Origin of the sequence: Mycobacterium innocens (assembly GCF_900566055.1) — a bacterium.
Lineage (GTDB): Bacteria > Actinomycetota > Actinomycetes > Mycobacteriales > Mycobacteriaceae > Mycobacterium > Mycobacterium innocens.
In genome coordinates this window covers 57,333-172,675 of record NZ_UPHQ01000006.1, presented here as the reverse complement: position 1 = coordinate 172,675, position 115,343 = coordinate 57,333, and the positions used below count along the sequence as shown (strand labels likewise).

The following is a 115,343-nucleotide window of genomic DNA, read 5'->3' as shown; positions in this document are numbered from 1 at the left end:
ATCACCGCGACCTTGATGGTGTGCATGTGCACATTCGGTGTTTCGCTGTAGAGCAGTACCGCGTCCCAGCCGCTGAGCCGTTTCACCGCAGCCCCCTGGTCATAGCGCGACTTTACAACCGGCGCAATCGGCCGGTGCCTAGATGACCTCTTTTGCGAACTGATTCCGGGTGCGGTGAACGTGGTTGAGGAACAGCGAGATCGCGTGGGTGGTCGGGCCGGTGCGAGCGCCGTCGAGCAGGTCGAAGCCGTGGCCGGCCCCGGGCAACTCCACGTAGGCCACCAGCGACCGCGACGCCGCACGTAGCCGCTCGACGAAGCTGCGGGCCTGCGCCACCGGAATCACCCCGTCGCGGCTGCCGTGAATGACCAGGAACGGCGGCGCATTGGTGTGCACCCGGGCTATCGGCGATGCAGCCAGGTATACGTGCGGGTGGCGGGCGATTCTGCGCTTGACCACGACCCGCTCCAAGAAGTCGACGAACCGCACCCGCTCCGGGGTGGAACGGTCCTGCCAGTCGTAGCGGCCGTAGATCCCGACCGCGGCGTCGACCGAGGTGTCGGAGCCGTCCGGCAACTCGCCCTGGTAGTCGGGGTCGTTGGCGGTGAGCCCGGCCAATGCGGACAGGTGGCCGCCGGCCGAGCAGCCCGCTATCGCGATGAAGTCACGGTCGCCGCCGAATTTGTCCACGTTGGCCCGCGCCCAGGCGATGGCGGCCTTGACGTCTTGGATGTGGCGCGGCCAGCGGTGGTGCGGCGCGACGCGGTAGTCGATCGATAGGCACACCCAGCCCTGCTCCGCCATGCGCGACAGCAGCGCATACCCCTGCATGGTGCGGCTGCCGTGTATCCAGGCGCCGCCCGGGACGAACAGCAGCACCGGCGCGGGATGGCTGGGCAGCTCCTTGCGGCGCCACACGTCGAGCAACTGCGCCGGGCTGTCGCCGTAATGGACGCCACGGCGGTGCAGGTAGCGGCGGTGCCGCAGGACTTCGCAGACCGGTGGGGTGCGCTGCGGCGCCGGCCATTCGAGGTCCAGGTCGGCGGCCGCCACGATGCCGCGCAGCGCCGCGGCCGAAACCTCGTTCGTGCTGGCGCGGTCGCGACGGCGGAGGCCGCTGGTTCCCGGGGTGAGCCAGTCCCTGGCCCTGGTGGACACGAATTCCGGTGCATGCCGGGCACCCCAGACGCTCATCGCGGTGACACTGCCCAGCGGCTCGAGGTGCTTGCCGACCACCGGGAGTGAAGCCCCGGCGACGCTCAATGCCAGCAGATAGTCGCCCGGACGGGCCCGCAGCAACCATTTGACCTGGGACATCATTGTCGGGCCGCTCGCCGTCATGGAGGGAGCGTACCCCGCCGGGTTCGCGCTAACCACGATCACATTGCGGTGGTTCGCTGCCGCGCTGTGGGCTGCCGGCGCCCCGTCGACGCCCAACGGCGCGCCGGGCAGCGTAAACGACGGCGCTGACGGCGAACATCGCCGCGGTCAGCGACAGCCATCTGCCCAGAAACGGCTGCTGAGTCTGTCCGGTCGCCGCCAGGTAGGTCGGTGCACCCTGTTCGATGATGCCCGGCAGGAAGATCAGCAGGGTCAGCCCGGCTCCCAGCGCCGGGACGCGAATGTGGTTGCGCGCGCTGATCTCTGGGATTTCTGGCTGAGAGCGGCCCCGCCGACGCCCAGGCGCCGCCAGGACGCGGTCGGCCAGCGCGTAGAGCGGGAAGAGCAGCAGGTCGTGTCCGATCACGGCGGCGGCGAACCAGACCGCGATCGACTGCCACCAGGTGCCGGGGTTCCACAGCGTGGCGGGCGTGAAGGTGGCCAGGAGGTAGCCGAGCAGCGCGAAGCCGGACAGCATCGTCAGCAGGTGCAGTGGACGAGCGCCGTAGTAGTGGACGAACCGCTTTGTCGCTCTTAGCATTTCAGCTCGGCTCGAATTCGATGGCGGCGACCCATTTGGTGTTGTGCACACCCGGCAGCGCGGGAACGATGATGCGGGCCGGGTAGCCGTGGTCAAGGGGTAGGTCGTTGCCGTTGACCCGCAGTGCAAGTAGCGCATCGGGATCGTTGATCTGATTGGCCTGCAGGCGCGCCGTGCCGAATGCGCCGCCGCGCTGCAGCGATACCACTCGCGCCGAGCGTGGTGCCGGTACCCCGGCCATTCGGGCCAGGTCGGCCAGCCGGACCCCGGTCCAGGTCTGCACGGTCGACCAGCCTTCCACGCAGGCTATCGGCAGCCTGGCGACGCGCTGCGGCAGTCCGGCCAGGGCGGCCCGATCCAGTACCACCTCCGCCGGACCGCCGCGCAGCGCCAGCCGCCACTTCTCGCCGACGCTGTCGGGTGTGATCGCGGCGGCTGCGGCGGTCTTGTTGACCGGGAAATCTCGACCTCGTCCGCGTGGCAAGAGCAGTGCCACGCGGCGCGCCGGCCCGCCGAGGGTCTGGCCGACGGTCAGCACCGCGATCAGCAGTACACCGGAGCCCACCAGTGCCAGAGCGCCGCGCCTGCTCACCGTCGGCTCCGCCGGGTCGGCGGCCACCAGCCCATCGGGATCCGGCGCTTCGGGCCGGGTGTCGGTCACGTTGGTGCGCAACACTTCTCGCATCGACAGCGACCGCAGCCCGGTGATCATGCGCGGAATCTTGAGCGCGATATGCATCAGGAAGCCGGCGATGAAGACCCACGCCCCGAAATAGTGCCCGGTGTAGAAGCTGAACCCGAAGATGTAGTCGTACTGGATGTTGAGCACCCCGGTGACGATCTCGAACAACACCCCACCGACCAGCATCAACAACGACGCCCGCTCCAGCAGCTGGGCGATCGACCGCGCGGGCGGCCAGACGAACAGTTTCGGGATCACTGACCACAGCTTGGCCAACACCACCGGGATGATCAGCAGACCCAGCCCCACATGGACACCCTGGGTCAGCCGGTACAGCCACGACGAACGGGTGGGCCAGGCGAATGCGGGCAGCCGCAGCCAGCCGACGTCGCCGGGGATCGCCTGACCCAACTGCGGTGCATAGGCGCTATAGGACAGCAGCCCGGTGATGACCACGATGGGCAACGTCACCAACAGCACCAGTCCGAACACCGATGTCAGCCACGGGCCGCGCAGCGGGCTCCGAAAGCGGTTCAGCCGGTGCGCACCCGGCGGTGGATGACGCTCCAGAGTGCGCCACAGGCCGGCGGGAAAGCCGTGGGCTGAGTCTTGTCGTCGCTCCGGGACACCTACTGGGCCGCCAGGCTGGCGATCACCCGCCTGCTGATCCGCGGCAGGTCCGGCTGCGCCGCCAGTGTCGCGGCGCTGTTTACGCCAACCCATGCCCGTCGAATCCACGGCCCGACCTCCCGCGCTGACTCTAGGCGAACCCGGCGTGCGCGGACACCAATGGCGCGCGCATCCAACTCGGCCACAGGACACCCGCCGCGGCACAGTAACTCGGCAGCCCGGGCCAGACTCCGCGGTGGGTCCCTTATGCCCAATGCCCGGCGGCGGTGACACAAACTCCGCCGCCACATCGTGCGCCCGCGTCCGGACACATACTGGGTGGGTGCGCGCCAACGTTGACGTCGTCCATCCGGATCTGCGCCGAACCGCCCGCTTCGCACCACGAAGGCTGGTCGGTCCCCGGACACTGCCGGCAATCCGGGCGCTGATCGCCCTGACCAGCCGCGGGACGCCCAGCGATGTCGAGGTGATCACGCTGGGCTCGGGTGCCGGCGTACGGCTCTACCGGGGCACCGGCGTTGCCGAGCCGACACCGGCCCTGCTGTGGATTCACGGTGGCGGATATGTGCTGGGCAAGGCCGCTCAGGATGACTGGCTGTGCCGCCAGTTCGCCCGGACACTGGGCATCACCGTCGCCTCGGTGGAATACCAGCTGGCACCCGAGCACCCCTACCCCGCGCCGCTGGAAGACTGCTACTCGGCGCTGCGCTGGCTGGCCGCGCTGCCCGCGGTGGACCCGGGCCGGATCGCTGTCGGCGGCGCCAGCGCGGGCGGCGGTCTTGCCGCGGCGCTGGCCCTGCTGGCGCGCGACCGCGGCGAAATCGCGCCGGCATTTCAGCTGCTGACCTACCCGATGCTCGATGACCGCAGTTCTGCGACCGCCGCCAACCCGCGCTATCGGATATGGGATACCCGCGCTAACCGGTTCGGCTGGGCGGCGTATCTCGGCGATGCGGATCCCCGGGTGGCGGTCCCGGGCAGACGTGCGGACCTGCGCGGCCTGGCGCCGGCGTGGATCGGCGTCGGCACCCATGACCTGTTTCACGACGAGGATCTCGACTATGCCCGACGGTTGGAAGCCGCCGGGGTGCCCTGTCAGGTCGAGCTGGTGCCGGGCGCGTTCCACGGCTTCGACCTGGTAGCACCGAAGGCCCAAGTGTCACAACGATTCTTCGCGACGCAGTGCGATGTGCTGCGGGCGGCGGTGACGCCGGCGGGTTGATTTCCGCCGAACGTAACGCCACGGCAAAATTCGGGCCCCGGACTTTCGCCCTGGCGTTACGCTCGCGGGCAATCCGGGCCGCTGGTATAGGCGATCTCGCCGCCGATGATGGTTGCGGTCACCAGGCCGGCGTCCAGCTGAGCCAACGCCGTCGCGGGCGGCTGCGACAGCACGCACAGGTCCCCCGGTTGCCCCGCCGCAACCGTGCGCGCCCGCCCCGGCTCATCCGGGTGGCCCAGAAACATTGTCAAAGCTGTTCGCGCCGCGACGCATTCATCGGGATTGAGCATCGCCCCGCCGGATGTGGCGCGATGCACCGCGGCGCACATGGCCGCCCACGGGTCGCCGTGACCGAACGGCATATCGGTCGACAATGCCACCGGCACTTGTGCGTCCACCAACGACGCGACTCGCCAGAGCAGATGATGCTCGACGGCCGGGACCTCGGCAAGGTACTGATCACCGCGCTCGGCAACGAAATTGGGCTGAGTCACCACGGTCACCCCGAGATCGCACAGGTCGGCCAGGTTATCGTCGGGCACCACGGCGGCGTGCTCGATCCGATCGAGCGGATGGCTGCCGGCGGCGCGCAGCGCCGCGATGGTCACCACCAGCTGAGCCGCGGTCACGCAGTGCACCGCCACCGGGCGGCCGGCGTGGTGGCAGCCGGCGATCCAGGTCGTCAGGGCGTCCAGATCCAGCCGGTCGTCGTGCAGGATCTTCTTGCCCGGCGCCAGAAACCGTACTCGCGGCCGGAATTCGCCGCGGCGATGCGCCGTCAGCAACGAGTCCATGTCGTCGGCACCGAGATCCGGGGTGGCGTCGGTGACTCCGGTGACGCCCATCGAGGTGAGCCGGTCGCTTAGTCGCACAAGGTCGGTTTCGCGCCGTGGCAACCCATCCGGCCAACCGGAATCGGCGCTGGGCAGCCGACCATCGGGGTGCCCGGCCAGGCCGATGCGGGCCAGTGCCGCGGAGTTGAGGATCCACAGGGCGCCACTGCGATGCTGGATGCGCAGTGGAATATCGGGCACCAGTGCATCGAGCACGTCGCGGTCCAACCGCCCGGCGACGGACTCGTGGTAGCCGATCGCGCGGATCCACCCGTCGGAGCTCGGCCCGGCCATCGAAAGCGCCTGTACCAGAAGCTCTTTGGTGAGAATGGCGGGTGGTCCGACGAGCAGCGAATCCAGGGCCGCGGCCGCCGAGCGCAGGTGCATATGGTGGTCGTGCAGGCCGGGCAGCACCGCACCGCCGGCTGCGTCGAGAACCCGTTCACCCGGCGCCGCCACCAGGCCGTCACCGACCTCGTCGATCAAGGCGCCCACCCGGATGTCGGCTCTCGTCCCGTCGAGCAAGGTGGCCCGCCGAATCAGCATGGCAGCGCGCGTCGTTGCCCGACGAGGCGGCGCACGGCGTCGTTGTCGGCACCGAGGTCGGCGGCAGCCCCGCACGGCGGCGGCGGCGACGGTGGCAGCGCCGGGTATGTCGATACCGATGCCGTCAGTGGTTGTGCGGCGTAGCTGGCGGCAACGGCTGCCAGGGATACGTCGATGAGTTCGCCGCCGCCGCGCCCCAGCGATTCGGTGATCGCCTGGCTTGCCTCGATGCCGGCCAGCGGGTCGGCGATGGCGTCGCCGCAGAACACCGGCCCGTCGGCAGCGGATCCGACGAGTCCACCGGCCACCGCGGCATCGTCACCGAACGCCGGCCGTCCGGACTGTTCGCCATAGCCGTTGATGCGCAACCAGATTCGCCCGGGCCGCGGCGCAACGCGGTCGGGCCCGAGCCGTCGTCGCGCCAACGCAGCGGGCCGCGAACCCTCGATCACGATGTCCGCGACGGTCAACAGCTGCCGCAGCTCTTCGGCCTGTTCGTCGAAATCGAGGCAGTACGAGAGCTTTTCACCGTTGATCCAGTCGAAGAAGGAGCGGTCGCCGGCTCGGGTGCCGTCGGGGCGGCGCGGGCTTTCGATTTTCACGACGGTCGCGCCCGCTCGGGCCAGCAGGTGCCCGCAGAGCGGACCGGCCCACATCGACGACAGGTCGGCGACGAGCAGACCGGCCGGTCCGCGCACCGCTCCGCGCGGCCCCACGCGACGAATCCGCGGCGGTGCGGCCGTTGCCTCACCCAGTGTCGCGGCGGGGATGTCGACGAGCTGGGTCCGCTCGACGACCGTGGACACGCACGACGTCGCGGCCCACCGCTGGATGGCGGGCCAGGGGTCGTCGGGCAGCCGATCGACCTGCAGCAGCGCGGGAACGGCGGCGACGTCGTCGGGGCGCGACAAAGTGATCGCGAGCCAGCCGTCGGCGGCCGCGAGCAACCGGGTGGCTCCGCCGGCCGACACCCGGCCCCGGCGGGTCAGTCCCAGCAATCCGGCCCGTCCGGTCAGCAGCGTGGCCGCATCGGCGGCGATCGTCTCGGCGCGGCTCAACACGTTGGCGCGGGAGAAGTCGGGCGGCCCGCCGGGCAGACCGGTCAGGTAGGCCAGCCCGGTACTCCCCCATCTGGCCAGGGTGCAGCTCACCCGGCCGAGCGTAATGCTCCCGTAGCGGTTCAGAACTGCCGCGCGGTGAACCGCCAGTCCAGCACCTGCCGGTCCGGCTCGGCCGCGGTGCCGACGGCGTAGACCAGCGACCGCAGTCCCAGCACGCCGCCGTTCCCGGTGGGCTGGGCGGACTCGACGTGCAGCTCGCTGTAGAGGGTGTCGCCCTCGCGCACCGGCCCGGTGTGGTCGCAGTGTTCCCAGCCCAGCACCGTCACCAGGTTCGGCAACAATCGGCAGGCCTGCGCGAACGCCAGCCCGATGGTGTGCCCGCCGTAGACCAGACGCTGCCCGCCGACGCGCGAATCATGGTGTGTCGCCGCAATATTCAGGGTGAGCCGGGCCAGCTCGGGGGCGCTGCTGACCAGGTCAGCGGTGCTGTGCAGGACCGAGCCGGCAATGCCGGCGTCGAAGTGCGGACCGGGCACCTCAGCGCGGAACACCTCGGCGTCCCAGCCGCTCGCGGGGTCGACGGCCGGTCCGGTCACGCCGGCGCCGATGGCGGATAAGTCATCTCCGGGGGCCTCGGGCCGGTCGGGCCGCCAATCCGGGCTCGCGGGCAGCATGGCGCACCGGTAGAAGTCGAGCACCAACCGGTCGGCCTGGTCGACGGTCGTCATCCGCAGCGCCGCCAGTCCGGTTGGGGCACGGCCCGGTTTGGCCGCATTGGCGCGCAACCCGACCACTTCGGTGCGGGTGTAGACGGTGTCGCCGATCACCGGAAATCGGTGGAACGTCAGGCCTCGGTAGAACAGGTTGGCTTTGACCCGCTGAGTCACCAGGGTCGACTGCCCGATCGCCACGTCGCAGACCAGGCCCGGGTGCGCCAGCGGTGCGGGTGCGCCGATCACCGCCGCGCACAGCTCTGCGTCCAGGGCCAGCCGCAGCCGGTCGCCCACGATCGCCTGATGGGCCGCGGCCAGCCCCGACGATAGCGTCATCGCCGGTGCCCAGTCGAATGTCTGGCCTACCGAGAGGTCGTCGAAGAAGGGGCCGCCCTGGCGGGTGTCCGCGTATGTCACAACGCCACATGCTGGCAGCCGGTCGAAGCGAGGGTCAATATGGCACGGGTGAGCAATGAGCTGAATCACGAAGAAACGATGCTGGTCGACACCGTACGGGCCTTCATCGACCGCGACGTGAAACCGAGCGTCCGCGAGGTGGAGCACGCCAACGCCTACCCCGAGGCGTGGATCGAGCAGATGAAGCGGATCGGCATCTTCGGGCTGGCCGTCCCCGAAGAGTACGGCGGGTCGCCGGTGTCGATGCCGTGCTATGTGCAGGTCACCCAGGAGCTGGCCCGCGGCTGGATGAGCCTGGCCGGGGCGATGGGCGGGCACACCGTGGTGGCCAAGCTGCTGACGCTGTTCGGCACCGAAGAGCAGAAGACGGCGTATCTGCCGCCGATGGCCAGCGGCGAGCTGCGGGCCACCATGGCGCTCACCGAGCCCGGCGGCGGCTCCGACCTGCAGAACATGTCGACCACCGCGCTGCCGGATCCCGCCCGGGGCTCCGGCGGCTTGCGGATCAACGGCGCCAAGACCTGGATCACCAACGCGCGCCGCTCCGGGCTGATCGCGTTGCTGTGCAAGACCGATCCCAATGCCCTACCGCGCCATAAGGGAATCTCGATCGTGCTGGTCGAGCCCGGACCGGGCCTGACGGTGTCGCGGGACCTGCCCAAGCTGGGCTACAAGGGCGTCGAGTCTTGCGAGTTGTCCTTCGACGACTACCGGGTGCCGGTGTCGGCAGTCTTGGGAAACCTTATGGGGGACGGCTTTTCGCAGATGATGAAGGGCCTAGAAACAGGCCGCATCCAAGTAGCGGCCCGTGCCCTGGGGGTGGCAACCGCGGCACTGGAAGACGCGCTCGCCTATGCCCAGCAGCGGGAGAGCTTCGGTCAGCCGATTTGGAAGCATCAGGCCGTCGGCAACTATCTGGCCGACATGGCAACCAAACTCACCGCCGCACGCCAACTGACCCGCTACGCCGCCGAGCGCTACGACAGCGGCCAGCGCTGCGACATGGAGGCAGGGATGGCCAAGCTGTTCGCCTCCGAGGTGGCGATGGAGATCGCGTTGAACGCGGTGCGCATTCACGGCGGCTACGGCTACTCAACCGAATACGACGTCGAACGCTATTTCCGCGATGCGCCCCTGATGATCGTCGGTGAAGGCACCAACGAGATCCAGCGCAATGTGATCGCCGGACAACTGGTGGCCCGGGGCGGTATCTAGCCGAAATGTCGGCGGCCGGTGCTGTATATTTGCCTGACTTCGCCCAGGGAAGCCAAGGGTAGGCACCAAAGGAGGGCAGCCATGAGTTATCCGCCCGGGCCGTACGGAGGTTCCCCGGAGTGGCCGGGCCAGCAGCCGGGCTGGCAGGGTCAACAGCCGCAACCCGGTTGGCCGGCCCCGCAACCCGGCTACGCACCAGAGCCGGACAACTACCTCGTCTGGGCGATTCTGGCGACGATCCTGTGCTGCCTCCCGTTCGGGATCGTGTCGATCGTGTACTCCACCAAGGTCTCCGGGCTGTGGGCCCAAGGCCGCTACGCCGAGGCGCAGGCCGCAGCCGCCAACGCCAAGAAGTGGGCCATCATCAGTGCGATCGCCGGGGCGGTCATTGGTGTGATCGTCGGGGTGATTTACGTGATCCTGATTGCGCTGGCCGTGTCGGTCGATCACAACATGCCCTCCACTATCACCACGTATTCCGGCTACTGATCGGGGCGTTCCAACGTTGCGCGCCAGCAGGTCTGCGCCTAGCCGGCGGCCGCCCAGATGGCGTCCACCAGGCCCCAGGCCAGCGCGGTCTCGGCGTCGATAGTTCGGCCGGAGAGCACCAGATATGCCGTGCGCCAGCGTCCGATCCGTCGGGTGATGCTGACGGTGCCACCGGCGCCGGGGATCAGCCCGAGGCTCAGTTCGGGCAGCCCGAACACCGAATCGGGCTGGGCCACAACCCATCCGCACAACGCCGCCATCTCCAGCCCGCTGCCGAGCACCCGCCCGTGGACCTCGGCCCGGCACGACCGGCCAAGCCTGGCTCTGAGTTCGTCGAGCACCAGCGCCGGACTATGCCGGGTGCGGGCAAAGTGCGCGCTTACCGGATCGGCAAAAGTGCCGAACTCGGCAAGGTCTCCACCACTGCAAAACGATGGGCCGTTGCCGCTCAACACGATTCCGGTGACCGACGGGTCCAGCTGGGCGACGGTCAACGCCTCCAGCAGCGCGGCGCGCACATCGGTGGAAAACGCATTGTGTCGTTGCGGCCGGTTGAACCGGATCCGCAGGGTGTCCTCGTCGCGTCCCACGAGCACCGCGTCGGCCGTGCCCGGAACGGCGGCCGGGCCGCGATCGTCGAGCCAGCGCGCGAACTCCGGTCCGGCCTGCAGGGTCGAATAGGCCAGTGATTCGGTGACCACCCCGGCCAGCGTCGCACCGGCGGGATCCACAGCACGCAGCACGTCGTCGCACATGGCGCTGGCCTGCGGCCAACGTCGGCAGCGCCGCGTCACGTCGGCCAACGCCTCGGGCACCGACGCCACGGTGACCACCCGGCGATCGCCACATGGCTCGTCAGTCAGCGTGAAAGTCGCTGTCTCCAGCCAGAATTCATCCGTAGGCGGGCCGTGAGCGACGATCACGCCCGGTGGCGAGGCAACACCGGCGTCCCGCTCATCCGCGGGTTTCGACAGGTCGACTACACGCAGCATCGGTCAGGCCGAATACTTCTCGATCAGCCCGTCCTTGTAGAGCTTGCCAGTGTCGGTGCGCGGCAACTGCGCCTCGAAAGCGATGGCCTTGGGACATTTGAAGTGCGACAGGCGATCCCGCAACCACGCCAGCAGTTCAGCAGCGAATTCCTCGGTGGCGTCCGCCGGGTCGACGGTCTGCACCGCCGCCATCACCCGCTGTCCCATCTCGCCGTCGGGAACACCGAAAACCGCGGCGTCGAGCACTTTCGGGTGCGTCACCAATACGTTTTCGGTTTCCTGCGGGTAGATGTTGACACCGCCGGAGATGATCATGTGATGGCGCCGGTCGGTCAGATACAGGTAGCCCTCGTCGTCGAGATAGCCGATGTCGCCCACCGTCACCCAACCGTGCTTGTCGCGCGACGCAGCGGTTTTCGACGGATCGTTGAGGTATTCGAAGGAGAACCCACCCTCGAAATAGATCTCACCCGGCTGGCCCGCCGGGAGCTCGTTGCCGTCGGGGTCCAGGATATGAACCGCGCCTTGCATCGGCTTGCCGACCGAACCGGGGTGCGCCAGCCAATCCTCGGCGGTGATCAGCGTGGATCCGATGGCTTCGGAGGACGCGTAGTACTCGTCGACGATCGGTCCCCACCAGTCCATCATCTGCTTCTTGATCTCGACCGGACACGGCGCCGCGGCGTGCATCACCCGCTTCAGGCTGGATATGTCGTACGAATTACGCACCGAATCAGGCAGTTTCAGCATCCTGGTGAACATCGCCGGTACGAACTGGCCGTGCGTCACCCGGTAGCGCTGGATGGCGTCGAGCGCCGACTCGGGATCGAACTTTTCCATCACCACGGTGGTGATACCGCCGGCCTGGGCGCTCATCGACCACACCGACGGTGCGGTGTGGTAGAGCGGTGCCGGGCTCAGGTACACCGAATCGCGGTCCATCCAGTAATCGATCAGCACCGACATCATCCCGGGCGCCTGATCCGGAGGGACATGCGGTAATTCGCGTTTGATTCCCTTGGGCCGGCCGGTGGTTCCCGAAGAGTACTGCAGCAGGTCGCCTTCCAGTTCGTCGTCGATCGGTGTGCCGGGTTGGCCGGCAACGCATTCCGGGTATCGCTCCCAGCCCGCCAGGTTGCCGTCGGCGATCATCAGCAGCTCCGGCAGGCCTCCGGGAAGGTGGCCGGACAGACCAGCGCAGGTCTCGCGCAGCGCCGCGGACCCGACGATCGCGCTGGCGCTGCTGTTGTCGACGATGTAGGCCGCCTCGGCCGGGGCCAGGTGGGTGTTGATCGGCACGTAGTACAAGCCGCTGCGGCGGGCCGCCCACATGACCGCGTGGATGTGCTCGTTGTTCTCCATCAGAATGGCGACGACGTCGCCTTCCCGCAGCCCCGCCTGACGGAATCGGTGCGCCAGTCGATTGGCTCGGGCTTCCAGCTCCGCGAAGGTGACGACGGTCCCGGACGGATGCAGGATGACTGCCGGTTTGTTGGCGCTTTGCGCATCGCCGAGGTGCTGGCGGATCTGCATGAGCCGACTGTACGTCGCATCCCGGTTACTGGAGCAATGGGGCGCGGTCCCCCGGTGCCGGCCGCCTGAGCGCTGTCCAGCGATCATCGATGTCGACTAACCGACTCTACCGATCCGGCCCGAAGCCCTGAGTCAACTGAATGGCCGTGCGGTGCTGGGTATCTCAGCGTCGCGCTCGACGCAACGGGCGAACGTCGTCGCTGAGCAATGCCGCAGGAAAGGCCAGCGTCTTCGGCGGCCAACTGGGCCGCGATCTGAACGTGATGCTGAACGCCCGAAGCGGCCTCGCGAACTGCCGGAACCAACTCGCGCGCAGCGACATCGGCGGCCGCTGTTGCGGCCCGATGCGGCAGCGCTCAACGGGCGACTAGCGAGCGCAGCTGCTTACCCAATACCACTGCCGCTGAGGGGTTTCCGGGACAACGGTGACCTCGATACCCGATCGTCGCCGCAGCTCGCGTTGCAGCCTGTCGCGAAGCGTGGAATTCGCGGCGAGGCATCCGCGGCAGGCTCCTGACATCCGCACCGTCACGTTGAGGCCGACAACGGAAACCAGTTCAATCGACCCGCCGTGCGAACTGGCAAGCGCCCCGATCGGACCGGCGAGCAGTTCCTGCGCGAGCGTCGTCAACTGAGCCTCGGAGTTCATTGACTGCTCGACCCGCCAACCGGCCGGGTCCACCAGCGCGTCGGTGAGCGCCGTACGAATATCGTCTCCCAACTCGCGCCAGCTACGGGTTGTGCCGACGGTGATCAAGATATCGGTGGCGCGCACGACGATCTCGGTGATCAGTCCACTCTTCAGTAGCGCGCCCAGCCTGCCCGGTGCGTGCTGGACAATGCCGAGGGGTGGCAGCCGGTCCGGCGCGGCCACCCATCGCAGTTGCCGCGGATTGCCGGTGGCAGTGGCGTGCAGGGGGATCCATCCGCAGTGCGCGGGCACATCGGGGAACCACGCCGAATGCCGAGCGCCAGATCCACCGGGCCTGCGGGGACGTCCGTGCCGCACTTCTCCAGGCACTTGAATTACTGTCCGTGGCGACGGCCCCCGTCCTGGCCGCGATGACGTGTTCCGGGCATACAGCGACTTAGGGCGCGTCGAGCGTCACGTCTTACTGGCCCTGCACGCCACCGACCTGCTCGACCAAATGGTGGGCACTCAGCCCGAACACCGACAGCCCTGGTCGTACTATCGCGGCCGGATCGGCATGAAGTTGCGATCGGTGGGTCACCGAGAATCGAGTGCAACGCTGGACATTTGCGACACAGCGCGATCACCCGGGCAGAAGGGTTAGTCGGCCCCTACTCGGCCAGCCGTTCCTTGAGCGCGTCGAACTCGTCCTTGACGCCGGTGGGCAACTTCTCACCGACGAACTCCAGCCACTCCTCGATAAGCGGCAGCTCCGCGCGCCACTCCTGGGGGTCGACCTTCAACGCCTCGCCCACATCGGCCACATCGACGTTCAACCCGTCCAGGTCCAAGTCCTCGACGGCGGGGACGGTGCCGATCGGGGTGGTCCGGCCGCCGGCCCGGTGCTCGATGCGCTCCACAATCCACTTCAATACCCGGCTGTTCTCGCCGAAGCCGGGCCACAGGAAGTGCCCGTCGTGGCCGCGGCGGAACCAGTTGACGAAGAACACCTTCGGCAGCTTGGACTCGTCGGCGTTCTTGCCCAGGTTGATCCAGTGCTGGAAGTAGCCCCCGACGTTGTAGCCGAGGAACGGCAGCATGGCCATCGGGTCGCGACGCACGTTGCCGACCTTGCCCTCGGCGGCGGCGGTCTGCTCGCTTCCCAGAGTCGCACCGATGAACACTCCGTGTTGCCAGTCGCGCGCCTCGGTGACCAGTGGAACGGTGGTCTTGCGGCGACCGCCGAACAGGATTCCGGAAATCGGCACGCCCTGCGGGTCGTCCCATTCGGGCGCCAGGATGGGGCACTGCGACATCGGGGTGCAGTATCGGGAGTTCGGGTGTGCCGCTTTGGTTTCCGTTTCGCGGATATACCAGTCGTTGCCCTTCCAGTCGATCAGGTGGTCGGGCTCGCCCTCCAGGCCTTCCCACCACACCTCGCCGTCATCGGTCAGCGCGACGTTGGTGAACACCGTGTTGCCCGCGGCGATGGTGCGCATGGCGTTGGGATTGGACTTCCAGTTGGTGCCGGGCGCCACCCCGAAGAACCCGAACTCGGGATTGACCGCGTACAGCCGGCCGTCCTTGCCGAACCGCATCCACGCGATGTCGTCGCCGAGCGTCTCGGCGCGCCAACCCGGGATGGTCGGCTGCAGCATCGCCAGGTTGGTCTTGCCGCAAGCCGACGGGAAGGCCGCCGCGAAGTAGTAGGCCTTGTTCTCCGGGGAGATCAGCTTGAGGATCAGCATGTGCTCGGCCAGCCAGCCCTCGTCACGGGCCATGGCCGAGGCGATCCGCAGTGAGTAGCATTTCTTGCCCAGCAGTGCGTTGCCGCCGTAGCCCGAACCGTAGCTCCAGATCTCACGGGTCTCCGGGAAGTGGGTGATGTACTTGGTGTCGTTGCAGGGCCACGACACGTCCTTCTGCCCTGCTTCTAATGGGGCACCCACCGAGTGCAGCGCCTTGACGAAGAACCCGTCGTCGCCGATCTTCTCCAGGGCGGCCTTGCCCATGCGGGTCATGGTGCGCATCGAGACGACGACGTATTCGGAGTCGGTGATCTCCACGCCGAGCTTGGGGTCCTCGGCACCGAGCGGGCCCATGCAGAACGGCACCACGTACATGGTGCGCCCCCGCATGCAGCCGCGGTACAGGTCTTTCATGATGGACCGCATTTCGTCCGGGTCCATCCAGTTGTTGGTGGGGCCGGCGTCGACCTCACGTTCGGAGCAGATGAAGGTGCGGGATTCCACCCGCGCCACATCCGACGGGTCGGACAGCGCCAGGAACGAGTTCGGGTACTTCTCCGGGTTGAGCCGGGTGAACGTGCCGGCCTCGACCAACTGATCGGCGAGCCGCTGGAACTCTTCCGCTGAGCCGTCGGCGAAGACAACCCGGTCAGGCTGAGTGAGCTCGGCGACCTCCTCCACCCAAGACAGCAACCCCTGATGATTAGTCGGCGCGGTGTCTAGACCGGGAATGGTCGCTGAGGTCATCGAACTCTCCTGAGATTCTGCTGCGTATCTGCGGCTAGTTGTCGGCTGGTATCGGTTTCGGGATCCATCTAGGGGGTCGGTTTATGCGTTTGCTAGCACGACTGTTGACCCGGGTGCTTATTAATACAGGTTATCGTGCATCACTTGTCGCGGAAGGCCAGGGCGGGTATAAGCCTCCTCACAAGACCGATTCAGAAGGATCAATATCCTTACCATTTGCTGTTGTTGCCGCCTTTGGGGCTGCTGGTGGCCTGGCAGCAGTGCCGACGCCCGCCGATCGGGTGCCGACCGGGGGTATACCCGGTTTGCCCAGTTCTTTACGCACCGCGTCGAGCGCGGCTTGAATGGCGGGCAGCTCCCGGTCCCGCAGTGCGGCGGCTCGCGCCGCGGCGATGGTGTGTTCGCGTAGTTCGGCGTCGATCACGCTGACCTGGTGGGCCACCCGGGCGTGCTCGGCCTCGTCGCGTGCGCTCAGCGCGGTGCTCAACAGCGACTCGGCTGCCAGCACCCGGCCGCCGACCAGTTCGTCCAGCGCGGAGCGCAGCGCCGACATCACGTCACCCGTCCAGCGATCCAGCACGGCGCGGTCGCTCAGCAAGGCGCGGGTGTGGACCACCCACAGCGTCAACACCAACCCGAGCGCCACACATCCGATGATCCCGGCCCCCGTCAGCCAGGGGTTGAGCCGGGGTGCCAGTCCGGCCAGCAACCGGCTCAGCGTCAGTGCCACACCCAGGCCGAAGCCGGCACCCAACACCACCATGAGCCGGGTCTCCAACCGCCGGGACTTCAACGGCGGGTCCGCAATGGCGACCGTCGGGAGGGTTTCGCCGGGCGGAAGCCCGACGGGCACACTGAGCGCCGGTGCCATGTCGGCGAGCCTCCGGTGGACGGCCTCGCTCACCTCGGCGAGCGCTCCGGCGACCCGGCTGCGGGTGTGCTCTTCGAATTCGGGAACCTTGCGCCGGGGCAGGACCGCGATGTCCTCCTGCAGCTCGACACGTATCGATGAACAACGGTTGCGGGCAAAGTAGGACAATTGGACCCGGGCCTGCTGGACCTGACCGCGCAGCGCGATGGCGTGCTCTGTTCTCGACTGACGCCGCTGCCGCAGGGCCGCACTGCGTTCCTCACGCAAGGCATCCACCCGCGCCGTGCGGCCGGCGCCTTCGGCGTCGCGCCGGAACCGCTGCGCGACCGTCTGCAGCCGCGATTCCCAGGCACGCAGCCTGTTGCGGCGGGCGATGTCCGGATCGGCGAGCCGACTGAGCAGCACGGCGACCAGGTCGTCCATCCGCGGCGGCCCCAGCTGCGGCGCGGCGGCCGCACCCACCCACGGCACGTCGGCGTAACGAGGCGCACGCGCCGCCAGCGTGGCCCGGTCCGCGGCCAGCACCTCGCGCCAGGTGCGGTGCACGTCGACCTTGGACGCCACCCCGATCACCACGTCGGTGTGCTCGGCGGCGGCATCCAGCAGCGCGCAGTCGGATTCGGTCAGCGGGGCCGCGGCGGAGACCACGAACACCACCGCGGTCGGCGCGTCGCCGGGCGCCAGCTCCGGCGGTTCGACGAACTCATGTTGCGGCGCCCGTTGCCGCAGAGCGGCTACTACGCTGCTGACGCCGGCCAGCCAAGGGCCGGTCACCAGGACCACGTCGCGGCGCTGGATCACCGGCGGACCCGCCTTGGGCCCGATCGCCGCCACCAGTGCGTCGACCCGGGCGGCCGGGTCTTCCCGGGCCACGCCGATCACCCGTATTCCCCTGACTGGACTGACCCTCCCGCCCGCGACCAGAGCCGAAGCGATCCTCTGACGATGTCGGCTCCGCAGGCGGCGTCCACGCGGCCGGCGCGACAATCGCGGGAACTGCGGTGACGCTGCCATCGCACCGCCCGCCGCAACAGCGCGGCCATATCCTCGGACGCGATGTCCTCCGATTCGAGGTGCAGCGCGGACACCGCGTCCAGGGAGGCGCTCATCCGGGCGAGCACCATGTCGTCGCCGGCTAAACACCGCGCTATCCGCTCGTCCGTCACAGCCATCGCCTCGAGTGCCGTGACGGCTTCGAGTATGCGGCGGTAGCGCGGAGGGCCGCCGGCGGCCATCACCTGGGCGACAACGGCGTCGACACCGCTGGCCCGGCGCAGCAGGGCCCGCACTCCCGCCGGCGCCGCGCCGCGGCGCACCGCTGCCACGCCAAGTGCGACACCGAACAGGTCGAGGGCCTCCAGCAGCCGCAGCCGCATCGGGATCGGCACCGTGAGCGCCGCCGCCAGGAAGCCGTCGAAGGATCCGTCGAGGCAGGTCCCGACGTCGGGGTGGGCGGCCAGCACGCGCAGCGCGAGCCAGCAGGCCTCATCGAGATCGTCGAACGCCGCGGCGGCGAGCAGCCCGATCATCGGTACCACGGGCAGGCCGACCAGCGCGGAAAAATGCGCGCAGCGGGTCTGCGCCGCGGCCATCGGCCCGGCCCCGCCGAAGCCACTCAGATCTGCCTTGTTCAGCACCACCACCAGCGGCCGCCGGGCATCACGGACGGCGGCTATGGCGTCGCGGTCCTCGGGTTTGAGCGCCTCGGCCAGGACGTACACCTGCACGTCGGCGACGCCGGCCGGGAAGGCCGAAGACGCCACCGCCAGTCCCGCACCAGTCAGGGCACGCGCCACCGTGCGGCGACCCGCCCCCGGGCGCCCGCGGACCGCCACCCGCAGCGGTTGCGCGACGCGCGCGGCGATCGGTTGCACCCGCTGGTCACCGGTGCGGCCAGCGAGGCGCGTCAGTTCGTCGCGAAAAAGCCGATACCCCTGCCCCGTCATAGCCCCCCGCCCGGTCGCATCACACCGACACCGAATGGTGGCAGTTGCGCCCCAGCACCGCCAGCCACCCGCGAGCCGGGAGTGCATCTACTGGGTTACCAAAGACCATCAGCTGTCGGGACCGGCAGAATTCCATGATGCTCAGGTGGCCGCGGGCGGCGGCTCGGCGGGCTCGACGCTGACCAGTTCGGTCAGACCGCTGATTCGCAGGACCGGCATCATGCGCGAGTTCGCGACCAGGTGCAGGTGATCGGCGTGCACGTAAAGGGCGTTGATGGCCTTGCTGTCCAGGTACTCCACCGCGCTGAGGTCGACGGTGAGCGTGTCGCCGGTGCCCACGGCCTCGCGCAGCGCGCTGGCAAAGGCGTCGACGTTGCTCATGTCGATTTCTCCGACCGCTATCAGCACCGGCCTGCCGTCGGCGCGGCGTTCGGTCGACAGGGTCAGCGGTGTGGTCATCAGGAGATCCTCGCGTGAAGGTGAACGGTGGTACCGAGCCTGCCGGCATGGATGGTGACGTCGTCCATGAGAGTCCGCATCAGGGCGATGCCCCGGCCGCGGTGGGAATCCTGCGGCGGCCGCGGGGGTTTCCACGAGCCGGTGTCGGTGATGGTCAGCTGTAGTCGGTCTGCCAAGGCGATGGCGCGCAGGACGATGGTGCCCTGCGGGTCCCGCCGGTGTCCGTGCTCGATGGCGTTGGCGAGGGCCTCACCGACAGCGATCAGCACGTCCTGTGCCTGGCCGGGACCGATCATGGTGCGCGCCAGCCAACCCCGTAACGCGCTGCGGGTGGCGGCCAGCTGGCTGGCCCGGGCCGGAAGGCCGATCTCCAGCGGGCCGGGCTGGCGATAGAGCAACAGAGCCACGTCGTCCGGGTAGCCGCCGCCGGGGTTGAGCCCGGCCATGATGTGGCTGGCCAGATCTTCCAGGGCGACGGCGCCGCCACCCCGGACCAGCTCGATGGCCTCGGCGATGCCCTGGTCCAGCGGGCGGTGGCGACGCTCCACCAGACCGTCGGTGTAGAGCAGCAAGGTCGCACGGGGCGGGATGGTCAGGCGCACTTCGGGGCGGGCCCAGTCCGAGCGCACCCCCAGCGCGATGGTGCCGGCTTCGTCGAGAATCCGGGCGTTGCCGTCGGCGTGAACCAGGATGGGTGGTGGGTGGCCGGCGCTGGAATACACCAGCTCACCGGTGTCGGGGCTGAGCACCGCGCAGAACGCGGTGGTGCACTGGGCGCCGGGCAGGCGCGCGGCGAACCGGTCCAGACCGGTGAGTGCGACGCCGGGGCTGAGGTGCTGCAGCAGCAGGGCGCGGCAGGCACTGCGCAACTGCCCCATCACGGTCGCGGCGGCCAGCCCATGGCCGACGCAGTCCCCGACGACCAGCGCGAGCCGCCCGTCGTTCATGTCGACCACGTCATACCAGTCGCCGCCGACTTGCAGCGGCCGGGTGGCTGGCTGGTAACGGACCGCGAACCCCCCGGGCAGGTGTGCCGGACCCAGGATCGCGTGTTGCAGCGCCAGGGCCGTTTCGCGTTGCTGGTCGAGCTGGTAGACGCGCTGCAGGCCCTGGCCCAGGCGCCCGGCCAGCGCCGTCAGCAGGGTTCGGTCTTCGGAGCTGAACGGCCGGTTTTCGGCCAGCTCGAGCCAGATCACCAGCACCCCTAGCGGGTGTTGGAGGGCGATGCCCGCGGTCCCGGGTGTCGTCGCCTCGGTGGTGAGCAGATCAGCCTTGCTCAGCGAGCCGATCGTCGCCCGAGTGCCAGAGGGAAGCTCGGCCCACTGCACCGGCTCACCCGCTGACGCCACTTCCGGTTCGCCAAGCGGTGATTGTGGTTCGACACCATGGCCGGGAACGGTGATGGCCAGCACCCGGCGTGCCCGCCACAGCTCGCGCAACACCTCGACCGCGGCACGTATTGCCGCATCGAGGCTGTCGGCCTGGACCAGTTGCTGGTTGAGGGCGGCCAACGCGGTCTGGCTCTGCACGGTGTAGTGCTCGGCGGTGACGTCACGGAAAGTGCCGACCATGACGCGCCGGCCGGTGTCCGGGTCGTCGACCTGGTTGAAGGTGGCGTTGATCCAGATCCGGTGGCCGTCGCGGTGACGCGCGGGAACGGTGTAGGCGCCGTGGGTGTGGGTAAGAAAATCGGCGAACGCGTCGGCGAACTGCCGGTGGGCTTCGGGGTCGGCGTCGGCGTCGGGCCACCACGGGTGGGTCTGCACGTACGGAAGGCCTTCGGGGCCGTAGCCGAGGATCTCGGTGAACGCACTGTTGATCTCGACGACGGTGCCGCGCTCGTCGCACACGAAGAAGGCTTCTTGCAGCGAGTCCACCAGGGCGGTGCGCCACCGGGCATGGTGATTGCGCAGTCGCGTCATTTCGACATTGGCACGCGCTCGCGCCAGCAGCTCCGCGGCGGCAAACGGCTTGACCAGGTAGTCGTCGGCACCGGCGTCCAACCCTTCCACGGAAGCCTCTTGCCCGGCGCGCGCCGACAGCAGCAGCACCGGCACCGCAGCGGTGCGCGGATCCGCCCGCAGCTGCGCGACCAGCGCAAGACCATCCAGCCGGGGCATCATCACGTCGCTGATCACCAGGTCGGGCACCTCGGTGCGGATGGCGGCCAGCGCCTGCCGGCCGTCGCTGACGGCGTCGACACGGTAGTCCGCGCTCCGCAGCAGCCGGGTCAGGTATTCGCGCATGTCGGCGTTGTCGTCGGCAACCAGCACTCGCGCCCGCGTGGCTGAACCCGCCGAAACCGACTCAGCGGCGACGGGGTCCTCGGTCGCCAGGGCTGCCGCGGTGTCCGCCGTGGCGTTGGTGTCAGCTGGCAGCCACCGCAGCGCTTCCTGCAGGTAGGCATCGGCCGCCGAAACTGCCTGCGCGGGCTCTCGGGAGGCGAGCGCGCCGGCGGGCAGGTGTGTCGTGCCGTATGGCAGCCGGATGGTGAAAGCGGTACCCACACCCTGGCTGCTGTCGACGGTGATGCTGCCGCCAAGCAGCCCGACCAGCTCCTTGACCAGGGCCAAACCGATTCCGCTGCCCTCGTTGGATCGGGCCTGCACGGTTTCGACGCGGTGGAAACGCTCGAACAACCGGGGCATTTCCGCTGCCGGCACCCCGACGCCGGTGTCGTAAACCGTGACCACGGCGTCGCCGTCTCCCCGGCCGACCCGCACGGCGATCGACCCCTCAAAGGTGAACTTCAACGCGTTGGACAGCAGGTTGAGCACCACCTTCTCCCACATGTCGCGATCGACGTACACCGGTTCGTCCAGCGGCACGCAATCCACGATGAATTCGAGTCCGGCCCGCTCCACGGCCGACCGGAACACGCTTGCCAGGTCGGCAGTGACGGCGGCAAGGTCGACCGGCTCGTAGTGGGCGCGCATCCGGCCGGCCTCGATGCGGGAGAAGTCCAGGAGGGTGTTGACCAGCTTGGCCAGCCGCAACCCATTGCGGTGCACAACCTCGAGCTCCTGTCGCGCCTGCTCGTCGAGCCCTGGTGTGCGGCGGCGCAACTCCGCGACCGGCCCGATGATCAGCGTGAGCGGAGTGCGGAACTCGTGACTGATGTTGGAGAAGAACGTGGTCTTGGCCCGGTCCAGCTCGGCGAGCTCCTCGGCCCGCTGCTGCTGCGCCTGATAGCTGCGCGCACTGGCGATTCCGGCCGCCAGGTGGCCGGCAACCAACTCGACAAACCCGCGATAGCCCTGGTCGAGCCGACGGTAGCGGTTCAGCGCGGCCACCAGGAATCCGTAGGGCGGACCGCCTTGCCGCAGCAGCGGCACCACCAGCGCCTGCGCCGGCGGGTCGGGCCAGTCCCCGGTCGGCAGCTGGTGGAACGGGCCGCCGTCGAGCTCGACGAGGACCGACTGCCCGCGCGCTGCGTGCTCGAGCGGCCACACCGCGGTGCCGTCGGCCGCCAGCGTCGTGGGCGCAGCCGGATGCCCGAGGGCGATCCCGCTGAGCGCAGCCAACCGCGCCGACGCGCCACCGTCGAACGATCCCCCGTCCAAGGATCCCTCGTCGAACAAGTAGGTCAGGGTGAACGGCAAGTCGCCCGGGTCATGGCCGAGTTGGGCGGCGGCGAACGTCAGCATCTCCTGTTCGGTGCGCACCACGGTGGGATCGGACCCGAGATCGCGCAGGGTGGCCATCCGACGCTCGTTGATCACCCGGTCGGTGTCCTCGCTGACCACGCACAACATGCCGACGACGTGCCCGAGGTCGTCGCGCAGCGGGCTGTAGGAGAACGTGTGGTACGTCTCTTCCCGGTATCCCGACCGTTCGAGGAATAGCAATAGGGCGGCATCCCAGGTCGCTTGTCCGGTGGACAGCACCCGCTGGATCCGCGGATCAATGTCGTCCCAGATCTCGGCCCACACCTCGCGAGCGGGCCGGCCCAGCGCCCACGGATACTTCTGGCCCAGGGTGTCCCGGCGGTTAGGCGGAGTTGCAGAAGAACGTCAGCTCCGGTCCCCACGCCATCCACATGGAAAACCGTGACGACAGCAAGATGCTGACGGCTGTCTGCAGGCTTTTCGGCCACCCGGCGGGCGGTCCGAGTGGAGTCGCCGCCCAGTCCACCCGCGCCAGGTCGCGGCCCACCTCGCCGTCCGCGGCAAAGATCGCGTCCGGTGCCGGCATCACCGGCCCGTGCTCGGCATCTGCAGCGCCCACCATCGATCCCTCTCGCGAAGGTCCGCCACCCGGCCGTCATCGCACGCGTGGCCCTAGAAAAGGTTTGCCGCCGCGGTTGGGCGCGAATCAGAACATTGGCAGATTCACACCGTACCTCTCGGCCGCGCAGAATCATCACCACTGTGTTGGGCCGCTGTCGGGCGTCTGTCGGGCGTCTGTCGGGCCCCGCCGGATCACCGGCATACCGGCCGTCCGCCAACGTTCCGGCAGCACTATCCGCTACCAGCCAAAGGCAACTGTTGGGTATCAATCTGGCCCAGAAGCGGCTACACCTGCGTTTCATGAGCCACCATGGACGAATGCACGCGCAACCCGAGGTTGGGTTACGTCCCGACTCGCCGGCTCTGCCCAGCTCGGAGTCCGGCGAGCAAGACCGGGGCAGCGCGTGGGGCTATCTGCCGGCCACCAGCATTCGCTCCCGCCATTCGGCGCTGTCGAGCAGCCAGCGCCAGACCTGGGACCGGCGGTGGCCGGAGCTGGGCATCGACGCGCTCGCCGGGTCACCTCGCCGGGGACCGTTGGACACCCGGTCGTGGTTCGGCCGCGACGCGCCCCTGGTGCTGGAGATCGGCTGCGGCAGCGGCATCTCGACGCTGACAATGGCGCAGGCCGAGCCCCAACTCGACGTGATCGCGGTGGAAATCTACCGCCGGGGCCTGGCGCAGCTGCTGTGCGCGATCGACAGTGAGAACGCGACCAATATCCGGTTGATCCGCGGCAACGGGATCGACGTGTTGAAAGACCTGATCACCTCGAATTCGCTGTCCGGGGTCCGGGTGTTCTTCCCCGATCCCTGGCCCAAGGCGCGACACCACAAGCGGCGGCTGCTGCAGGCTGCCACGATCGCCCTGATCGCCGACCGGCTAATTCCCGGAGGTGTGCTGCACGCCGCGACCGACCACCCCGGCTACGCCGAGCACATCGCCGCCGCCGGCGACGCCGAGCCGCGGTTGGCCCGTGCTGATCCGGGTACCGAAGCCCTGCCGATCTCGGTCGTTCGCCCCACGACCAAATACGAATCCAAAGCCCACGATGCCGGCAGCGCCGTCAGCGAGCTGGTCTGGAGAAAACCGAAATCAAATGAGCCTGACTGAAGACGTGACCACACAAGCGTCAGAACCCGTCGCCGGGACCCCGGTTCCACCGCTGCCGTCGGTGCTGCCCGGCGATGTGTCTAAGGACGGTCTGACCGGCTTGGCCCCGCCGACGGGTCGGGTCCTGTTGGTTTGGGACGCTCCCAACCTCGACATGGGGCTGGGCTCCATCCTGGGGCGCCGCCCGACCGCGCTGGAACGGCCCCGCTTCGACGCGCTGGGCCGCTGGCTGCTGGCCCGCACCGCAGCCGTCGCCGCCAGGGCGTCCGGCGGGCCGGCCATCCGAGTCGAACCCGAGGCCACCGTCTTCACCAATATCGCACCCGGCAGCGCCGACGTGGTCCGCCCGTGGGTGGACGCACTGCGCAACGTCGGGTTCGCCGTCTTCGCCAAACCCAAGATCGACGAGGACAGCGACGTCGACCGCGACATGCTCGAGCACATCGACAAGCGCTACCGGGAAGGGCTGGCAGCCCTGGTCGTGGCCTCGGCGGACGGTCAGGCATTCCGGCAGCCGCTGGAGGAGATCGCCCGCGGCGGAATCCCAGTTCAAGTGCTTGGATTTCGTGAACACGCCAGTTGGGCGCTAGCGTCGGATACCTTGGAGTTCGTCGACCTGGAGGACATTGCCGGTGTTTTCCGGGAGCCGCTCCCCCGAATCGGCCTCGATTCGCTACCTGAGCAGGGGGCTTGGCTGCAGCCGTTCCGGCCGCTGTCCTCGCTGTTGACCTCGCGTATGTGAACAGGCCCCGCGTCTGAAAGCCGAGCGCCGGACAACCGAAAAGCAGTGCAAAGCAATGCGCGGGTCGCTAACGATCCAGTAAGGAGATTACGTGTTCGCCTGGTGGGGTCGAATTGTGTACCGCTACCGGTTCATCGTAATCGGCGTCACGGTGGCGTTATGCCTCGGCGGCGGGGTGTTCGGGCTGAGCCTGGGTAAGCACGTCACGCAGAGCGGTTTCTACGACGACAGCAGCCAGTCGGTCAAGGCGTCGATCCTGGGCGACCAGGTCTACGGCCGGGACCGGACCGGTCACATCGTCGCGATCTTCAAAGCGCCCGACGGCAAGACGGTCAACGACCCGGCGTGGTCGAAGAAGATCACCGACGAGCTCAACCGATTCGTGCAGGACCACCCCGACCAGGTGATGGGCTGGGCCGGCTACCTCCGGGCACCGGACACCACCAGCGCGGTCGTCAAGGGTATGGCCACCGAGGACAAGAAGTACACGTTCGTGTCCATCCCGCTCAAGGGCGACGACGACGACACCATCCTGACCAATTACAAGGACATCGCGCCCTCGCTGCAGAAGCTCGACGGCGGCACGGTTCAACTCGCCGGCCTCGAGCCGGTGGCCGAGGCGCTGACCGGCACCATCGCCACCGACCAGCGACGGATGGAAGTGCTGGCCCTGCCGTTGGTGGCCGTGGTGCTGTTCCTGGTGTTCGGTGGCGCGGTCGCCGCGTGTCTGCCGGTGATGGTCGGCGGCCTGAGCATCGCCGGCGCGCTGGGCATCCTGCGGTTGGTGGCGGTGTTCGGGCCGGTGCACTTCTTTGCCCAGCCCGTCGTCTCGCTGATCGGTCTGGGTATCGCGGTGGACTACGGGCTCTTTGTGGTGAGCCGTTTCCGGGAGGAGATCGCCGAGGGGTATGACACCGAGACCGCGGTCAGACGCACCGTCATGACCGCCGGCCGGACCGTCGCCTTCTCGGCGGTGCTGATCATCGCCTCCGGGATCAGCCTGCTGATGCTGCCGCAAGGCTTCGTCAAATCGCTGACCTACGCGCTGATCGCCGCGGTCGGGTTGGCCGCCCTGCTGTCGATCACGCTGCTGCCGGCCGTTCTGGGTGTGCTTGGCCGACACGTCGACGCGCTCGGTGTACGCACCGCATTCCGGGTGCCCTTCCTGCGCAACTGGAAGGTGTCGCGGGCCTATCTGAACTGGCTCGCCGACCGGCTGCAGAAGACCAAGACCCGCGAAGAGGTCGAGGCCGGCTTCTGGGGCAAGCTTGTCAACTGGGTGATGCGGCGGCCGTTGGTCTTCGCCATCCCGATCGTCGTCGGCATGTTCGCCCTGGTCCTTCCGCTGTTCAACCTGTCACTGGGCGGCATGAGCGAGAAATACCTGCCGCCGAACAATGCGGTGCGGCAGTCACAGGAGCACTTCGACCAACTCTTCCCCGGCTACCGCACCAATCCGCTGACCCTGGTAATCCAGTCGACCAACCACCAGCCGGTCACCGACCAGCAGGTCGCCGACATCCGCAGTAAAGCGATGTCGATCAGCGGATTCATCGAACCGGACAACGACCCGGCGAACATGTGGCAGGAGCGCAGCGTCGCACCCGGCGCGTCGAAGGATCCCTCGGTACGGGTGCTGCAGAACGGGCTGATCAACCCGGGCGACGCGGCGAAGAAGCTGCAAGAGCTCCGCGCGATCACGCCACCCAAGGGGCTCGAGGTATACGTCGGCGGCACTCCGGCGCTGGAGCAGGATTCCATCCACAGCCTGTTCGACAACATGCCGGCGATGCTCGTCATCCTGCTCACCGCCACCACGCTGCTGATGTTCCTGGCCTTCGGGTCGGTGGTACTGCCGATCAAGGCCGCGGTGATGAGCGCGCTGACGCTCGGGTCCACCATGGGCATCCTGACGTGGATATTCGTCGACGGACACGGCTCGGGGTTGCTGAACTTCACCGCAACGCCGTTGACCGCGCCGGTGATCGCACTCGTGGTGGCGGTGGGATACGGCTTGGCGACCGACTACGAGGTGTTCCTGGTCTCCCGCATGGTCGAGGCCCGGGAAAGCGGCATGTCCACCCAGGAGGCCATCCGCATCGGCACGGCCACCACCGGCCGCCTGATCACCGCGGCCGCGCTGGTGCTTGCGGTGGTCGCCGGGTCGTTCGTGTTCTCCGACCTGGTGATGATGAAGTACCTGGCCTTCGGCCTGATGGCGGCGCTGCTGCTGGACGCGACCGTGGTGCGGATGTTCCTGGTGCCGTCGGTGATGAAGCTGCTCGGCGACGACTGCTGGTGGGCTCCGCGGTGGATGCGACGAGTGCAGACCCGCATCGGCCTCGGCGAGATCCAGCTGCCCGACGAACGCAAGCGGCCGGTTACCGACGGCCGTGTCGCCCGGCCTCCGGTCACCGCCGGCCTGGTCGCCGCCGGCGTGCGCCCCCCGCACGATCCCACCCACCCGTCGACGCCGGAGTCGTCGCAACGCGGGTCCGCCCGGCCGGAGATGGGGCCTGCTCAGAGCGGGCCGTCCAGCGCGGGCACCAAGCAGATCCCGATCAAGGCAAGCCAGCCAACCGAACCGCCGACAGCTCGACTGTCCGCACCCGGCAAACCGGGCGCGCCGGGCCGCGGATCGAGCAACCCAGCGCCGGCGGCACCGTCGTCGGCCCGGCCACCGGCGCCGACCCAGCCGCCGGCCCCATCGGCCGGTCAGACCCGCGCCATGCCGATTCCGGGGGGCCGTTCCGGCGAAACCGCCTCGGCCGATGCCACGGCCAAGCTGCCGGTCCAACGGCCGGAGGACAGCGACTCCGACGCGGCCACTGAGCAGCTCAACGCGCGGGGCGCGAAGGGCGACAACGGCGCCGACGGCACCCGGCGCCGGCGCGGAGCCGGCGGTCTGTCCGCCCAGGACCTGCTGCGCCGCGAGGGTCGGCTTTAGGTTTCCCGCGGCTCGGCTTCGTCGGACGCGTCGGGATTGTCCGGTTCGGCCTGCACGATTGTCGACGGCTCTTCGGGCTGCTCGGCGGCGGCCGCCGGGTCCTTGGCCAGCAGCACCTGCATCGCGTTGTTGAGGAACGCTACCGTCGGGACGGCCAGCAGGGCTCCTACGATTCCGGCAAGTACCCCGCCGGTCGAAATGGCCAGGACCACCGCCAGCGGGTGAATCGAGACCGCACGACCCATCACCAGCGGCTGCAGCAAATGGGCCTCGAGCTGGTTGACCGCGATGAGCAAACCCAGAGTGATCAGCGCGTAAACCAGTCCCTTGGCCAGTAGGGCCACCACCACGGCCAGCAAACCGGAGATCAACGCACCCAGCAGCGGGATGAAGGCACCCAGGAACACCAGCGAGGACAGCGGCAACGCGAGCGGCACCCCCATGATTGCCAACCCGGTGCCGACACCGATCGCGTCGGTCAGGGCGACCAGGAACGTGGCCCGCACATAGCCGATCAGCGAGGAGTATCCGGCGCGCCCGGCCTCCAGGACCCGGTCACCGGCCGAAGCGGGCACGATCTTGACCACGTACTGCCAGATGTTGCGGCCGCCGTACAGGAAGAAGATCAGGGTGAACAGCACCAACACCGCACCGGTGAGCAGCTCGGTAATGGTGGCCGCGGTGGAAATGGCGCCGCTGGTCAACTTGGCCTGATTGTTGCGCAGCGCCTCGATCGCGGCGTTGCCCGCATTGTCGATCTGTTCGCGACGCAGATGCGCCGGTCCTTCGATCAGCCACCGGCGGCTCGAGTCGATGCTGCGTTCCACCTGCTTGACCAGATCGGGCAGGCCCACGATGAACTGGCTGATGACGAAGGCCAGGATGCCGCCAAGGATCGCAAAACCACCCAGCAACACCAGCGACACCGCGGCACCGCGCGGCACACGCCGCAGGTCCAGCCAGTCCACGACCGGCACCAGCAACGCGCTCAAGATCAACGCCAGCAACACCGGAACGACAATGATCTCCAGTTTGCTGATGACCCAGATCACCGCGAGTGCGGCAGCGAAGATGACCAACAAGCGCCAGGACCATGCCGCGGTCTTGCGGACCAGAGGGGTTACCGAAGCATCGTCGAGGCTTGTCGACATCCGGCAAGCCTAACCGCGCTGCGGCGCAAGGTTCCCCCGCAACGCCTCGAACGCCTCCGTGCGCGATCCTGCATGGTGGCCGGTCGCTTCCCGCCGCCACCGCCGCCACGATCCGGTCACGACCCCAGAACGACCCTGACACAGTCGATGACGTGCGGAGATCGCGGTGCCACCGGCACGGTTACCCTTATCCGGTGTCGCACGACGCCCCCGCCCGCAAGCTCGTCGACCGGCGCGAAGAGGCGCCGCGCGGCAAGTACTGGTGGCTGCGCTGGGTGGTCCTCGGCATCGTCGCAATCGTGCTTGCCGTCGAGGTGGCGCTGGTATGGGACCAGTTGGCCAAAGCGTGGATGAGTATCTACCAGGCCAATTGGTGGTGGCTGGTGGCAGCCATGGGGGCAGCGGCCGCGTCGATGCACAGCTTCGCGCAGATCCAGCGCACGCTGCTGAGATCGGCCGGTGTGCACGTCAAGCAATTGCGGTCCGAAGCCGCGTTCTATGCGGCGAACTCGCTGAGTACCACCCTCCCCGGCGGCCCGGTGCTGTCGGCGACCTTTCTGCTTCGTCAGCAACGCATTTGGGGCGCCTCGACCGTGGTGGCGTCGTGGCAGCTGGTGATGTCGGGCGTGCTGCAGGCGGTCGGGCTGGCCCTGCTGGGGCTCGGCGGCGCCTTCTTCCTGGGCGCCAAGAACAACCCGTTCTCGCTGCTGTTCACCCTCGGCGGTTTCGTCGCGTTGCTGCTGCTGGCCCAGGCGGTGGCGTCGCGGCCGGAACTGATCGAAGGGATCGGCAACCGGGTGCTGTCGTGGGTCAACTCGATTCGCGGTAAGCCGGCCGACACCGGCGTGGCGAAGTGGCGCGAAACGCTCATGCAGCTCGAGTCGGTCAGCCTGAGCCGGCGCGACCTGGGAGTGGCGTTCAGTTGGTCGCTGTTCAACTGGATCGCCGACGTGGCCTGCCTGGGCTTCGCCGCGTACGCCGCCGGCGACCACGCCTCGGTCGCCGGGCTGACGGTCGCCTACGCGGCCGCCCGGGCGGTCGGCACCATCCCGCTGATGCCGGGAGGTCTGCTGGTGGTGGAGGCGGTGCTGGTGCCGGGCCTGGTGTCCAGCGGCATGGCCCTGCCCAATGCCATCTCGGCGATGCTGATCTACCGGCTGATCAGCTGGCTGTTCATCGCCGCGATCGGCTGGGTGGTGTTCTTCTTCATGTTCCGCACCGAGAACGTCGCCGATTCGGATACCGACGACCCGCCGACCGACCCCGAGCTGGGCCGCATCCTCGGAGTCCAGCGCAGCGTTGCCGACGACCCGGCCGAAACCGCCCTGCAGGGCCCGCTGCCGCCGCCTGATCGTGACTGAGCAGACGGCCCGGTAAGCCAGCCGGGGCGTTAGTTCTGTGTCGCCGTTTCAACGGCCCCGGACCGGCCCGCCGGCTGCGGGCGGCTGGTTGCCTGCCGGCTGCTGGGTGCCTGCGGGCGACCCGACGGCGGGCGGTGCCCCGGCTGGCGGCGGCAAACCCGGCAACCCACCTGCGCTCTGCGCGACCTGCGCCAGGTTCAGCGCCTGCGGAAAGGTGACCGGCAGCTTGCACTAACCCGAGTTGCGGACTCCGAATACGCCGCACGGCCACGGACATCCTGCCACCTCCGGCGCCGCCGCCGTCAAGGCCGACGACCCGGGTCGGGGTTCGCCGCAGCGTCGCGGTGCCGACATCGTTGCAGCTCAGCAACCAATAAGCCGACATAATTGCTACGTGCTCTGCGGTAGGCTCGCGAGCACGCATTGCGAGAGAAATACCGGGAGAACAACATCCAGCAGTTCATGATGCGCCTGAGCCGCAACCTGCGCAGATTCCGGTGGTTGGTGTTCACAGGCTGGTTTCTCGCTTTGGTGCCGGCCGTTTATCTGGCCATGACGCAGTCGGGGAATCTCACCGGCGGCGGCTTCGAGGTAGCCGGATCGCAGTCGTTGCTGGTCCACGACGTCCTCGACGCCCAGTATCCCGACCAGGAAGCGCCGTCGCTGGCGCTGGTGGCCACGCCGCGCCCGGACGCCAGCTTCTCAGACATCAACGACGCGGTCACCCGGTTGCGGAGCATCGCCGGCGAATTCCCCGGCGTGACCGAGGTACCCAACCCCACGCAGCGGCCCCCGCAGCCCGACCGGCCATATGTGGTGTCGTTGCGGCTCGACGCCCGCAACGCCGGCACCAGCGATATCGCCAAGAAGCTGCGACAAAAAATCGGCGTGAAAGGCGACAAGCCCGGGCAAACCGCGGACGGCCGGGTGCGGCTCTATGTCATCGGGCAAGGTGCACTCAGCGCCGCCGCGGCGGCCAACACCAAACACGACATCGCCGACGCCGAACGCTGGAACCTGCCGATCATCCTGATCGTCCTGCTCGCCGTCTTCGGCTCGCTTGCCGCCGCCGCGATCCCGCTGGCCCTCGGTATCTGCACGGTCGTCGTCACCATGGGCCTGGTCTATCTGCTGTCGATGCACACCACCATGTCGGTGTTCGTGACCTCGACCGTGTCGATGTTCGGTATCGCGCTGGCCGTCGACTACTCCCTGTTCATCCTGATGCGTTTCCGCGAGGAACTGCGTACCGGCCGTCGGCCGCAAGAAGCCGTCGACGCCGCCATGGCCACCTCCGGGCTCGCGGTGGTGCTGTCCGGCATGACCGTGATCGCCTCACTCACCGGCATCTACTTGATCAACACCCCCGCGCTGCGGTCGATGGCCACCGGGGCGATCCTCGCCGTCGCGGTCGCGATGCTGACGTCGGCCACGCTGACGCCGGCCCTGCTGACCTCCTTCGCCCGGGCGGCCGCCAAGCGATCGGCGCTGCTGCACTGGTCCCGACGGCCGGAAAGCACGCAGTCCCGGTTCTGGGCCCGCTGGGTCGGGTGGGTGATGCGCAGGCCCTGGATGACGGCGTTGTCGGCGTCGATGGTGTTGCTGCTCATGGCGGCGCCGGCGACACAGATGGTGCTGGGCAACAGCCTGCTGCGGCAATTCGACTCATCGCACGAGATCCGGGCCGGCGTGTCGGCGGCCGCCCAGGCGCTCGGTCCGGGCGCGCTGGGCCCGGCTCAGGTGCTGGTCACATTTCCCGACGGCGGCGCGTCCACCCCGGCGCACAACCAAACCATCGCGGCGATCCGTCAGCAGATGACGCAGGCTCCGGACGTCGCGTCCGTTGCGCCGCCGAAGTTCGCCGCCGACAACCGCAGTGCGCTGCTCAGCGCGGTGTTGTCGGTCGACCCCGAGGACATGGGCGCCCGGCGCACCGTCGACTGGATGCGGACCCACCTGCCCAGAGCGGCCGACGGGGCCCGCATCGACGTCGGCGGACCGACCGCACTGATCAAGGATTTCGACGACCGGGTGTCGGCGACCCAACCACTGGTGCTGGCCTTCGTGGCCCTGATCGCGTTCGTGATGCTGCTGGTGTCGGTGCACTCGGTGTTCCTGGCGCTCAAGGGCGTGCTGATGACATTGCTGTCGGTGGCCGCCGCGTACGGCAGCCTGGTCATGGTCTTCCAGTGGGGCTGGGCGGAGAAACTGGGCTTTCCACACTTGAGCTCCATCGACAGCACCGTGCCCCCGCTGGTGCTGGCGATGACGTTCGGGTTGTCGATGGACTACGAGATCTTCCTGCTGACCCGGATCCGGGAACGCTTCCTGCACACCGGCCAGACCCGGGACGCGGTCGCGTACGGGGTGAGCACCAGCGCGCGCACCATCACCAGCGCCGCGCTGATCATGATCGCGGTGTTCTGCGGATTCGCCTTCGCCGGCATGCCGCTGGTGGCCGAGATCGGCGTCGCCTGCGCGGTCGCCATCGCGGTAGACGCCACCATCGTGCGGCTGATTCTGGTACCGGCGCTGATGGCGATGTTCTCGCAATGGAACTGGTGGCTGCCGCGGTGGCTGGCCCGCATGCTGCCGTCGGTCGACTTCGACCGGCCACTACCCGAGGTCGACCTTGCCGACGTCGTGGTGATTCCCGACGACATCGCCGCCGCAATTGCCCCCAGCGGCGACCTGCGGATGGTGCTCAAGTCCGCGGCCAGGTTCAAACACCTAGCCCCCGAAGCGATTTGCGTGGCCGACCCGCTTGCCTTCACCGGCTGCGGACGCAGCTCCAAGGGACCCGAACACGTTCCGGAACTGGTCCGGGACGGCGCCGACGTCGCCGTGCCCGCTACCGCCTCCGCCGCCTCGGCCCCCGCGTCCGCCGCCTCCTCGGCCTCCGCCAAGACCGGCGGCCAGTCGGCGGCCAGCAAGGTCGGCCAGGCCTACCGCAACAGCCTCGCCCGGGCGATGTCGTGGGCCGAGCGTCCGGTTCATCCGGTCACCGTGTGGCGCGGGCGACTCGCGATCGCCCTCGACGCCCTGGAAACCGACGCCGCCGAGCGCGCGGCCGCGAAAAGCGGCACGGACCGGCCCCGGTTCGAGCGGCGCAGCCCGGTCGAGACCACCAACGTCCAGTTGCCCACCGGCGACCGGCTGCTGATCCCGACCGGGGCGGAAACGTTGCGACTCAAGGGCTACCTGATCATGAGCCGTAACAGCAGCCGCGATTATGCCGAATTTGCTGACATGGTCGAAGCAATGGAGCCCGAAACCGCGGCCGTAGTGCTGGCGGGAATGGACAGGTATTACTGTTGTCAGCCACTGGGTTCGTATTCGAGGCGGCAATGGATGGCCACCCAGCTGGTCCGCCGGCTCGCTGATCCGCACCCGTCTGATGTCGACGACGAGTGGCCCGACCCTGATGCCGAGGCAAACTGGGAGGAAGTCAGGCAGCGCTGCCTGGCAGTGGCCGTAGCGATGTTGGAGGAGGCGAGGTGACGTTGGCCGCCGACCAGCGGAAACCGGTGCCCGCTCCGCCACCGCAACGGCCCGGGCGGGAAACCAGCGAACCCGGCACCGACCAGCCGGTGGAATTTTGGTCTACCGCCGCGATCCGCGCGGCGCTGGAGGGCGGCGACATCGCCACCTGGAAGCGCATCGCCGCCGCGCTCAAGCGCGACCCGTTCGGGCGCACCGCCCGCCAGGTCGAAGAGGTCCTCGGAGGAGTTCGGCCGTACGGCATTTCCAAGGCGCTGTCGGAGGTGCTGGACCGTGCCCGCATCCAACTGGAGGCCAACGAGCGTGCTGAGGTGGCTCGTCACGTGAAGCTGCTGATGGATCGATCGGGTCTGGAGCAGCAGGAGTTCGCGTCGCGGATCGGTGTACAGGTCGAGGACTTGACCTCCTATCTCGACGGCAGCGTCAGCCCGTCCGCCTCGCTGATGATTCGGATGCGACGGTTGTCGGACCGGTTCGTCCGGGTGCGGAACACGCGGGCGGCCGACACCAACTGACGCCCGGCCTATCGGGAATTGATCGGCGTCACGTCGAGCACCAGCCAGTCATCGCCACGCTTGGTCAGCGTTACCCGAACCGCCGGCGCCGCCTGACTGGGGGGCTGACCGGGCGAGTTCTGGGTGACCCGCAGAATCACCGCCACGCTGGCGTCCGCGGGCCCGAGCGCCTCCACTCCGGCCGACAGCGTGGCGGCCTGTGCGGTGACCTTGCGTTGCGCCAGGTCGGCACTGGACCTGGCGTATTGCTCTTTGAACGCTTGCGCCCGGTCCGGGACCATCATGGCCGCGGCCCGGTCCACGGAGGCGTTCGGGGCCGTCGGCGAAAACGACGCCACCGCCTCGGCCATCCCGGTGGCGACCTGTACCACCGTTCGGGAGTCGCGATTGAACTCGCGATCCGGCGTGGTCCAGTGGGTGTATCCGGTCAGCACCGCGGCCACCAGCGCGGCCGTGCACAAGAACACTACGGCCAGGCGCAGCCCCGGCGCGTCGTCGTCGGTGCCCACGGTGACGGCGTCACGGCGAAACAGCCAGAAATTGACGGCCACACCCTCGGCGATCAGCAGCACCAACACCGAGCACGCCGAAATCCACCACCACGGCCAGCCGAGCACGAATCCGATCACCAGCAACGCCACGGCAGCCGCCAGCGGCGCCACGATGTCGAAGACGGCCAGCCGCCACGCATTTCTCGTCGGGAGTCTCAACGGATCGACTCCAGCCCGGAGATCATCAGCTTGCCGTCCACCTCGGAGACGTCAATCCGCAGGTTCCAGTGCACCGTCTGGGGCTTGACCCCGGCATTCTCGGCGACCGACGTCGCCACCAACAGCACCGAGTCCGTCCGGGTGGCGAAGGGCGGCAATTTGGTGGTCACCACCGGCCGGGCGCTGCCGGGCTGGGTATCCAGATCGTGGTGCACCGTTTCGATCGCCACCGCCTCGATCCGGCCGTCGCTGCGCGTCTGCAACTTCTCCACCACCTGCCGATAGGGCTGCACGGCGGCGTCGAAATCGGTGTTGAGCTGTCCGACCGTCCCGTCGTGCAGCCGCTGCAGGCTGGAGTCGACGTTGCCGGCGTTCATGTTGATCAGCACATCGGTCCATTCGGCGGCCGCGCGCATGACCCGACTCAGGTACCCGCGCTCGGCGACCTCGTCACGATGTGACGACCAGATCAGTGCGCCGAGCACGACTGCGGCCACCGACAGCACACCGAGAACGGTCGAGGCGATGCCGTAGTTGGAGAACATCGCGGGCTGCGCCGACTCCGGTTCGTCGGGCTCGGAGGTCGCGTCCTCGGAGTCGTCGGCCTCATCGACATCAGCATCCTCGTCGGGCATGGCCCGATCGTCGCACCCGATATGGGGTGGAAGGATGGCGGGGTGACAGTAGAGGCCATCCGCTCCGGTATCGACCTGAGCTACGTCGACGCCGATGCCCGCCCCCAAGACGACCTGTTCGGCCATGTCAACGGCCGCTGGCTCAAGGAACACCAGATACCGGCGGACCGGGCGATCGACGGCGCCTTCCGGCAGCTGTTCGACCGCGCCGAAGAGCAGGTGCGCGATCTGATCGCCGAAGCCAGCCGAGCCTGTGCGAAAGGTGCCGCGACCGGCGGCGACGAGCAACGCATCGGCGACCTGTACGCCAGCTTCATCGACGAGGACGCCGTCGGACGCCGCGGTCTGCAACCACTGCACGAGGAGCTGGCCACCATCGACGGCGCCGCCGACCGTGCCTCCTTGGCCGCCGTCATCGGCGCCCTGCAGCGCACGGGCATGGGCGGTGGCATCGGATTCTATGTGGACACCGACTCCAAGGACTCCACCCGTTACCTGCTGCACTTCTCCCAGTCCGGCATCGGCCTGCCCGACGAGTCCTACTACCGCGACGAACGGCACGCCGCGGCGCTGGCCGCCTACCCCGGCCACATCGCGCGGATGTTCAGCTTGGTGTACGGCGACGCCCCCGAGGACCGGGCCGCCCACGCCGATATCGCGGCCCGCATCGTGGCGCTGGAGAGCAAGGTGGCCGCCGCCCATTGGGACGTGGTCAAGCGCCGCGACGCCGAACTCACCTACAACCTGCGCACCTTCGCCGACCTGCAGGTCGAGGGCGCCGGCTTCGACTGGCAGGGCTGGGTCACCGCGCTGGGCAGCACGCCGCAGGCTCTCCCGGAATTGGTGGTGCGCCAGCCCGATTATCTGCACGCCTTCGCGGCGCTGTGGAACAGCGAAGACCTCGACGACTGGAAGTGTTGGGCGCGTTGGCGATTGATCCGTTCCCGGGCCCCCTGGCTGACCCGCGACCTGGTCGATCAGGACTTCGAGTTCTACGGCCGCAGCCTGACCGGCGCCGAGCAGATCCGCGAGCGCTGGAAGCGGGGCGTGGCCCTGGTGGAGACGCTGCTCGGCGATGCAGTCGGAAAGCTTTATGTGCAAAGGTATTTCCCGCCGGGAGCCAAGGCCCGCATCGACGAGCTGGTGGCCAGCCTGCAGGAGGCGTACCGGGTCAGCATCGGCGAGCTGGAGTGGATGACCCCGCAGACCCGGCAGCGGGCACTGGCCAAGCTGGGCAAGTTCACCGCCAAGGTCGGTTACCCGGTCAAGTGGAAGGACTACTCCACGCTGGTGATCGACCGTAACGACCTCTACGGCAACTTCCGGCGCGGCTACGCGGTCAACCACGACCGCGAGTTGGCCAAGCTCGGCGGCCCGGTCGACCGCGACGAGTGGTTCATGACACCCCAGACGGTCAACGCCTACTACAACCCCGGGATGAACGAAATCGTTTTTCCGGCAGCCATTTTGCAACCGCCGTTCTTCGATGCCGAAGCCGACGACGCCGCCAACTACGGAGGCATCGGCGCGGTGATCGGGCACGAGATCGGACACGGCTTCGACGACCAGGGGGCCAAGTACGACGGCGACGGCAACCTGGTGGACTGGTGGACCGACGACGACCGCACCGAATTCGCCACCCGCACCAAGATATTGATCGAGCAATACGAAACGTACACGCCACAGGATCTCGCTGCCGGCCACCATGTGAACGGCGCGTTCACCGTCGGGGAGAACATCGGCGATCTGGGTGGGCTGTCCATCGCGCTGCTGGCCTACCAGCTGTCACTGAACGGTGAGCCCGCTCCGGTCATCGACGGCCTTACCGGTGTGCAGCGGGTGTTCTTCGGTTGGGCTCAGGTGTGGTGCACCAAAGCGCGTGAGGCTGAGGCGATCCGGCGGCTGGCCGTCGATCCGCATTCCCCGCCGGAATTCCGGTGCAACGGCGTGGTGCGCAACATCGACGCTTTCTACCAGGCTTTCGACGTCACCGAGAACGATGCCCTGTACTTAGCGCCGCAACAGCGGGTCCGCATCTGGAGTTAGGTTCCCCGCGAGCAGACGCAAAAACCCCGCGACACGCCGCTAAACGGGGGCTTTTGTGTCTGCTGGGCACCGCTCGATGCGCGCTGGCACATGTTTGTGCCACGGTGTGCCGGCATAGGGGTCACGCCACCGCGTCGAGGTCAGCGTGTTCGGGGCGACGCCCGGGGTGCGCAGCTGGCCGTCGTCGTCGGTGTAGTCCAGGCCGAAGCCGTTGGGCAGAGCGGCATGTCCGGGCAGCATCGTCTCGGTGATCTCGACAGTCGCCTCGGCGCTGCCGGCCGCGGTGGTGATGCGGGCTCGGCCGCCGTCGACCAGTCCGAGGACTTGGGCGTCTTCGACACTGACCCGCAGCGCCCCGTCGGCGTCGCGTTTGCGCCAGGACGGGTCGCGGAAGATGTCGTTGGCGGTGTAGGCGCGGCGCTCGCCCACCGACAGCACGATCGGCAACTCCGCCGTCGTCAAAGCCGCCGAAGCGCGGGCCAATGACCTTATCTCGTCCAGCATTTCGGGGATTTCCAGGGCGATCTTGTGGTCGGCGTGGCTGATCAACGCGAAGTCGTCCGGGTAGGTGTGCGCGGTGAAGGTGACCCCGGAGCGGCCGGACAGGATCGCGTCGAACAAGGCGTTGCCGTCAGCGTGCCCGGCGCGCCGGACGGCGTCGGGATAGGTCATCGCGGTCTTCTGCGCAAGCCCCCACAAGGCAGCCGCTCCCGCCAGCCCGTCCGGTAGCGTCGGGCCGAGGGTTTCGTAGAGCACGTAGGGAAGCAGTTTGGCCACAGTCGGATTGGTCGCCACCGCGGTGAGAAACGCTTGGGCGTACGCCTGGCGACCTTGCTGCGCCGCCTCGCGCAGCGGCCGCAGATCCGCGTCGTCGACGACATCCAACGCGCGTACCAACCTCGACCAGATTTCCGGTTCCGGCAACGTTCCCGGCAGCGGTTCCAGTATCGGGTGGCGCAGGTGCACCGCGTTGTGCGGGAACTCAAAGTTGAAAAAGGTCGCTTCGACCTTCTCGAACTGCGACGACGCCGGCAGCACGTAATGGGCCAGCCGGGCGGTTTCGGTCATCGCGACGTCGACGACCACCAGCAATTCCAGCGTTGCGAACGCCTCCCGGCAGGCCGCCGAATCAGCAAGGGAATGAGCGGGATTGGCGCTTTCGACGATCATGGCGCGGAAACGGTCCGGATGATCGGTCAGGATCTCTTCCGGCACGACATTGCCCGGAACCAGTCCGGCGATGATGGGAGCGCCGGTGACCGGCGTGCGTCCGGATACCGTGCTGAACAACGGTGCGAACGACGAATGCAGATGCTGGCCACCCTTTTTCGCGAAGTTGCCGGTGAGGATCCACAGCATCTTGTTCAAGTACGAACACAGGGTGCTGTTGGGCGCCTGCTGGACTCCGAGGTCCTCGAACACCGAGACGCTGCCGGCGGTGCCGATCCGCCGGGCCGCCGCTCGCAACAATTCCTCGTCCACTCCGCAACGTTGCGCGTAGTCCGCGACCGGAACCTCCCGTAGCACGGTGCGCACGGCGTCGACGCCATGCACGTGTTCGCTGAGAAACGCCTCGTCACAAAGGTTTTCCTGAACCAGAACGCCCGCCAGTGCCGCCATGCACCAGGCGTCGGTGCCGGGCCGCACCCGCAGATGAAAGTCGGCCATCTTGGCCGTGTCGGTGACGACGGGATCGATCACGATCATCGATCGGGCGGGGTCTTTGGCGATGTCGTTGAGCACCACTCGGGCCCGCGGGAAGCTCTGCGACATCCACGGATTCTTGCCGACGAACACCGATACCTCGGCGTGCTCGAATTCGCCCCGTGTATGGCCGCCATATAGCTGCCAATCGATCCATGCTTCTCCGGTCTTTTCCTGCGCCAGGGCATTTGACCGGTAGCGTGCGCCCAACGCCTTCAGGAATGCGCCGCTGTAGGCGCCGCCGAGATGATTGCCCTGCCCGCCGCCGCCGTAATAGAAGATCTTGTCGCCGCCGTAGATATCGCGGATCCGCTTGAACCCGTCGGCGATTTCGACAATGGCGGTGTCCCAGTCGATTTCCTCGTAGGTTCCATCGGATCGGCGGCGCAGCGGCGAGGTCAGCCGACTGCGGTTGTTCTGGTAGTGGTCCAGGCGCAACGCCTTGTTGCAGGTGTAGCCGCGGGACGCCGGGTGCGCTTTGTCGCCGCGGATGCGGGCCAGTTTGCGGTCTGATACCTGCACCACGATGCCGCAGTTGCACTCGCAGAGGATGCAGGCAGTGGGCTGCCAATCCGTGGTGGTCATTGCGGTTTCCCTTCCGGCAGCTCGGCCAGTAGCAGGTGGTGCAGCTGGCGGTGAACCGACTCAAGCGGCGTCAGGTCACGCCGCACCCGGGCCAGCAGCAGCGCGCCTTCCAGCGCCGACACCGCCAGCATCGCCAATTCGGTCGCCCGGGCGGCCGGAATGCCGTCGCTGACGAAGCGCTGCGCGACCAGGTCTGACCAGCGGTCGAACACCGCCGCCGCGTGCTCGATCACCGACGCCATTCGCTCGCCGTCGGCGCCCTCGCCGGCTTCGACCGCCACCGCCGCGATGGGACACCCCGCACGGAAGTCGCTGGCGAGCAACTGCTCGCGGTACCAGCTGATCAGCGTGTCCAGCAGGTCGAGGCTGCCGCGGGGTTCGGTGATGATGGCCGCGACGTGCTCACCGGCGTAGTCGACGGCCTCGCACAGCAACTGGGTCCGCCCGCCCGGGAAGTAGTGGTAGGCCGACCCGCGCGGCGCCCCGCTGTGCCGTAGCACATCGGAGATGGCGGTGGCGCGTGCGCCACGCTCGCGGATCAGTAGCGCGGCAGAGACGACCATGCGTTCGCGCGGACTTCGCATGGCTGCTCCTCGGGCCTGGACTGTCCTATGTATGTTGCTATACATAACACGGCTGCGCAAGGGCCTCCTGCCGCAGTTTGGACAAGGGAGCGGCTTGGCAAGGGAGCGGTTTGGGCAAGGGAGCGGTTTAGGCAAGGGAACGGCGACTTAGGCGTCGCCCGTGGCCGGATTAACCCGACAGCCCCCGCCACACCTGGTCACAGCTGCAACGTCGGCGTCTGCGCAGGCCCGGCGTCAGCGCTCGTGAGCGGCGCCAAGAGACGGGCTCAGATCCCTTGATGTCACAAGGTCCGCAGCCGGCCCGCCAGGGCAGCTCTTAGATCTGCCAGTCCTGAGCGCCGTCGTTCTTGTTGTAGGTCCCCACGGAGTTCTTCACGATTACCGGGTCCCCACTGCCGAAGTTGTCGTAGAACCACTTGGCGTTGGCGGGACTGAGGTTGATGCAGCCGTGGCTGACGTTGCGCTTGCCCTGATCACCTACCGACCACGGCGCGCTGTGCACGAAGTTTCCGCTGTTATCGATCCGGACGGCATCGGAAACGGTCACCTTGTAACCCTGCGGCGAGTTGACCGGGACACCGTACGTCGAGGAGTCCATCACCACCGTCGGGAACCTCTCCAAGACGTAGTACGTGCCGTTGGGGGTTTGATGGTTACCGGCCGACATCCCCATGGACATCGGGAAGGTTTGCTGCACCACGCCGTTGCGGGTAATCGTCATCTGGTGCGTGGCGTCGTCGGCGGTGGCCACCAGCGCGTCACCGGTGCGAAAGCTCGACCTGGTGCCGGCCGCATCGATGTTGACCGCCGTGTTGGCCGGCCAGAATTGCAGCGGGCGCCACCGAACTTGGGTTGGACTCAGCCAATAGAACTTGCCGGGCACCGGCGGGATCGACGAAATGTGGATGGCGCTTTCAGCCATCGGGCGGTCGGCGATGGGCACCTGGAAGTTGATGATGATCGGTTTGGCCACACCGACCATCGCGCCGTTGACCGGATTGAATGTCGGCGGGCGGAATGGCGGATCGCCGACAAACGGCGTCGGATCCTGCCCCGCGACCGGGCCGGCTGCGGCAGGTATCGCCAGCGGGTCGGGCGGCGGCGGCGCAAGCGGGTCGGGCAGCGGAGGCAGGGCCAGCGGGTCGGGTGGGGGAGCCGCCCCCGGGTCGGCAGGCTCAGCCGGCGCGACCACTCCCGGGTCGCCGGGCACCTGGTCCGGGTCCGCAAGTGCGGGACCGGCGCCCAGCAGCAACACCGAAACCACCCCGGCCACGTTCACCGCGGCGAAGAGGCTTCCTTTCCTGCCCCTCCTGCCCCCCTTGCGGGCCCTCGTCCAGCGCGACATATGTCATCCCTCCGGTCACGTCCTGGCCCCAGTGTGGCATAGCGCAGCGGCTGCATTCCGGTCCCGCAGCCGCCCGGCACCGCGTCAGCTGCTCAGTTCACGCCGTTGACCTGCAGCCTTACTCAAGCTGTGAAGTTTCCCGGGGCGGCCTCATCCGCAGCCTCGAAGACGCGCCGGGCCGCCGTCATCCCCACCAACGCGACGGCCATCAAGATCGCCGATGCGGTGAGCATCAACGCCACATTCCGCTCGTACAACAGTCCACCCGCCAGTGAGCCGGCCATGATGCCCAGCTGAAACGCCGTCACGTACAGCCCGGATGCCCCGTCGGGGTCGTCGGACCCGCTGCGCATCGCCGCCGATTGCAGCATCGGCGACACCGCGGTCGCAGCCGCTCCCCACAGCACGATCGCCCCGGTCCCGACGACCAGTGTCGTCACCGGCGCGCGGCCACCGCCGAACGCCAGCGCCGTCAGCACAACGAACGCGACGGTCAGGCCGGCGACACAGAAAATCATCGCGCCCTTGGGCCGGCGGTCCAGCGGGCGCGCCACCAGAGCCACCGCGATCACTCCGGCGATCCCATAGGCGGCCAGCAGCCACGCCTGATTCGGCCCGTGCACGCCGACGACTTGCCGGATGACCACCACGATGTAGGTGTACGAGACGAAATGGCCGGTGACGCCGATCATGGTGATCAGGCTGACGATGATCAGCGCGCGATTGCGGTGATGGCGCGATCGCGGACCGACGTGCCGCAACTGGTCCGCGCTGAGCACCAGCTCGGGCAACAGCAGCCGGGCCGCCACAGTGACCGCGGCAGCCGCAACGGTGATGCACACCGCTGCCAGCCGCCAGCCCCACATCAGGCTCAAAGCGGCCGTCAGTGGACTGCCCACCACCAGCGCCAGGCTGGTTCCGATGTAAATCGACGTGGTAGCGCGTCCGGCGTGGCTGGAGGGCACCAGCCGGGTGGCGATCGGGGCGATGACCGACCACAGCAAGCCATGGGTGACCGCACACAGCACCCGCCCGCCGGCCAACACCGCGAAGTTCGGCGCCAGCGCCGAGATCAGCTGCGAAACGGTCAGGCAGACGAGGGCGACCACCAGGGTCCGCCGCCGCGGCCAATGCGCCGTCCACCGCACCAACGGAACCGTCGTCAGCGCCGCGACCAGGGCATACCAGGTCAGCAGGGTCCCCACCAAGACGACGCTGATGTTCAGGTTCCGCGCGATCGCCGACAGGGCACCCACCGGCAGGATCTCGGCGGTGACATACACGAAGGCCGCCGCGGCCAGCACAGCCAACTGCGCGGCGATCCGCGGTGTCCACGGTCCGGCGGCCGCAGGGGCAACAGTTCGGGTCTCGGCAGTCATGGCGGTGACATCTGTCGGCATTCAGTGGCCGCGCGTCGCCCGCGCACCGCGGCAGTGCGTCGCGACGATCACGCTGCACTCACCGTACGCACCGCCGCCGCGCCTTCACACGAATTGCGGGTCAACACGCCCGTGCCGGGCCGCGCGCTCAGGAACGAACGAGTCGGGCGATGGCTGCGGAGGCTTCGGCGATCTTGCTGTCCGCTTCGGTGCCGCCCTCGGCAACGGCACGGGTGACGCAGTGGTTCAGGTGCTCGTCGAGCAGGTTCAGCGCCACCGCTCTCAGCGCACTATTGACGGCGCTGATCTGGGTCAGCACGTCGATGCAGTACTTGTCCTCCTCGATCATGCGCGCGATTCCACGCACCTGACCCTCGATGCGCCGCAGCCGTTTGGCGTAATTGTCCTTCTGCTGCGAATACCCGTAGTCGGTTGTCATCATTCTCCCAACGATCAGACGCCCCAGCTCTGCGGAAATCGCCGATCGGGCTGCCGTAAATCCTAGATACTACCTCATACCCTAGCGGGGTATCAGGTAGGGCGCCACAAGGATACTTGGACGATGCCCGAAGCCGATATCAAGCCCCGTAGTCGTGACGTCACCGACGGCCTGGAGAAGGCCGCTGCCCGCGGCATGTTGCGGGCAGTGGGCATGGGGGACGAAGACTTCGCCAAGTCGCAGATCGGGGTCGCATCGTCGTGGAACGAGATCACGCCGTGCAACCTCTCGCTGGACCGGTTGGCCAAGGCGGTCAAGGAGGGGGTGTTCGCCGCGGGCGGCTATCCCCTCGAGTTCGGGACGATCTCGGTGTCCGACGGCATTTCGATGGGACACGAGGGGATGCACTTCTCGCTGGTGTCGCGCGAGGTGATCGCCGACAGCGTCGAGACGGTGATGCAGGCCGAGCGGCTGGACGGCTCGGTGCTGCTGGCCGGGTGCGACAAGTCGCTGCCCGGAATGCTGATGGCCGCCGCACGCCTGGACCTGGCGGCGGTGTTCCTCTACGCGGGCTCGATTCTGCCGGGGTTGGCCAAGCTCTCCGACGGCAGCGAGCGCGAGGTCACCATCATCGACGCCTTCGAAGCGGTCGGCGCGTGTGCGCGCGGGCTGATGAGCCGGGAGGACGTCGACGCCATCGAGCGCGCGATCTGCCCGGGCGAGGGCGCGTGCGGCGGCATGTACACCGCCAACACCATGGCCAGCGCCGCCGAGGCACTGGGCATGTCGTTGCCGGGCAGCGCGGCGCCGCCGGCCACCGACCGTCGCCGCGACGGGTTCGCACGCCGCAGCGGGCAGGCCGTCGTCGAACTGCTGCGCCGCGGCATCACCGCCCGCGACATCCTCACCAGAGAAGCCTTCGAGAACGCGATCGCGGTGGTGATGGCGTTCGGCGGCTCGACCAACGCGGTGCTGCACCTGCTGGCCATCGCCCACGAAGCCGGCGTCGAGCTGGCGCTGGACGACTTCAACCGGATCGGGTCGAAGGTGCCGCATCTGGCCGACGTCAAGCCGTTCGGCCGCTACGTGATGTCGCACGTCGACCACATCGGCGGGGTGCCGGTGGTCATGAAAGCACTGCTGGATGCCGGTCTGCTGCATGGCGATTGCCTGACTGTGACCGGTCAGACGCTGGCCGAGAACCTGGCCGCCATTGCCCCGCCGGATCCGGACGGCAAAGTCCTGCGCGCGCTGAGCAACCCCATCCACCCGACCGGCGGGATCACCATTCTGCGCGGATCGCTGGCGCCGGAGGGTGCGGTGGTCAAGACCGCCGGTTTCGACTCCGAGGTATTCGAAGGCGTGGCAAGGGTTTTCGATGGTGAACGGGCCGCGCTGGACGCCCTCGAGGACGGCACCATCACCAAGGGCGACGCGGTGGTGATCCGCTACGAAGGGCCCAAGGGTGGGCCCGGGATGCGGGAAATGCTCGCCATCACCGGAGCGATCAAGGGCGCGGGGCTGGGCAAAGACGTGCTGCTGCTGACCGACGGCCGGTTCTCGGGCGGTACCACCGGCCTGTGCGTCGGCCACATCGCGCCCGAAGCCGTCGACGCGGGGCCGATCGCCTTCCTGCGCGACGGCGACCGGATCCGGCTCGACGTCACCAGCCGCACCCTCGACGTGCTCGCCGACCCGGACGAATTCGCGGCCCGGCAACTGGATTTCGCTCCCCCGCCGCCGCGCTACCGGACCGGGGTCCTGGCCAAGTACGTCAAGCTGGTCGGCTCCGCCGCCGGCGGCGCGGTCTGCGGGTAGCCACGCCCGTTCGAGCCACAACCCGGATTCGCGGCGATAGCATCGTGCAATCCATCGCTTCGTGACTGCCGGGCGATGGTTTTCGTGAGCACGGCGAGGTGCCCGATGACGTATGTCCTGGTCTCACCGGAAATCATGGCCTCGGTGGCCGCCGATGTGCACAGTATCGGCGCGTCGCTGGCCAACCGGAATGCGGCAGCGGCCGCCACGACGACGAATGTGGCCAGCGCGGCGCAATGGGAGGAGGCGGCGGAACCGGCGGCCACGGCACCCCGCCGGGCGGTACCGACGGCGGCCCGGGCAACATCGGTGCGGACGGGCTCGACGGCCACACCATCTGACGGCGGCCCGACCGTCACCGCGAGACAAGGGGGATGGTCCGATGGTTTCCGATGGTTGATGTCCTCGACCGGCTGCGGCTGGACGTTCCGGTCGCCCAGGCAGGCATGGGCGGCGGCATCGCCGGTGCCGCGTTGGCGGCTGCGGTCGCCAACGCAGGAGGCCTGGGCACCCTCGGCCTGGTCACCGCTCGCCAGTTGCGCAGTGCCATCGATCAAGTGCGGGCCAAGGCTCCGGGCCGCGCCGTGGCGGTCAACCTGTTGCTGCCCTTCCTGCACCGTGGTCATGTCGACGTGTGTGTCCGCGCGGGGGTAGACGTCGTCGTTCTGGCTTTCGGCGAGAAGCGGGGGCTCATCGGGCATCTGCGCGACGCCGGCATCGTCGTCTTCGTGATGGTCGGCACCCGGAAACAGGCGCTGCGGGCGGTCGCCGGCGGCGCTGACGGGTTGATCGCGCAGGGCCGTGAAGCCGGCGGACACCTCGTCGGGACCATGCCGGCACTGGACTTCCTCCCGCAGGCTCTGGCGGTGGCCGGGCAGCGGCCGGTGTTTCTCGCCGGGGGCATCGCGGACCGCGCCGACACCAGCACGGCCCTGGCGGCCGGCGCCAGCGGTGTGGTCGCCGGAACGCGATTCCTGATGACCGACGAGGCGAACGCCAACCGCGCGTATCAACGCCGGATCATCAACGCCGACAAGACGATCGAGACGAACCTGTTCGGCTTCAGCTGGCCGCTGCGACACCGCGTCCTGCCCAACGACGCCACCCGACGATGGTGCCGCGACGACGGGATGGCCAAGGCGGTGCCGGCGGTCTTCAACACCGTGAGCGGCCCGCTTTCGCTACTGGGGTACTTCGAGGCCGGTCCCCTGCTGCGGTTGCAGTCGCCGGGCCGTCCGCTGTTCACTCCGCTGCCGCCGGTCGCGGGGACGCCCGATTCCTGGGTGGAGCGGGCAGCCCTGTATGCCGGTGAGACCGCGCTGCGTATCGGCGAGATCACCTCGGCCGAGCAGGCGGTCAGGGACCTCACTCCCGAATAGCTCCTGACGGCGTTAGCGGACGGCTGCGATGGCGAATCCGTCCCAGCCCTTCGTCCCGACCGTCTGGATCGCCGCGGTGTCCAGACGCGGGTGCCGGCCCATCAACTGCAGGGTCTGGCGTGTCGCCACCGCGCTGGCGTCGTCGGATTCCGCTGACAGCACCTGACCGTCGCGAATCACGTTGTCTACGACGATCACTGCGCCGGGCCGGGCGAGCCGGACGGCCCATTGCAGGTAGGCGGCGTTGTTCTCTTTGTCGGCGTCGATGAACACCAGGTCGAACGGAGCGCCGGTCACCGTCGGCAGGGTGTCCAGCGCCGCGCCGACCACCACCTCCACCCGATCGGCGACACCCGCCCGCTGCAGGTTGGCGCGGGCCACCGCGGCGTGTTTGGGTTCATATTCCAGCGTCACCACCCGTCCCCATGGGCCCGCGCCGCGGGCCAGCCAGATGGTGCTGAAACCGCCCAGCGTGCCGATCTCGAGGATGCGGCGCGCCTGCATGGCGCCGGTCAGCAGGCACAGGAACTTGCCCTGCTGCGCGGAGACGGCGATGCGAGGCAACCCCGCGGCGTCGCTGGCCTGCAGCGCCGCGGACAACACCGGGTCGTCGCCGATCAGCGTGCTGTCCAGGAAGGCGTCGACGTCGTGCGGGGTCGGTTGGGCCATACCGAAACGCTAGTCCGGTCCACGCGCATCGGCTCGGCACGATCAAATTACCCGTTCCGGATGGTTACCAGATACCCGTATGGGGTATAGAGTGATCGTGGTCATCCGTTTGGGACTGCAGTCCCCCGATCCGAATAAAGGTGATATTCATGGCGACCCATGAGGCTGGAACCGAGTTGACCTGCGGCCACGAGGGCTGCGGCTGTCGTGTCCGCATCGAGGTCCCCTGCCACTGCTCCGGCGCTGGCGAGCCTTACCGCTGCACCTGCGGCGACGAATTGGTCCCGATCCAGTAAGCGGGCAGCCGGTCGTGCGTTCGGATGGACCATCGCGCTCATCGCCCGAACGCACGACTTGCCAGCTCGACCTCGGCCGCCAGCGTCAGCGCCGCCGCCGAAGCGCCCACCGCGACCGCGTAGCGACCCGCGGTGATGCGCCAGCACCCGGCCCGGCCGTCATAGCCGGCCAGCAGCCGCGGGTCCGCTGCGATACTCACCCGGACGACCTGGCCCGGGTCCAGGTCGACTCGGTGGAAACCCAGTAGGCGCAACCGCTGTGCGTCGGGAACGGCGGTCAGATACAGCTGCGGGATGTCCGACCCGCCGCGGTCACCGGTGTTGACGACACTGAAACTGACGGTCACGGTGTCGCCGCCGGTCACCGCCAGGTCGCGATACTCGAAGCTGGTGTAGGACAAACCGTGACCGAAGGCGAACATCGGGGCCTGCCCGGTCCGGGCGAACCAGCGATAACCGACATCCGCGCCTTCGTGGTAGTCGATGGTGGTCGGTGTCCCCGGCGCCGCATCGGGCAGCTCCGGGCGGGGTGTCTGGCCGAGATCGGCCGGAAATGTGATCGGCAGCCGGCCCGACGGATTCACCTGTCCGGCAAGGATTTCCGCGATGGCTTTGGCGCCCGCCTGGCCCGGATACCACGCTTGCACGATGGCGTTCACGCGGTCCCGCCAGGGCATGGCCACCGGGTTGCCGGTCTCGAGCACCACGACGATGTTCGGATTGGCGGCGGCGACCGCCGAGATCACCGCGTCCTGGCCCCACGGCAGCGACAGGTCGGCGCTGTCGAAGCCCTCCCCTTCGGATCGGATCGCGAACACGATCGCGACGTCGGCGCGGCGCGCCGCCGCCACGGCCTCCGCCGCGCTGACGCCGGGATCGAATTCGATCTGTGCGTCGGGGAATTGCCGTCTCAGTTCGTCGAGCGGGCTGGGTGGCACCAGATAGAGATTGCGTAAGCCGGCCTGCAGGCCGGACCCGCCGATCGGGATCACGCTCGCGTAGCCGCCCGGCGGTACGACGGTGCTGGAGCCGTAGCCGGCCGCCACCCCGACCTGTGCGTAGCCGCCGATAACGGCGATGCGAAAGCCCGAACCGGCAATCACCGGCAGCAGCCCGCGGTTCTGCAGCAGCACGATGCCCTGCCGGGCGATCTGCAGGGCAATCGCGTTGTGCGCCTGCATATCCGGTGCGGGCACGGGTTCCCACCGGTCGATTCCGACAGCGAACATCGAACGCAGGATTCGCCGAACCATGTCCGACAACCGTTCTTTGGGCAGCAGGCCCTCGGAGTAGGCGGCACGCAGTCGGTCGCCGAATGCCTCGGTCCCCCACAGCACGGCGTCGATCTGTGCGCCGCATTCCTGGTCCAGGCCGGCAAGCGCGCACTCCCAACTCGGTGTCCCGCCCCAATCCGACATCACCCAGCCGCGGTATCCCCAGGCACCCTTCAGCACATCGTTGATCAGGACAGCGTTGGCGGCGGCGTAGTCGCCGTTGACCTTGTTGTATGCCGCCATCACCGCGCCGGGCTCGGCACGCTCGACGGCAATCTCGAAGGCCAGCAAGTCCGATTCGCGGTGCGCATCGGGTTCGATGACGGCGTCCAGCCAGTGCCGGTTGGTCTCGTTGCAGTTCAGTGAGTAATGCTTGGTCGTCGAGATGACGCCCTGGTTCTGGATGCCGATGATCTGCTCCGCGGCCATGGCGGCGCTCAACAGCGGGTCTTCGGAGAGGTACTCGAAGTTGCGACCATTGCGCGGGTCACGGGCCAGGTTGATGGCGCCGGCCAATTGGACGTTGAACCCGCGGCTGCGGGCCTGGCTCCCGATCACCTCGCCGGCGGCCCGGGCCAGTGCGGGGTCGAAGCCGGCGGCCAGCGCCAGCCCGGCGGGCAGCGCCGTGGCCGTATCGCCAGGGCGGTAGCCGGGATTGGTGACACCGAGTCCGGCGTCGCTCATCAGCAGCGCCGGAACCCCCAGCCGCGGAATGCCGGGCACATAGCCGGCGCTCATCGCAACGTTGGGCGGGATGCGCTCATCGCGCAGCGGCCACCAGTCCCCGGCTCCCATGACCCCGACAAGCAGCGAGAAGCGTTCGTCGTCGGTCATCTGGGACTCGATCTTGCGGGCCCGGGCGTCGGGGTCGGATGGGCCCACCGCACACCCTCTTTCGCGTAGACAACCCGCAGAATGTGGCCAACCTCGGCTCCCATCACCAACTCGGCCAGCTCACACATCGTCGCCACGAACTGCGGCCCGTGCGGCGGCGGCACGTGACACAAATGATGTGCGACTTCATGGAGCACGACCAACTCGCGCATCGCCCAGGCGGCGGTGTCGCGGTCCGGGACGGCGATAATGCCGGCGCCGTCCCGGTTCTCGTAGTGCGCCGCGGTGGCCGCCCGCCGGGCGCGTACCCGCAGCGGCGACACCGACGGCCAGTTCCGGCGCACCGCCGGCAGGCCCAGCACGTCGTCGACATAGCGCTGCACCGACGCCACCGAGGCGAACCGTCCCTCGGGCGGCAGCGTCACCTGCGTCCCGAAGAAGTCCACACTGGGCGATCCGTGTTCGACGGCACGGTCGAACAGGGTGCGGACAAACTCCTCGGCCGCATAAACCCTGGCCCGCTGGGAGTCGCGGCCCGAGGAATCCGCCCAGGTCACCGGTCCAGGGCTGTTCGCGTTCCGGGCAACTCGGCGCTCTGGCCCAGCCGGGCCTGCCGCCCGGCCCGGTCACCCGCGCGGCGCGCCGCCGAGGAATATCCGGCCGAGGCCCGGTGGGCCCGCCAGGTGCCGCGCGCCCGAGACGCGCCGCGATAGTAGTCGTGCAACTCGATCTCCTTGTCCCGCAACGCGATAGCGGTGCCCGGTGCCCGGCCGCGGTCCGCGGTGACCTCGCGGGTGGCCTGCTCGCGGGCCTCGGCCAGGCGCTGACCGACTCGAGCACCGAAGGCTAGCTGAAAGTTGAGCCTGGCGGTGATGGTGGGCGTGGGCCGGTGTGCCCCGGAGGCAAGGTAGGCATCGGAAGCCCGGACCATCTGCACCACCAGGCTGGCGTACAGGGCGAGGGTCGCGTCGATGTCCTCAGGGAACCCGTAGGCATAGAGGAACGTCGAATTCGATGCGACGTCGCAGCGTACATCGTTGGCCGCGGCGATCAACACGAACAGCTGGACGTAGGTCCGCAGCCCGCGGGCGCCGACCGTTCCGATGGTGATGGTGCGCTGGGTCGGCGCCTGCGCGGCCGAACGATTGGCCGAATGTGACCGCGCCACCGCGAGGTCGATGGACGCCGCCGTGGCCAGCCGCTGCGCGGCGGCCATGAACGCGTCGGCTTCATGGGAATTGTCGGTGCCTTCGGCCTGACGCAGCAGGGCGGCGATGCGGGCCAGCATCTTGTCGTCGGTCATGGCGCCAAACTACTGCAGCGGTACGACAATTCGGTTCAGAGGCGGTTGGTGATCCACCCGACCACGTCGTCGAGCACCTGGTTGCGCTCCGGCTCGTTGAAGACCTCGTGGTAGAGCCCGGGATATTCGTTCAGCTCGACATCGGTGGAGCCCACACATTCCACCAGGCGCCGGCTGCCCTCGATCGGGATAAGCCGGTCACCCGTGCCGTGCACCACCAACAGCGGCGCGGTCAGCGCCGGCGCCCGCCGCGGCATGGTCTCGCCGACCTGCAGCAGCGCCCGGCCGATCCCGGCCGGCACCCGGCCGTGGTACACCCGCGGGTCGTTCTGGTAGTCCGCCACCACCTGCGGGTCGCGGGATATCGCGGTGAAGTCGAGTTCCTGGACCGGCAGGCTGGGTACCACGACGCCGAGAACCTTGGCGGCCAGCGCCACCACCGGCGACACCAGATCCTGGGCCGCCACCGCCGGCGCCGACAGCACCATCAGGTCGTAGTTGTCCGGGCGTTCCACACCGTAGGCGAACACGATCCCGCCGCCCATGCTGTGCCCGAGGACAATGCGCTTGAGGCCGGGGTTTTCCCGGGTCGCGATGCCCACCAGGGTGTCGAAGTCGGCGGTGTATTCGGAGATGTCGCGCACCAGCACCCGCTTGCCGCCCGAGCGGCCGTGTCCGCGATGGTCGAGCGCGTAGGTAACCAGACCGGCCTCACCGAACCGCTGCGCGACGTGGTCGTAGCGGCGGGCATGCTCGCCCAGACCGTGAGCCAGCACAACCACGGCTTTGGGCCCGGTGTCGGGCCCGGTGTCGGGCCCGGTGTCGGGCGTCCAGACGTCGTAGACGATGTCCACACCGCCGACACCGGCGAAGTTGCGTTCAGTGCGCGTCGCATTCATTACGGGCAGCTTACGGGCTGCACAGCGGCTCCCCGGGCGGGGTTGTCCGGGTTGTCAGCGGCTCTGCGTAGGCTCGTCGGGGTGGGTCTGCTAGCACAAGACAATGAGCTCGGCGGTGATTTCTCCGCCCGTGCCGAACCCTACCGGCGCGAACTGCTGGCGCACTGCTACCGGATGACCGGATCGTTACGCGACGCCGAGGATCTGGTTCAGGAGACGCTGCTGCGCGCCTGGTAAGCGTATGACCGGTTAGAAGGCAAGTCGTCGATACGGACCTGGCTGCATCAGATCGCCACCAACACCTGCCTGAGCGCACTGAAAGGCCGGCGGCGCCGGCCGTTGCCGACCGGACTGGGAACGGCCAGCTCGGATCCGACGGCGGAGTTGGTCGAGCGCCGTGAGGTGCCCTGGCTGGAGCCGCTGCCGGATGCGACGGATGATCCGGCGGATCCGTCGGTCATCGTCGGGTCGCGCGAATCGGTCCGGTTGGCGTTTGTGGCCGCGCTGCAGCATCTGTCGCCCCGGCAGCGGGGGTGCTGTTGCTGCGCGACGTGCTGCAGTGGAAATCGGCCGAAGTGGCCGAGGCGATAGGCACCACCACCGTCGCCGTCAACAGCCTGCTGCAGCGGGCCCGATCGCAAATGGAGACCGTGCGCCCCAGCGCCGAGGACCGGTTGAGCGCGCCGGATTCGCTGCAGGCCCAGGACTTGCTGGCCCGCTACATCGCCGCGTTCGAGACCTACGACATCGACCGGCTGGTGGAGCTGTTCACCGCCGAGGCGATCTGGGAGATGCCGCCCTACGTCGGCTGGTATCAGGGCGCGCGGGACATCATTACGCTCATTCACCAGCAATGTCCCGCCGAATCGCCCGGCGATATGCGCATGATCCCGTTGGTGGCCAACGGCCAGCCCGCGGCGGCCATGTACCTGCGCGCGGGTCAGCGGCACGTGCCGTTCCAGTTGCATGTGCTGGACATGGTCGATGGCGGGGTGTCGCACGTGGTGGCTTTCCTCGACGGCTCACTGTTCCCGAAGTTCGGTCTGCCCAGTTCGCTGTGACGACCGGGCTGTTGTTGTTTGGGCGCCTTCGACATCGGCTCACCGCGTCCCGGTGATCAGCGGAAAATCCGGCGCCCCCGCTAGGCGACGCTGCCCACGCCCATCCGAAGCGGCCGGCCCGGCGTCATACGCTCGCGACCATACCGGCGCGGTGCAATAGTCGAATCAGGGCTGAGCACAACCAGATTCGATGATGCGCGGCGCAGGCGGTAGGGTACGGCAGTGCAGCCGCGGCCGCCTTGACGCCGCCGGGACCCGAGGTCGCCGCAGCACGCACCCGTGCCCACGCCGCTACTGTGGAAATCATGCCTGCCACAGTGGAGATTCGGCGAGCGGCCGAGCGGGCCGTCACGACGACCTCCTGGCTGACATCTCGACACTGCTTCTCGTTCGGCGACCATTACGACCCGGACAACACCCACCACGGGCTGCTGCTGGTCAGCAACGACGACGTGGTGCAACCAGGGACCGGATTCGACACCCACCCGCACCGCGATATGGAAATCGTGACGTGGGTGCTGGAAGGTGAACTGACCCATCGGGATTCGACGGGCAACCACGGCGTGATCTACCCCGGTCTGGCCCAGCGCATGTCGGCGGGCAGCGGAATCCTGCATTCGGAAAAGAACGAGTCAGCCACGCAGCCAGTGCATTTCGTCCAAATGTGGATAGCGCCCGACCAGACCGGCATTGACCCGGGATACCAGCAGCACGATATCGGCGATGACCTGTCGACCGGCGGTCTGGTCACCATCGCCTCGGGCATCAACGGCCACGACGCCGCGATCACGCTGCATAACCGCAGCGCGGCCCTGCACGCGGCGCGATTGCGCCCCGGCGACACGGTCGACGTCCCCCCCGCGCCCTATCTGCATCTGTTTGTCGCCCACGGCCGGATTGACCTGGACGGGGCCGGCGAACTGGCCGAAGGGGACGCGGTCCGCTGCACCGACATCGGGGCGCGGCGGCTCACCGCCGACTGCCCCGCGGAAGTCCTGGTGTGGGAGATGCACGCAAACCTGGGGTCCTGAGCCCGCCCTGACACCACATAGAGTGGGCTCGACAGACAGGAGCCCACATGTCTCAATCGCAGCCGCGTCATGCCGCACCGAACCCCAGGCGCAGCATCAAGTCGGTTCGGACCGTGCGGTTCTGGGCGGCACCGATCCTCATCACACTGGCCCTCATGTCGGCGCTGGCAGCCCTGTACCTGGGTGGAATCCTGAACCCGGCGACCAACCTGCGCCACTTCCCCATTGCGGTGGTCAACCAGGACGCCGGGCCCACCGGCAAGCAGATTGTCGAGGGTCTGGAGGCCGGATTGGACAAGAACAAGTACGACGTGCGCGTCGTCTCCCACGACGAGGCCAAGCGGCTACTGGACCGGGCTGAGGTCTACGGTTCGGCGGTCATTCCGCCGACTTTTTCCTCGGCGCTGCGTGATTACGCGATGAGCGCCGTGCAGCCGACCCACGCGGACCGGCCCACGATTACCATCTCGACCAATCCGCGAGCGGGCACGCTGGGCTCGAGCATCGCCGCCCAGACGTTGACCCAGGCGATGGCCGTGGTGAATTCCAAAGTCGGGCAACGCCTTACCGCCGACGTTGCGGCGCAGACCGGCGGCGCGCCGCTGGCCGGCGCCGCTGCGCTGGGGCTGACCAATCCGATCGACGTCAAATCCACGGTCTACAACCCGCTGCCCAACGGAACCGGTAATGGACTGTCGGCCTTCTACTATGCGCTGTTGCTGCTGCTGGCCGGATTTACCGGCAGCATCGTGGTGAGCACCCTGGTGGACTCGATGCTCGGTTACGTACCAGCCGAATTCGGCCCGGTGTATCGCTTCGGTGAGCAGGTCCGCATCTCGCGGTTCCGCACCCTGCTACTCAGGTGGGGATTGATGACGGTGCTGGCCTTGCTCACTTCGGCGGTGTACCTGGCGATCGCCCATGGCCTGGGCATGCCCATTTCCCTCGGCTGGCAATTGTGGCTCTACGGAGTGTTCGCGATCATCGCGGTAGGCGTCACGTCCAGCTCGTTGATCGCGGTGCTGGGATCGATGGGCTTACTGGTGAGCATGTTGATCTTCGTCATTTTCGGGTTACCGTCGGCCGGCGCCACGGTTCCCCTCGAGGCAGTGCCGCCGTTCTTCCGCTGGCTGGCCACATTCGAGCCGATGCACCAAGTGTTCCTGGGGGTAAGGTCGCTGCTCTACCTCGACGGTCACCCCGACGCCGGTCTGTCCCACGCCTTGGCGATGACATCCATCGGTCTGGTCATCGGCCTGCTGTTGGGGGGCATCATCACCCACCTATACGACCGCAAGGGATTCCACCGGATACCCGGGGCAGTCGAGATGGCCATTGCGGCGGAGCATCAAGCGCAGCACCAGGCACGGGAACGAGACCGCGCCGGCGCCGGCCCCGGCAACGGCTTAAGCGCAAACGAAAATCCAAGCGAGCAAACGTAATTCGAGTGCGGCGCAATCGTCACATCGCTGTTACATAAGTTGACAGTGTGACAGATGTGCCTAATTCTGGGATGGCTGCTTCCCGACCGGGCCGAAAGGGCTACCGTGCTGACGCCATCTGCCAGCCTGCGCCGACTTGCGGCTTGTCTTGCCTTAGTGGCTGCATGTGCCACGCTCACGGCTACCGCGGGACAACCCCTCGCCCATGCCGCCGACGGTCGCGAGATGCTCGAGCACGCCATCGCCACAACCAAGGGCTCCTACCTGGTGTACAACTTCGGCGGCGGGCATCCGATGCCGCTCCTCAACGGCGACGGTGGCCGCTACGAGATGAACAACGGCGGCCATCTCATGATCATCAAGAATGCATCGCAGCGGCTGCAGCCGCACCTGCTGGTCGACAGCCACACCGGTGACCAGGCGCGCTGCGAACACAACGCCGGGGCACGCACCAATGAAGGGCTCTGGCAGGCATCGGAGATCTACGCACCGCTGCAGGCCTGGCAGCGAATGGGACAGCCGACAATCGCGATCAACGCCAACTTCTTCGACGTGCGCCCGCAAAAGGGCGGCTCCTGGCGATCGACCGGTTGCAGTTCGCCATTGGGCGCGTTCGTCGACAACACCCACGGCCAGGGCCGCGCCAACCAGGCGGTCACCGGCACCGTCGCCTACGCCGGCAAACAGGGCCTGTCCGGCGGAAACGAGACCTGGACCTCGCTGACCACCATGATCATCCCGGCCGGTGGTGCGCCATATGTGTTGCGGCCCAAGGGCAGAGAAGACTACGACCTGGCGACTCCGGTGATTCAGGACTTGCTCAACAAGAACGCGAAGTTCGTCGCCGTCGCCGGGATCGGGCTGTTGTCGCCGGGCAACACCGGCCAACTTCACGACGGCGGCCCGAGTGCCGCGCGTACGGCGCTGGCCTACGCGAAGCAGAAAGACGAGATGTACATCTTCGAAGGAGGTAACTACACGCCGGACAACATCCAAGACCTCTTCCGGGGCTTGGGCAGCGATACGGCGATCCTGCTCGACGGTGGTGGGTCGTCGGCAATTGTGTTGCGCCGTGACACCGGAGGCATGTGGGCCGGCGCGGGATCGCCGAAGGGCTCCTGCGACACCCGCGAGGTCCTCTGCGACTCCCACGAACGGGCGCTGCCCAGCTGGCTCGCATTCAACTAGTAAGCGCCTGAGGCGTTTTGCTATCCACGGGGCCGTAGCGGAACACCAGCATGCTCACCGAGATAACGGCGGCGGCCAGTGCGAACACCGGCGCCACGGTCACCCGGGACATGACGGCACCAAGTACCGCGCCGCCGCACATCGCCGTGATCACGCTATAGCGCAGCAAGCTTCGGCCACCCGTGCCGCCGGCCAGCCGGCTCTCGGCGCCGATCGCGACGATGGTCGACGTCAACATTGTGGTGCTGAGCTCGCGAATGCCGAACTCCCGAGCGATTGCGTTCTGCAAGCCGAACGTCAACGCGAGCCCACCGATGAGAAACAGCTTGGTGTTGTCGTGATAGCGCAGTACCCCGCTGCCGGCCAGTACCGACAACGTCGCCAGCACCGCGACCTCGGTCCCCAGCGCCGCGCTGATCCAGCGTCGTGGCTCACCACCGAGCGCCCGAGTCAACCGGCCGCCGATGATCGTGCCGATGACGAAGGCGACCACGGACACCACGCCGGCGACCAGGTCGATACCCGTCTGCGACTTCGGCACCAGGCAAATGCCGAGGAAGATCACGTTGCCGGTCATGTTGGCGACGAACACATGCCCGAGGACCAGCACACTGATCGCGTCGGCCAAGCCGGTGGCGAAGGTCAGCAACAGCAACGCGGCGATCGTCAACCGGTGATACCCGGGCGAGCTGACGGCCATGTAAACCCCTCGACCAGGCCGGGGCTACAGGCGCGGCGTCAAATCCAGCGAGGTGATCGTCGTCATCCTGGTCACAAACCAGCGGGAGTTATCCCGCTTCATGATCAGCCGGTACGACAGATACTTCATTGCCGGAATGTTCTTGGTCAGCGGGCTGGTGGTGGTGGTGTTCGTGTACACGATCGCCACCGCATTGGGACCATCCAGCGATTCGACGGCCACGCCGGTGACCTCGGTGTTATTGGTGACCTTGGCTTGCTTGTTCGGCGCGACGATGCTGTCGACGAATTTCCGGTATTGCGCTCCGAAGTCACCGCTGAGGTAGACCGCCGCGCGATCGGCCAGCTTATCCATGTTTTCCGGGGTGTAGGTCCACAACGTGGTGATCGCGTTCGCCGCGGTCCGCGCCACGTTGAGCTTGACGGCAACGACCGCGCGATCGGCCAGGTACGGCTGCAGGGTCGCGCCGGCAAATGCGGCAGAACCCACGAAAAGCAGTACGCCAACCACGGCGACGGCCGCGGCGACGCGCTTGCCGCTGGGGCGTTTGACCCTGCCGGTCAGTCGCTTGAGGAACCCGACTTTGGGCCCGGCGCCGCCACCGGCGGCCTCGGTGTCGGAGTCGGAATCGGTGTCGGACTCGCCCATGCCGGCGCCGTCACTGGCGGCCTCGGAGTCGGAATCGGCGACCTCGGTGTCGCCGCCGTCAGCTTGCTCGGACTGATCCGCTGCTGCTGCCGCAACGTCGTCGCTTGCGGGTTCCGCGTCCACCGCCTCGGTTGCTTGAGTTGCCTGATCGTCGGTCTCGGCGAGGGAATCCGGTTCGGCGTCGGACGCTTCCGAGTTGGCCTCGGTCAGATCATCTGCAGCAGGTTGCTGATCTTCCACTGATTCCCTTCCTGCTTAGCTGTGGCAGCCCAACGGTTCGTGTTCTCGAAGACCTCTTTGCCATCGGGTGACTTGGAGGTGACCTCGGTGGCCACCAAAACGCTGGCGGTGCCGTCGTCGTTCCACCGTTCCACGCCCGCATCCAGGACCGTACCCTTGGCGGGCTCTGCTTGAGCGACCTGCAGCAGGATCTCGTTCGCCTTGTCGTGGTACTGCTTGGCGAAATCGCCGGTCGCTTGCGCCAATATCCGCTCGACGTATTCGTTCGCGTGATACGGGTCAACGGAAGTGAACTGCCCCATGAACCATTTCACGTAGTTGACCACCTCATGCTCCCGGTGCGCGGCCCGATCCCGCGACACATGCGCGACCAGCATCAGGCTGGATAGCGTGATCGCCACCGCCATCACCACGGCAGCGGAAATGGCCACGAGCGGGAATACCCGCGGTCGCCTCGGCGGCAACGGGTGTGTGACAAGCAGGAGTCCCTCACCGGGGTGGAATCTGCGCCGCGGACTCATTTTCCGTCCCCGGGCGGCTTCGGTTTGGTCAGTACGGTCAGGTCGTCAACGCGCCATTGGTCGTCCCGGTCCCTTACGAAGCTGACCCGCACGGTTGCGCTGATGTAGCGGATGTCGGGCGGTGTGCCACGGCGACCCTGCATGAACAGCAGCATGGTCGCCCGGTTCGGCGTCGCGGATTGGATAGAACTGCCCGTCACCCAGTACTCGTTGAGGACGGGGTGCCCCTTCGCGACGGTGTCCTGCTGGCCGGCCAACTGACCGCGGTACCTGTCGGTGGTCAGCGATTGTGCTCGAGCGAAGTCCTCGCGCAACGTTTTCGGGTCGTATGTCAACATCTGGGAGACCATCTTGGGGCCCTGCGTCGCAAGCTCAGCACGGGTTCGATCGGTTGCGTTGTCGTAGGAGTACACCACCGCGTAGCTCACACCGGCACCGCCCAGGCACAATCCGGCCGCGGTGACCAGTGCCACCGCCGTCCACCGCCGTACCTTGGCCGGCCGCCCGCCAGGATCAACGGTTCGCACCTCGGTGCGCAACAGCATGTCGGCGAAGGTGCGCCGGTCCGGATCCCACAGCGGCCACAGCCATCCGACCATCAGCGGCACGGTGTCGACCAGGTGGGCGAGGTCGCGCACCATCAGCCGCCACGGGCCGACGGCGTCTCCAGCGGCCCCACTGTGGCGTACCACAGCGATTCCGCACAGGGCGCGTCCCAGAGTCCAACCGGTCAGGGCGGGCGCTAGCCACCGGTTGGCCGACATCAGCAGGGTCACCAAGGCCAGGATGGCGACGCACACCCACCACCATGAGCTGTCCGACGGCACGGTAAACGAGACCAGCGCCAGGGTCGCTACCACCGCGATTCCGGGCAGCACATCAACGGCGACCGCAGCCACCCGCAAATGCCATGGCGCCAAGGCCCTCTCGGCTTCGGGTTGGACGCTCTCGGGGGTCTGGATCTCGTCGACCACCACCGTCACTTCGTCACCTGGTCGAGTTTCGAAATCTTGTACTGGCCGTCCGTAGGTGTCATACGCACCCGCAGCCGGTAGCCCGTTTCCTGATCCTGCGCCTGATCGTTGGACATCCGGACGCGCAGGGCGACGAGCACGTCAACCGATCCGTCGGGGTTGTTACGCTCGACCGCGGCCCGCATATCGGTCAACTGAACGTGCACGTTGGCGGCCTGGTAAGCCTGAACGAGCATGCTGCTGTAGAGCACGGCTTGGGAGCGGTACTGATCGGTGCCGCAGTCGATGATCTTCTGTTCACTGGCGGCCATGGAGCTGGTATCCGGTGCCTGCGTGACCGCGACACAGTCCTTGGCCACCTGCAGTGCTGCCGCGTTGTTGCGGGCTACGACCTCGCTCTGCTGGTGGGCACGCAGCGCCAGATAGCCGCCGGCGCCGATGCCGCCGGCGACGAGCACCAGCGCGGCACTGATACCGACTAGCCACCCACGACCCAAACGCGACGGGCGCCGCTCGACAGCCGGCGCCGCGGTTTGGCCCTCACCCGTCGTGTCGGAGGTGTCCGGAGCGGCTTCGTCCTCCGATTCGGCCGAGTCCTCGCCCGTCGCCTCGGCGCTGTCCTGACCGGCCTCAGATTCTGCAGCAAGTTCACCCTCCGTGTCGGGGGTGTCTGAGCCGGTGTGGGTCTCGGATTCTGCCGAGTCCTCGTCCGTCGCCTCGGGGCTCGACGAATTATCCGCGTCGATGGGGTTCAGCCGGCTGGCGCCAGCATCTCCTTCCATCCGTCGTCTCCTGTTTTGGTCGAGTTTTCGACGGAGTATCTGACTCCGTCGGGCCCTACCAGTTCACCGCTCTGAGGGCTGTAGACCGCCGTGGGCGGCCCGCCCGGAGTGTAGACACAGGGGTTGGGCTGCTGTCCGTTGCACTGCACAGTACCCGAACCGGGCCGCTGCAGCGGGTCACTGACCGGAGGCGGCGTCCCGCCCGGCGGCAGTCTATCGGCCGGTGCCGGGTTCATCCCGTTATTGATCGACGGCGCCGGGATCACCAAGCCGGGCTTCACCGGCTGATCGCAGCGCGCCGCCGGCGCCGGGCACGTCAAGAGCTGGTTGGGGTCGCCATACCACGGATTGGTACCCGCCGGCACGTATGGTTTCGGGTCGCGGCACTCCCGCGGCGTCGCCGCTCGCTTGCCCGGGACGTCAACGCACGGAATGTTGCGTGATCCGCGCACGCCGTTGGCCGGAGTATCCATCGGAATCTTGCAGTACGTGCCCGTCGGCAACGGCTGCAGGCTGGTGTCGGCAAAAGAGCGCCACTCCGACGCAGGGATGAACCCGGTCAGACACGGCGGTGGCTGGTTGATCGCCAACGCCAGGTCCAGCGCGGCCATGTTGGGGAAGGGCGCGGCCACTGTCTGCGCGATCGAAGCACCCTGCGGCAAGAACACCAGCACCTGCTCGACGCCTTTGTGGTAGCGCTTGAGCAAGTCGAACACGACTTCGAGGTTCGCCAGCGTCTGCGGCAGCGAATCACGCACGTCGGTGAAGACCTCGTTCAGCTGGTCAGCGGTCGGAGCTGCTTGGGACAGAATGCTTTTCACGTTCTGGTCCCGTTTCGCGGTCTGGGCGGCCAGCGTGTTGAGGTTGTGCGCCCAGCGTTCGATCGCATCGCCCGAGGTGACCTGGCTTTGCAGGATCGGTCCGGAGTGGTCGATGATGTCGTTGACGTCGTTGATCTGGGTGCGGAAGTCACCGACGATCGCCTGCGTGGCGTCGACCAGCCGTTGCAGGGCAGGGCCCAAACCACCTACGGCTTGCGCCGTTTCGTCGAGCAGCACGGGGATCTTGTCCGCCGGCAACACCTGAAGGCCGCGGTTGGCGGTGTCCAGGGCCGGCCCGATCTCACTGGGCACCGTCCCCTTGGTGATCGTCTGTCCGGGCGAAAAGACCTTGCCCGGGTTGCCCGTCGACACCAAATCCAGGTACTGCTCACCGACCGCCGATACCGAATGCACGTTCGCCGACGCATCGACCGGGATCTTGTAGCGGCTGTCAATGCTCATCGTCGCCTCGGCGCCGGTGGGCGTCGGCTCCACGTCGGTGACCTTGCCGATGGTGACGCCGCGATAGGTCACGTTGGCCGTGGGGTAAAGGCCGCCCGATGCCGGCAGCTCCGCCTTGAGCGTGTAGCGGCCGATGCCCGCCAGCGATGGAATCCGCAGGTAGTACACCCCCAGGACCAACAGCGAGACCACTGTCAGGACCGCGAACACGATCAACTGGCGTTTGATGAAGGGAGTCAGCATTGCCGGTCGCCCCTTTCCACCAGCGGTCCGCCGGGCGCGTCGTTCGGGTTCGGCGTGTAGCGGACGTCGGGGATCATCGTCTCGGGATCGCGACCGAAGGACTGCTCGAGTGCGCGCAAGGCTCCGGAAAAGCCGGTACCGGTGAGCAAGGCGTTGTCCATCGCGCTGAAGGTCACGTCGATCGTGGCCGACACGTTCTGGTAGTCGCCGCGGAACAGCTTCGGCACGGTCTCGATGTCGTACGGCTGGGTGAGAATCAGCTTCAGCGCGCCGATCAGATACTGCGAGCCGCGGCCGAGTTCCTTGAGCGGGCATTGCAGCGCTTGCAAGTCGGTATGCAGCGGGCCACGCGCCTCCGACAGGTACTGGTCGGTGACCTGGGTGAGCTGTCCCAACGCGTCGACGGCGTTGATCAGCAGGTCACGCGTGTCGGCGAAGTGCTTGATCAGCGGCGGGATGTCGGTCAGCACCCGGTCCAGCACATCCGATCGGCGACCCACGTAGACCAGCAAACGGTTGGTGGAGTCGATAGCGTGGGTGATGTCATCGCGTTGCTGGTTGAGCTGGTCGGTAAAGGTGTCCAGCTTGGTGAGGAAAGCCCGAATCTGGTCGGCCCGCCCGTGAAAGACGTTGTAGACCTCGTTCTGGAGCACCTCGAGATTCGGGATGCCGCCGCCGCGCAAAATCATCGAGATGCTGGCCAGTGTTTGCTCGGTGTTGGGATATGCGGAGGAGTTCTTCAGCGAAATGGTGCAATCCTGCTTGCGGTGCGGCGGCGGGCACAGCGGCTGCGGCGACGGGTCGGGCGGCGACGCGAGCTCCACATGCTGAGAACCCAGCAAACTCGTCTGGCCGATCTTCGCGGTGGCGTTCCTCGGTAGCTTGACGCCCTTGTCGATCCCCAGCTTGAGCGTCGCTATCCAGTTCTCCAATCTGATGTCACGTATCGAGCCGACCGTGACGTCGGCGACCATCACCTTGCTGTTGCCGTTGATCGCCAGCGTGTCGGGCACCTGCACATAGAGCACGTAGGCCCCGTCCCCGGTGCCCGGACCACCCGGAATCGACACATTGGAGATCCCGCGCCAGCCGCACGAACTCAGCGTCAGAGCGACCGTCAGCAACGCCAACGCCTGCCAGGCCCGGTGACGGGCGCGTCCCACGGCGCCGCTCGGTGCCCACTGGCTCGGCTTGCTCTTCGCGCGTACCGCGCTCATCGCGCTTCTCGGTGCCCACTGGCTCGGCTTGCTCTTCGCGCGTACCGCGCTCATCGCGCTCCTCGGTGCCCACTGGCTCGGCTTGCTCTTCGCGCGTACCGCGCTCATCGCGCTCCTCACTGACCCGCTCCTGCCTCAGCGGGAAGTGGAGCGCCTACCGGCGCGGGCGCCGCGGCTGGACCGGGCGTCGGCGCAACCGGGCCCGGGACCACCCCTGGGCCGGGCGGCGGCGGCTGTATCGGCACCGGGGCCTGCAAACCGATCGGCGGCAACACCGGGTACTCGTCATAGGCGTTCGGCGGTCCGGGTGGCGTCTGCAAGGTGGACTGGACGGGCGGGATGTCCGGGCCACCCATGAGTTCGGCCAGCGACTCGGGGGTCATCAGGCCCGCCGTGATCGGCCCAACCTGCTGCCCCTGCATACCGGGGGCGACAATCCAGCCCGGCTGGGTGTTGCGATGCGACAACGGAGTATCCGGCACCCAGATCCCCGGGACGGTCGTGTCCTTGTACCCGTTTGGCGGCTGCAACCGCGGCTCGGAGTAGGCGACCTGCTTGGGCAGCACTTCGGCGGTGCTGAAGAAGTTCACCCCGAACGGGAAGTAGTTGAACTTGATCGCATCCAGGATAGGCGCCAGGTACTGCGCACACAACTCAGCGGACTCCTGATATCCAAGTCGGCTGGCGGCCTGAATAGAGCTGCAGACGAACTGCATCGGGTTGGCGAAGGATGTGATCTCCGGGATGGCCACGACGGACCCGTGCGACGGATGGTAGATCTGGTTGACGTTCGACGCCGCCGTCGGCAGCACGTGCAAGGCGGTCTCCAAGCCGTTCAACGGCTCGGGTTGCAGCAGCGTGTTGGTCGCCTCGGCCAGGTTGTTGACATCGTGAGTCAACACCTCGCGGTTCTTGTCGAGGAACGGCCGGATCGTCGTCAGCAAGCTGTCGAACTGCTGTAACGCATTGGAAAGGGCTTGGTCGGAGCTGACCAGCCGGCCGGTGAGGTCGGCCAGGTTCTGGTTCAACGCCACGAACTGCTGGTCGTCCTGGTGCAGCGCGTTGACGAACAGCGCCAGGCTGCGGACCACCGCGAAGAAGTCGCCACGGCCTTCGTTGAGCGCGGTCAGCGCGCGCGACAGACTGTCCAGCGTGGTGTTGAATTGCTTGCCCTTGCCTTCCAGCCCATAGGCGAAGGATTCGAGTACCTCACCGAACGGTCCCTTGGGCTGCTGCGGGGTGGGGCCGAGCTTGTCGATGATGTTGGTGATGCTGTTGCGCAGCTCGTCCCACTCCACCGGCACCTGGGTGCGCTCGATCGGAATGACCGCGTTGTCGGCCAGCACCGGGCCGCCTTTGTAAGGCGGCTCCAGCTGGATCGAACGCGACGCCACCAGGGTCGGGTTGAGGATCACCGCCGAGGCGTTGGCCGGCACCTTGTACTGGTTCTGATAGTGGAAGGTGACCTTCATCTTGTCGCCGGCCGCTTCGATGCTGTCGATCTTGCCCACCTGCAGGCCCATGATCTGGACCTTGTCACCGGGGTACAGCGCATTTGCGGCAGGGAAATAGGCAACCACCGTGTTGTTGGTCAGCTTCTGGTAAAGCCGCCAGCCGACAAACGCTGCCACCAGGGCCAAGACCACGATCAGCGTTCCGACGATCACCGTCGCCCGCGTCATCCTCGGAAGCCGCAGATTGCGGATGTCAAAGACGGTGCTCAATTCTGGCTCCCTCCAGTCACACCGCTACCGCCGGTGCCTCCTGGGTTGATATAGGGGTCGGGCAGCTGCGGCCCCGGCCCGGGCGGCGCGGGCGGACCCGGCGGCAGCCCCGGCGCGAACGTCGACGGCGGCGGTGTCGGGCCGGCCGGCGCCAGTTGCTCGGTCCGCGCACCCGGCGGTCCGTTCGGCGGCAGCGGCACCGGGGTACCCGGAACGTCCGGCGGCGGGTCGCCCGGCCGCCCCGCGATGGGGATGCCCGGCGTCGGCGGCAGGCCGTTCGGGTTCGGCGGGGACGCCTCCACATCCAGCGGCGCCGGGAAGTTCGGACCCCCGAACGGGCCGAGAAGCGCGCCCGCGCAGGGCAGCGGGTTCCAGGGCCGCGGCAACCCCTCGTCGCCGACGGTGACATTGCCGCCAGGGTTGGCCGGCGTGTACGAGCAGGGTGAACCGGGCGGGACGGCCGGCCCCGGGTGCTCGGGCGTGCCCTCCAGCACACCCGGCGCCGGCGGCGGCGCGCCGTTGGGGAACCGGGTGCCGTTGGGGTCGGGCCAGCGGAATTCCGGCAAGCCGGCACTGCGCCAGAAATTCTCCGGGTCCAGGCCACGCTTCTTGAACGCGGCGTCGATGAACGGCTGCAGAATCTGCCCCGGAACCAGGTTGTGGATGACCACTTTGAAGAACGGCCCCGACGCGATCGACTCGTTCAGCGACGGAAGGAATCCGCCGACCATCAGGAGCCCGTTTGCCAGGTCGTCCTTGCGCTCAACCAGGATGTCGCTGACCTGACGCAGCTGCTCGAGCACATGGTTGAGGTTCGGATTGTCGTTGATCAGCCCCTGCACTTGGGCCGAGAACGAAGCGACGTTGGCTAGTAGTGCGTCGATGGCGCGCCCACGCTCGTTGAACGCGGCGATCAACGTCTTGGCGTTGACCAACAGCCGGTCCACCTGCTGGCTGCGGTCCCCCAGGATGCTGGCCACCTGGTTGGCCTGCGCAAGCAGGTGCTTGATCTCCTCGTCACGCTTGCCGATCGTGTCGGAGAACTTGGCCACGCCCTCGAGCGTGGCGCTCAGATGCGGGTAGGTCTGGTCGATGGTCTGCGACAACACATGCAGCGATTGCTTGACCGTATCGATGTCCCAGCCGGTGGCCGCCTTGGTGACGTCGAAGAAGGCGTCGTAAATCTGGTATGGAGTGGTGCTCTGACCCAATGGCAACGTGCCCCCCGGCCGCAGCGGCTGGTTGCCGCGCGCCTCGATCTCGAGGACCTTCTTGCCCAGGATGGTGTCGGTGCGGATCGCCAGCCGGCTTTCGGTTCCGATGGCGTTGGTGCCGACCGAGAATTTGATCTTGATGTGGTCACCGTCGATCGACAGGGCCTCGACCTTGCCGACGTCCATGCCGGCGATGCGTACCTTGTCCCCCTTGTTGAGGCCGCCGGAGTCGGTGAACTGCCCGTAGTAGCTCGGCCGTGCGAACAACATGGGGACACTGGTGAAGCTCTGGCCGACGGCGACGACGATGATCATCACCACGATGCCCATGAGGCCGATACGAAGCCGATTGGGAGGTTCCAGCGTTCTCATTGTGGCGTGCACCTACCCGTCGGCTGGGTGAAGAGCCGGACCGTGCGCACCGGCCCGCCGGGCTGCAACCCATTGATTCTGAGGCTGATGTCGCAGGAGTAGAAGTTCACGAAGTCCCCGTAGGACCCGATGGTGCGCCCGATCATGTTCAGGGCGGTCGGGACCTTGTGCAGGAAATCGTTCAACTCCTGACGCTGGTCGATGAGCGGCTGCTGGATGGCATCGAGGTAGTTGACGGTCTTGTGCAGCAGTGCGCGGTCCTCGGCCAGCAGATCGGCCACGGTCCCGGCGGCGTTGCTGATGTGCACGACGCCGTCCGCCAACTGAGTACGGTGGTCCTTCAACCCGGTGATCAGCACCTCCAGGTTGTTGACCGTCTGATCGAAGTCCTTGCGATGGCGAACCGTGGTATCCAGCACGGTGTTCAAGTTCTTCACCACCTCGCCGATCGCCTGGTCGCGTTCGGCGATCTGTGAGGTCAGCTGCGCGGTCTGGTCGAGAATGTCGTTGATGGTGCCGCCCTGACCCTGAAACACGGTGATGAGCGCCGAGGCGATGGTGTTGACCTTGTCCGGGTCCAGCGCCCGGAACACCGGCTTGAAACCGCCGATCAGGGCGTCGAGGTCGAGCGCCGGCGACGTGCGCGACAACGGAATGAACCCACCCGGCCGCATGACCCGGTCGCTGCCGTCGCCGTCGCCGCGCTTGAGCTCCAGGTATCGATTTCCGATCAGGTCGAGGTAGCGGACCTGCGCCGTCGTCGATTGGTAAAGGGGTATCGAGCGGTCGACGTCGAAATCCACCCGGACCCGTTTGCCGCCGTCGACCAGCGACAAGTTTTTGACCTTGCCGATCTCCACCCCCGAGGCGCGGACGAATTGTCCGGCCCGGAGCCCGCTGACGTTGCTGAACTCAGCGGAGTAGCCGTAGGTGCGGTCGAAGCGGATCTGACCGAACACGATGACGATCATCACGCTGAACAGCACCAGCACCAGTGCGAAGGCGCCGAGTTTTATTGCAGTACCGGTGATTTTCATGGGTTGATCGTGTTGTCCCCTACTTGACGGCCCCAGACGTATTCGATCGCGTAGGGCGAACCGGTCTCAAGGTGGTTATAGGGAGCGATGCTGTTGCCGGTGTCCATCACCAACTCGGGTGCCGGCCAGAAATCGTGGGTGATCTGCTGCCAGCAGCCCGGCGCGCCGCCGGGGCCGCCACGCGCGTTGACCCGCGGCAGGTTTTCCGGATACATGTAGGGATTCGGCGCCCCGCCGACCACCCCGGCAGCCAGCCCGCCGATCTGTGAAAGCAGCAGCGGCACCAGCGACGTCGGGTTCAGCATCAATCCCAACCCGGACAGCAGCTCGCTGTGGGTGGCCAGCGAATAGCCGTTGCCGCCGAGGAACGTGGCGGCCTTGGGCTCGATGTCGTGGTAGTTGCGCAGCGTGCAGAACAGCTCCGGGCTGTAGGTGTCCAGCAACTGAGCACTGGGCACCAGGTCGGCGGCGCCACGCGCCAGATACGGGCCACCCCGGCCGAAGACGTCCGCGCCGGTGTTGCCGAACCCGACCGCCGCCAGCAAGGCGGCATCCAATTCGCGCTGATGCTGATTGATCGTGCGCGCCGTGGGCACCGAATTGTCAAGGAAGTCGAACAAATCCGGCGATGCGTTGGCGTAGACGTCGCCGAGCGCCGCCAACTGCTGAATGTCGCGGCGGGCCTGCGGCATCCGCGGGTTGACATCGTCGAGGATCGCGTTGGCGTTGACGATCGATTGCCCAAAGCGATCGCCCAATCCGGTCAGCGCCTGCGCGGCCGCGCTGAGCGTCAGATTGAGCTTGACCGGGTCCACCTTCTCGGCAATCGAGGTAATGGTCTGGAACAAGGTATTGATCTCGGTCGTCACCCCAACGGCATTGATGACACTCTTGGGGGTGAGGTGCCCCTTCGAGATGACGTTGCCGCGGTCGTCTCTTGGCGTCGTCAGCGACACATACTTGCCGCCGAACACCGTGGTCGCCTTGATTTGCGCGTTGACGTTCTCCGGTACCAGCGAGAGGTACTTCGGATTGACGTTCAAGACGAACTTGGCGGCCGGTTTGCCGTCGCGCGTGATCTCCGAGATGGTGTCGACCCGGCCGATCTGCACGCCGTTGTAGGTGACCTTCGAGCCGGGATCCATCACCAGGCCGGCTCGATCGGAAAGCATCGTCAGCTTGACCTTCGGGGTGAAATCCCCACGAAACTGCAGGTACACCAACACGAATATGACAAGCGCGAGCACCAGAAAGACAACGCCCGCCGTCTTGTACGGCGGATCGCTGACCTTGTTGATCTTCCCGGGCATCGTCATGGCGCTACACCGTCAGTGCGAAGTTGGGGTCGACGCCGTAGAGCGCCAACGCGGCGGACAAGACGACCACGGGAATCGAAACCAGCGAGAAACGCATCGATCGGCCGACGGCTTCGCCGACACCGACGGGGCCGCCGCCGGCGCTGTACCCGTAGTAGCAGTGAGTGACCATCACCACCGCGGTGATGATGATCGCCTCCAGAAACGACCAGAAAACGTCGTCAGGGCGCAGGAACGTCCGGAAGTAGTGCTCGTAGGTGCCGGTCGACTGTCCGTAGAGCACCGTCGTGGTGATCTGCGGGGACAGGAACGCCATGATCATCGCCATCGCATAAAGCGGGATGATCACCGTCAGCCCTGCCAGGATCCGGGTGGTCGCCAGGAAGCAGATCGACTTGATGCCCATCACTTCCAGGGCGTCGATCTCTTCGCTGATCCGCATCGCGCCGAGCTCGGCGGTGGCACCGGCGCCGACCGTTGCCGCGATGGCCACACCGGTGACCACCGGCGCGGCGATGCGGACGTTGATCAGAGCGGCGAAAAAGCCGGTGAAAGCCTCGACGCCGATGTTACCCAGCGACGCGAAGCCCTGGATGGCGACCAGCGAACTGCCGGACAACGTCACGAAACCGACGATCGCGGCGGTGCCGCCGACGACGGCCATCGCACCGGTGCCCATTCCGATCTGAGCGATCAGCCGCAGGGTTTCCTTGCGGTAGCGGCTCAGCGCAAACGGGACGTTCCCGATACTGACCAGCGCGAACCAGGCCAACCGGCCGGTCGTGTCCAGTCCGCGGACCGCGGCCCCGCCATATCGGTTCAGATTGGCGGTGGCCCTGGGGAATCGGGCGCGCAATACCGCAGAAGTCGCCATGTCAGTGCCCCGTCCCGAACCGGACGCCGACCGTCGTCAGCACCACGTTGACCGCGAAAAGCGCAACCACGCAGAGCACGACGGTCTCGTTGACAGCGGTACCCAGACCCTTGGAGCCACCCCGGACGGTCAGCCCGCGGTAGCAGCCGACCAGCCCGGCGATAAGCCCGAACGTCGCCGCCTTGACCATTGCGATGATGACCTCGGGCAGGCCGGTAATGGTGGTGAGCGTGGCCAGGTAAGCCCCGCCCGACACGTTCTGCAGATAAACACCGAACAGATAGCCGCCCACCAGCCCGACGGTGATCACCAAGGCGTTGAGCAACGTGGCGATGAGCGTCGCGGCAATGACCCGGGGAACGACGAGCCGGTGGATGGGGTCAATGCCCAGCACCTCCATCGCGTCGATCTCCTCACGGATGGTGCGGGCACCCAGATCAGCGCAGATGGCGGTCGACCCGGCGCCGGCCACCACCAGCACCGTGACCTGCGGGCCGAGCTGGGTGACGGCCCCGATCGCCGCGCCGGCACCGGAGAGGTCAGCGGCGCCGAACTGGGCCAGCAGCACGTTGAGTGTGAAGATCAGCAGGACGGTGAACGGCACCGAGACCAAGATGGCCGGCAGCAGCGCGACCCTCATGATGAACCAGCACTGTAGGATGAACTCGCGCCATTGGAACGGCCGGCGAAACAACGCCTTTCCGGTCAACACACACATCCGGAAGAATCCGCCGACGAGTGTGAGAGGCGTTTCCAACTGGTCCCGCAGATAGCCCATCAGGTGTGGACGCGTCGAGGTCGTCGTCACTGTCGCCTCCTCACCATGGGACCACTCGGGTTGCGGCGTAACGGCCGATCATGTCGCACGCCTTCCTCCTTGCCCCATCCCTAGGTGTGTGACCGTCGGCTCCCTACCTGCAGGTAGTAACGGAGACCACAGGAATGTACCTGATGGCCGTCGGCGTGTGAACCGCATCCTCACAATTAACCCTTCGTCAACAGCGGGCAACCCGCAAAGGTCTTGTCAGTCGTCCTCTCTCGTCGTTGAATGCATTGGCACAGAACGGTTTTCGAAGCTCTTCCAAGCTCCGTAGCGCAACCTCAATTCGGTTTTGAGCACCTTCCCGGCAGGGTTGCGGGGCAGTGCCTCGACGATCTCGAGCGCCTGCGGGTGCTTGTAGCGCGCGAGCCGCTCGGTCAGGTACTCAGTTAGGTCTTCGATCCGGAGGGGGGCGTCCGTTACAGCCGCGATCGCAACCGGCACCTCGCCCCACTTTTCGTCGGGCCGGCCGATCACCGCGACTTCGGCGATGCCCGGGTGGCCGGCCAGCACGTTTTCCACCTCGGCGCAGTAGATGTTCTCGCCGCCGGAGATGATCATGTCCTTCTTGCGGTCGACCACCCAGACGTAGCCGTCGGAGTCCATCCGAACGAGATCCCCGGAATGAAACCAGCCGCCGCCGAACGCTTCCGCGGTGGCCTCCGGGTTGTTCCAATAGCAGCACATCAATGTCGGTGCGCGGTAGACGATTTCACCCACCTCACCGACGGGGACGTCGTTCATCTGGTCGTCGACCACGCGGGCGGCGACCGTGGGGATCACCTTGCCGACCGAGCCGCACTTGCGGATCGCGTCTTCGCCGAGCAGCATGCAGGTGACCGGCGACATCTCGGTCTGGCCGAACGCGGCCAGAATCTGCGTTCCGGGAAAGACCTCCGACATCTGCCGCAGCAACGCGTCCGGCGCCGGTGCGGCCCCCCATGACATCACCCGCAATTTCAGGTTGCGCGGTCTTGACTGCTGCTCGGCGCACACCGCCTGCCATTGCGCAGGCACCAAAAAGATGCCGGTGACCCGCTCCGCGGCCAGCACGTCGAGCAGTTGACCGGGATCGAACGCGCCCAGTGGGTACAGCACGGTGGGGACACCGAGCAACATCCCGGTCAGCATGTTGCCGATCCCGGCGATGTGGAACAGCGGGACACCGATGAAACCGACGTCGCTGCTGATGTTGGCGCCGCTGGTGTATAGCGCGGTGATCGCCTGCCCGGTGAGATTGGCGTGCGTGAGCACCGCGCCCTTCGGCCGGCCGGTGGTCCCCGAGGTGTACATGATCAGCGCCGGCGAGTCGTTGGGGATGTCGACGGGTGCGGGCGGGTCCCCCGTTTCGTCCACCAGATCGTCGTAACCCAGCACGGTGTCGTCGGAGGCGCCGCCGGCCACCACGATCGTGTCCACCAGCGGCCGGATGGCGCGGACCCCGATGGCCACCGGTGCCAGCACCGCCTCGGCGATCAGCACCCGTGGTGCGCAGTCCGCTACCAGCAAGGCGATCTCTGTGGAGGTGAGCCGGAAATTCAGTGGCACCGCGATGGCCCCGAGCATGTTGGCCGCCAGCACCGACTCGATGAACTCGATGCGGTTGAGCATCAGGATCATCACCCGGTCGCCGAAGCCGACCCCTCGACGGCTCAAGGCACCGGCCAGCGCGGTGACCCGATAGTGCAGGTCAGACCACGTCACGGTGTGACCCAGAAACCGGAGTGCGGTCGCCTCGGGCTGCATCAGGGCATGCCGCTCGAGCTGGTTGACCCAGTTTTGCCGCCGGGCCAGGTAGGGCTGCTCCAGGCCGGCTGCGGCCTGGCTCAGATGACTGGCCAGTTGCGCGGTCAACTGTGCGATCCCTTCACTCCTGCACCGCTTGCGCCACACTGATATTTGATAAAACATGGTGTTATCTGGGTCACATTAACGGGCCCAGTGGCCCTAAAACAAGACCTGCAAAGTCCCGCCAAGCCCCCGAAAGTCCTGGCAGGCCACATGAACGCTCCGCTATCCGCCCGGCCGCGAAGCCGGCGGCCACTGCGCCGGGCGCAGTTATCCGACGAGGTGGCCGGCCATCTGCGGGCGGCGATCATGTCGGGGACCCTGCGTCCGGGCACGTTCATCCGCCTCGACGAGACCGCGGCCGAACTCGGGGTCAGCATCACCCCGGTTCGTGAAGCCTTGCTGAAGCTGCGCGGTGAGGGCATGGTGCAGCTGGAGCCGCACCGTGGTCACGTGGTATTGCCGCTGACCAGGCAGGACATCGACGACATCTTCTGGCTGCAGGCCACCATTGCCAGGGAGCTTGCCGCCGCGGCGACCGCCCGGATCACCGACGTCGAGATCGACGAGCTGACCCGCATCAACGAGGGGCTGGCCGCCGCCGTCGGTTCCGGTGACGCCGAGACCATCGCGACGCTCGAGTTCTCGTTCCATCGCGTCTTCAACCAGGCCAGCCACCGAATCAAGCTGGCCTGGTTCCTATTGAATGCCGCCCGCTACATGCCGGCGCAGGTGTTTGCCGCCGATCCGCGCTGGGGCGCGGCCACCGTGGACAATCACCGACGGATGATCGCGGCGCTGCGTCGCCGGGATGCCGCCGCGGTCACCGAGCACACCGTCTGGCAATTCACCGACGCGGCACGACGACTGACCGAAACGCTGGACAGAAACGGAATCTTCGGCCAAGCCGACCGGCTCGCCCCGTCTTCCTAGCCGGTGGCCAGGTTCTCGGCCCGCTGTTTGAGGTTCTCGGCGAGCTGCTCGAGGACGTTGTTGAGCAGCATCTTCACCATGGGCGCGGGCACCGGCAGGCTGGGCTCGACGTCGATGTCCACAGTCAGCAAGCTGTTGGCGCCGGTCTCTACCACGCTGAACAGCTGTTCCTGCTTGAGAAATAGGTCGCCCTGCTGCATGACCGTTTGAATCTGATTCTCGCCCGGGTAATACACGGCGTGGATATAGATGCCCTCGAAGCCTTGGATCGCGGTGTCGAGCCGCACCTGGCTGGGACGCCCGTCGTCGTAGCGGTGCAGCACCCAGGCGCCCTTGATCCCCTCGTTCCATTCCGGGTACCGCTCGATATCGGCGACGATGCCCATGATCGCTACGGCGTCCGCGCTGACCTCGACGGTCTTGCTCAAAACTGGCATTGGCGAAGCATACCCGGGTAGCCGGCGGGCGCTGACCGTGCCGGTTCGGGCCTGATTTCGGGTGTGGCCCGGCTTATTTCACGCAGTTTCACGCAGGCCTCACGCCGGCTTCACGCAAGCTGTCGACAGCAGTGAGCGGATGGCCTCCGGGATCGGGACGGGTTTGCGGCTGGTCCGGTCGACGTAGACGTGTACCCAGTGCCCCAGCGCGGTGATCGGCTGAGGCCGGACGCTGTCGGTTTGCTGGCCGGCTTTGAACACGCCGAGTCGGTAGGTGACGCTGCTGCGGCCCAGGCGGGTGACCGCCAGGCCCACCATCAGCTGTTCCGGGAAATGCAGTTCGGAGAAGTAACGACAGCCCGACTCGGCGACGATGCCCTGCGAAGGCGTGGTGAGCGGGTCGAGGTTGGTACCCGTGTTGATCCAGGCGTTGATCGCGGTGTCGAAGAGTTGGTAGTAGACGGCGTTGTTGAGGTGGCCGAACATGTCGTTGTCGGCCCAGCGGGTGAGCACCGGCCACAGCACCGGGAAGTCGCCGCTGGTGAGGTTCTGCGGCGCGGGCGTTTCGGGTACCGACGGTACCGACGGCACCGATGGGACTGAAGCCATGGTTGTATTCCAACATGTTTCACATCCGCGGCGCGGTGCTCGAGCGGATCGGGTCGCCTCGCCCGTACGTCGAGTCGCGGCCGATCGGCGTTGCCGACCTCGATCTGGAAGCGCCCGGCAGCGACGAGGTGCTGGTCCGCATCGAGGCCGCCGGCGTATGCCACTCCGACCTGTCGGTGGTCAACGGCAACCGGGTGCGGCCGGTGCCGATGTTGCTCGGCCATGAGGCCGCGGGAATCGTCGAGCAGGTCGGTGACCGGGTTGACGACGTAGCCGTCGGCCAGCGAGTGGTGCTGGTCTTCCTACCGCGGTGTGAACACTGTCCGGCATGCGCGACCGAGGGCATGACGCCGTGCCAGCCGGCCGGCGCCGCCAACGCGGCCGGCACATTACTGGGCGGCGCTATCAGACTCAGCCGGGACGGCCACCCGGTGTACCACCACCTCGGTGTCTCGGGATTTGCCACCCACGCCGTGGTCAACCGGGCCAGTGCCATCCCGGTACCCGACGATGTGCCGCCGCACGTGGCGGCCCTGCTCGGATGCGCGGTGCTGACCGGCGGGGGCGCCGTCATCAACGTGGGTCACCCGCGACCGGGACAGTCGGTCGCCGTCGTCGGACTCGGGGGCGTCGGGATGGCGGCGGTGCTCACCGCCCTCACCTATCCCGACGTCCGCGTCATCGGTGTCGATCAGATACCCGAAAAACTTTCCACTGCAACGACACTCGGCGTCCATGACACCTACACGCCGCAGCGGGCCACCGATTCCGGGGTGAAAGCGGACGTGGTCGTCGAGGCCGTCGGTCACGCCGGCGCGCTTGAGACCGCGATCGCACTGACCGCCCCGGGCGGCCGTACCGTTACCGTCGGGCTGCCGCCCCCGGACGCGCGGATCAGCATCTCGCCGTTGAGTCTTGTCGCCGAAGGCCGGTCGCTGATCGGCAGTTACCTCGGTTCGGCGGTCCCCAGCCGCGACATTCCCCGATTCGTGTCGCTGTGGCGGTCCGGCCGGCTGCCGGTGGAATCGCTGGTGTCGTCGACGATTCGGTTGGACGACATCAACGCGGCGATGGACCATCTCGCCGACGGCACGGCGATCCGCCAGCTCATCACGTTCTGACTCTGTGGGGCTCCCACCGGCAACTAGCCCCACCACCGCGTGTCGCTGAACAACGTCTCGACCGACTCGACTGAGCCGCAGCGGATTCCGGCCGCCTTCAGCGCCTGACGCTTGAACGCCCGGGCAGCCGAGCTGAGCACATGCTGCACCGGGCCGATCGCGCGATTCAGCCCCCAAGGCCACTCGTCACCCCACAGCGCCACCTCGCCCGACCGGTGCTCGAGCGCCTCGAGCACCCGGTCGCGAACGCGATCGTCCGCCGCGAACGCACCGGCGCTGACGGCCAGGCTCTGACCCCGTGGCCCCCATGGGCGGGACTCGGTCAATCCGGTCTCCAGGTCCGCGGCCCGGGCCCCGAGGATCGCCAACGGCCGGGTGCGGTCGCCGCCCGGCAGCAGTACCGTCACCTCCCAACCGGCCGTCACCCGGTCGTACAACCAGCCCCCGGCGGCGTGCACCACGTCGACGGCACTGGTGGCCACCACCTCGAGCCGGTAACGCAGACACTCCGTGTCGGTCCGCGGCCCTCGGTGCGCATCTGTCGCCAGGTAATCGCTGATGCCGAAAGTGGGAGTGATCATCGGTTCATTCCTCGTGCGTGGACCACATGCGGACCGGTGGCTTGCCGCGGCTGTCAGGGGTGTCCGCCGCACCGGATAGCCCACCGGGACCGGCCCGGTTTCGGCGAATCGGGTGACACGGCTCACCCGACAGCGTGACACTTTCGCGCAAATTTGTAAAGCTTCCGGGATCGTCAAGACCTGCGGCGGGCCGCAAGTTCGGCCAGAACTTCCTCGGTGTGCTGGCCCAGTGCGGGAGCCTTCCAGCGGGGCGCCCATGGCGTGCCGTGGAAATCCGCCGGCGTGGCCACCATCGGCACGCTCGATTCCCCGTCCGGCACCGCGACGATGCCGCCCGCGGCGTGGAACTGCTCGTCGGCGACGACGTCCTCGAGCGTGTTGACCGGGGACCAGAAGAAATCCGGTTCGGCGGCGAAGGCTTCCGCCCATTCGGCAAGCGACTTCGTCGCGAAGATCTCGTCCAGCGCGGCGATGAGCGCCACGGCGTTGGCGGCGCGGGCGCGGGTATCGCCATACCGCGGATCGGCCAGCCATTCCGGCCGCCCGACAACGCGACACAACGCCGGCCAGTGCCGATCACCCTGAAGCCCGACGATCCAGAACCGCCTCCCGTCGCCGGTGGTGTAGTTGTTCATGCACGGGTTACCCATCGACTCGCGTTGTCCGACCGCGATCGGCTGGCCGGTGAGCAGATACGTGTTCAGGTCGAAGCTGACCGTGTAGGCGCCCTGGCGGTACAGCGAGGTGGTCACCAGTTGACCGGTTCCGGTGCGCTCACGCGCGAGCAGTGCCGCGCAGACGGCGGCCGCCAGGGTCATGCCCGCCGAGTGATCACCCATGCCGCCGCGCTGGCACGGCGGGGTGCCGCCCGGCGGGGTGAGCAGCTCGGCCATCCCAGCATCCGCCCGAACATCCGGCCCGGATCACCGGTCGGCGGTTCGATCTTGATGACGTCGGCGCCCCAGTCGGCCAGGATGGGCGGCCGTGGCCGGTCCGGCGACCCAGACCCCAAGCTCGACGACTGTGATGCCTGCTACCGGTCCCGCCATGGCTCATTCCTACTCCGGCTCGTCAGCCCGAGCCTCTCCGGGACCGAAGCCCGGCCAAGACCCTTCGAGGCAGCGCGCCCACGGTGCGGTTGGGACATACGAAGTCCGACGAAACGCCAACTCCGCATCGCGCACGCACCACTACCTCACAACCAGAAGCCGGCTGGAACACACGGTCATAGCACACTCACATTTCGGGTAACGGCAATCCATGGCGGATACCGGTCGGGCCGCGACTTACGCTTACCTGACAGCACGACGTCGTCGAGGTTCGCGGTCCGCCAGCAGCGCGCCCGCAACCCTGCGCTTGGCAGACGCGGCGCGCGGCGACGCGGTCACCATGGCCGCGGTGCGGGTACCCCAGTTGGGAGGAGCCTCATGAGTCTGGTGGCCGGACATGGTCCCCTCAGCCGGAACCCGGCCGGACACTTCTGTCCGCCGATACCCGCAAACCTTGTGTACATCGAACCGCATCCGCGCCGGATCCAGGCCTTCCGGAACGGGCGGCTGGTCATCGACACCGAGCGGGCGCTGCTGGTCCACCGGCGCGATCACCCGCTCGGCTACGTTTTCCCGGACGACGAGGTCGGCGACCTACCGACCGAGCCCGAATCCGAAGCGCCCGGTTATGTTCACGTGCCGTGGGACGCCGTCGACACCTGGGTGGAGGAGGGGCGCAAACTCGTCCACTATCCCCCAAATCCGTACCACCGGGTCGACTGCCGCCCCACCACCCGTCACCTCAACGTCTCTCTCGCCGGGACAGCGCTGGTCGACACCCACGACACGGTGATCGTTTTCGAGACGTCGCTGGAACCGCGGCTGTACGTGGAGCCTTCGCAGGTGCGCACCGATCTACTGCGGAAGTCGGACACGTCGAGCTACTGCAACTACAAGGGCGTCGCGACATACTGGTCCGCCATCCTGGACGACGTCTTCGTCGAAGACGCCGCGTGGAGTTATACCGATCCGTTTCCGGAAAGCCTGCCGATCGAGGGATTCCTCGCCTTCGACGACACCCGCATCGATGTCATTGCGGAGCTGCCGGGCCGCGTTCTCGGGGCGACAAGGGTGCTGTGATCCGCGAGGAGGCGTCAGGCGGCATCGATCACCAGAGTCCGGAACCGCTCGATGCTCTCCAGCACATGAGCTAGGCTGTCGCCGGGCAGCCCCACGTGCACCCAGGTAACGCCAAGGGCGGCAAGCTTTTCCAACCCGGACAGGTAGGCGTCGGCGTTGAAGCCGTCGCTCGCCGGGCTGCCCCCGTCGGCGTTGGCGAAAGTGATATCGATTGCCGACCAGTCCCGGCCGGCCGCGTCGCAGTTGCGCCGTAAGTCCTCGATACCGTCGGCAAGCCGGTCCACCGAGTCGATGGCCGCGGTACCCGCGGTCTGGGCCAGCCGCGCAGGGGCGGGGAACGGGCACCAGCCGTCACCGTAGCGGGCAACGCGACGGCGGGCCGCCCGGGTGTTGCCGCCGATCCAGATCCGCGGCGGGCGCAGCGGTCTGGGATGCGCGGTGATGCCGCTCGCGGTGAAATGCCTTCCAGCAAAAGATATGTCATCGCTGGTCCACACCGCGCGGATGACCTGCAGCGCCTCCTCGAACAGCTCGGCACGCTCGTCGTAGTCGACACCCAGTGCCGCGAATTCCCGTTTCAGATATCCCACCCCGACCGCCAGGGTGAACCGGCCGCCGGACAGCAGGTCCAACGTTGCGCCGGACTTGGCCACCAGGAATGGGTTTCGGTACGGCAGCACCACGATGTTGGGAATCAGGCGCAGCGTCGTCGTGCGTGCGGCGGCGAAACCCATGGCGACAAACGGATCCAACGCGTCATGGCCGCCCGCCTGAAGCCAGCGCTGTGACGGGGCCGGGTGGTCGGTGAAGCCGAACCCGTGAAAGCCGGCGCCTTCGGCCGCCGCGGCGATCGCCGCGATACTGGCCCCGGACAACAGCTCCGGATTGTAGGGATGACTGTGCATCGGGTGGGTGACGGCGAAGCGCATACCGCTAGAACCGGGACCGGGCGTCGATCGCCGTGTCGGTGGTGCGCAGCGGCCGGATCATCGCCTCCTGGGCAAAGGACGCAATGAGTCCGCCCTCCTCGGTGTGCACGGTGCCGCGGACGTACGACATCCCGGCGCCGACCTGCGTGCTCTCGTGGGAGTAGAGCAACCAGCCGTCCCAGCGCACCGGTTCGTGGAAGGCCACCGAGATCGTCATCGGCGCGGTGGACACCCTCAGATGCGCCTGGCTGGTACCGATGCCCGGGTGCGCCCGCATGGTGGTCGAAATCCCGAGGTGGCCGGTGAAGTAGGCGACCAACGCCTTGGCCAGGTCGTCACGGGCCGGGATGGGGTGGTAGCGCAACCACGCGTACAACTCGGGTGGTCCGACCTCGTCGGGACTGTTGACGTCCACCACGTCGACGAGTCGCAACTCGCGTCCGATCATCGGCATCTGCGAGACGTTGGCGTCCGCGGGCGCCGCGACGCCGGGCCGCGGCAGGTGATGGCGGATCACGTCGCCGGTGGGGACGTCGGCCAGGACCGTCATGGTGATGCAGCGCCGGCCGTCCTGCCGCGCCGAGACGACGGCGGTGGCGGTGGACCGGCCCTCGTGCACGACGTCGAGGAGCAGCTCGGTCGGCGGACCGACCGCGACGGCGCGGGAAAACACCGCGTGCGCCGAACGCACCGACTTACCGTGGAATCGCTTGGCCACAGCGACGATTGCCTGTGCGAACACCTGGGTGCCCTCCACCACCTGCCGGTCGTCCTTCCCGGCGATGCCGGTGTCGGCGCTGAACCGATCGGTGCCCTGGGCCCGTACCTCGAAGAGCTCGAGCAGCCGATCGACCGACCATTGGGCCTGTTCAGAATCTGTCGTCAACTGCGTTCACCTCTTGCTCGCGACGCCAACTCACGGCCCAGCGTGACACTTTGCGCTCATTTTGTAAAGGTTGCGGGTTAGGGCCCGGCCGCCGGGGCCGGCTCCGGCGGTTGCCGGGCGCGGCGGTGAAACACCGTGACACTTACCCAATGCTTTGTAAAGTTTGAGGCATGAGCCAGGCGTTTGGGGCAACAGCTGCGACCGAGACCGACAATTCGACCCGTCAGCGGATCCTGGCGGCCACCGCGGAGGTACTCGGCCGCAGCGGCAAGACCAAGCTCAGCCTCTCGGAGGTCGCGGCCCAGGCCGGAGTCTCGCGTCCGACCCTCTACCGCTGGTTCGCTTCCAAAGAGGAGTTGCTCTCCACATTTTCGCGCTACGAGCGCCAGAACTTCGAAAGCGGACTGGCCGACGCGACGGCCGGACTCAAAGGCGTCGAAAGGCTGGATGCCGCACTGTGTTTCATCGTCGACTACCAGTACTCCTACTCGGGGGTCCGGATGGTCGATATCGAACCGGAGTTGGTCATCGCGCAGATGTCCGGCGTCATACCCGAGATGCGCGACGGCCTGCAGCGGCTGCTTCCGGGCCCCAATGCCGCGGTGAAGGCAGCGACGGCAATCCGGGTCGCGATCTCGCACTACATCGTTCGCAGCGACGACGCCGATCAGTTCCTGGCTCAGCTGCGCCATGCCGTCGGCATCAAGGGAGCCGACTGAGGGCCAGCCCGGGGCCGCTATTCGAACAACACCGCCGCGTTGAGATAGCCGGTCGGGTCCAGCGCCGCCTTGACAGTTCGCATGACGGCGATATCGCTGGGCTCCCGGGACATTCCCAGGTACCGGCGTTTGCGGCTGCCGACGCCGTGTTCGGAGCTGACGTTGCCGCCGCACTCGGCGATCAGTCCCATCAGCTCCGGATACAGCGCAGGTTCGCGGTCCGGCGGCAACCGCAGCACGTTGAGGTGCAGATTGCCCTCACCGATGTGGCCGAACAGCACCGGCAGCGCGTCGGCGACATGGGCGTGGACCAGACTGACCGCGTCCCGGGCGAATCTGCCGATCGCCGGCAACGGCAGCGAAACGTCGACCTTCAACGGTGGCCCATAGCCGCCCAGCACCTCGGCCAGCGCTTCCCGGGTACGCCACAATCGTTGCCGCGCAGCGCTATCCACGCCGACCGCCGCTTCACCGCAGCGCCGCATCCCGCCGAGCAGCCCGCCGAGCCGATCGGTCTGATCGTGGTCGGCTGCCAGTTCCACCAGCAGCAGCCAGTCTCCCTCGACGGGAGCGGCCAGCCCCAGCTGCTCGCGGGTCAGCGCGGCCGCGCGGCCGTCGATCAATTCCAGTGCCGCGATTCCGTCCGCGTCGCGCAACACCCGTCCGGCGTCGACCAGCGCGTCGAGGTCGGCGAAGCCACAGATCGCCGTCACCCGATGCGACGGAGCCGGATGCAGGCGCAGATCCAGCTGGGTGATGACGCCCAACGTGCCTTCGGCGCCGACGAACAGCGCCGGCAGGTCGTAGCCGGTGTTGTCGCGGCGCACCCGGCTGTGCCGGTGCAGCACCGAGCCGTCGGGCAGCGCCACATCCAGACCCACCACCTGCTCGCTCATGTTGCCGTAGCGCACCGTACGCAGGCCGCCGGCGTTGGTGGCGGCCATCCCGCCGACGGTCGCGGAATCGCGAGCCGACAAGTCGACGCCGAACACCAGCCCCGCCGCCGTCGCGGCGTGCTGCACCGCAGCCAGCGTAGCCCCGGCGCCGGCCTCGACACGGCGTTCGATGACGTCGACATCGCCCACCGCACAAAGTCTTTCGGTGGACAGCAGCACGTCGTCGTGTTGCGGAACAGTGCCGGCCACCAGGGAGGTGCGACCGCCTTGCACGGTGACGTAGGCCCCGGCGTCCCGGCATAACCGCAGCACCTCGGCGACCTGCTCGGCGGAGCCGGGCCGCACCAGCGCACTGGCCCGGCCCCGATAGCGGCCGGTGTGGTCGACGCTGCGCGCGGCGAGCACGTCGGCATCGGTGGTGACGTGGCTCGAACCGACGGCGGCGGTCAGGCCGCCCAGGATGCTCATGGCGCCTACGAAGCCTCGTCAGGCGCCAGCCGACCGATGTTTCCCGTGCCGACGTGGGCGACGCGAATCGCCATGGCTGTCCTCCGTCAAGCTGCGATGCTGTAGCGTTTCCAGACCGTAGTCCATCATCCGGCGGGCTCCGGACATCCCGTGGAGGGGCTGTGGCCGAACGCGAAGACGTCTGCTTCACCTCCGGCGCCGACCGGATCAGCGCGTGGCTCTACCGCCCCACCAGCAGCGGTCCGTCGCCCCTGCTGGTCATGGCGCACGGACTGGGTGCGGTACGCACGATGCGGTTGGACGCCTACGCCGAACGGTTCAGTGCGGCCGGCTACGCCTGCCTGGTGTTCGATTACCGCAACTTCGGTGACAGCGAGGGCGAACCCCGCCAACTGCTGAACATCGGTATGCAGCTTGCGGACTGGACGGCGGCCGTGGCCTACGCGCGCACCATCGAGGGCATCGACCCGAGCCGAATCGGCTTGTGGGGCACTTCCTTTGGCGGCGGTCACGTCATCGCCACGGCCGCCCGGGTGCCGGGTATCGCCGCCGCCGTGGCGCAGTGCCCGTTCACCGACGGCGTCGCCGCCGTCCGCGCGATCAACCCGGTCACGGTCGCGCGCCTCACCGCACTAGCGCTGCGCGACGTCGTCGGCGCCCTGGCCGGACGGCCCCCGGTCCTCGTTCCCACGGTGGGCAAGCCCGGCGAGGTTGCGGTGATGACCACCGCGGACGCCTACGAGGGCTACCTCAAGCTGGTGCCCGAGGGTGTGGAGTTGCGCAACGAGATCGCCGCCCGGATCGCCATGCGGGTCCTCACCTATCGTCCGGGCCGGCTGGCCGCCAAGATCCGCTGCCCCATCCTGTTCTGCGTGTGCCAGACCGACTCGGTGGCGCCCGCCGGCCCGACGCTGCGTTACGCCGCCAAAGCTCCCCGCGGTGAGGTCAAGGTGTATCCCGAGGGGCATTTCGCCATCTACGTCGGCGACGCGTTCGAGCGCGCCGTCGCCGACCAGATCGCGTTCCTGGACAAGCACCTGAAAAGTGGCTAGTCCCGGCCGGGCCGATACGGGCAAACGCCAGACTTCCCGGCAAGACCGCTCTACCCTCGGTAATTACCCAATACCCGCGGTTGCGGCTAGTTGCGGCGGGACAGGGCGGGGCCCGTTAGCGGGAAGGACGGGGAGATGTCGTACGTGTTTACTGCCCCGGAGCTATTGGCGTCTGCCGCGGCCGAGGTCGACGGCATCGCCGCGGCGGTAGCCGCCGCCAACGCGGCGGCTGCCGGACCGACGGCCAATCTGCTGGCAACGGCCGGTGACGAGGTTTCGGCCGCTACGGCCGCGCTGTTCAATGCCTACGCGCAGGAGTACCAGGCGGTCGTCAGGCAGGCTGCCGCATTCCACCACGAGTTCACTCGGGCACTGGCCGCCGCGGCGGGTGCCTACGCCCAGGCCGAGGCCGCCAACGCGGCTTTGCTGAACGGGGCGCTGTCGAATGCGCGCACCGCGGTCACCGCACCGATCCAGTCGCTGTTGACGAGCGCGGGGGTTGGCACCGGCGGACCCAGCGCGCTGACAGCGGTTCCTGCCGCGGCCTCCCAGGTTGCGCTGATCATGGGCGGCACCGCGAACCCCGACCCCGACCCCGACCCCAAATACCTCAATCGAATCAACGTCAAATACATTCAGCACCTCTTCCCGGGGGCCATCCCACAGGCGCTCTTCACCCCCGAGCAGTTCTGGCCGGTCACCCCGCAACTCGGCAACATGACGTTCAACCAGTCCGTCGCCCAGGGTGTGACGGCGCTGAACAATGCCATCAATGCCCAAATTGCACTGGGAAATAAGGTCGTCGCGTTCGGCTATTCGCAGAGCGCCACCATCGTCAACAACGAAATCAACGCGCTCATCGGGGCGGGCTCCCCCCATGCGAGCGACATCTCGTTCGTCATAATTGGCAATCCCAATACGCCCGACGGCGGGCTGCTGTCACGCTTCCCCGGCTTCTACATCCCGTTCCTGGATGTGCCGTTCAATGGCGCGACCCCGCCGAACAGTCCTTATGCGACCACCATTTACACCGCTCAGTACGACGGCATCGCCAACGCCCCGCGATATCCGCTCAACATCTTGTCGGACATCAACGCCTTCATGGGCTACTTCTATGTGCACAACACATATCCGACGCTCTCGGCCAGCGAGATCGCCAACGCGGTGCCCTTGCCGACCTCTCCGGGCTATGCCGGCAACACCCAGTACTACATGCTGCTGACCCAAGATCTACCGCTGGTCCAGCCGATTCGCGACATTCCCTATGCCGGCCCGCCGATCGCCGACCTGTTCCAGCCGCAGTTGCGGGTGCTCGTCGACTTGGGCTACGGCGACTACGGACCCAATTATGCGAACGTTGCGACCCCGGCCGGGTTGTTCTCGATTCCCAACCCGTTCGCCGTCGGCTACTACCTGGCCTTGGGAAGCCTGCAGGCGCCCTACGCCGCCGCGGTGGAAATCGGCGTGGAAGCCGGATTCTGGGGCCCGGAGTGGTTCCCGCAGGCTTATCCGTGGATTCCGTCCATCAATCCGGGGCTGAATTTCTATATCGGCCAGCCCGAGGTGACACTGCTGTCCCTGGCGAGTGGGGGCCTGGGGTCGCTGCTGCAGCTGATTCCGCCGCCCGTCTTCCCATGAGACGACGGCGCATGGCGTGGCCGCCACGACTTCAGGGAGTTCAGGTCCGCCGGAAACGTGGAATCGCCGGACTTCTCGGCGGGACCGCTTTAGTCTCAGTTCATACCTGATACCCGCGGTCGCGGCCCTTTCCGTTTTCCGGCCGGAAGGGACCCAGTTTGCGAAGGACGTGGCGATGTCGTATTTGCTCACTGCGCCAGAAATGGTGGCGACGGCCGCCACTGATCTGGACGGGATCGCGGCGGCGCTGTACGCGGCGAACGCGGCCGCGGCCGGCCCCACGACCGGATTGCTGGCGGCGGCCGAAGACGAAGTGTCGAGGGCTATCGCGACGCTGTTCGGCGCATTCGGTCAGGAGTACCAGGCCGTCGTCACCCACGCCGCCGCGTTTCACACCGAGTTCACCCGGGCACTGGCCGCGGCGGCCAGCGCCTACGCACAAGCCGAGGCCACCGCGTCGAACGCGCTGAGCGCATTCAACACCCAAGTCCAGGCCCTGTTGAGCCCACTGCTGCCCAACGCCGGGACCGGTGGCACCACCCCAGTGACGTCGATAGCCAACCCCGGCGCCCAAGTGGCCTTCATCATGGGTGGCACTGCTATCCCGTACCCCGACGAGATGTATGTGACAGGCGCCCAGACGCTCTTCATCCAGCCCCGTTTCCCGGGCGCGATATCCAATGTTCTGTACACGCCGGAGCAGTTCTGGCCGCTTACTCTAAATCTCGGCAACCTGACGCTCGGCCAGTCCATCGCTCAGGGTCTGGCTGCCACACGCGATGCGATCAATACGCAACTCAGCACTCTGGGCAACAGCGCCGTTGTTTACGGCTACTCGCAGAGCGCCGCGATTGCCACCATCGAAATACGTAATCTCATGAGCCTGCCTACTCCGCCGAGTCCCAGCGACCTGGCCTTCGTGCTGACCGGTAACCCGAACAACCCGAACGGCGGGATCCTGCAGCGCTTCAACGGCCTGTACCTGCCGATCCTGGATGTGCTGTTCAACGGCTCGACTCCGCCGGATTCGCCTTACCCGACCGTCATCTACACGCACCAATACGACGGCGCCGCCAACTTCCCGCAATACCCGCTCAATCTCCTGGCAGACCTCAACGCCATCATCGGCGTGTTCGACGGTACCCATTTCTACGTCGGTCTAACGCCCACCCAGGTAGACAATGCCGTACTCCTGCCGACTTCCCCCGGCTACACCGGCAACACCCAGTACTTCATGGTCCTCAACCAGAAACTGCCACTGACCAGCCTTATTCGTCCCATTCCCTATGTGGGGACCGCCATCGCCGAACTGATCCAGCCGGACCTGCGGGTGCTCGTCGATTTGGGCTACTCCGACTACGGACCGGGCCTGAGCTATGCCGACATTCCCACCCCCGCCTCGTTCCTGTCGGTTCCCAACCCGTTCGCCGTCAGCTACTACCTGGCCAAGGGCGCCGTACAGGGAGTCCAGGGCAGCATGGTGAGCCTTGGTTGGTTGCCGCCGTCGTACACACCGACCGAATACCCGTACGTTCCGTCGGTGGCCCCGGGCGTGAACGTCTTTCTGGGTCAGCCGAGCGTGACCGGGCTGTCGCTGCTGACCGGAGCCCTCGGCACCGCGGCCAAGGATCTGGGATGGATTCCGCCGTGGTGGAATTGATTTCGCCCATGCCGAGGCGTGTGCCTTGCTAAAATCACACTCTCGCTGACCAGCTGAGACCCCGTTTTCCAGAGCAAGAAAAGCTTGCTCGTTACCCCTTGGAAAACACCGGATTGTTCAGGGGAGGATGTGCAATGACGCACCTAATCGCTGCGCCCGAAATGATGGCGTCGGCGGCTACGAATGCGGTGAAGATTGGTTCGGCAATCACCGCGGCCGGCGCCGCCGCCGCGGGGTCGACGACCAATGTGCTGGCGGCGGCTGCCGACGAGGTGTCGGCGGCGATCGCCAAACTCTTCGGCACATACGGCCAGCAGCTCCAGGCGGCCCTCACGCAAGCCACCGCGTTTCACGACGAGTTCGTCCAGACGCTGGCCGGCGCGGCAACCACCTACACGCAAGCCGAGGCCGCCAATGCCGCCGTGGTGGCCAACGCTCTCGGCGGACTCAACGCGCAGGTCCAGAGCCTGCTGGCGCCGACGGTCACCAACGTCAGCCCCGCACCGACGCTGATGGCTGCCGCGGCACCCGCCGCTTCGACGGTGGCGCTGGTCATGGGCGGAACCTTCGACCCGGAACCCTTCCCCATCTACGTAGAGCTGATCAACGATTCGTACATCCAGCCCTTCTTCCCCGGCGCAAACCCCTCGGGAGTGAGTTACCCCGCGCAACTGTGGCCGCTCACCATATTCCAGGGCAATCTGACGCTCAACGAGTCCGTCGCCCAGGGCATGACGGATCTGACTAATGCGATCGCGACTCAGCTCGGCTCGGGAAATTCCGTCGTCAACTTCGGGTTCTCGCAAAGCGCTGTGGTTTCCACCAACGTGATCACTGACCTCATGGCCTTGCCCCCCGGCCTGCGGCCCGACCCCAGCCAGCTGTCGTTCGTGCTGGCCGGTAATCCCGCAACTCCCAACGGGGGCTTCTTCACCCGATTTCCAGGCCTTACCATCCCCTGGTTGGACATAACGTTCACCGAAGCGACCCCGCCGGATTCTCCCTACCCGACCACCATTTACGCCGCCCAATACGACCCGGCCAGCGACTTCCCGCGCTACCCGCTCAATTTCTTGGCCGACCTCAACGCGCTGATGAGCACCGGACGGCACGATTTGTACCCAAATCTCGACGTTAACGACGCGGTACCGTTGCCGACGTCTCCGGGGTATATCGGCAACACCCAGTACTACATGTTCATGACCAAGGATCTGCCATTGCTCCACCCGCTTCGCGACATCCCCTTTGTGGGTGAGCCGCTCGCCGAGCTCATCCAGCCCAATCTGCGGGTACTTGTCGATTTGGGCTACTCCGACTGGGGAAACGGCCAGGACTACGCGAATGTCGTAACCCCGGCCAGCCTGTTTTCCATACCCGACCCCTTCGTCGTCGGCAGAGAACTGGCCGATGGCACCGTCAAGGGTGTCCAAGCCTCGCTCGTGGAAGTAGGAGCATTGCCGCAGTCCGCACTGCCGAACGAATACCCATATCTTCCGGCGTTGGACACCGACGTGAATTTCTACGTGGGCCAGCCAACCGTGACGGACATATCATTACTAACTCGCGCCGTCGGGCCGCTCCTGGACTTGATTCCGCCTATCCACCACATTCCGCTGCTGACTCCATTAGCACTTCCGTTGATTCCGCTGGTCATTCCGTTGATCCAGTAGCGCAACTGAGGTGTAAGCCGGATACCTATCCGTACGTTCCGTCACTGAATCCGGGCCTGTCGCTCAGCTTCGGCCAGCCCAGCGTGATGGGCCTGTCGGTGGTGAGCTGCACGCTCGCGTCGATACTGCACCTGATCCCGCCGGTGAATCCTTGAGGGAGAACGGGGTCGCCGCTACGGTCCCAACGGAGAATTCCTGCGGATCGACTCGTCGCGAATCAGCCCGCGCAGCAGCGCGGTGCTGAATTCGGCCGCGATCTCCTTGGCGGTGCGGCGGCCGCTCGGCCGCAGCCAGCGGTAGCTGCCCAGCGTCATCCCGATGTAACCCAGCGCCACCACATGGGAGTCGCATTCGTAGAACTCGCCGCTGGCGATGCCGCGGTCGATGAGGCCGTGGACGTGCTCGTAGACCTGGGCTTCCTTCTCGCGAACCTCCGCCACCTGTTCGCTGGTGAACCATTCGGTGATGTAGGGCTGCTCCTGGAAGTACACCGCGGCCCGTTCCGGATTGCGCGCAATGCCGGTGAGCAGCCGCACGGTGTACTGGTAGAGCGCTTCCCGGGCGGTCCAGGACGGGTCGTCGTGCACGGCGGCCAGTGTGCCCTCGGCGGCTTGGCGATAGATGTCGAACAGGATCAGCGCCTTGCTGGCGTAGTAGTGGTACACCGTCGCCTTGTTCAGCCCGATCACGTCGGCGACGTCATCCATCCGGGTGCCGTGATAACCGCGGGCAGCAAACAGCTTCGTGGCAACGGCCAGCAACTCCTCACGGCGCGAAAGTCCGTTCTCGGACGGCGTTTGTGGCATCGGTACTCGCTATCTCGCTGCCCGCGGGGCTCGGCACCCCGAATCAAGGCTTGACCAATCAACTGGTTGGACAGTTTATGCAGGGCCGGCACCGCCTGTCGCACCGACGCGGATCCGACTAGACTCCTGGGGGACCAAGTCGCGAGTCGATAGCGAGTCGAGAGGTGCAGTAATGGATCCAAGTCCTGACTACGACGTGAGCGACGAAATCGAGTTCTTCTTCAATTACCTGACCTGGGGCATCCGTGGGGTCGAGGACGGCAACGGCTATCCGCCGCCGGCCTACCCGCCCGTTTAGTGAGCTGTAGATATCCGGCGCCACCGTCGCCACCAACGCGCAACCGACAAGCTCCATCGCGGCTGGCTAGCCCCATGTCGGCGACCTGCCGTTTGTAACGATTGGTGATCCCAACCGGCCGCGATCGCGACATTTGGGCCCGGCGGAAGCTGGATTGGCCAAAATGCCGGACGTCCCCGGCAGGACTCTTTTAGGCTCTGGGCACCCTCTCTAGGGCTGGCCGCGCTTGGGAAGGTCGGTCCCGTTTGACGGGTAATGGCCTCGGTGTTGGACAGGAGACGAGATGCCCAGTGTGATCGCGGTCCCGGAGATGCTGGTCACGGCGGCCGCCGACCTGGATGGGATCGGTTCGGCGATCAGCGCGGCCGGCGCCGCTGCTGCGGGCCCAACGGCCCATGTGCTGGCGGCAGCCGGCGATGAGGTGTCCGCGGCCGCTGCGGCGCTGTTTCGCGCGTACGCCCAGGATTATCGGGCGGTCCTGAACCAAGCCGCGGCCTTCCACAGCGAATTCACCCAGGCGCTGGCGGCCGCTGGGGCCGCCTACGCGCAGGCCGAGGCCGCCAACGCCGCGGCCATGTCGGGCGCCCTTGACGCGCTCGACGCGCCGGTCCAAGCGCTGCTGGGACTGGGCAACGCCGGACCTGGCGCCGCCGTGGGCACTTCGACGTCGACTGTGATGCTGTCCGGCAACCCGGTCACGGCGCTGATCATGGGCGGCACCGGGTATCCGACCTTTCCTGCCCCTGTCTTGGCGGCCCTTGACAGCGCGTACATCCAGCCAATCTTCGGACCCAACAACCCGGTCGCCCAGTACACGCCCGAGCAGTGGTGGCCGTTTATCGGGCGCCTGTCACTCGACCAGTCCATCGCCCAGGGCGTCACTCTGCTGAACAACGGAATCAACGCGGAACTACAAAATGGGCATGACGTCGTCGTTTTTGGCTACTCGCAAAGCGCCGCGGTAGCCACCAATGAGATGCGCGCGCTGATGGCGCTACCGCCCGGCCAACAGCCAGACCCCAGTCGGCTGGCTTTCATGATGATCGGCAATATCAATAACCCCAACGGCGGTATCCTAGAGCGTTACACCGGCCTTTACATCCCGTTCATGGATGTGTCGTTCGACGGTGCCACGCCACCGAATTCTCCTTACCAGACCTACATCTACACCGGCCAATACGACGGCTATGCCCACAACCCGCAATACCCGCTCAATATCTTGTCCGACATTAACGCCTTCATGGGCATCAGATTGGTCCACAACGCGTATCCCATCACGGCCGCCGACGTTGCGAATGCCGTGCCATTGCCGACCTCCCCGGGCTACACCGGCAACACCCATTACTACATGTTTTTGACCCAGGACCTCCCGTTGCTGCAACCCCTTCGCGACTTGCCCTTTGTCGGGCCCCCGCTTGCCGACCTGATCCAGCCGGACCTACGGGTGTTGGTCGATTTGGGCTACGGCTACGGTTACGCGGATGTGCCCACCCCCGCCAGCCTGTTCGGATTCGTCAACCCGATCGCAGTGATCTCCCACCTGGCGACAGGGGCGGTGCAAGGCCCCCAAGCCGCCCTGGTGGATATCGGGGTGTTACCGCAGTCTTCGCTGCCTGACACCTACCCCTATGTCCCGTCGGCGAATCCCGGCCTGGTATTCAACTTCGGCCAATCGAGTGTGACAGAGCTGTCGTTGCTCAGTGGCGCCCTTGGGTCCGTAGCGCGATTGATTCCGCCTGTCATTTGAGACGGCCCCGCGCCGGGTTCCACCGAACCGGCCGGATTCATGTGGTATCAGAAGCCGTCCCGGGTTACAGCGCCTTGAGTTCCTCGGTGACCTCGGACACTGATTTCTTTGCGTCCCCGAACAGCATCGTGGTGCCCTCGGCATAGAACAGCGGGTTGTCGATACCGGCGAAACCCGAGTTCATCGACCGCTTGAGCACGATCACCGACTTGGCCTTGTCGACGTTGAGAATCGGCATGCCATAGATCGGGCTGGATGTTTCGTTGCGGGCCGCCGGATTGGTGACGTCGTTGGCGCCGATGACGATCGCGACGTCGGTGCGGGCGAACTCGTCGTTGATGTCGTCCATGTCCTTCATCGCGTCGTAGTCGACTTCGGCCTCGGCCAGCAGCACATTCATATGCCCGGGCATGCGGCCGGCCACCGGGTGGATCGCGTACTTGACCGGCACACCCTTGTCCTCGAGCAACGACGCCATGTCCTTGACGGCATGCTGTGCCTGGGCCACGGCCAGCCCATAGCCCGGCACCACGATGACCTGGTTGGCGTACGCCATCTGAATCGCGGCGTCGGCCGCCGACGTGGCCTTGACGTGCTTGTCGCCGCCGCCGTCGCCGCTGGGGGCCACCCCGCCGCCACCGAAACCGCCCGCGACGATGGCCGGGATCGAGCGGTTCATCGCCTTGGCCATCAGGTTGGTCAGGATGGAGCCGGACGCGCCGACGATCATCCCCGCCACGATCATCGCGGTGTTGTTCAGTGCCAGACCGGCCGCCGCGGCGGACAGCCCGGTCATGGCGTTGAGCATCGAGATGACCACCGGCATGTCGGCACCGCCGATGGGTAGCACCACCATCAAGCCCAGCACACCGGCTGCGGCCAGCAGACCGATCATCCACCACAGCGACACTCCGCCGCTGCCGGGATGTGCGTCCAGCCCGATCACCACCGCAGCCGCGACAGCCCCGGCCAGCAGCAGCAGGTTGACCGGCTGCTGCGCCTTGCCGAGACCGATCGGGCGGCCGGAGATGATCTCCTGCAACTTGCCGAACGCGATGATCGATCCCCAGAACGAGATCGATCCGATGATGGCGGCGAACAGCGACGCCACCACGATGTGCACGGTGGGTGACTCGCCGTGTCGGAACGCGGAAAAGCCGCTGGTCTGGATGAATTCCGAGAGCGCGATCAGGGCTACCGTCCCACCACCGACGCCGTTGAAGAACGCCACTAGCTGCGGCATCGCCGTCATCTTGGTCAGCCGCGCCGGCGGCACCCCGAGCACGACGCCCACCACCAGGCCCGCGATGATCAGCGGCCACTGGCTGGTGTGCCGGATCATGACCAGGGTGGCCGCCACGGCGATGGTCATGCCGACCGCGGCGATCAAGTTGCCGCGCACCGCCGTCTTGGGGCCGGTCAAGCCCATTAAACCGTAGATGAACAGCGAGAACGCGAAGATATAGAGGCCGATCACCAAGTAATTCATTTGGCTGCCGGCTCCTCAGTTTTGGCGGGTAGCGACTTCTTCCCCTTGAACATGCCCAGCATCCGGTCGGTGACGATGAAGCCACCGATCACGTTCAACGTGCCGAACACCACTGCGACGAACAGGATGATCTGCACCGCGATCGATGGATGCTCGACCCGCCCGAACACCACCAGCGCACCGAGCACCACGATGCCGTGGATGGCGTTGGTTCCCGACATCAGCGGGGTGTGCAAGGTATTGGGCACTTTGGAAATCACCGCGAACCCGACGAACCCGGACAGCACCAGGATCGCCAGGTTCTCCAACAGTTGGTCGTACATCGCTAGGAGGCCTTTCCGTCCTGGGTGCGGGTCACACACGATTCCGCGATGACCTCGTCGTCGAGGTCGGCGGCCAGCTTGCCGTCCTTGATCAGCAGGTCCAGCAGGGCCGTGATGTTCTTGCTGTAAAGCTCACTGGCGTGCTCGGGCATCGTCGCCGGCAGATTCAGCGGCGAGGCGATGGTGACGCCATGCTTGACCACCGTCTTGCCCGGCTCGGTCAGCTCGCAGTTGCCGCCGGTCTCGCCGGCCAGGTCCACGACCACGCTGCCGGGCTTCATGGCTTCCACGGCGGCAGCGGTCACCAGCCGCGGCGCGGGCCGGCCCGGGACCAGCGCCGTGGTGATGACCACGTCGAAGCCGCTGATCGCCTCTTCCAGAGCCTTCTGCTGCTGGGCGCGTTCCTCGTCGGTCAGCTCGCGGGCGTATCCGCCCTCGCCCGAAGCCGTGACTCCGACCTCCAGCCACTGCGCACCCACCGAGCGCACCTGGTCGGCGACTTCGGGCCGCACGTCGTAGCCGGTGGTGCGTGCCCCCAACCGCTTGGCGGTCGCCAGGGCCTGCAAGCCTGCCACGCCGACACCCAGCACCAGCACCGTGGCCGGCTTCACCGTTCCCGCCGCGGTGGTCAGCATCGGGAAGAACCGTGTCGACTCCGATGCGGCAAGCAGCACCGCCTTGTAGCCGGCGACGTTGGCCTGCGACGACAGCGCATCCATGACCTGGGCCCGGGAGATGCGCGGAATGGCCTCGAGAGCGAAGGCCTGCACGCCGGCTTGCTTGAGCGCACCGATCGAGTTGTCGGCGTTGCGCGGGGCCAGGAAGCCGATCAGGGTTTGCCCGCTGTGCAGCCGGCCGACCTCCTCGGTGGTCGGCGGCGCGACCTTGACGACGACGTCGGCAGCCCACGCATCTCCGATGGTGGCTCCCGCGTCGGTGTAGAGCTCGTCGGGTAGCAGCGCCCGCTGACCGGCACCGGGCTCGACCACGACGGCGACACCACTGTTGACCAGTGAGGCGACCGCTTTGGGTACCAGCGCAACGCGCCGTTCGTCGGGCCGTGACTCGGCCACCACCCCTACCCTGATGGTGTGGGTCTGCGCATCTGTCATGGCGCGTACATCTACTTTCCTCGTACTTTCCTGCGCGATGGATATGCCGCCGGCTCGGCCGCGCGCCTGGCTACCATAACGCGTGCCGCGTACACCACCGATTTGTGACCGTTCAGGTCGAGGTGCCGGTAACCCTCAGCACACTGGTTGATGGTTCGCCGCTCGATGTCAATCCGGTAGCCGCCGGGCTGTTGTGGCGACACAAAGTGAGGTTGTGTGACGCGGCGGCGGGCCTCACCAGAGCGGGATGTCCTGCCCCTGCTCAGAGGCCGGTCGCGGACCGAACCAGCGCCGCTCGGATTCGGCGATTCGCACGTCGTTGATGCTTGCCTCGCGGCGCGCCATCAGCCCCGACGGGGTGAATTCCCACAGCTCGTTGCCGTAGCTGCGATACCACTGACCGGCGTGGTCGCGGCACTCGTACTGGAACCGCACCGCGATGCGGTTTTCGTGGAAGTCCCACAAGCTCTTGCGCAGCGTGTAGTCGAGCTCGCGCTGCCATTTGCGGACCAGAAAGGCCACGATCTGGTCCCTGCCCACGATGCGCTCGTCGCGGTTTCGCCATTGCGAGTCGACGGTGTAGGCCAGGCTGACGTGGTGAGGGTCGCGAGTGTTCCAGGCGTCCTCTGCGGCCTGGACCTTCTGCGCTGCGGTGCCAAAGGTGAACGGCGGGAAGGGCGGGCGAGTCTCGTTCATGACGCCTATTGCATCGCGAGCAGTCGCAGAATCGCACTGACGTATGCGAATTCACGCGATTCTGTGTCTGCTCGCGGCGGCTTATTGCACGTGTCGTATGGTGCCTTAGGGTGTGGGAATGGACTTCGCGATGTCGGCCAAGGCCGTCGACTACCACCAGCGGTTGTCCGACTTCATGACGGAGCACGTCTTCCCGGCCGAGTCCGACTACGAAAGATATCGCCACGAATCCGGCCCGGACGACCACACCGTGCCGCCGATCATCGAGGAACTCAAAATCAAGGCCAAAGAACGCGGCCTGTGGAACCTGTTCCTGCCGGCGGAGTCGGGCTTGACCAACCTGGAGTACGCGCCGCTGGCCGAGCTGACCGGGTGGAGCCTGGAGATCGCGCCCGAGGCATTGAACTGCGCGGCGCCCGATACCGGCAACATGGAAATCCTGCACATGTTCGGCACCGACGAGCAGCGCCGGCAGTGGCTGCAACCGCTGCTGGACGGCGAGATCCGCAGCGCGTTCTCCATGACCGAGCCCGCGGTCGCCAGCAGCGACGCCCGCAACATCGAAACCACGGTCTCCCGAGACGGCGGCGACTACGTCATCAATGGCCGCAAATGGTGGACATCGGGTGCTTCCGACCCGCGCTGCAAGATCCTGATCGTGATGGGCCGCACCAACCCCGAAGCGGCCGCCCACCAACAGCAGTCGATGATCCTGGTGCCGATGGACACCCCCGGGGTGACGATCGTCCGTTCCACGCCGGTGTTCGGCTGGCAGGACCAGCACGGCCATTGCGAGGTGAGCTACGACAACGTCCGGGTTCCGGCCACCAACCTGCTCGGCGAAGAAGGCTCCGGGTTCGCGATCGCCCAGGCCCGGCTGGGACCGGGCCGCATCCACCACTGCATGCGCGCGCTGGGCGGAGCCGAACGCGCGCTGGCGCTGATGGTGGATCGGGCGCGCAACCGGGTGGCGTTCGGCCGCCCGCTGGCCGAGCAGGGCGTGGTCCAGCAGGCAATTGCCAAGTCCCGCAACGAAATCGACCAAGCAAGGCTGCTGTGCGAAAAGGCGGCGTGGACCATCGACCAGCACGGCAACAAGGAGGCTCGCCACCTGGTCGCGATGATCAAGGCTGTGGCACCGCAAGTCGCGTGTGACGTCATCGACCGGGCGATCCAGGTACACGGCGCCGCCGGGGTCAGCGACGACACCCCGCTGGCCAGGCTCTACAGCTGGCATCGCGCGATGCGGATCTTCGACGGACCCGACGAGGTGCACCTGCGGTCCATTGCGCGCGCCGAGCTGGGGCGGGAGAAATCCGCGTTCGCTGCCGCGGTTACCCGACATGGCTGACCTGGAACTACCGGGCGCGTGGAACTTTCGTGACGTTGCCGACAGCACCGCGCTGAGACCGGGGCGGCTGTTTCGCTCCAGCGAGCTCAGTCGCCTCGACGACGCCGGCCGGGAAACGCTGCGCCGGTTGGCCATCACCGATGTCGCCGACCTGCGTTCGTCACGCGAGGTCGTCCGGCGCGGTCCGGGACGAGTGCCTGCCGGCGTCGACATCCACCTCCTGCCGTTCCCCGACCTGGCCGACGACGACGCCGGGACCGACGCCGATGCGCCGCACGAACACGCGTTTCGGCAGCTAATGACCAACAGCCCGGACGGCGAATCAATCGACCAGGCCGCCGTCCGCTACATGACCGACGAATATCGCCAATTCCCCACGCGTACCGGTGCCCAACGCGCGCTGCAGCGCGTCGTCACCTTGCTGACCGGCGGGCGGGCGGTGCTCACACATTGCTTTGCGGGCAAAGACCGGACGGGCTTCGTGGTTGCCACCGTGCTGGAAGCCGTTGGTGTCGACCGCGAGGCCATCCTGATCGACTTCCTGCGCAGCAATGACGCGGTGCCGCGGTTGCGGGAACAAATCTCGGAAATGATCCAACAGCGCTCCGAGGCCGAACTGACGCCGGAGGTGGTGACGTTCACCGAAGCCCAGCTGTCCGACGGCGTGCTCGGCGTCCGGCCGGAGTACCTGGCGGCATCGTGGCAGACCATCGATGAGACCTGGGGATCGGTGGATGCCTACCTGTGCGACGCGGGTATCACGGCGGCCGACGTCGGCCGACTGCATGACGAGCTTTTGGGCTGAACTCCAATCTCGGAGGTCGGCTCAAAGGCCAGACACGATCGCGGAATCGCCTTACGCTCAACGGGTACCCGACATGGCGGGTGAATGGTGCACCCCCGTCGCCAGGAGGATGGCCTCTTGTCGCATGTTTTCACGCAGCCGCCGGCCATGGCCGCGGCCGCCGCCGAGTTGGCCGGGATCGGCACGGTGATCAATGAGGCCGCTGCGTCGGTGGCAGGTCCGACGACCACGATCGCCACGGCCGCCGCAGATGAAGTGTCGACCGCCATCGCGCAGCTGTTTGGCGCGTTCGGGCAGGAATACCAAGCGATCAACGCACAACTCGGGGCGCTATATAACCAATTCACCCAAAACTTGGCGGCCGCCGCGAACGCCTACTTCGGCGACGAGGCCATCAGCGCCGCCACCCTGGTGAAAGGCGCCACCACCGGGCTCTTTACGCCAACCTCTCCGACCGCAGTACCGCCGGTTTTCGGTCAGAACACCGCGATCGTCATGAGCGGCACCGGATCGCCGATACCCTCGATCCAGTACCTCACCAACATCGCCAATCTATTCCTTCCGCCCGGCGTGGTCGTGAACCCGTTGAACACGACGGAGGAGCTCTATCCCATCACCGGCGTCAAATCGCTGCCCTTCCAAAACTCGGTGCAAATAGGGCTGCAGATTCTCGACACTGCGATTTGGGAGCAGATCCACGCCGGAAACCACGTCACCGTTTTCGGCTATTCCCAAAGCGCCGTCATCTCGTCCCTGGAAATACAGCAGCTTCTTTCCCTGGGCCCCAATAAGCCGGACCCGAGCCAACTTAGCTTCATATTCATCGGCAACGAAATGAATCCCAACGGCGGCATCCTCTCACGGATACCCGGGCTGAACATTTCAACCCTCGGCCTGCCGTTCTACGGGGCGACTCCGGACAACCCTTATCCGACGACGACCTACACGCTCGAATACGACGGTTTCGCCGATTTCCCGCGGTATCCGCTGAATGTCCTGTCCGACATCAATGCCGTATTCGGGATACTCACCGTGCACACCCAGTATCAGTACCTCACCCCGCAACAGGTAGCGGACGCCATACTGCTGCCGGTCGAGGGCGTGACGTCGAATCAGTACTACATCATCGAAACCGCGGACCTGCCCCTGCTAGCCCCGGTACGCGCAATCCCCGTCATCGGAGCACCCCTGGCCGCGCTCCTCCAACCGAATTTGGAAGTGATCGTCAATCTCGGCTACGGCGACCCGAGATTCGGCTATTCGACGAGCCCCGCGAATGTGCCCACCCCGTTCGGGCTCTTCCCGCAGATCCCTCCGGGCGTCGTTGTCGATGCGCTGGTTGCCGGAACCCAGCAAGGCATCAACGACTTCGCGGCAGCGCTGCCGGCTGCGCTCAACCCACCCGAATTGCCGGTGATCGGATTCCCACCGTACATCCAGGAAATCCTGCCGCCGGGTCCAACACCGGTGCCCGCGACACCCGTCAATATCGCCAGCACTTTGGCGGCCGTTGCCTCGGACAGCTACTCACTTCTGCTTCCCACGGCGGATCTCGGCCTGGCTTTTGCCACGATTCTTCCGGCCTACGACCTCAGCCTGTTCCTGAACCAATTGCTACAAGGAAACTTCATCGCCGCGATTGAATTGCCGCTGGCCGCCACCGCCGGGTTGGCCGCGCTGGGCGGCATGATCGAATTCATCGCGATCGTGAGAACGGTGGCGGCAATTATTCAGCAATTACAGAGCCTGAACTTCTAGCTGGAGTGCGGCTAGACGGGATGAAATGGCCAGGCACTAAAGCGGCGGACAGGTTTGCATTGAGCGCCTGAGGTTGGTTGTTAAGGAGGATGCGTCGATGCCGTAACGTACGTGCCCGTCGAGCCGCAGATGATGGCGACGGCCGCAGCGGATCTCGAACACATTGGCGCAGCGGTGGGCTCGGCCAGTGCTGCGGCAGCCGGTCCGACGTCAAGCCTGGCGGCGGCCGCGGCCGACGAGGTGTCGGCGGCCATCGCGAATCTGTTCGGCGCATACGGTCGGGAGTACTGCGACCGTGTCGATCGACAGCGTCATCACCGGCCTGCAGGCGGTGAACACCGCCGCCACCAACGCCGTCTCGAACGCGATGTCCGGGGGCTACTCGGCGCTGCTTCCGACCGCGGACATCGCCAACGCGGTCCTGACCTCGTTGCCGTCCTACGACCTCAACCTGTTCCTGGACGGAATCTCGCAAGCCGGCCCACGGCGACCCGGCAGGTCTGGTCAATGCGATCGGCCGTCCGCCTGCGGCCAACATGGGACTGCTGACATTCGGTGCCGGTTTCGAGCTCATCGTCATCGGCAATGCCGTCGTCTTGATGCTCGGCGGTCAGATCGACCCGGGCTAAGGCTCTAGGACCACCTTGCCGAGCACACCTCCGTCGGCCAGGCTCTGTAACGCAGCCTGAGCTTCGGACAGCGGATAGCGTTGCGGCGGAGGCGGTCTCAACCCCAGGGCGACCAGATAGTTCAAACCCCAGGAGAACAACCCCGCCGAACCGGGGACCTTGTTGAGGTACTCGCCCCACGCGACGCCGAGCACACCGACGTTGCGCAGCAGCAGCCGGTTGACGGTGAGCGTCGGGATGCTGCCCGCGGCAAAGCCGATGACCAGTAACTTGCCGTCGATGGCCAGCACCCGGATGGCGTCATCGAAGCTCGGACCGCCGATGGGGTCGACCACGATATCCACACCGCGGCCGTGAGTGTGCTTGTGCACCTGCGCGACCCAGCCGTCCGTCAATCGCAGCACCACGTCGGCGCCGAGCGCCCCGACGTAGTCAACCGCCCCCTCGCGGTGCACCACGGCTATCACCTGGCGGGCGCCCATCGCCTTGGCAAGCTGGACGGCGGCCGTGCCCACCCCGCCGGCGGCACCGAGCACCAGCACCGTGTTGCCCGGCCGCATCGCGGCACGCCGGGCCAGCGCGAAGTACATGGTGTTGTAGTTGACCAACAACGACACGGCTTCGGCGTCGTCGAGTTCGGCTGGGCTGCGCACCACGTTGGAAACCGGAACGGCAACCCGTTCGGCGTAGCAGCCGAGCACCCCGAATGCCGAGACCCGTTCTCCCACATGGAAACCCGAGCCGGACGGCGCATAGCGCACGACACCCGCGGTTTCCAGGCCGGGCACGAACGGCGGCGGCAACTTCAGCTGGTACTCGCCCTTGCTCAGCAGCAGGTCCGGAAAGCACACGCCGGCAGCGCGAACGTCGATGACGACCTTGTCGCCGTCATCGGGAATGTCGTCGATATCGGTGTAGACTATGCCGGACGGGCCGGAAAGCTCTTGTACGACACAGGCTTTCATGCAAACTACAGCTTGAATCCGGCTTTTTGCGCGCCGGACAGGTCGGTGATCTCGGCCCAGTGTGCCGCCACATCCTGCACCGAAGGCGGGGTGTCGAAGTTGACCCCGGCGTTCTGGAACAACGCGGCCCGCTGCACCTTGCCGCCGCCGACGATGAACACCGACGCGTTGTCCGCGCATTCTTCGGTGCACAGGTAGGCCACCACCGGCGCGACGAAGTCCGGCGTGAGCTTCTCGAACACCTCGGGTGGCAGGATGTCCTGGGTCATCCGGGTGGCCGCGATCGGGGCGACCGCGTTGGCGTGAATGTTGTACTTGGCGCCCTCCAGCGCCAGGGTGTTGATCATGCCGACCAGACCGAGCTTGGCCGCACCATAGTTGGTCTGGCCGAAGTTGCCGAACAGCCCGCTGGTGGAGGTGGCGACAACGACCCGGCCGTAACTCTGCTCGCGGAAGTGTGGCCAGGCCGCGCGGATCACGTTGTAGCCGCCATAGAGGTGCACCTTGAGCACGGCGTCCCAGTTCTCGAACGACATCTTGTGGAAGGTGCCGTCGCGCAGGATCCCGGCGTTGCTGACCACGCCGTGTACCGCCCCGAACTCCTCGAGCGCCGTCTTGACGATGTTGGCCGCCCCCTCGGGCTCGGCAACGCTGTCATAGTTGGCCACCGCGCGGCCACCGGCGTCCTTGATCTCGGCGACAACCTGGTCGGCCATCGCCGACCCGGCGCCGGTGCCGTCACGGGCCCCGCCGAGGTCGTTGACGACGACGCTGGCGCCCTCTCGGGCAAGGGTCAGGGCGTATTCACGGCCCAGCCCCCCACCGGCTCCGGTAACGACGACGACGCGATCCTGCACTCCGGGCATCAGGTTCCTCTCTGAACGTGCGTTGACATGGTCAGGGTCGGCCCGGCGGCTAACCGGGTCGCGCGGGCGTCTGCGTCAGGCTAGAACAGCTTGCGCGCCAGCTTGAAGGCGCGCTCGGTGTAGGGCGGGTAGATGATCTTCGAGAAGTCGGGGCGGGTCGGCTTGGTCAGCACCGACTTGCGGTGGCTGAACTCGTCGAAGCCCCATTTGCCGTGATAGGCCCCCATTCCGGAGGCGCCCACGCCGCCGAACGGCAGCTTGGCCGTCGACACCTGGAAGGCCAGGTGGTTGACCAGCATGCCGCCGGCCGGCACCTCCTTGATCACCCGCTCGCGGGTTTCGCGTGACTTGGTGAACAGGTATGCCGACAACGGCTTGGGCCGTGAGTTGACGAACTTGATCGCCTCGTCCAGGGACTTGACGGTGAGCACCGGCAGGATCGGCCCGAAGATCTCGTTGGACATCAGCGGTCCGGCCGGATCGGGGTCGACGACGACCGTCGGCTGGATACGCAGGTTCGACGCGTCACACTTGCCGCCCACCGCGACCTTGGCCTTACCGTCGGCTTCGCCCTGGTTTTCGACAGCGGCGAGGTAACCGCTCAACCGGTCGAATTGGCGCTGGTTGACAATGCGCAAGCCGGCCGGGTTGTCCTGGGAGCGGAACCTGCCGATGGCGGCGCCGATCTTGGTGACGAGTTCGTCGCGGATGGTCGCGTCGGCCAGCACGTAGTCGGGAGCGACGCAGGTCTGGCCGCCGTTGAGCAGCTTGATCCAGGCGATCCGCTTGGCGGCCACATCGATGTCCGCGTCGGCCGCGACGATCACCGGGCTCTTGCCGCCGAGTTCCAGCGTGACCGGGGTCAGATGCGGTGCCGCGCCTTCGTAGACCTTGCGGCCGATCTCGGTGCCGCCGGTGAACATCACCCGGTCCAGGCCCTGCGCGATCAGCGCCTGACTTACCGTGCCGTCGCCTTCGACCACGGCAATCGCGTCGCGGTCGAGGTAACGGGGCACCAGCTCGGCTATCAGTCGTGACGACGCCGCGGCGATTTCCGAGGGTTTGAGGATGACGGTGTTTCCGGCCGCGATCGCGCCGACCGCCGGGCCCAGAGTCAGATAGAACGGGTAATTCCAGGCGCCGATGATCAGCACGGTGCCGTAGGGCTCGTACTCCACCCACCCCCGGCCGGGCAGCTGCGGCGCCTCCAGGAGCAGATACTTGCGGCGCATCCACTTGCGGACCTTCTTGGCCGCGTACTTGGCTTCGCTGACCGTCACCGCGATATCGGCGATATACGCCTCGACCGGGTTGCGGTCCAGGTCCTCGGCAAGCGCCTCGGTGATCGCGTCCTCGTTCTCCTCCATCAACCGCTGCAACTGCAGCAATTGGTTCCTGCGCCACTCGACACTGCGAGTGCGTCCGGTGGCGAACGTCTTGCGCAGCCGCGCCACGGTTTCGGCGACTGTTTCGGCGACATGAGTCGGCTTCGATGCGTCGGACGTGGCGGCGGTTTCAGCGGCTTCAGCGGCTGCGGGTTGGGCCGCCTTGAATTCCTGAGCTTTCGGTGCAACCGATTCGGTGGTCATCGTTGTCCTTTCTTTCCGGGTCCTATCCGGTTCCCGATCCGGGTCTTTCCGGGCTTCACGGGAGGTGACCCGGAGTGCTCTGCCACATCATGTGGTCGCACATCGGTGATATTGGCGATCCTAGTCATGCGGTTACGGCAGGAATAGGAAAGATCCGGCCCGATCTGCGCTACACCGGCGCGGCGGGTGACACTCTGCTGCCGCTCGGAGGTCGTTCGGCACGAAACAGCGGTATCGCGACCGCACCGGCGAGCAGGGACAAACCCGCAAACCAGGCGAAGGCGCCGGAGAAGCCGAGCGGCAGCAGGATGGCCTGGAAGACGAGGCTGCCAATCCCCATGCCAACCCACAGGACGCAGGAGTTGAGCCCGATCGCCTGCCCACGCTGCCCGGGAAGGTCGGTGACGATGACGACCAGGGCCGGTTGGGTCATGTCGTACCCGAGCGACAGCGAGACGACGGCGGCTTGGAGGAATACCAACGACGGCTCACTGGCGAACACCGCGGCGCACGCGGCGGTCAGGGCCAGCCCGAGCGGGATGACGCGCGCCCGTCCGTAGCGATCGGCCAGCCGGCCGATGGCGGGGCTGAGCACCAGGCCCGGGATGCCGTAGCCGAGCAGCACCAGCCCGATCTGCTTCTCGTCGAGCTGAGCGTGGTCATGCAGGTAGACCCCCAGCCAGGTGTAGACCCCGGCGTGCAACACCGCGTTGACCAGCACGTAGCCGTAGGTCCGGCGACCACGGGAGGTGCTCAGCAGCTCCGCGAATCCGGCCGCGACCTGGCGGACCGACGACGGGCGCGGCGCCGCGGCGGTGTCGGGAACCAACCACAGCCCCAGCACCAGCAGCACCAGTCCGCCGACGGTCACCACACCGAACAACCCGTGCCAGCCGACCAGCGGTTCACCCAGCGCGCCGCCGGCCGCGCCGAAGGCCATGCCACCGGCCGCTCCACCGAAGACCCATCCCAGCACCCGGCCTCGGCGCCGGTACGGCACCAGATCACCGATCAATGCCACGCTGATCGGCACCACGCCGCCGGCGGCAACCCCGGTCACGAATCGAAGCGCGATGAATTCCCCGACGTTGGTTGCCAGCGGGGTGGCTGCGGTCAGGACCACGAAGGCGCACAGCGACACGAGGATGACGCGGCGGCGTCCCCACCGGTCCGACACCGTGCCCCACACCAGGACCGTCCACCCGTAGGGCACTAAGAACGCCGGCACCCCGAGGCCGACCATGCCCGCGGTGCTGCCGAAGTCGCGGGCCAGCGCCGGCAGGATCGGGGCAACCATGAAGATCTGCGCGAAAAGCAGGAACGCCGTCGAGGTCAGCAGCGCCAGCGTCAGCGCGAAAGAGTCTGCGTCAGTGATCGGGGCGACCCCGCGCCCCGATACGTCGGCGCGGCCAACATGGCCCGGCGTGCCGGGCAGCAGACCGTGACCATCGGCGCTCCGGGTCGACACGGCCACAACCCCGGGTTTCGGCGGTTAGTCCGCGCCCGCCTGATGGGGTGGGTCAGCCACCGATAACGACGATAAGAACGATAACGACGATCGGGAGAAGCCCCTGGTAGTTGCCGATACGAGGGCTACCGTGCTGACCGCGGCGTCGAGGTCCATGCAACCACTTCCTTACCGGATGACCGGACGGAGCCTCAGATTAACCCAGCCGCCGTCGGCCGGCCGTGGCTTTGAAAGCTTTGCTGCAGCAAATCCGAGCGCGGCCTTGGCGCGGCCTGTCAGGGTTTGGCCGTCTCGGCCGCGCGGGCAGGATCTGATTGCCCGCCTCCTCAGCGGGCCGCTACACGGCCCGCAGCGTCACCGGGCGGGCGACCATTACCGCGGTCGCCCCCACGCTGGTCGCAATGTCCCAGGAGTCGTCCGCGGTGCGCGGCATTACAGCCGCTGCGCCGTCACGAACTCGGAGAACGCATCCTTGTCGTCGGCCATCGGTACGCCCTCGACCCAGCGGCCCACCCGACGCATCTCGTCGCCGGCGTTTTGCGCGGCGGCGCGCCAACCGTGTTCGTTGAGCCAGTCGGCGACCTTGGCCCGGTCGGGGTCGTGGTAGATGAGCTCCTGCACATCGACGGTCTGCTCCAGGCCCAGCGTCTCGGCCACCTTCTTGAATCGCTCCCGCATCTGTTCGCGCCGTTCGTCGGCGTGGTTGCCCGCGGTTTCGGCGGCAATCCGGCTCCCCGGCGGGCTGAGCTCGCCGATCTGGGTGAACAGCCGGTCCTGGGCGTCGGCGGGCAGGTACATCAGCAGTCCCTCGGCCAGCCATGCGGTCCGGGCCGTCGGGTCGAAACCGGCGGCACGCAGCGCGGCAGGCCAGTCCTGGCGCAAGTCGATCGGCACCTCACGACGACAGGCTGACGGCGTCACTCCGTTTCCCGCCAGCGTCGCGGACTTATAGGCAAGAACCTGGGGCTGATCGATCTCGTAGACCGTCGTCCCGGCCGGCCAGTCCAGCCGGTAAGCGCGGGAATCCAGTCCCGAGGCCAGAATTACGACCTGACGGATCCCGTCGGCGACCGCGTCGGCGAAGTAGGTGTCGAAGAAGTTCGTCCGCACGGCCTGGTAGCTGCGCATGTGCTGGACGGTCGCCGCGGTCTCGGCGTCGAGAGCCGCCATCTTGGCCACCATCTGCTCGTCGAGCATCGCCTCCCACAGGACGCCGGCATTGGCGTTGGTGACCAGCAATTTGGCGTACGGGTCGCGGATCAGCGGGGCCGGCTGTTCGGTTTCGACGGCCCGCGCCGCGGCCACCATCACCGCGGTGGCGCCGACGCTGGTTCTGATGTCCCAGGTGTCGTCATGGGTACGCAGGGTGCTCATTCGCGTGCTCCCGTTCTTTAGCGGATCTCTCGTTGGATGGACCGGCGAAAAGTGGTGCGAGACCGTGGGATTCGTCCCAGCGGCGGCGCAACGAAGGTAGACCACGGAAACGCCGACCGGATCGGTGATACCGCAACCATGCTACCTAATAAGTTAGGCAACCTATACACTTTGTGGCCCAGGTCACTGCCGACGGTCGGCTACTGGCGGTCAGGCCTCCGACTTCCAGAGCGTGCCGGCCATCAACTGCCGCAGCGCCGCGATGATGTCCGCCATCTCCCGGTAGCTGCCCACGAAGCCGGCGTAGAAGCCCACCCCGCACAAGACGAGCAGCAGCGCCTCGGCCAACGGAGTGGCCTGGGTATCGGCGGTCAGTTCGCCACGCTCAACGGCATCGTGGACCGCCCAGATCAGGAATTTCCGGGAGCCGGCGACCGGGTCGTTGTCGGATCGCCCCAATTCCGGATGCCGCTGCGACTCGAGCACGGCGGTGGCCAAGAATGCTGCAGTGGAAGGATTTTTCTCGTCTGCCTCCATCGCCACGGTGATGAACGCGGCCAGCCGGCGGAGCAGCGTCGGCTCGCGCCGTGCCCGCTCGATACCGGCGGTGACGACCAGCTCGTTGGTTTGGCCCACCACTTCCCGGTACAGCACCCGCTTGCTGGCGAAGTAATGGTTGATGGCCGGCCGGGTCAGGTCGGCGCGGACGGCGATCGCCTGGAAGGTCGCGCCGTCATAACCACGTTCACTGAACACCTGCCGGGCGGCGCCGACGATACGCCGTCGCGTCTCGTCCGATTTTGCGGCAGGCGGACGTCCGGGGCCGCGACGTGCGGCGGTGGGCGGCATGCCTAGAGTGTGCCACCGCCCCGGTGCGGCATCAGCGCGTTCGGCGGGATGCTACGAAACTTGCCAGCCTGGTAGTCCTCGAGCGCCTCGATCACTTCGGCCCGGGTGTTCATCACGAAGGGCCCGTAGTGGAATACCGCCTCACGGATCGGTCGCCCGCCCAGCAGCAGCACGTCAAGAGCCGTTGTCCGGTGGGCATCCGGCGCCGGGCCGGCGGTCACGGTGATCCGGTCACCGGGGCCCATCACCGCCAACTGACCCCGGTGAATCGGGTGTCCGGCCGCACCGGCCGAGCCGCGCCCGGACAGCACATAGACCAGCGAGTTGAAATCCCGTCGCCACGGGATGTTCAGCCGGGCGCCGGCTGCGATCGTGGCGTGCGCCAGCGTGATCGGCGTGTGGGTGATCCCGGGTCCACGGTGGCCGTCGATCTCCCCGGCGATGATGCGGACCAGGGCTCCGCCGTCGCCCGAGGCGATCAGCGTGACGTCGCCGCCCTCGATGGCCTGGTAGCGAGGCTGGGCGAACTTGTCCTTCTTCGGCAGGTTCACCCACAACTGGACGCCGTGGAAGATTCCGCCGCGCTTCACGGTGTCGATGGGCGGGGTCTCGATATGCAAAATGCCCGATCCCGCCGTCATCCACTGTGTCGCGCCGTCGGTGATCAGGCCGCCGCCTCCGTAGGAATCCTGGTGTGCGAGCTTTCCGTCGATCATGTAGGTGACGGTTTCGAAGCCCCGGTGCGGGTGCCAGTCGGTGCCCCGGGGCTCGCCCGGCTGGTAGTCCACCTCACCGATCTGGTCCATATGCACGAACGGGTCCAGCGCGGCGGCGCCGATTCCGGCGAACGCCCGGACGACGGGAAACCCCTCGCCCTCGTAGGCTCGCGGGCCGGACGTGATGGAGCGGACCGGCCGCTCGGTCGCGTCGGCACCGGGGGCAGCCACCCGCGGCAGGGTCAAGGTCTCGGCGGTTACAGCGGGCATTCCTACCTCCTGATCGGGAACTACGAGGTATAACCGGACCAGAGTCCACTTATTCCCGGTTGTCATAGGATGACCTGATGCTTGCGAGGCTCGCGCGGTGAACGACCCGGCACCGGACGCCCCAGAACCCAGAGAGGCGCCGCCCGCCGCCGCCGGCGGGCGATTCGGCGCATCGATCAGGAGTGCCGGCTATCTACGCAAGTGGTTGTTGCTGGGCATCACGATCGGTGTCATCGCCGGCCTCGGCGCGGTGGTGTTCTACCTCGCGTTGAAGTACACCGGACAGTTCCTGCTCGGCTATCTCGCCGACTACCACATTCCGACTCCGCTGGGCGAGGGCGGCAGCCGTGGGTCCAGCGGTTTCGCCCGCCCATGGGCCATTCCGCTGGTGACGACGGGCGGGGCGCTGCTCTCGGCCTTCATCGTGGCCAGGTTCGCACCCGAAGCCACCGGTCACGGCACCGACGAGGCCATCGAGGCGGTCCACACCGATCCGCGGGCCATCCGCGGACGGGCGGTGCTGGTGAAGATGGTGGCCAGCGCGCTGACCATCGGATCGGGCGGGTCCGGCGGGCGCGAGGGGCCGACGGCGCAGATCTCGGCCGGTTTCTGCTCGTTGCTGACGCGGCGGCTGGGCCTGTCCGACAAGGATGGCCGGATTGCGGTGGCGCTGGGAATCGGCGCGGGTATCGGCGCGATCTTCGCCGCCCCGCTGGGCGGAGCGGTGCTGGCGGCATCGATCACCTACCGCGACGATTTCGACTATCGCAGCCTGCTGCCCGGCTTCATCACCTCCGGGACCGCGTACGCGGTGCTCGGCGCCTTCCTGGGATTCGACCCGCTGTTCGGCTACATCGACGCCGAGTACCGCTTCGAGCGGGCATGGCCGCTGTTGTGGTTCGTCGTGATCGGGCTGATTGCCGCGGCCGTCGGCTACCTGTATGCCCGCATCTTCCACGCGTCCGTGGCGCTCACCCGCCGGCTTCCCGGCGGGCCGGTGATCAAGCCGGCCGTCGGCGGGCTGCTGGTCGGGTTGCTGGGGCTACTGATCCCGCAAATCCTGAGCAGCGGCTACGGCTGGGCGCAGCTGGCCGCCGACCGCGGATCGCTGATGAGCATCCCGTTGTGGATCATCGTCGTGCTGCCGATCGCCAAGATCATCGCCACCTCGCTGTCGATCGGCACCGGCGGATCGGGCGGGCTGTTCGGGCCCGGCATCGTCATCGGCGCGTTCGTCGGCGCTGCCATCTGGCGACTCGGTGAACTCACCGGCATCCCCGGAGTCCCCGACGCGCCGGGAATCTTCGTGGTGGTCGGCATGATGGCATGTTTCGGCAGCGTCGCGCGGGCGCCGCTGGCAATCATGATCATGGTCGCCGAGATGACCGGCTCGTTCTCGGTGGTGCCCGGGGCAATCCTGGCCGTGGGGATCGCCGCGTTGCTGATGTCGCGCACCAACGTCACCATCTACGAGGCGCAGCGGTTGAATCGCGAAACCGCCGAGGCTGAACGAGCCGAACGCGCGCGCAAGGCGCCACCCCGTTAGGACTGCTGCCGCGCGGTGCTGGCGGCATCACGTTCAGTCGCCGAGCCGTCGTGGGTCAGTTTACGATTAGCCCCCCTGAAGTTCGCCTACGGTCACTTCCTGGCAGGGATACCCGACGGCGATGGCACTCACACGGGGTCTGCGGGCGTTACAGCGAGTGGATCTGCTGCACCGGCAGTCGCGGCCCGCGGCGCGGCTCGTAGGCCAGGCCGCTGGCTTCGAGCAGCCGAACCACCCGATGCCGGTGCGGCCGCATCGGCTCCAGCAGCTCGAGCATGCCGGCGTCGTCGACCGGACGGCCCAGCAGGGTCCAGCCGATCATTTTCGGGATGTGGTAGTCGCCCACCGACACCGCGTCGGGGTCACCGAAGGCCCGCTGCGCCGTCTCGGCTGCGGTCCACACGCCGACTCCGGGCAGCGACGTCAGCGCCTCGCGCGCCTGCGCGGCCGGCACCGCGGTCAACCGCTCCAGCGACGCCGCCCGCCGTGCGCAGCTCACGACCGTCCGGGCCCGCCCCGGGTCGACGTTGGCGCGGTGAAACTCCCAGGACGGGATGTGCCGCCAGGCCTGTGCCGATGGCGGCACCCGCATGCCGTCGGGCGCCGGTCCGGGGGCCGGTGTGCCGTACTTGGTCACCAGCACGCGCCAGGACCGGAAGGCGTCGGCGCCGGGGACCCGCTGCTCGATGACCGCCGGGATCAACGCCTCCAGCACCTGTCCGGTGCGGCCCAGGCGCAGCTGCGGCAGCCGCCGGTGCGCGGCCGCGACCGTCGGCTCACTCGGCACGAAATCCGAGGCGTCGTCGTCGGCGCCCAGCAGCGCCGGCAGCACCTCGAGGAACTGCTCGGCGCCAGGGCCCCACGCCACGCAGTGGGCCGCGTCGGGCGCTGCCCGGCTGATGCGCGCCGTAACCGGCCCGCTGGCCAGCAGGCTGGTGCGCCAGATAGTGCCGTCACCGGGGATGCGAAAGCAGGGATCGCCGCGGCCGCGACGCAATGGCGCCAGGGTGTGCCCGAAGCCCGCCGCCCCGGGGATTGTGACTGTACGTGCGTTGATCACCTGAGCCTGCCATGACTCCAGCGAGCGAACCGCGAGCGGGACCTCGATTGACCGCTATCGCCCTGCCGGGACAGGATGGCGATGTGATGACGCCGTTCGACGACCCACAGGCCGAACTGGCTTGGATGTTCATGCAGAGCATGTGCGAGGGCGGAGACCTCGACGAGGGCTTCGCATTGCTCAGCGACGACTTCACCTACTGGAGCATCGTCACGCGTTCGGCGATCGATAAGGCGACGCTGCGGCGCGCGGTCGAGCGCCGCAAAAAGAAGTTCGAGGTCAACATCGAGCTGATCCGCTGCGTCAACGAAGGCGAGACGGTTGTCGTCGAAGGCCAAGCAGAGGGTGTCACCGCCGGCGGCACCCGCTACGACAGCCCGTTCGTCTGCATCTTCGAATGCCACGACGGCCAGATCGTTTCGCTGCGCGAATACAGCGATACCCAGTCGTTGGCGAAAGTGTTTCCCTGAGCTATGCCGACTCGACGCTGATCTGGGCCTTGTTGGGATAGAAGGCGACGTGCCCGGCGATCGCCGCAACCGCGGGGTAGGGCTGCTCATAGGTCCAGATCGCGTCGGCGACGGTGTCGCCGGACGAGGTGGTCACGCTGTAATAGCTGGCCTCACCCTTGAACGGGCAGTAGCTTCTGGTGTCGCTGCGGGTGAGCCGGTCCTGGGCGACGTCGGCCAGCGGAATGTATTGCACCGCAGGCAAAGTGGCCTCCAGCAACTCGAGTGCCGCAGTCGTGTCCGCGACGAGTTCGCCGTGGATGCGGACCTGTACCCGGCCGGTGGCCGGTTCGATGGTGATCGGGTGCCCAGCGTTGGGTTCTAAGACTTTCCGGTGGCTCATGGGGGGGTGCAACGCCTGCCGGCGATCAACATTCCCGGCTGAACGCGTAGCGGTGGTACTGCGACATGTTGGCCAGTGCCGGAACCCGCGACATCAGCCGGCCCATCACCTGATAGACGCGCGGCAACCGCGCGAAGCTGTCCGATTCGAACCATCGGACCCAGGACAGTAGCCGGGTGCCGGGCACCGCCCGCAAGATGTCGTAGGGCCCCTCGATACCCCAGCGCAGCGTCGATCCGGATCGGCGCACCACGGTGTTCATCCATTGCGACTTGATGCCCAGCCGGTTGAACGCGTCGAACTGCAACTCACCGGACGGAAAATGGTCAACCACGCGTCGTAGTAACGCGACGCCGTCCGGTTCGCTCAGGTACATGGTCAGGCCCTCGCCGATCAGCAGCGCGGGCCGGTCGTTCGGAACGTCGGCCAGCCAACCCGGATCGGTGACCGATGCGGCGACGACGTGGTGCTGGGCCGCGGCGGGGTACAGCCGGGTGAACAGCGCGGCGACCTCGGGGTAGTCGACGTCGTACCACTCCACCGCCGAGCCCGGCTGCAGCCGGAAGTATCGACCGTCCAGCCCGCAACCGAGGTGCAGCACCACGGCGCTGGGATACGCGGCCAGGAATTGGCGGGCCCAGGTGTCCAAGTGCGCCGTCCGCGTCGTCACCGCCGCCGAGTTGCGTGCGGTGATGGAAGTTTGTGACCAGTCGTAGTCGATGCGCTCGACAACCTCCTTGGCATAGCGATCGCCCAGGATCGGATGCGGCAGGTCGGCGTCGAGCGCCTTGGCGTACAGGGTCGCGAGCATGGTCTGCGGCGGCCCGCCGAGGTCGACCGCGACTTTGTCCATGTGTCTGCCTATTCGGATGACGCGGTCTTGGCGTCCGGCTTGACTGTGCGCATCGCGGCCCAGAACCGGGCGGCCTGGCGAATCGATTCCTCGACCGGGCGCGGCTGCCAGCCCAACTCGCGGACCGCCTTGCTGTGATCGACTTCGGCTTCGGCGCGCATCATCCGCACCGACTGCAGGCTCAGTTCGGCATCTTTGCCGGTGAGCCGGGCCCGCAGGCTGCCCAGCGCGCCCAGCGCATAAAGCACCGGCACCGAGATCGAGCGCCGCGGCGGCGGCACACCGGCCTCGTCCGCGGCGATCCGCACCACCTCGGTCAACGCGATCATCTTTTCGGAGACCAGGTAGCGCTCGCCGTTGCGGCCGCGCTGCGCCGCCAGGATCATCGCTTCGGCGGCATCGTCGACACCCACGGCTTCCAGTTGGATCCCATTCATCAGGAAGGGCAACTTGCCGAAAACCGCGCCGGCGATGAAAGCGCCATGGGGTGTGCGGCCCCAGTCGCCGCTGCCGTAGGTCGTCGAAACGCACAATGCGACGGCGGGCAGGCCTGCCTCCGACACGTACCGCATCACCAGATTTTCGGCCTGGACCCGGGATTGGACGTAGGGGCTCACCCGACGGACATCGACGACGTCGTCTTCGGTGGCCACGTGCCCATGGTGGCGGCCCACCGTGGCATAGGTGCTGGTGAAGACGAATCGGTGTAGGCCCGCGGCTATCGGCTTTTCGACGGCCACGTCCAGGACGTTGCGCAGGCCTTCGACGTTGGTGCGAAATAGCGGCGACGGGTCGCGCAACCAGGCCCGGGTGTCGACCACGCAGTAGTAGACGTCGTCGCAACCGCCCATCGCCTCGCGCAGCACCGCGGTATCGAAGACATCGCCGTGAAATCGGGTGACCTCCAGGTCGTCGATCGACCGGGTATTGGCGGTGGGGCGCACCATCGCCCGCACCTGTTCGCCCGCCGCGACGAGCCGGCGGGTCACATGTGAACCCAGGAAGCCGTTGGCGCCGATGACCAGTTTGGGCCTGGTGCTCATTGAGGTCCCCCATACCGTTGCATCCACTGCGCCGCGTTCTCGTCGAGGGTGCCCAGCGCCTGCGCCTTGCGGCACCACGTCAGTCCCGCTTTCAAGAAGCGCAGCGGGTTGTAGATGTCTTCCTGGCGACACCACTGGCCGTCGCCGGCGTAGCTGATGATCGAGATGTTGGTCGCGCTGATCACGCTGCCGTCACCGGGGTCGCGCATCGGGTTGTCCAGCTCCATGATGATGCGGCCGGTGGACTCGTCGATCACCGACCACAACGACGGAAACGCCACCATGTGACTGCCGGGGAAGGTCGACATCGTGTGCTGAATCCAGGCGCGCACCTGCTCGCGGCCGTGCATTGTGCCCGCGGCATGCTCGATGTATTCGACGTCCGGGGTGTACTGGGCGACCCAGTCGTCCCAGTCGCGGGTCTGCGCCGCGCGGGCGACGGTCCGCTCGAATTCGCCGAATGCCGCAGACAATTCGTCGCGGCTGAACACCGGGCCGGTCACGTTAGCTCCTCAGGACGGCCCGGCAGCTGCCGTCCGTCTGTTCATCGATGACGCGAGATGAGGCGAATCGTACGACGTCCGATGTCGGCGAACTCGACGCGCACCGCGGATGCGCCAGTCAGCTGCGGCTGACCCTCCGCAGCCGCCAGCTCAGCGCAGCCGTCCACAGCGCGCCAAATGCGCGATTACTACAACACGACATCCGGTTCATCATCGTGGTGACCATCGCCGTGGTGCTGATGATCTTGATCATGCTGTTACGGGCGGTGGTCGCGCCCCTGTACCTGGCTGCCTCCGTGGTTGTTTCGTATCTGTCGGCGCTGGGCGTCGGGGTGATCGCATTCCAGCTCATCGGTGGCCAGCCCCTGGGGTGGAGCGTTCCGGGAAGGGCGTTCATCGTGCTGGTCGCCGTCGGCGCGGATTACAACATGCTGTTGGTTTCACGGATCCGCGACGAGTCCCCGAACGGTATTCGCTTCGGGGTCATCCGCACCGTTGGCACGACGGGAGGCGTGATCACCTCCGCGGGGATCATCTTCGCCGCGTCGATGTTCGGCATGCTGTTCGCCAGCATCAGCACCATGGTCCAAGCGGGCTTCATCATCGGCGTCGGCTTGCTGCTGGACACCTTCCTGGTCCGCACGATCACCGTGCCCTCGCTTGCGGTGCTGGTGGGTAACGCCAACTGGTGGCCCTCCCGACGGTTCGCAACGAGGCGACCGGCACGGCCGCCGCAGCCCACCCTTGTCCCGGCCGAGCCGTCGCGTCCGAGCAGTGAACCCGATGTCCAACCGTCCGAACAGGCCGCCGTGGCCGAACTGGAGCCGGTGCACGCCGGGGCATCCGGTAGCGGCGACCAGCGCGCCGACGGTATCGACCCCGACTGCGTGGTCTGGCTCTGGGCGATGTCAGCCAGCCGCAACTAACCTCGGATCGTGGGTCCTTGACGACTGCACTGAAGGAGAGACAGCAATGACGACCAACAAGGCAATCCTGGCCGGCGGATGTTTCTGGGGCATGCAGGACCTGATCCGCCGCCAACCCGGTGTCATCTCGACCCGCGTCGGCTACAGCGGCGGCGACACCCCCAATGCCACCTATCGCAATCACGGCAGCCACGCCGAGGCCGTCGAAATCACCTACCACCCGACGGTCACGGACTACCGCACCCTGCTCGAGTTCTTCTTCCAAATCCATGATCCGACCACGACGAACCGGCAGGGTAACGACGTCGGCACCAGCTACCGCTCGGCTATTTTCTATCTGGACGACGAGCAGCGGCGAATCGCGTTGGAAACCATCGCCGACGTCGAGGCCTCGGGCCTATGGCCGGGCAAAGTGGTGACCGAAGTCAGCCCGGCCGGAGAATTCTGGGAAGCCGAGCCCGAACACCAGGATTACCTGCAGCGCTACCCCAACGGGTACACCTGCCACTACATCCGCCCGGGCTGGAAACTGCCGCGACGGGCCCCGGCAAACCAACAGTCGAGCCGCTAACGGCGGCGTACCACGATTCGTCCGCCGTCCTTGGGAATGTAGGCAACGCCGCGGCAGTGCCACTTCTCGTCGGGCGCAGTCGTCGTCTCGATGACGAAGTGGCGCAACACCGTTCGCAGCACCACATCCATCTCCATGTTGGCGAACGCCGCGCCCACACAACGGCGGGTGCCGCCGCCGAACGGAATCCAGGCGAACGCCGACGGCTTGCTTTCGATGTAGCGCTGCGGGTCGAAGCGCTGCGGTTGCCGGAATACGTCGGGGTTGTCGTGAATCTGGCCGATGTTGACGATGATCGAATCCCCGCGCGGGATCGCCCACTCGCCCAGGCGATAAACGTCGGAATAAACGTGCCGGGCCGCGAAATCGATGACGGTCCTGGCCCGCTGGACTTCCAGGATGGTCGCCTGGCGCAGTTCATCACCGCCCGCATCGGCCTCCGCCACCAGGGCGGCCAGGATCTGCGGGTGCCGGGTCAGCCGCTCGAACGCCCAGGCCAGCGTGGCCGCGGTGGTCTCGTGCCCGGCGGCCAGCAGGGTGAGCAGCTCGTCGCCAATGTCC

99 protein-coding genes and 5 pseudogenes (2 of these 104 cut by a window edge) are annotated in these 115,343 nt (G+C 67.0%); 36 read left to right on the top strand and 68 right to left on the bottom strand.

The window, feature by feature from the left end; all coding sequences use genetic code 11:
* The 4 genes in view from EET03_RS01110 to EET03_RS01095 are tightly spaced (at most 52 nt apart) and all read right to left on the bottom strand, a layout consistent with a single transcriptional unit that may run on beyond the window.
* A protein-coding gene (locus EET03_RS01110) for a WS/DGAT/MGAT family O-acyltransferase (protein ID WP_075542147.1) crosses the window boundary here: on the bottom strand, window positions 1-86 show its 5' end (the start). 1,324 nt of this gene lie to the left of the window's left edge; only the first 86 of its 1,410 coding nucleotides appear in the window; it begins with the start codon at window positions 84-86; the stop codon falls past the left edge of the window.
* 52 nt (window positions 87-138) lie between these two features.
* Window positions 139-1,341 (bottom strand): alpha/beta hydrolase, encoded by a 1,203-nt coding sequence (locus tag EET03_RS01105; RefSeq protein ID WP_075542146.1) that lies wholly within the window; start codon window positions 1,339-1,341, stop codon window positions 139-141.
* Between the two features lie 28 nt (window positions 1,342-1,369).
* Window positions 1,370-1,921: a hypothetical protein gene (locus tag EET03_RS01100; protein ID WP_075542145.1), complete on the bottom strand. Its 552-nt coding sequence runs from the start codon at window positions 1,919-1,921 to the stop codon at window positions 1,370-1,372.
* A gap of 1 nt (window position 1,922) precedes the next feature.
* The gene (locus EET03_RS01095; protein ID WP_244232191.1) at window positions 1,923-3,341 is read right to left on the bottom strand and encodes a molybdopterin-dependent oxidoreductase; all 1,419 of its coding nucleotides are present in this window, start codon (window positions 3,339-3,341) and stop codon (window positions 1,923-1,925) included.
* Between the two features lie 214 nt (window positions 3,342-3,555).
* On the opposite strand from EET03_RS01095, the gene EET03_RS01085 reads away from it, so the two are divergent.
* Complete coding sequence (locus EET03_RS01085) at window positions 3,556-4,455, top strand: alpha/beta hydrolase (protein WP_075542144.1); 900 nt, start codon at window positions 3,556-3,558, stop codon at window positions 4,453-4,455.
* Window positions 4,456-4,511: 56 nt separating this feature from the next.
* Here EET03_RS01085 and EET03_RS01080 read toward each other — a convergent pair whose 3' ends face one another.
* From EET03_RS01080 to EET03_RS01070, 3 genes are read right to left on the bottom strand one after another with little or no spacing between them, the layout of a single operon-like run.
* Window positions 4,512-5,834, bottom strand: a complete 1,323-nt coding sequence (locus EET03_RS01080) for an amidohydrolase family protein (protein ID WP_099193895.1) — start codon at window positions 5,832-5,834, stop codon at window positions 4,512-4,514.
* On the bottom strand, window positions 5,828-6,985 hold the full coding sequence (locus tag EET03_RS01075; protein WP_099193894.1) for a CoA transferase: 1,158 nt from the start codon (window positions 6,983-6,985) through the stop codon (window positions 5,828-5,830). Before EET03_RS01075 ends, EET03_RS01080 begins: the two co-directional genes overlap by 7 nt.
* Before the next feature lie 29 nt (window positions 6,986-7,014).
* On the bottom strand, window positions 7,015-8,025 hold the full coding sequence (locus EET03_RS01070; protein ID WP_075542141.1) for a MaoC family dehydratase: 1,011 nt from the start codon (window positions 8,023-8,025) through the stop codon (window positions 7,015-7,017).
* Window positions 8,026-8,103: 78 nt separating this feature from the next.
* On the opposite strand from EET03_RS01070, the gene EET03_RS01065 reads away from it, so the two are divergent.
* Window positions 8,104-9,240 carry an acyl-CoA dehydrogenase family protein gene (locus tag EET03_RS01065; protein WP_425271488.1) on the top strand — a complete coding sequence of 379 codons (1,137 nt, stop codon included), beginning with the start codon at window positions 8,104-8,106 and terminating at the stop codon, window positions 9,238-9,240.
* Window positions 9,241-9,321: 81 nt separating this feature from the next.
* On the top strand, window positions 9,322-9,729 hold the full coding sequence (locus EET03_RS01060; RefSeq protein WP_075542139.1) for a CD225/dispanin family protein: 408 nt from the start codon (window positions 9,322-9,324) through the stop codon (window positions 9,727-9,729).
* Window positions 9,730-9,767: 38 nt separating this feature from the next.
* On the opposite strand, the gene EET03_RS01055 is transcribed toward EET03_RS01060, so the two are convergent.
* From EET03_RS01055 to EET03_RS01010, 8 genes and pseudogenes are all read right to left on the bottom strand, one after another.
* The gene (locus tag EET03_RS01055) at window positions 9,768-10,721 is read right to left on the bottom strand and encodes an enoyl-CoA hydratase/isomerase family protein (RefSeq protein ID WP_075542138.1); all 954 of its coding nucleotides are present in this window, start codon (window positions 10,719-10,721) and stop codon (window positions 9,768-9,770) included.
* Window positions 10,722-10,724: 3 nt separating this feature from the next.
* Window positions 10,725-12,254: a fatty-acid--CoA ligase FadD4 gene (gene fadD4, locus EET03_RS01050; RefSeq protein ID WP_075542137.1), complete on the bottom strand. Its 1,530-nt coding sequence runs from the start codon at window positions 12,252-12,254 to the stop codon at window positions 10,725-10,727.
* A 367-nt stretch (window positions 12,255-12,621) separates the two neighbouring features.
* A complete protein-coding gene (locus EET03_RS01040; RefSeq protein ID WP_244232190.1) occupies window positions 12,622-13,275 on the bottom strand; it encodes a NifU family protein in 654 nt (217 codons plus the stop codon).
* 281 nt (window positions 13,276-13,556) lie between these two features.
* The gene (locus EET03_RS01030) at window positions 13,557-15,380 is read right to left on the bottom strand and encodes a phosphoenolpyruvate carboxykinase (GTP) (protein ID WP_075542133.1); all 1,824 of its coding nucleotides are present in this window, start codon (window positions 15,378-15,380) and stop codon (window positions 13,557-13,559) included.
* A gap of 178 nt (window positions 15,381-15,558) precedes the next feature.
* Window positions 15,559-17,133 carry a hypothetical protein gene (locus EET03_RS01025; protein WP_075542132.1) on the bottom strand — a complete coding sequence of 525 codons (1,575 nt, stop codon included), beginning with the start codon at window positions 17,131-17,133 and terminating at the stop codon, window positions 15,559-15,561.
* A complete protein-coding gene (locus EET03_RS01020; protein ID WP_075542131.1) occupies window positions 17,130-18,197 on the bottom strand; it encodes a hypothetical protein in 1,068 nt (355 codons plus the stop codon). Before EET03_RS01020 ends, EET03_RS01025 begins: the two co-directional genes overlap by 4 nt.
* 141 nt (window positions 18,198-18,338) lie before the next feature.
* Window positions 18,339-18,656, bottom strand: coding sequence for an STAS domain-containing protein (locus EET03_RS01015; RefSeq protein ID WP_075542130.1), 318 nt, complete (start codon window positions 18,654-18,656; stop codon window positions 18,339-18,341).
* Window positions 18,656-22,886, bottom strand: a pseudogene (locus EET03_RS01010) (SpoIIE family protein phosphatase). Before EET03_RS01010 ends, EET03_RS01015 begins: the two are co-directional and overlap by 1 nt.
* Window positions 22,887-23,185: 299 nt before the next feature.
* Here EET03_RS01010 and trmB point away from each other — a divergent pair.
* The 3 genes from trmB to mmpL3 all read left to right on the top strand — a co-directional run bounded on the left by trmB (window position 23,186) and on the right by mmpL3 (window position 27,687).
* Window positions 23,186-23,998, top strand: coding sequence for a tRNA (guanosine(46)-N7)-methyltransferase TrmB (gene trmB / locus EET03_RS01005; protein WP_075542195.1), 813 nt, complete (start codon window positions 23,186-23,188; stop codon window positions 23,996-23,998).
* A complete protein-coding gene (locus EET03_RS01000) occupies window positions 23,985-24,740 on the top strand; it encodes an NYN domain-containing protein (RefSeq protein WP_075542129.1) in 756 nt (251 codons plus the stop codon). Before trmB ends, EET03_RS01000 begins: the two co-directional genes overlap by 14 nt.
* Window positions 24,741-24,831: 91 nt before the next feature.
* Window positions 24,832-27,687, top strand: a complete 2,856-nt coding sequence (gene mmpL3 / locus EET03_RS00995; RefSeq protein ID WP_075542128.1) for a trehalose monomycolate exporter MmpL3 — start codon at window positions 24,832-24,834, stop codon at window positions 27,685-27,687.
* Here mmpL3 and EET03_RS00990 read toward each other — a convergent pair.
* On the bottom strand, window positions 27,684-28,838 hold the full coding sequence (locus EET03_RS00990) for an AI-2E family transporter (RefSeq protein WP_075542127.1): 1,155 nt from the start codon (window positions 28,836-28,838) through the stop codon (window positions 27,684-27,686). The two genes, mmpL3 and EET03_RS00990, sit on opposite strands and share 4 nt — an antisense overlap.
* A 194-nt stretch (window positions 28,839-29,032) precedes the next feature.
* Between EET03_RS00990 and EET03_RS00985 the strand changes: the two genes are divergently transcribed.
* From EET03_RS00985 to EET03_RS00975, 3 genes are all read left to right on the top strand, one after another.
* Entirely contained in the window at window positions 29,033-30,199 is a 1,167-nt protein-coding gene (locus EET03_RS00985) for a lysylphosphatidylglycerol synthase transmembrane domain-containing protein (protein ID WP_063470593.1), read from the top strand.
* A gap of 462 nt (window positions 30,200-30,661) precedes the next feature.
* On the top strand, window positions 30,662-33,700 hold the full coding sequence (locus EET03_RS00980) for an MMPL family transporter (RefSeq protein WP_075542194.1): 3,039 nt from the start codon (window positions 30,662-30,664) through the stop codon (window positions 33,698-33,700).
* The gene (locus EET03_RS00975; RefSeq protein WP_075542126.1) at window positions 33,697-34,215 is read left to right on the top strand and encodes a hypothetical protein; all 519 of its coding nucleotides are present in this window, start codon (window positions 33,697-33,699) and stop codon (window positions 34,213-34,215) included. Before EET03_RS00980 ends, EET03_RS00975 begins: the two co-directional genes overlap by 4 nt.
* 8 nt (window positions 34,216-34,223) lie before the next feature.
* On the opposite strand, the gene EET03_RS00970 is transcribed toward EET03_RS00975, so the two are convergent.
* Together EET03_RS00970 and EET03_RS00965 are read right to left on the bottom strand one after the other, a co-directional pair.
* Window positions 34,224-34,925, bottom strand: coding sequence for a hypothetical protein (locus EET03_RS00970; RefSeq protein ID WP_075542125.1), 702 nt, complete (start codon window positions 34,923-34,925; stop codon window positions 34,224-34,226).
* Complete coding sequence (locus EET03_RS00965) at window positions 34,922-35,560, bottom strand: hypothetical protein (protein WP_075542124.1); 639 nt, start codon at window positions 35,558-35,560, stop codon at window positions 34,922-34,924. Before EET03_RS00965 ends, EET03_RS00970 begins: the two co-directional genes overlap by 4 nt.
* Window positions 35,561-35,602: 42 nt before the next feature.
* On the opposite strand from EET03_RS00965, the gene EET03_RS00960 reads away from it, so the two are divergent.
* Complete coding sequence (locus EET03_RS00960) at window positions 35,603-37,606, top strand: M13 family metallopeptidase (RefSeq protein WP_075542123.1); 2,004 nt, start codon at window positions 35,603-35,605, stop codon at window positions 37,604-37,606.
* 39 nt (window positions 37,607-37,645) lie between these two features.
* Here the strand turns inward: EET03_RS00960 and EET03_RS00955 are convergent, their stop codons facing one another.
* The 5 genes from EET03_RS00955 to ricR all read right to left on the bottom strand — a co-directional run bounded on the left by EET03_RS00955 (window position 37,646) and on the right by ricR (window position 43,642).
* Complete coding sequence (locus EET03_RS00955) at window positions 37,646-39,895, bottom strand: molybdopterin-dependent oxidoreductase (RefSeq protein WP_075542122.1); 2,250 nt, start codon at window positions 39,893-39,895, stop codon at window positions 37,646-37,648.
* Complete coding sequence (locus tag EET03_RS00950) at window positions 39,892-40,479, bottom strand: TetR/AcrR family transcriptional regulator (RefSeq protein ID WP_075542121.1); 588 nt, start codon at window positions 40,477-40,479, stop codon at window positions 39,892-39,894. Before EET03_RS00950 ends, EET03_RS00955 begins: the two co-directional genes overlap by 4 nt.
* A gap of 316 nt (window positions 40,480-40,795) precedes the next feature.
* Entirely contained in the window at window positions 40,796-41,824 is a 1,029-nt protein-coding gene (locus EET03_RS00945) for a L,D-transpeptidase (protein WP_099193893.1), read from the bottom strand.
* Between the two features lie 122 nt (window positions 41,825-41,946).
* Window positions 41,947-43,203, bottom strand: a complete 1,257-nt coding sequence (locus tag EET03_RS00940; protein WP_075542193.1) for an MFS transporter — start codon at window positions 43,201-43,203, stop codon at window positions 41,947-41,949.
* A 148-nt stretch (window positions 43,204-43,351) separates the two neighbouring features.
* Entirely contained in the window at window positions 43,352-43,642 is a 291-nt protein-coding gene (ricR, locus tag EET03_RS00935; RefSeq protein ID WP_063470707.1) for a copper-sensing transcriptional repressor RicR, read from the bottom strand.
* 123 nt (window positions 43,643-43,765) lie between these two features.
* Between ricR and ilvD the strand changes: the two genes are divergently transcribed.
* The 3 genes and pseudogenes from ilvD (at window position 43,766) to EET03_RS00920 (ending at window position 46,839) form a co-directional block, all read left to right on the top strand.
* Complete coding sequence (ilvD, locus tag EET03_RS00930) at window positions 43,766-45,460, top strand: dihydroxy-acid dehydratase (protein ID WP_075542119.1); 1,695 nt, start codon at window positions 43,766-43,768, stop codon at window positions 45,458-45,460.
* Between the two features lie 105 nt (window positions 45,461-45,565).
* Window positions 45,566-45,704 (top strand): annotated as a pseudogene (locus tag EET03_RS32855) (PE domain-containing protein); the annotation flags it as partial.
* Window positions 45,705-45,852: 148 nt separating this feature from the next.
* On the top strand, window positions 45,853-46,839 hold the full coding sequence (locus EET03_RS00920) for a nitronate monooxygenase (protein ID WP_075542192.1): 987 nt from the start codon (window positions 45,853-45,855) through the stop codon (window positions 46,837-46,839).
* A 12-nt stretch (window positions 46,840-46,851) separates the two neighbouring features.
* Here the strand turns inward: EET03_RS00920 and EET03_RS00915 are convergent, their stop codons facing one another.
* Complete coding sequence (locus tag EET03_RS00915) at window positions 46,852-47,508, bottom strand: O-methyltransferase (protein ID WP_075542117.1); 657 nt, start codon at window positions 47,506-47,508, stop codon at window positions 46,852-46,854.
* Between the two features lie 134 nt (window positions 47,509-47,642).
* On the opposite strand from EET03_RS00915, the gene mymT reads away from it, so the two are divergent.
* Window positions 47,643-47,804: a copper-binding metallothionein MymT gene (mymT, locus tag EET03_RS00910; protein ID WP_099193892.1), complete on the top strand. Its 162-nt coding sequence runs from the start codon at window positions 47,643-47,645 to the stop codon at window positions 47,802-47,804.
* Between the two features lie 38 nt (window positions 47,805-47,842).
* On the opposite strand, the gene EET03_RS00905 is transcribed toward mymT, so the two are convergent.
* The 4 genes from EET03_RS00905 to EET03_RS00890 are packed head-to-tail and all read right to left on the bottom strand — an operon-like array spanning window position 47,843 to window position 52,114.
* Window positions 47,843-49,912, bottom strand: coding sequence for a beta-glucosidase (locus EET03_RS00905; RefSeq protein WP_099194299.1), 2,070 nt, complete (start codon window positions 49,910-49,912; stop codon window positions 47,843-47,845).
* Complete coding sequence (locus tag EET03_RS00900) at window positions 49,909-50,469, bottom strand: TIGR04338 family metallohydrolase (RefSeq protein ID WP_099193891.1); 561 nt, start codon at window positions 50,467-50,469, stop codon at window positions 49,909-49,911. Before EET03_RS00900 ends, EET03_RS00905 begins: the two co-directional genes overlap by 4 nt.
* On the bottom strand, window positions 50,466-51,215 hold the full coding sequence (locus EET03_RS00895; RefSeq protein ID WP_063470605.1) for a DUF2786 domain-containing protein: 750 nt from the start codon (window positions 51,213-51,215) through the stop codon (window positions 50,466-50,468). Before EET03_RS00895 ends, EET03_RS00900 begins: the two co-directional genes overlap by 4 nt.
* A 35-nt stretch (window positions 51,216-51,250) precedes the next feature.
* The gene (locus tag EET03_RS00890; protein ID WP_075542115.1) at window positions 51,251-52,114 is read right to left on the bottom strand and encodes an alpha/beta hydrolase; all 864 of its coding nucleotides are present in this window, start codon (window positions 52,112-52,114) and stop codon (window positions 51,251-51,253) included.
* Here EET03_RS00890 and EET03_RS00885 point away from each other — a divergent pair.
* The 4 genes and pseudogenes from EET03_RS00885 (at window position 52,062) to EET03_RS00870 (ending at window position 56,836) form a co-directional block, all read left to right on the top strand.
* Window positions 52,062-53,175: pseudogene (locus tag EET03_RS00885) on the top strand (sigma-70 family RNA polymerase sigma factor). The gene EET03_RS00890 and the pseudogene EET03_RS00885 overlap by 53 nt on opposite strands.
* Window positions 53,176-53,480: 305 nt before the next feature.
* Window positions 53,481-54,206, top strand: a complete 726-nt coding sequence (locus tag EET03_RS00880; protein ID WP_075542190.1) for a pirin family protein — start codon at window positions 53,481-53,483, stop codon at window positions 54,204-54,206.
* Window positions 54,207-54,253: 47 nt separating this feature from the next.
* Window positions 54,254-55,648 (top strand): YhgE/Pip domain-containing protein, encoded by a 1,395-nt coding sequence (locus EET03_RS00875; RefSeq protein WP_075542114.1) that lies wholly within the window; start codon window positions 54,254-54,256, stop codon window positions 55,646-55,648.
* A gap of 54 nt (window positions 55,649-55,702) precedes the next feature.
* Entirely contained in the window at window positions 55,703-56,836 is a 1,134-nt protein-coding gene (locus tag EET03_RS00870; protein ID WP_075542113.1) for a phosphodiester glycosidase family protein, read from the top strand.
* Here the strand turns inward: EET03_RS00870 and EET03_RS00865 are convergent.
* The 14 genes from EET03_RS00865 to fadD5 all read right to left on the bottom strand — a co-directional run bounded on the left by EET03_RS00865 (window position 56,829) and on the right by fadD5 (window position 72,655).
* The gene (locus tag EET03_RS00865; protein ID WP_099193890.1) at window positions 56,829-57,536 is read right to left on the bottom strand and encodes a YoaK family protein; all 708 of its coding nucleotides are present in this window, start codon (window positions 57,534-57,536) and stop codon (window positions 56,829-56,831) included. The two genes, EET03_RS00870 and EET03_RS00865, sit on opposite strands and share 8 nt — an antisense overlap.
* Before the next feature lie 24 nt (window positions 57,537-57,560).
* Complete coding sequence (locus EET03_RS00860) at window positions 57,561-58,424, bottom strand: mammalian cell entry protein (protein ID WP_075542111.1); 864 nt, start codon at window positions 58,422-58,424, stop codon at window positions 57,561-57,563.
* Complete coding sequence (locus tag EET03_RS00855; RefSeq protein WP_075542189.1) at window positions 58,391-58,945, bottom strand: mammalian cell entry protein; 555 nt, start codon at window positions 58,943-58,945, stop codon at window positions 58,391-58,393. Before EET03_RS00855 ends, EET03_RS00860 begins: the two co-directional genes overlap by 34 nt.
* Entirely contained in the window at window positions 58,942-59,928 is a 987-nt protein-coding gene (locus EET03_RS00850; protein ID WP_075542110.1) for an RDD family protein, read from the bottom strand. Before EET03_RS00850 ends, EET03_RS00855 begins: the two co-directional genes overlap by 4 nt.
* Window positions 59,925-60,701 (bottom strand): Mce protein, encoded by a 777-nt coding sequence (locus EET03_RS00845; RefSeq protein ID WP_075542109.1) that lies wholly within the window; start codon window positions 60,699-60,701, stop codon window positions 59,925-59,927. Before EET03_RS00845 ends, EET03_RS00850 begins: the two co-directional genes overlap by 4 nt.
* A complete protein-coding gene (locus EET03_RS00840; protein ID WP_063470615.1) occupies window positions 60,671-62,227 on the bottom strand; it encodes a virulence factor Mce family protein in 1,557 nt (518 codons plus the stop codon). Before EET03_RS00840 ends, EET03_RS00845 begins: the two co-directional genes overlap by 31 nt.
* A complete protein-coding gene (locus EET03_RS00835) occupies window positions 62,221-63,444 on the bottom strand; it encodes a virulence factor Mce family protein (protein WP_075542108.1) in 1,224 nt (407 codons plus the stop codon). Before EET03_RS00835 ends, EET03_RS00840 begins: the two co-directional genes overlap by 7 nt.
* A 116-nt stretch (window positions 63,445-63,560) precedes the next feature.
* On the bottom strand, window positions 63,561-65,168 hold the full coding sequence (locus EET03_RS00830) for a virulence factor Mce family protein (protein ID WP_075542107.1): 1,608 nt from the start codon (window positions 65,166-65,168) through the stop codon (window positions 63,561-63,563).
* Window positions 65,165-66,754: a virulence factor Mce family protein gene (locus EET03_RS00825; RefSeq protein ID WP_075542106.1), complete on the bottom strand. Its 1,590-nt coding sequence runs from the start codon at window positions 66,752-66,754 to the stop codon at window positions 65,165-65,167. The genes EET03_RS00830 and EET03_RS00825 overlap by 4 nt, the downstream gene beginning before the upstream one ends.
* Window positions 66,751-67,791 carry a virulence factor Mce family protein gene (locus tag EET03_RS00820; RefSeq protein ID WP_075542105.1) on the bottom strand — a complete coding sequence of 347 codons (1,041 nt, stop codon included), beginning with the start codon at window positions 67,789-67,791 and terminating at the stop codon, window positions 66,751-66,753. Before EET03_RS00820 ends, EET03_RS00825 begins: the two co-directional genes overlap by 4 nt.
* Window positions 67,788-69,107, bottom strand: a complete 1,320-nt coding sequence (locus EET03_RS00815) for an MCE family protein (RefSeq protein ID WP_063470620.1) — start codon at window positions 69,105-69,107, stop codon at window positions 67,788-67,790. The genes EET03_RS00820 and EET03_RS00815 overlap by 4 nt, the downstream gene beginning before the upstream one ends.
* A gap of 4 nt (window positions 69,108-69,111) precedes the next feature.
* Entirely contained in the window at window positions 69,112-69,981 is an 870-nt protein-coding gene (locus EET03_RS00810) for an MlaE family ABC transporter permease (RefSeq protein ID WP_075542104.1), read from the bottom strand.
* Window position 69,982: 1 nt separating this feature from the next.
* The gene (locus EET03_RS00805; protein WP_075542103.1) at window positions 69,983-70,759 is read right to left on the bottom strand and encodes an MlaE family ABC transporter permease; all 777 of its coding nucleotides are present in this window, start codon (window positions 70,757-70,759) and stop codon (window positions 69,983-69,985) included.
* A gap of 246 nt (window positions 70,760-71,005) precedes the next feature.
* The gene (gene fadD5 / locus EET03_RS00800; protein ID WP_075542102.1) at window positions 71,006-72,655 is read right to left on the bottom strand and encodes a fatty-acid--CoA ligase FadD5; all 1,650 of its coding nucleotides are present in this window, start codon (window positions 72,653-72,655) and stop codon (window positions 71,006-71,008) included.
* A gap of 147 nt (window positions 72,656-72,802) precedes the next feature.
* Here fadD5 and EET03_RS00795 point away from each other — a divergent pair, with 147 nt between their 5' ends.
* Window positions 72,803-73,522, top strand: a complete 720-nt coding sequence (locus EET03_RS00795; RefSeq protein ID WP_075542101.1) for a GntR family transcriptional regulator — start codon at window positions 72,803-72,805, stop codon at window positions 73,520-73,522.
* Here the strand turns inward: EET03_RS00795 and EET03_RS00790 are convergent.
* Both EET03_RS00790 and EET03_RS00785 read right to left on the bottom strand, forming a co-directional pair.
* Window positions 73,519-73,959 (bottom strand): SRPBCC family protein, encoded by a 441-nt coding sequence (locus EET03_RS00790; protein ID WP_036399218.1) that lies wholly within the window; start codon window positions 73,957-73,959, stop codon window positions 73,519-73,521. The two genes, EET03_RS00795 and EET03_RS00790, sit on opposite strands and share 4 nt — an antisense overlap.
* Before the next feature lie 99 nt (window positions 73,960-74,058).
* Window positions 74,059-74,568, bottom strand: coding sequence for an acyl-CoA thioesterase (locus tag EET03_RS00785; protein ID WP_075542100.1), 510 nt, complete (start codon window positions 74,566-74,568; stop codon window positions 74,059-74,061).
* A gap of 14 nt (window positions 74,569-74,582) precedes the next feature.
* Here EET03_RS00785 and EET03_RS00780 point away from each other — a divergent pair, with 14 nt between their 5' ends.
* Window positions 74,583-75,689 (top strand): alcohol dehydrogenase catalytic domain-containing protein, encoded by a 1,107-nt coding sequence (locus EET03_RS00780; protein WP_075542188.1) that lies wholly within the window; start codon window positions 74,583-74,585, stop codon window positions 75,687-75,689.
* A gap of 23 nt (window positions 75,690-75,712) precedes the next feature.
* Here EET03_RS00780 and EET03_RS00775 read toward each other — a convergent pair whose 3' ends face one another.
* The 3 genes and pseudogenes from EET03_RS00775 to EET03_RS32235 form a co-directional block, all read right to left on the bottom strand.
* Window positions 75,713-76,270 (bottom strand): hypothetical protein, encoded by a 558-nt coding sequence (locus tag EET03_RS00775; protein ID WP_075542099.1) that lies wholly within the window; start codon window positions 76,268-76,270, stop codon window positions 75,713-75,715.
* A gap of 173 nt (window positions 76,271-76,443) precedes the next feature.
* Window positions 76,444-77,166, bottom strand: a pseudogene (locus EET03_RS00770) (CoA transferase); the annotation flags it as partial.
* Window positions 77,085-77,282: a CoA transferase gene (locus EET03_RS32235; RefSeq protein WP_279637564.1), complete on the bottom strand. Its 198-nt coding sequence runs from the start codon at window positions 77,280-77,282 to the stop codon at window positions 77,085-77,087. The pseudogene EET03_RS00770 and the gene EET03_RS32235, both read right to left, overlap by 82 nt.
* Window positions 77,283-77,697: 415 nt before the next feature.
* Between EET03_RS32235 and EET03_RS00765 the strand changes: the two genes are divergently transcribed.
* Window positions 77,698-78,399 (top strand): DUF427 domain-containing protein, encoded by a 702-nt coding sequence (locus EET03_RS00765; RefSeq protein ID WP_075542098.1) that lies wholly within the window; start codon window positions 77,698-77,700, stop codon window positions 78,397-78,399.
* 14 nt (window positions 78,400-78,413) lie between these two features.
* Here the strand turns inward: EET03_RS00765 and EET03_RS00760 are convergent, their stop codons facing one another.
* Together EET03_RS00760 and EET03_RS00755 are read right to left on the bottom strand one after the other, a co-directional pair.
* Window positions 78,414-79,328, bottom strand: a complete 915-nt coding sequence (locus EET03_RS00760; protein ID WP_075542097.1) for an LLM class F420-dependent oxidoreductase — start codon at window positions 79,326-79,328, stop codon at window positions 78,414-78,416.
* 4 nt (window positions 79,329-79,332) lie between these two features.
* The gene (locus EET03_RS00755) at window positions 79,333-80,214 is read right to left on the bottom strand and encodes an acyl-CoA thioesterase (protein ID WP_075542096.1); all 882 of its coding nucleotides are present in this window, start codon (window positions 80,212-80,214) and stop codon (window positions 79,333-79,335) included.
* 170 nt (window positions 80,215-80,384) lie between these two features.
* On the opposite strand from EET03_RS00755, the gene EET03_RS00750 reads away from it, so the two are divergent.
* The gene (locus EET03_RS00750; RefSeq protein ID WP_075542095.1) at window positions 80,385-80,933 is read left to right on the top strand and encodes a TetR/AcrR family transcriptional regulator; all 549 of its coding nucleotides are present in this window, start codon (window positions 80,385-80,387) and stop codon (window positions 80,931-80,933) included.
* Window positions 80,934-80,950: 17 nt separating this feature from the next.
* On the opposite strand, the gene EET03_RS00745 is transcribed toward EET03_RS00750, so the two are convergent.
* Window positions 80,951-82,297, bottom strand: a complete 1,347-nt coding sequence (locus tag EET03_RS00745) for an FAD-binding oxidoreductase (protein ID WP_425271487.1) — start codon at window positions 82,295-82,297, stop codon at window positions 80,951-80,953.
* A gap of 161 nt (window positions 82,298-82,458) precedes the next feature.
* On the opposite strand from EET03_RS00745, the gene EET03_RS00740 reads away from it, so the two are divergent.
* From EET03_RS00740 to EET03_RS00725, 4 genes are all read left to right on the top strand, one after another.
* On the top strand, window positions 82,459-83,349 hold the full coding sequence (locus EET03_RS00740; protein WP_075542094.1) for an alpha/beta hydrolase: 891 nt from the start codon (window positions 82,459-82,461) through the stop codon (window positions 83,347-83,349).
* A 135-nt stretch (window positions 83,350-83,484) separates the two neighbouring features.
* Window positions 83,485-84,987 carry a PE family protein gene (locus EET03_RS00735; protein WP_122508708.1) on the top strand — a complete coding sequence of 501 codons (1,503 nt, stop codon included), beginning with the start codon at window positions 83,485-83,487 and terminating at the stop codon, window positions 84,985-84,987.
* 175 nt (window positions 84,988-85,162) lie between these two features.
* Complete coding sequence (locus tag EET03_RS00730) at window positions 85,163-86,647, top strand: PE family protein (protein ID WP_075542092.1); 1,485 nt, start codon at window positions 85,163-85,165, stop codon at window positions 86,645-86,647.
* 134 nt (window positions 86,648-86,781) lie between these two features.
* A complete protein-coding gene (locus EET03_RS00725; RefSeq protein WP_082274558.1) occupies window positions 86,782-88,317 on the top strand; it encodes a PE family protein in 1,536 nt (511 codons plus the stop codon).
* Between the two features lie 173 nt (window positions 88,318-88,490).
* On the opposite strand, the gene EET03_RS00720 is transcribed toward EET03_RS00725, so the two are convergent.
* Window positions 88,491-89,123: a TetR/AcrR family transcriptional regulator gene (locus tag EET03_RS00720; RefSeq protein ID WP_036399235.1), complete on the bottom strand. Its 633-nt coding sequence runs from the start codon at window positions 89,121-89,123 to the stop codon at window positions 88,491-88,493.
* A gap of 172 nt (window positions 89,124-89,295) precedes the next feature.
* Here EET03_RS00720 and EET03_RS00715 point away from each other — a divergent pair, with 172 nt between their 5' ends.
* Window positions 89,296-89,421, top strand: coding sequence for a hypothetical protein (locus tag EET03_RS00715; protein WP_023369539.1), 126 nt, complete (start codon window positions 89,296-89,298; stop codon window positions 89,419-89,421).
* A 283-nt stretch (window positions 89,422-89,704) separates the two neighbouring features.
* Window positions 89,705-91,168 (top strand): PE family protein, encoded by a 1,464-nt coding sequence (locus tag EET03_RS00710; RefSeq protein ID WP_075542090.1) that lies wholly within the window; start codon window positions 89,705-89,707, stop codon window positions 91,166-91,168.
* A 64-nt stretch (window positions 91,169-91,232) separates the two neighbouring features.
* On the opposite strand, the gene EET03_RS00705 is transcribed toward EET03_RS00710, so the two are convergent.
* The 4 genes from EET03_RS00705 to EET03_RS00690 form a co-directional block, all read right to left on the bottom strand.
* Window positions 91,233-92,657 (bottom strand): NAD(P)(+) transhydrogenase (Re/Si-specific) subunit beta, encoded by a 1,425-nt coding sequence (locus tag EET03_RS00705; RefSeq protein ID WP_075542089.1) that lies wholly within the window; start codon window positions 92,655-92,657, stop codon window positions 91,233-91,235.
* Window positions 92,654-92,980 (bottom strand): NAD(P) transhydrogenase subunit alpha part 2, encoded by a 327-nt coding sequence (locus EET03_RS00700; protein WP_075542088.1) that lies wholly within the window; start codon window positions 92,978-92,980, stop codon window positions 92,654-92,656. The genes EET03_RS00705 and EET03_RS00700 overlap by 4 nt, the downstream gene beginning before the upstream one ends.
* 2 nt (window positions 92,981-92,982) lie before the next feature.
* Window positions 92,983-94,092, bottom strand: a complete 1,110-nt coding sequence (locus EET03_RS00695; RefSeq protein WP_075542087.1) for a Re/Si-specific NAD(P)(+) transhydrogenase subunit alpha — start codon at window positions 94,090-94,092, stop codon at window positions 92,983-92,985.
* A 234-nt stretch (window positions 94,093-94,326) separates the two neighbouring features.
* Window positions 94,327-94,788 (bottom strand): nuclear transport factor 2 family protein, encoded by a 462-nt coding sequence (locus EET03_RS00690; RefSeq protein WP_075542086.1) that lies wholly within the window; start codon window positions 94,786-94,788, stop codon window positions 94,327-94,329.
* A gap of 130 nt (window positions 94,789-94,918) precedes the next feature.
* On the opposite strand from EET03_RS00690, the gene EET03_RS00685 reads away from it, so the two are divergent.
* The 4 genes from EET03_RS00685 to EET03_RS31000 all read left to right on the top strand — a co-directional run bounded on the left by EET03_RS00685 (window position 94,919) and on the right by EET03_RS31000 (window position 99,251).
* A complete protein-coding gene (locus EET03_RS00685) occupies window positions 94,919-96,139 on the top strand; it encodes an acyl-CoA dehydrogenase family protein (protein WP_099194298.1) in 1,221 nt (406 codons plus the stop codon).
* Complete coding sequence (locus EET03_RS00680) at window positions 96,132-96,944, top strand: tyrosine-protein phosphatase (RefSeq protein ID WP_075542084.1); 813 nt, start codon at window positions 96,132-96,134, stop codon at window positions 96,942-96,944. Before EET03_RS00685 ends, EET03_RS00680 begins: the two co-directional genes overlap by 8 nt.
* A 117-nt stretch (window positions 96,945-97,061) precedes the next feature.
* Window positions 97,062-98,702, top strand: coding sequence for a PE family protein (locus tag EET03_RS00675; protein WP_208648967.1), 1,641 nt, complete (start codon window positions 97,062-97,064; stop codon window positions 98,700-98,702).
* Window positions 98,703-98,831: 129 nt separating this feature from the next.
* Window positions 98,832-99,251, top strand: a complete 420-nt coding sequence (locus EET03_RS31000) for a PE domain-containing protein (RefSeq protein WP_082274565.1) — start codon at window positions 98,832-98,834, stop codon at window positions 99,249-99,251.
* Window positions 99,252-99,327: 76 nt separating this feature from the next.
* Here EET03_RS31000 and EET03_RS00665 read toward each other — a convergent pair whose 3' ends face one another.
* The 7 genes from EET03_RS00665 to EET03_RS00630 all read right to left on the bottom strand — a co-directional run bounded on the left by EET03_RS00665 (window position 99,328) and on the right by EET03_RS00630 (window position 107,428).
* A complete protein-coding gene (locus tag EET03_RS00665; protein WP_075542083.1) occupies window positions 99,328-100,296 on the bottom strand; it encodes an NADPH:quinone oxidoreductase family protein in 969 nt (322 codons plus the stop codon).
* Window positions 100,297-100,301: 5 nt separating this feature from the next.
* Complete coding sequence (locus EET03_RS00660; RefSeq protein ID WP_063470646.1) at window positions 100,302-101,162, bottom strand: SDR family NAD(P)-dependent oxidoreductase; 861 nt, start codon at window positions 101,160-101,162, stop codon at window positions 100,302-100,304.
* A gap of 80 nt (window positions 101,163-101,242) precedes the next feature.
* On the bottom strand, window positions 101,243-102,751 hold the full coding sequence (locus EET03_RS00655; protein ID WP_099193888.1) for an aldehyde dehydrogenase family protein: 1,509 nt from the start codon (window positions 102,749-102,751) through the stop codon (window positions 101,243-101,245).
* Window positions 102,752-102,920: 169 nt separating this feature from the next.
* Window positions 102,921-104,219 carry an MFS transporter gene (locus EET03_RS00650; protein ID WP_244232189.1) on the bottom strand — a complete coding sequence of 433 codons (1,299 nt, stop codon included), beginning with the start codon at window positions 104,217-104,219 and terminating at the stop codon, window positions 102,921-102,923.
* Between the two features lie 432 nt (window positions 104,220-104,651).
* The gene (locus tag EET03_RS00640; RefSeq protein WP_099194297.1) at window positions 104,652-105,584 is read right to left on the bottom strand and encodes a class I SAM-dependent methyltransferase; all 933 of its coding nucleotides are present in this window, start codon (window positions 105,582-105,584) and stop codon (window positions 104,652-104,654) included.
* A gap of 219 nt (window positions 105,585-105,803) precedes the next feature.
* Window positions 105,804-106,442, bottom strand: a complete 639-nt coding sequence (locus EET03_RS00635; protein ID WP_075542080.1) for a TetR/AcrR family transcriptional regulator — start codon at window positions 106,440-106,442, stop codon at window positions 105,804-105,806.
* A 2-nt stretch (window positions 106,443-106,444) separates the two neighbouring features.
* Complete coding sequence (locus tag EET03_RS00630; protein ID WP_075542079.1) at window positions 106,445-107,428, bottom strand: pirin family protein; 984 nt, start codon at window positions 107,426-107,428, stop codon at window positions 106,445-106,447.
* 97 nt (window positions 107,429-107,525) lie between these two features.
* Here EET03_RS00630 and EET03_RS00625 point away from each other — a divergent pair, with 97 nt between their 5' ends.
* A complete protein-coding gene (locus EET03_RS00625) occupies window positions 107,526-108,974 on the top strand; it encodes a chloride channel protein (RefSeq protein WP_099193887.1) in 1,449 nt (482 codons plus the stop codon).
* A gap of 148 nt (window positions 108,975-109,122) precedes the next feature.
* On the opposite strand, the gene EET03_RS00620 is transcribed toward EET03_RS00625, so the two are convergent.
* Window positions 109,123-110,034 (bottom strand): DNA-3-methyladenine glycosylase family protein, encoded by a 912-nt coding sequence (locus EET03_RS00620; RefSeq protein WP_063470652.1) that lies wholly within the window; start codon window positions 110,032-110,034, stop codon window positions 109,123-109,125.
* Window positions 110,035-110,120: 86 nt separating this feature from the next.
* On the opposite strand from EET03_RS00620, the gene EET03_RS00615 reads away from it, so the two are divergent.
* Window positions 110,121-110,504, top strand: coding sequence for a nuclear transport factor 2 family protein (locus EET03_RS00615; protein ID WP_075542077.1), 384 nt, complete (start codon window positions 110,121-110,123; stop codon window positions 110,502-110,504).
* 1 nt (window position 110,505) lies between these two features.
* Here EET03_RS00615 and EET03_RS00610 read toward each other — a convergent pair whose 3' ends face one another.
* From EET03_RS00610 to EET03_RS00595, 4 genes are read right to left on the bottom strand one after another with little or no spacing between them, the layout of a single operon-like run.
* Window positions 110,506-110,886 (bottom strand): DUF427 domain-containing protein, encoded by a 381-nt coding sequence (locus EET03_RS00610; protein WP_063470654.1) that lies wholly within the window; start codon window positions 110,884-110,886, stop codon window positions 110,506-110,508.
* A gap of 25 nt (window positions 110,887-110,911) precedes the next feature.
* Complete coding sequence (locus EET03_RS00605) at window positions 110,912-111,739, bottom strand: class I SAM-dependent methyltransferase (protein ID WP_075542076.1); 828 nt, start codon at window positions 111,737-111,739, stop codon at window positions 110,912-110,914.
* 8 nt (window positions 111,740-111,747) lie between these two features.
* On the bottom strand, window positions 111,748-112,782 hold the full coding sequence (locus EET03_RS00600; protein WP_063470656.1) for an NAD-dependent epimerase/dehydratase family protein: 1,035 nt from the start codon (window positions 112,780-112,782) through the stop codon (window positions 111,748-111,750).
* Window positions 112,779-113,285, bottom strand: coding sequence for a nuclear transport factor 2 family protein (locus tag EET03_RS00595; RefSeq protein WP_075542075.1), 507 nt, complete (start codon window positions 113,283-113,285; stop codon window positions 112,779-112,781). Before EET03_RS00595 ends, EET03_RS00600 begins: the two co-directional genes overlap by 4 nt.
* A gap of 141 nt (window positions 113,286-113,426) precedes the next feature.
* Here EET03_RS00595 and EET03_RS00590 point away from each other — a divergent pair.
* Window positions 113,427-114,211 (top strand): annotated as a pseudogene (locus EET03_RS00590) (MMPL family transporter); the annotation flags it as partial.
* Between the two features lie 46 nt (window positions 114,212-114,257).
* A complete protein-coding gene (gene msrA / locus EET03_RS00585; protein WP_075542073.1) occupies window positions 114,258-114,782 on the top strand; it encodes a peptide-methionine (S)-S-oxide reductase MsrA in 525 nt (174 codons plus the stop codon).
* On the opposite strand, the gene EET03_RS00580 is transcribed toward msrA, so the two are convergent.
* Window positions 114,779-115,343 carry the 3' end of a cytochrome P450 gene (locus tag EET03_RS00580; protein ID WP_075542184.1) on the bottom strand. 761 nt of this gene lie beyond the right edge of the window, so only the last 565 of its 1,326 coding nucleotides appear in the window; its start codon lies beyond the right edge, outside the window; the stop codon is at window positions 114,779-114,781. The genes msrA and EET03_RS00580 overlap by 4 nt on opposite strands.

Excerpts from the sequence above, each read along its gene's own strand:
- EET03_RS00725 (WP_082274558.1), top strand. The coding sequence starts at position 86,782 with ATGACGCACCTAATCGCTGCGCCCGAAATGATGGCGTCGGCGGCTACG.
- EET03_RS01030 (WP_075542133.1), bottom strand. The coding sequence starts at position 15,380 with ATGACCTCAGCGACCATTCCCGGTCTAGACACCGCGCCGACTAATCAT.
- EET03_RS00750 (WP_075542095.1), top strand. The coding sequence starts at position 80,385 with ATGAGCCAGGCGTTTGGGGCAACAGCTGCGACCGAGACCGACAATTCG.
- EET03_RS00610 (WP_063470654.1), bottom strand. The coding sequence starts at position 110,886 with ATGAGCCACCGGAAAGTCTTAGAACCCAACGCTGGGCACCCGATCACC.
- EET03_RS31000 (WP_082274565.1), top strand. The coding sequence starts at position 98,832 with ATGATGGCGACGGCCGCAGCGGATCTCGAACACATTGGCGCAGCGGTG.
- ricR (WP_063470707.1), bottom strand. The coding sequence starts at position 43,642 with ATGACAACCGACTACGGGTATTCGCAGCAGAAGGACAATTACGCCAAA.
- EET03_RS00870 (WP_075542113.1), top strand. The coding sequence starts at position 55,703 with ATGTGCCTAATTCTGGGATGGCTGCTTCCCGACCGGGCCGAAAGGGCT.
- EET03_RS00940 (WP_075542193.1), bottom strand. The coding sequence starts at position 43,203 with ATGACTGCCGAGACCCGAACTGTTGCCCCTGCGGCCGCCGGACCGTGG.
- EET03_RS00600 (WP_063470656.1), bottom strand. The coding sequence starts at position 112,782 with ATGAGCACCAGGCCCAAACTGGTCATCGGCGCCAACGGCTTCCTGGGT.
- EET03_RS00890 (WP_075542115.1), bottom strand. The coding sequence starts at position 52,114 with ATGAATGCGACGCGCACTGAACGCAACTTCGCCGGTGTCGGCGGTGTG.
- EET03_RS00875 (WP_075542114.1), top strand. The coding sequence starts at position 54,254 with ATGTCTCAATCGCAGCCGCGTCATGCCGCACCGAACCCCAGGCGCAGC.
- EET03_RS00715 (WP_023369539.1), top strand. The coding sequence starts at position 89,296 with ATGGATCCAAGTCCTGACTACGACGTGAGCGACGAAATCGAGTTCTTC.
- EET03_RS00710 (WP_075542090.1), top strand. The coding sequence starts at position 89,705 with ATGCCCAGTGTGATCGCGGTCCCGGAGATGCTGGTCACGGCGGCCGCC.
- EET03_RS00905 (WP_099194299.1), bottom strand. The coding sequence starts at position 49,912 with ATGACCGACGACGAACGCTTCTCGCTGCTTGTCGGGGTCATGGGAGCC.
- EET03_RS00980 (WP_075542194.1), top strand. The coding sequence starts at position 30,662 with ATGATGCGCCTGAGCCGCAACCTGCGCAGATTCCGGTGGTTGGTGTTC.
- EET03_RS00810 (WP_075542104.1), bottom strand. The coding sequence starts at position 69,981 with ATGGCGACTTCTGCGGTATTGCGCGCCCGATTCCCCAGGGCCACCGCC.
- EET03_RS01105 (WP_075542146.1), bottom strand. The coding sequence starts at position 1,341 with ATGACGGCGAGCGGCCCGACAATGATGTCCCAGGTCAAATGGTTGCTG.
- EET03_RS00775 (WP_075542099.1), bottom strand. The coding sequence starts at position 76,270 with ATGATCACTCCCACTTTCGGCATCAGCGATTACCTGGCGACAGATGCG.
- EET03_RS00680 (WP_075542084.1), top strand. The coding sequence starts at position 96,132 with ATGGCTGACCTGGAACTACCGGGCGCGTGGAACTTTCGTGACGTTGCC.
- EET03_RS00695 (WP_075542087.1), bottom strand. The coding sequence starts at position 94,092 with ATGACAGATGCGCAGACCCACACCATCAGGGTAGGGGTGGTGGCCGAG.
- EET03_RS00780 (WP_075542188.1), top strand. The coding sequence starts at position 74,583 with ATGTTTCACATCCGCGGCGCGGTGCTCGAGCGGATCGGGTCGCCTCGC.
- EET03_RS00665 (WP_075542083.1), bottom strand. The coding sequence starts at position 100,296 with ATGAAAGCCTGTGTCGTACAAGAGCTTTCCGGCCCGTCCGGCATAGTC.
- ilvD (WP_075542119.1), top strand. The coding sequence starts at position 43,766 with ATGCCCGAAGCCGATATCAAGCCCCGTAGTCGTGACGTCACCGACGGC.
- EET03_RS00705 (WP_075542089.1), bottom strand. The coding sequence starts at position 92,657 with ATGAATTACTTGGTGATCGGCCTCTATATCTTCGCGTTCTCGCTGTTC.
- EET03_RS00990 (WP_075542127.1), bottom strand. The coding sequence starts at position 28,838 with ATGTCGACAAGCCTCGACGATGCTTCGGTAACCCCTCTGGTCCGCAAG.
- EET03_RS00820 (WP_075542105.1), bottom strand. The coding sequence starts at position 67,791 with ATGAAAATCACCGGTACTGCAATAAAACTCGGCGCCTTCGCACTGGTG.
- EET03_RS00730 (WP_075542092.1), top strand. The coding sequence starts at position 85,163 with ATGTCGTATTTGCTCACTGCGCCAGAAATGGTGGCGACGGCCGCCACT.
- EET03_RS00955 (WP_075542122.1), bottom strand. The coding sequence starts at position 39,895 with ATGACCACCACGGATTGGCAGCCCACTGCCTGCATCCTCTGCGAGTGC.
- EET03_RS00685 (WP_099194298.1), top strand. The coding sequence starts at position 94,919 with ATGTCGGCCAAGGCCGTCGACTACCACCAGCGGTTGTCCGACTTCATG.
- fadD4 (WP_075542137.1), bottom strand. The coding sequence starts at position 12,254 with ATGCAGATCCGCCAGCACCTCGGCGATGCGCAAAGCGCCAACAAACCG.
- EET03_RS00795 (WP_075542101.1), top strand. The coding sequence starts at position 72,803 with ATGAACGCTCCGCTATCCGCCCGGCCGCGAAGCCGGCGGCCACTGCGC.
- EET03_RS00815 (WP_063470620.1), bottom strand. The coding sequence starts at position 69,107 with ATGACGATGCCCGGGAAGATCAACAAGGTCAGCGATCCGCCGTACAAG.
- EET03_RS00615 (WP_075542077.1), top strand. The coding sequence starts at position 110,121 with ATGACGCCGTTCGACGACCCACAGGCCGAACTGGCTTGGATGTTCATG.
- EET03_RS01020 (WP_075542131.1), bottom strand. The coding sequence starts at position 18,197 with ATGACGGGGCAGGGGTATCGGCTTTTTCGCGACGAACTGACGCGCCTC.
- EET03_RS00735 (WP_122508708.1), top strand. The coding sequence starts at position 83,485 with ATGTCGTACGTGTTTACTGCCCCGGAGCTATTGGCGTCTGCCGCGGCC.
- EET03_RS00880 (WP_075542190.1), top strand. The coding sequence starts at position 53,481 with ATGCCTGCCACAGTGGAGATTCGGCGAGCGGCCGAGCGGGCCGTCACG.
- EET03_RS00920 (WP_075542192.1), top strand. The coding sequence starts at position 45,853 with ATGGTTGATGTCCTCGACCGGCTGCGGCTGGACGTTCCGGTCGCCCAG.
- EET03_RS00945 (WP_099193893.1), bottom strand. The coding sequence starts at position 41,824 with ATGTCGCGCTGGACGAGGGCCCGCAAGGGGGGCAGGAGGGGCAGGAAA.
- EET03_RS00635 (WP_075542080.1), bottom strand. The coding sequence starts at position 106,442 with ATGCCGCCCACCGCCGCACGTCGCGGCCCCGGACGTCCGCCTGCCGCA.
- EET03_RS00835 (WP_075542108.1), bottom strand. The coding sequence starts at position 63,444 with ATGAGCGCGGTACGCGCGAAGAGCAAGCCGAGCCAGTGGGCACCGAGC.
- EET03_RS00915 (WP_075542117.1), bottom strand. The coding sequence starts at position 47,508 with ATGGCCCAACCGACCCCGCACGACGTCGACGCCTTCCTGGACAGCACG.
- EET03_RS00630 (WP_075542079.1), bottom strand. The coding sequence starts at position 107,428 with ATGCCCGCTGTAACCGCCGAGACCTTGACCCTGCCGCGGGTGGCTGCC.
- EET03_RS00805 (WP_075542103.1), bottom strand. The coding sequence starts at position 70,759 with ATGGGCTATCTGCGGGACCAGTTGGAAACGCCTCTCACACTCGTCGGC.
- EET03_RS00865 (WP_099193890.1), bottom strand. The coding sequence starts at position 57,536 with ATGGCCGTCAGCTCGCCCGGGTATCACCGGTTGACGATCGCCGCGTTG.
- EET03_RS00760 (WP_075542097.1), bottom strand. The coding sequence starts at position 79,328 with ATGCGCTTCGCCGTCACCCACCCGATGCACAGTCATCCCTACAATCCG.
- EET03_RS00765 (WP_075542098.1), top strand. The coding sequence starts at position 77,698 with ATGAGTCTGGTGGCCGGACATGGTCCCCTCAGCCGGAACCCGGCCGGA.
- trmB (WP_075542195.1), top strand. The coding sequence starts at position 23,186 with ATGAGCCACCATGGACGAATGCACGCGCAACCCGAGGTTGGGTTACGT.
- EET03_RS00855 (WP_075542189.1), bottom strand. The coding sequence starts at position 58,945 with ATGAGTCCGCGGCGCAGATTCCACCCCGGTGAGGGACTCCTGCTTGTC.
- EET03_RS00845 (WP_075542109.1), bottom strand. The coding sequence starts at position 60,701 with ATGGAAGGAGATGCTGGCGCCAGCCGGCTGAACCCCATCGACGCGGAT.
- EET03_RS00605 (WP_075542076.1), bottom strand. The coding sequence starts at position 111,739 with ATGGACAAAGTCGCGGTCGACCTCGGCGGGCCGCCGCAGACCATGCTC.
- EET03_RS00895 (WP_063470605.1), bottom strand. The coding sequence starts at position 51,215 with ATGACCGACGACAAGATGCTGGCCCGCATCGCCGCCCTGCTGCGTCAG.
- EET03_RS00700 (WP_075542088.1), bottom strand. The coding sequence starts at position 92,980 with ATGTACGACCAACTGTTGGAGAACCTGGCGATCCTGGTGCTGTCCGGG.
- EET03_RS00690 (WP_075542086.1), bottom strand. The coding sequence starts at position 94,788 with ATGAACGAGACTCGCCCGCCCTTCCCGCCGTTCACCTTTGGCACCGCA.
- EET03_RS01015 (WP_075542130.1), bottom strand. The coding sequence starts at position 18,656 with ATGACCACACCGCTGACCCTGTCGACCGAACGCCGCGCCGACGGCAGG.
- EET03_RS00965 (WP_075542124.1), bottom strand. The coding sequence starts at position 35,560 with ATGCCCGACGAGGATGCTGATGTCGATGAGGCCGACGACTCCGAGGAC.
- EET03_RS01100 (WP_075542145.1), bottom strand. The coding sequence starts at position 1,921 with ATGCTAAGAGCGACAAAGCGGTTCGTCCACTACTACGGCGCTCGTCCA.
- EET03_RS00655 (WP_099193888.1), bottom strand. The coding sequence starts at position 102,751 with ATGACCACCGAATCGGTTGCACCGAAAGCTCAGGAATTCAAGGCGGCC.
- EET03_RS00790 (WP_036399218.1), bottom strand. The coding sequence starts at position 73,959 with ATGCCAGTTTTGAGCAAGACCGTCGAGGTCAGCGCGGACGCCGTAGCG.
- EET03_RS00950 (WP_075542121.1), bottom strand. The coding sequence starts at position 40,479 with ATGCGAAGTCCGCGCGAACGCATGGTCGTCTCTGCCGCGCTACTGATC.
- EET03_RS00840 (WP_063470615.1), bottom strand. The coding sequence starts at position 62,227 with ATGCTGACTCCCTTCATCAAACGCCAGTTGATCGTGTTCGCGGTCCTG.
- EET03_RS00745 (WP_425271487.1), bottom strand. The coding sequence starts at position 82,297 with ATGAGCATCCTGGGCGGCCTGACCGCCGCCGTCGGTTCGAGCCACGTC.
- EET03_RS01080 (WP_099193895.1), bottom strand. The coding sequence starts at position 5,834 with ATGCTGATTCGGCGGGCCACCTTGCTCGACGGGACGAGAGCCGACATC.
- EET03_RS00825 (WP_075542106.1), bottom strand. The coding sequence starts at position 66,754 with ATGAGAACGCTGGAACCTCCCAATCGGCTTCGTATCGGCCTCATGGGC.
- msrA (WP_075542073.1), top strand. The coding sequence starts at position 114,258 with ATGACGACCAACAAGGCAATCCTGGCCGGCGGATGTTTCTGGGGCATG.
- EET03_RS01000 (WP_075542129.1), top strand. The coding sequence starts at position 23,985 with ATGAGCCTGACTGAAGACGTGACCACACAAGCGTCAGAACCCGTCGCC.
- EET03_RS00720 (WP_036399235.1), bottom strand. The coding sequence starts at position 89,123 with ATGCCACAAACGCCGTCCGAGAACGGACTTTCGCGCCGTGAGGAGTTG.
- EET03_RS00660 (WP_063470646.1), bottom strand. The coding sequence starts at position 101,162 with ATGCCCGGAGTGCAGGATCGCGTCGTCGTCGTTACCGGAGCCGGTGGG.
- EET03_RS01060 (WP_075542139.1), top strand. The coding sequence starts at position 9,322 with ATGAGTTATCCGCCCGGGCCGTACGGAGGTTCCCCGGAGTGGCCGGGC.
- EET03_RS01065 (WP_425271488.1), top strand. The coding sequence starts at position 8,104 with ATGCTGGTCGACACCGTACGGGCCTTCATCGACCGCGACGTGAAACCG.
- EET03_RS00785 (WP_075542100.1), bottom strand. The coding sequence starts at position 74,568 with ATGGCTTCAGTCCCATCGGTGCCGTCGGTACCGTCGGTACCCGAAACG.
- EET03_RS01055 (WP_075542138.1), bottom strand. The coding sequence starts at position 10,721 with ATGCTGCGTGTAGTCGACCTGTCGAAACCCGCGGATGAGCGGGACGCC.